The organism is Azospirillum sp. TSH64 (assembly GCF_003116035.1).
GTDB lineage: Bacteria > Pseudomonadota > Alphaproteobacteria > Azospirillales > Azospirillaceae > Azospirillum.
Genome location: NZ_LGQW01000015.1, coordinates 517156 through 632498 on the forward strand (window position 1 = coordinate 517156; position 115343 = coordinate 632498).

At 69.4% G+C, this 115343-nt stretch carries 96 protein-coding genes (1 of these 96 running past the window's edge); 42 read left to right on the top strand and 54 right to left on the bottom strand.

Features of this window, described 5'->3' with window-relative positions; all coding sequences use genetic code 11:
* Positions 1-247 precede the first annotated feature (247 nt).
* The 7 genes from TSH64_RS03830 (at position 248) to TSH64_RS03860 (ending at position 8774) form a co-directional block, all read left to right on the top strand.
* On the top strand, positions 248-715 hold the full coding sequence (locus TSH64_RS03830; protein WP_247872736.1) for a hypothetical protein: 468 nt from the start codon (positions 248-250) through the stop codon (positions 713-715).
* 154 nt (positions 716-869) lie between these two features.
* Entirely contained in the window at positions 870-2057 is a 1188-nt protein-coding gene (locus TSH64_RS03835) for a phosphoserine transaminase (protein WP_109095628.1), read from the top strand.
* A 498-nt stretch (positions 2058-2555) separates the two neighbouring features.
* A complete protein-coding gene (locus TSH64_RS03840; protein ID WP_109095629.1) occupies positions 2556-3500 on the top strand; it encodes an SDR family NAD(P)-dependent oxidoreductase in 945 nt (314 codons plus the stop codon).
* A gap of 88 nt (positions 3501-3588) precedes the next feature.
* Positions 3589-4362, top strand: coding sequence for an HNH endonuclease family protein (locus tag TSH64_RS03845; protein ID WP_109095630.1), 774 nt, complete (start codon positions 3589-3591; stop codon positions 4360-4362).
* Positions 4363-4456: 94 nt separating this feature from the next.
* A complete protein-coding gene (locus TSH64_RS03850) occupies positions 4457-5854 on the top strand; it encodes an amidase (protein ID WP_109095631.1) in 1398 nt (465 codons plus the stop codon).
* A 73-nt stretch (positions 5855-5927) separates the two neighbouring features.
* Positions 5928-6902 (top strand): EamA family transporter, encoded by a 975-nt coding sequence (locus tag TSH64_RS03855; protein WP_109452246.1) that lies wholly within the window; start codon positions 5928-5930, stop codon positions 6900-6902.
* Between the two features lie 78 nt (positions 6903-6980).
* Complete coding sequence (locus TSH64_RS03860) at positions 6981-8774, top strand: ABC transporter ATP-binding protein/permease (RefSeq protein WP_109095632.1); 1794 nt, start codon at positions 6981-6983, stop codon at positions 8772-8774.
* 1 nt (position 8775) lies between these two features.
* On the opposite strand, the gene gcvA is transcribed toward TSH64_RS03860, so the two are convergent.
* Entirely contained in the window at positions 8776-9681 is a 906-nt protein-coding gene (gene gcvA / locus TSH64_RS03865; RefSeq protein ID WP_109095633.1) for a transcriptional regulator GcvA, read from the bottom strand.
* A 127-nt stretch (positions 9682-9808) separates the two neighbouring features.
* On the opposite strand from gcvA, the gene TSH64_RS03870 reads away from it, so the two are divergent.
* Both TSH64_RS03870 and TSH64_RS03875 read left to right on the top strand, forming a co-directional pair.
* Entirely contained in the window at positions 9809-11467 is a 1659-nt protein-coding gene (locus TSH64_RS03870; RefSeq protein ID WP_109095634.1) for a thiamine pyrophosphate-binding protein, read from the top strand.
* Positions 11468-11545: 78 nt separating this feature from the next.
* Positions 11546-13039: an aldehyde dehydrogenase family protein gene (locus tag TSH64_RS03875; RefSeq protein ID WP_109095635.1), complete on the top strand. Its 1494-nt coding sequence runs from the start codon at positions 11546-11548 to the stop codon at positions 13037-13039.
* A gap of 77 nt (positions 13040-13116) precedes the next feature.
* Here TSH64_RS03875 and TSH64_RS03880 read toward each other — a convergent pair whose 3' ends face one another.
* From TSH64_RS03880 to TSH64_RS03890, 3 genes are all read right to left on the bottom strand, one after another.
* Positions 13117-13950, bottom strand: a complete 834-nt coding sequence (locus TSH64_RS03880; protein WP_109095636.1) for a Fis family transcriptional regulator — start codon at positions 13948-13950, stop codon at positions 13117-13119.
* Positions 13947-14420, bottom strand: coding sequence for an RNA polymerase sigma factor (locus tag TSH64_RS03885; protein ID WP_199237447.1), 474 nt, complete (start codon positions 14418-14420; stop codon positions 13947-13949). The genes TSH64_RS03880 and TSH64_RS03885 overlap by 4 nt, the downstream gene beginning before the upstream one ends.
* Before the next feature lie 208 nt (positions 14421-14628).
* Positions 14629-15174 carry a tetratricopeptide repeat protein gene (locus TSH64_RS03890; protein ID WP_199237449.1) on the bottom strand — a complete coding sequence of 182 codons (546 nt, stop codon included), beginning with the start codon at positions 15172-15174 and terminating at the stop codon, positions 14629-14631.
* Positions 15175-15382: 208 nt separating this feature from the next.
* On the opposite strand from TSH64_RS03890, the gene TSH64_RS03895 reads away from it, so the two are divergent.
* From TSH64_RS03895 to TSH64_RS03945, 11 genes are all read left to right on the top strand, one after another.
* The gene (locus TSH64_RS03895) at positions 15383-16441 is read left to right on the top strand and encodes a type III polyketide synthase (RefSeq protein WP_109095638.1); all 1059 of its coding nucleotides are present in this window, start codon (positions 15383-15385) and stop codon (positions 16439-16441) included.
* On the top strand, positions 16438-16980 hold the full coding sequence (locus tag TSH64_RS03900) for an isoprenylcysteine carboxylmethyltransferase family protein (protein ID WP_109095639.1): 543 nt from the start codon (positions 16438-16440) through the stop codon (positions 16978-16980). The genes TSH64_RS03895 and TSH64_RS03900 overlap by 4 nt, the downstream gene beginning before the upstream one ends.
* A gap of 238 nt (positions 16981-17218) precedes the next feature.
* Complete coding sequence (atpD, locus tag TSH64_RS03905) at positions 17219-18682, top strand: F0F1 ATP synthase subunit beta (protein ID WP_109095640.1); 1464 nt, start codon at positions 17219-17221, stop codon at positions 18680-18682.
* Positions 18679-19137 carry a F0F1 ATP synthase subunit epsilon gene (locus TSH64_RS03910; RefSeq protein ID WP_109095641.1) on the top strand — a complete coding sequence of 153 codons (459 nt, stop codon included), beginning with the start codon at positions 18679-18681 and terminating at the stop codon, positions 19135-19137. The genes atpD and TSH64_RS03910 overlap by 4 nt, the downstream gene beginning before the upstream one ends.
* Entirely contained in the window at positions 19134-19412 is a 279-nt protein-coding gene (locus TSH64_RS03915) for an AtpZ/AtpI family protein (RefSeq protein ID WP_109095642.1), read from the top strand. Before TSH64_RS03910 ends, TSH64_RS03915 begins: the two co-directional genes overlap by 4 nt.
* Before the next feature lies 1 nt (position 19413).
* On the top strand, positions 19414-19728 hold the full coding sequence (locus TSH64_RS03920; protein ID WP_247872737.1) for an ATP synthase subunit I: 315 nt from the start codon (positions 19414-19416) through the stop codon (positions 19726-19728).
* Positions 19725-20399: a F0F1 ATP synthase subunit A gene (locus tag TSH64_RS03925; protein WP_109095643.1), complete on the top strand. Its 675-nt coding sequence runs from the start codon at positions 19725-19727 to the stop codon at positions 20397-20399. Before TSH64_RS03920 ends, TSH64_RS03925 begins: the two co-directional genes overlap by 4 nt.
* Positions 20400-20404: 5 nt before the next feature.
* A complete protein-coding gene (locus tag TSH64_RS03930; RefSeq protein ID WP_012977203.1) occupies positions 20405-20644 on the top strand; it encodes a F0F1 ATP synthase subunit C in 240 nt (79 codons plus the stop codon).
* 23 nt (positions 20645-20667) lie between these two features.
* Positions 20668-21456 (top strand): F0F1 ATP synthase subunit delta, encoded by a 789-nt coding sequence (locus tag TSH64_RS03935; protein ID WP_109095644.1) that lies wholly within the window; start codon positions 20668-20670, stop codon positions 21454-21456.
* On the top strand, positions 21404-22960 hold the full coding sequence (locus tag TSH64_RS03940) for a F0F1 ATP synthase subunit alpha (RefSeq protein WP_109095645.1): 1557 nt from the start codon (positions 21404-21406) through the stop codon (positions 22958-22960). Before TSH64_RS03935 ends, TSH64_RS03940 begins: the two co-directional genes overlap by 53 nt.
* A complete protein-coding gene (locus TSH64_RS03945) occupies positions 22957-23799 on the top strand; it encodes a FoF1 ATP synthase subunit gamma (protein ID WP_109095646.1) in 843 nt (280 codons plus the stop codon). The genes TSH64_RS03940 and TSH64_RS03945 overlap by 4 nt, the downstream gene beginning before the upstream one ends.
* Here TSH64_RS03945 and xdhC read toward each other — a convergent pair.
* The 15 genes from xdhC to TSH64_RS04020 form a co-directional block, all read right to left on the bottom strand.
* Positions 23750-24619, bottom strand: a complete 870-nt coding sequence (xdhC, locus tag TSH64_RS03950) for a xanthine dehydrogenase accessory protein XdhC (RefSeq protein WP_109095647.1) — start codon at positions 24617-24619, stop codon at positions 23750-23752. The genes TSH64_RS03945 and xdhC overlap by 50 nt on opposite strands.
* Complete coding sequence (gene xdhB / locus TSH64_RS03955; RefSeq protein WP_109095648.1) at positions 24616-27000, bottom strand: xanthine dehydrogenase molybdopterin binding subunit; 2385 nt, start codon at positions 26998-27000, stop codon at positions 24616-24618. The genes xdhC and xdhB overlap by 4 nt, the downstream gene beginning before the upstream one ends.
* Entirely contained in the window at positions 26993-28465 is a 1473-nt protein-coding gene (gene xdhA / locus TSH64_RS03960) for a xanthine dehydrogenase small subunit (RefSeq protein ID WP_109095649.1), read from the bottom strand. Before xdhA ends, xdhB begins: the two co-directional genes overlap by 8 nt.
* Before the next feature lie 231 nt (positions 28466-28696).
* On the bottom strand, positions 28697-29371 hold the full coding sequence (locus TSH64_RS03965; RefSeq protein WP_109095650.1) for a hypothetical protein: 675 nt from the start codon (positions 29369-29371) through the stop codon (positions 28697-28699).
* Between the two features lie 106 nt (positions 29372-29477).
* Positions 29478-30149 carry a hypothetical protein gene (locus TSH64_RS03970; protein ID WP_109095651.1) on the bottom strand — a complete coding sequence of 224 codons (672 nt, stop codon included), beginning with the start codon at positions 30147-30149 and terminating at the stop codon, positions 29478-29480.
* Between the two features lie 57 nt (positions 30150-30206).
* A complete protein-coding gene (gene cydB / locus TSH64_RS03975; protein WP_109095652.1) occupies positions 30207-31226 on the bottom strand; it encodes a cytochrome d ubiquinol oxidase subunit II in 1020 nt (339 codons plus the stop codon).
* 5 nt (positions 31227-31231) lie between these two features.
* A complete protein-coding gene (locus TSH64_RS03980) occupies positions 31232-32629 on the bottom strand; it encodes a cytochrome ubiquinol oxidase subunit I (protein ID WP_109095653.1) in 1398 nt (465 codons plus the stop codon).
* A 212-nt stretch (positions 32630-32841) separates the two neighbouring features.
* Positions 32842-33468, bottom strand: a complete 627-nt coding sequence (locus tag TSH64_RS03985; protein WP_246306991.1) for a MarC family protein — start codon at positions 33466-33468, stop codon at positions 32842-32844.
* Between the two features lie 67 nt (positions 33469-33535).
* Positions 33536-34228 (bottom strand): DUF2161 family putative PD-(D/E)XK-type phosphodiesterase, encoded by a 693-nt coding sequence (locus tag TSH64_RS03990; RefSeq protein WP_109095654.1) that lies wholly within the window; start codon positions 34226-34228, stop codon positions 33536-33538.
* Positions 34225-34545, bottom strand: coding sequence for a CcdB family protein (locus TSH64_RS03995; RefSeq protein WP_109095655.1), 321 nt, complete (start codon positions 34543-34545; stop codon positions 34225-34227). The genes TSH64_RS03990 and TSH64_RS03995 overlap by 4 nt, the downstream gene beginning before the upstream one ends.
* Positions 34542-34733, bottom strand: coding sequence for a type II toxin-antitoxin system CcdA family antitoxin (locus TSH64_RS04000; RefSeq protein ID WP_158285338.1), 192 nt, complete (start codon positions 34731-34733; stop codon positions 34542-34544). Before TSH64_RS04000 ends, TSH64_RS03995 begins: the two co-directional genes overlap by 4 nt.
* A gap of 118 nt (positions 34734-34851) precedes the next feature.
* On the bottom strand, positions 34852-37005 hold the full coding sequence (scpA, locus tag TSH64_RS04005; RefSeq protein WP_109095657.1) for a methylmalonyl-CoA mutase: 2154 nt from the start codon (positions 37003-37005) through the stop codon (positions 34852-34854).
* Between the two features lie 251 nt (positions 37006-37256).
* Complete coding sequence (locus TSH64_RS04010) at positions 37257-37856, bottom strand: biotin transporter BioY (RefSeq protein ID WP_109095658.1); 600 nt, start codon at positions 37854-37856, stop codon at positions 37257-37259.
* 34 nt (positions 37857-37890) lie between these two features.
* Entirely contained in the window at positions 37891-39891 is a 2001-nt protein-coding gene (locus TSH64_RS04015; protein WP_109095659.1) for an acetyl/propionyl/methylcrotonyl-CoA carboxylase subunit alpha, read from the bottom strand.
* Between the two features lie 11 nt (positions 39892-39902).
* Positions 39903-41435 (bottom strand): acyl-CoA carboxylase subunit beta, encoded by a 1533-nt coding sequence (locus TSH64_RS04020; RefSeq protein ID WP_109095660.1) that lies wholly within the window; start codon positions 41433-41435, stop codon positions 39903-39905.
* Positions 41436-41665: 230 nt separating this feature from the next.
* Here TSH64_RS04020 and TSH64_RS04025 point away from each other — a divergent pair, with 230 nt between their 5' ends.
* The gene (locus tag TSH64_RS04025; protein ID WP_109095661.1) at positions 41666-43114 is read left to right on the top strand and encodes a short-chain fatty acyl-CoA regulator family protein; all 1449 of its coding nucleotides are present in this window, start codon (positions 41666-41668) and stop codon (positions 43112-43114) included.
* On the opposite strand, the gene TSH64_RS04030 is transcribed toward TSH64_RS04025, so the two are convergent.
* Entirely contained in the window at positions 43086-44543 is a 1458-nt protein-coding gene (locus TSH64_RS04030) for a diguanylate cyclase (RefSeq protein WP_109095662.1), read from the bottom strand. The genes TSH64_RS04025 and TSH64_RS04030 overlap by 29 nt on opposite strands.
* Before the next feature lie 216 nt (positions 44544-44759).
* Between TSH64_RS04030 and TSH64_RS04035 the strand changes: the two genes are divergently transcribed.
* The gene (locus TSH64_RS04035; RefSeq protein ID WP_109095663.1) at positions 44760-45638 is read left to right on the top strand and encodes a response regulator; all 879 of its coding nucleotides are present in this window, start codon (positions 44760-44762) and stop codon (positions 45636-45638) included.
* 27 nt (positions 45639-45665) lie between these two features.
* On the opposite strand, the gene TSH64_RS04040 is transcribed toward TSH64_RS04035, so the two are convergent.
* The 4 genes from TSH64_RS04040 to petA all read right to left on the bottom strand — a co-directional run bounded on the left by TSH64_RS04040 (position 45666) and on the right by petA (position 48959).
* Positions 45666-46217 (bottom strand): DUF924 family protein, encoded by a 552-nt coding sequence (locus tag TSH64_RS04040; protein ID WP_109095664.1) that lies wholly within the window; start codon positions 46215-46217, stop codon positions 45666-45668.
* A gap of 112 nt (positions 46218-46329) precedes the next feature.
* The gene (locus TSH64_RS04045) at positions 46330-47091 is read right to left on the bottom strand and encodes a cytochrome c1 (RefSeq protein WP_109095665.1); all 762 of its coding nucleotides are present in this window, start codon (positions 47089-47091) and stop codon (positions 46330-46332) included.
* Complete coding sequence (locus TSH64_RS04050) at positions 47091-48359, bottom strand: cytochrome b/b6 (RefSeq protein WP_109095666.1); 1269 nt, start codon at positions 48357-48359, stop codon at positions 47091-47093. Before TSH64_RS04050 ends, TSH64_RS04045 begins: the two co-directional genes overlap by 1 nt.
* 30 nt (positions 48360-48389) lie before the next feature.
* Positions 48390-48959, bottom strand: coding sequence for a ubiquinol-cytochrome c reductase iron-sulfur subunit (petA, locus tag TSH64_RS04055; protein WP_098738145.1), 570 nt, complete (start codon positions 48957-48959; stop codon positions 48390-48392).
* 271 nt (positions 48960-49230) lie between these two features.
* Here petA and TSH64_RS04060 point away from each other — a divergent pair, with 271 nt between their 5' ends.
* Complete coding sequence (locus TSH64_RS04060) at positions 49231-49740, top strand: tRNA (cytidine(34)-2'-O)-methyltransferase (protein WP_109095667.1); 510 nt, start codon at positions 49231-49233, stop codon at positions 49738-49740.
* Entirely contained in the window at positions 49737-50612 is an 876-nt protein-coding gene (hemF, locus tag TSH64_RS04065) for an oxygen-dependent coproporphyrinogen oxidase (protein WP_109095668.1), read from the top strand. The genes TSH64_RS04060 and hemF overlap by 4 nt, the downstream gene beginning before the upstream one ends.
* Positions 50613-50631: 19 nt before the next feature.
* Here hemF and TSH64_RS04070 read toward each other — a convergent pair whose 3' ends face one another.
* On the bottom strand, positions 50632-51567 hold the full coding sequence (locus tag TSH64_RS04070) for a helix-turn-helix transcriptional regulator (RefSeq protein WP_109095669.1): 936 nt from the start codon (positions 51565-51567) through the stop codon (positions 50632-50634).
* A 115-nt stretch (positions 51568-51682) separates the two neighbouring features.
* Here TSH64_RS04070 and TSH64_RS04075 point away from each other — a divergent pair, with 115 nt between their 5' ends.
* Complete coding sequence (locus tag TSH64_RS04075) at positions 51683-52615, top strand: NmrA family NAD(P)-binding protein (RefSeq protein WP_109095670.1); 933 nt, start codon at positions 51683-51685, stop codon at positions 52613-52615.
* 12 nt (positions 52616-52627) lie between these two features.
* Here the strand turns inward: TSH64_RS04075 and TSH64_RS04080 are convergent, their stop codons facing one another.
* Entirely contained in the window at positions 52628-52999 is a 372-nt protein-coding gene (locus TSH64_RS04080) for a hypothetical protein (RefSeq protein WP_109095671.1), read from the bottom strand.
* 149 nt (positions 53000-53148) lie between these two features.
* On the opposite strand from TSH64_RS04080, the gene TSH64_RS04085 reads away from it, so the two are divergent.
* Positions 53149-54300 (top strand): DNA topoisomerase IB, encoded by a 1152-nt coding sequence (locus TSH64_RS04085; RefSeq protein WP_109095672.1) that lies wholly within the window; start codon positions 53149-53151, stop codon positions 54298-54300.
* A 53-nt stretch (positions 54301-54353) separates the two neighbouring features.
* On the opposite strand, the gene TSH64_RS04090 is transcribed toward TSH64_RS04085, so the two are convergent.
* Positions 54354-56342 (bottom strand): SpoIIE family protein phosphatase, encoded by a 1989-nt coding sequence (locus tag TSH64_RS04090; protein ID WP_109095673.1) that lies wholly within the window; start codon positions 56340-56342, stop codon positions 54354-54356.
* A 271-nt stretch (positions 56343-56613) separates the two neighbouring features.
* Here TSH64_RS04090 and TSH64_RS04095 point away from each other — a divergent pair, with 271 nt between their 5' ends.
* Positions 56614-56988, top strand: coding sequence for a hypothetical protein (locus TSH64_RS04095; RefSeq protein WP_109095674.1), 375 nt, complete (start codon positions 56614-56616; stop codon positions 56986-56988).
* A gap of 27 nt (positions 56989-57015) precedes the next feature.
* Here TSH64_RS04095 and TSH64_RS04100 read toward each other — a convergent pair whose 3' ends face one another.
* The 3 genes from TSH64_RS04100 to wrbA all read right to left on the bottom strand — a co-directional run bounded on the left by TSH64_RS04100 (position 57016) and on the right by wrbA (position 59071).
* Positions 57016-57408 carry a hypothetical protein gene (locus TSH64_RS04100; RefSeq protein WP_109095675.1) on the bottom strand — a complete coding sequence of 131 codons (393 nt, stop codon included), beginning with the start codon at positions 57406-57408 and terminating at the stop codon, positions 57016-57018.
* A gap of 67 nt (positions 57409-57475) precedes the next feature.
* Complete coding sequence (locus TSH64_RS04105; RefSeq protein WP_109095676.1) at positions 57476-58435, bottom strand: glutathione S-transferase family protein; 960 nt, start codon at positions 58433-58435, stop codon at positions 57476-57478.
* Between the two features lie 33 nt (positions 58436-58468).
* Positions 58469-59071, bottom strand: coding sequence for an NAD(P)H:quinone oxidoreductase (wrbA, locus tag TSH64_RS04110; RefSeq protein WP_109095677.1), 603 nt, complete (start codon positions 59069-59071; stop codon positions 58469-58471).
* A 159-nt stretch (positions 59072-59230) separates the two neighbouring features.
* On the opposite strand from wrbA, the gene TSH64_RS04115 reads away from it, so the two are divergent.
* Positions 59231-60175 carry a LysR family transcriptional regulator gene (locus TSH64_RS04115; RefSeq protein ID WP_109452254.1) on the top strand — a complete coding sequence of 315 codons (945 nt, stop codon included), beginning with the start codon at positions 59231-59233 and terminating at the stop codon, positions 60173-60175.
* 28 nt (positions 60176-60203) lie between these two features.
* On the opposite strand, the gene TSH64_RS04120 is transcribed toward TSH64_RS04115, so the two are convergent.
* From TSH64_RS04120 to TSH64_RS04135, 4 genes are all read right to left on the bottom strand, one after another.
* Positions 60204-60596, bottom strand: coding sequence for a hypothetical protein (locus TSH64_RS04120; RefSeq protein ID WP_098738133.1), 393 nt, complete (start codon positions 60594-60596; stop codon positions 60204-60206).
* A gap of 148 nt (positions 60597-60744) precedes the next feature.
* Positions 60745-61461, bottom strand: coding sequence for a DUF4384 domain-containing protein (locus TSH64_RS04125; RefSeq protein WP_247872738.1), 717 nt, complete (start codon positions 61459-61461; stop codon positions 60745-60747).
* A 182-nt stretch (positions 61462-61643) separates the two neighbouring features.
* Positions 61644-65033: a caspase family protein gene (locus TSH64_RS04130; RefSeq protein WP_109095679.1), complete on the bottom strand. Its 3390-nt coding sequence runs from the start codon at positions 65031-65033 to the stop codon at positions 61644-61646.
* A 104-nt stretch (positions 65034-65137) separates the two neighbouring features.
* Positions 65138-65953 (bottom strand): YMGG-like glycine zipper-containing protein, encoded by an 816-nt coding sequence (locus TSH64_RS04135; protein WP_109095680.1) that lies wholly within the window; start codon positions 65951-65953, stop codon positions 65138-65140.
* A 256-nt stretch (positions 65954-66209) separates the two neighbouring features.
* Between TSH64_RS04135 and TSH64_RS04140 the strand changes: the two genes are divergently transcribed.
* Complete coding sequence (locus TSH64_RS04140) at positions 66210-67799, top strand: caspase family protein (protein WP_247872739.1); 1590 nt, start codon at positions 66210-66212, stop codon at positions 67797-67799.
* An 18-nt stretch (positions 67800-67817) separates the two neighbouring features.
* On the opposite strand, the gene TSH64_RS04145 is transcribed toward TSH64_RS04140, so the two are convergent.
* The 5 genes from TSH64_RS04145 to clpB form a co-directional block, all read right to left on the bottom strand.
* On the bottom strand, positions 67818-68273 hold the full coding sequence (locus TSH64_RS04145) for a GyrI-like domain-containing protein (protein ID WP_109095682.1): 456 nt from the start codon (positions 68271-68273) through the stop codon (positions 67818-67820).
* A gap of 25 nt (positions 68274-68298) precedes the next feature.
* Positions 68299-69105, bottom strand: coding sequence for an aminotransferase class IV (locus TSH64_RS04150; protein WP_109095683.1), 807 nt, complete (start codon positions 69103-69105; stop codon positions 68299-68301).
* Positions 69102-70469 (bottom strand): aminodeoxychorismate synthase component I, encoded by a 1368-nt coding sequence (gene pabB / locus TSH64_RS04155; protein WP_109095684.1) that lies wholly within the window; start codon positions 70467-70469, stop codon positions 69102-69104. The genes TSH64_RS04150 and pabB overlap by 4 nt, the downstream gene beginning before the upstream one ends.
* Positions 70470-70492: 23 nt before the next feature.
* Positions 70493-71287, bottom strand: a complete 795-nt coding sequence (locus TSH64_RS04160) for an SDR family oxidoreductase (RefSeq protein ID WP_109095685.1) — start codon at positions 71285-71287, stop codon at positions 70493-70495.
* A gap of 126 nt (positions 71288-71413) precedes the next feature.
* Positions 71414-74098, bottom strand: coding sequence for an ATP-dependent chaperone ClpB (gene clpB, locus TSH64_RS04165; RefSeq protein WP_109095686.1), 2685 nt, complete (start codon positions 74096-74098; stop codon positions 71414-71416).
* Positions 74099-74420: 322 nt separating this feature from the next.
* Here clpB and TSH64_RS04170 point away from each other — a divergent pair, with 322 nt between their 5' ends.
* The 5 genes from TSH64_RS04170 (at position 74421) to TSH64_RS04190 (ending at position 79959) form a co-directional block, all read left to right on the top strand.
* The gene (locus TSH64_RS04170; protein WP_199237452.1) at positions 74421-74690 is read left to right on the top strand and encodes a hypothetical protein; all 270 of its coding nucleotides are present in this window, start codon (positions 74421-74423) and stop codon (positions 74688-74690) included.
* Positions 74691-74699: 9 nt separating this feature from the next.
* Positions 74700-75323 carry a hypothetical protein gene (locus TSH64_RS04175; RefSeq protein ID WP_109095687.1) on the top strand — a complete coding sequence of 208 codons (624 nt, stop codon included), beginning with the start codon at positions 74700-74702 and terminating at the stop codon, positions 75321-75323.
* Between the two features lie 137 nt (positions 75324-75460).
* Positions 75461-76375 carry a LysR substrate-binding domain-containing protein gene (locus tag TSH64_RS04180; protein ID WP_109095688.1) on the top strand — a complete coding sequence of 305 codons (915 nt, stop codon included), beginning with the start codon at positions 75461-75463 and terminating at the stop codon, positions 76373-76375.
* A gap of 96 nt (positions 76376-76471) precedes the next feature.
* Positions 76472-79051: a cation:proton antiporter gene (locus TSH64_RS04185; RefSeq protein ID WP_247872740.1), complete on the top strand. Its 2580-nt coding sequence runs from the start codon at positions 76472-76474 to the stop codon at positions 79049-79051.
* A gap of 26 nt (positions 79052-79077) precedes the next feature.
* Entirely contained in the window at positions 79078-79959 is an 882-nt protein-coding gene (locus TSH64_RS04190; RefSeq protein WP_109095690.1) for a DMT family transporter, read from the top strand.
* 14 nt (positions 79960-79973) lie between these two features.
* Here the strand turns inward: TSH64_RS04190 and TSH64_RS04195 are convergent, their stop codons facing one another.
* Positions 79974-80630: a DsbA family protein gene (locus TSH64_RS04195; protein WP_109095691.1), complete on the bottom strand. Its 657-nt coding sequence runs from the start codon at positions 80628-80630 to the stop codon at positions 79974-79976.
* A gap of 122 nt (positions 80631-80752) precedes the next feature.
* Between TSH64_RS04195 and TSH64_RS04200 the strand changes: the two genes are divergently transcribed.
* The 3 genes from TSH64_RS04200 (at position 80753) to TSH64_RS04210 (ending at position 87113) form a co-directional block, all read left to right on the top strand.
* Positions 80753-81661 (top strand): LysR family transcriptional regulator, encoded by a 909-nt coding sequence (locus tag TSH64_RS04200; protein WP_109095692.1) that lies wholly within the window; start codon positions 80753-80755, stop codon positions 81659-81661.
* Between the two features lie 151 nt (positions 81662-81812).
* Entirely contained in the window at positions 81813-83450 is a 1638-nt protein-coding gene (locus TSH64_RS04205) for a GMC family oxidoreductase N-terminal domain-containing protein (protein WP_109452258.1), read from the top strand.
* A 171-nt stretch (positions 83451-83621) separates the two neighbouring features.
* On the top strand, positions 83622-87113 hold the full coding sequence (locus TSH64_RS04210; RefSeq protein WP_247872741.1) for an indolepyruvate ferredoxin oxidoreductase family protein: 3492 nt from the start codon (positions 83622-83624) through the stop codon (positions 87111-87113).
* Between the two features lie 7 nt (positions 87114-87120).
* Here the strand turns inward: TSH64_RS04210 and TSH64_RS04215 are convergent, their stop codons facing one another.
* The 7 genes from TSH64_RS04215 to TSH64_RS04245 all read right to left on the bottom strand — a co-directional run bounded on the left by TSH64_RS04215 (position 87121) and on the right by TSH64_RS04245 (position 98081).
* Positions 87121-88794: a tetratricopeptide repeat protein gene (locus tag TSH64_RS04215; protein WP_109095694.1), complete on the bottom strand. Its 1674-nt coding sequence runs from the start codon at positions 88792-88794 to the stop codon at positions 87121-87123.
* A gap of 13 nt (positions 88795-88807) precedes the next feature.
* Positions 88808-89485, bottom strand: coding sequence for a cellulose biosynthesis protein BcsN (bcsN, locus tag TSH64_RS04220; protein ID WP_247872742.1), 678 nt, complete (start codon positions 89483-89485; stop codon positions 88808-88810).
* Positions 89486-89516: 31 nt separating this feature from the next.
* Positions 89517-91343: a hypothetical protein gene (locus TSH64_RS04225; RefSeq protein ID WP_109095695.1), complete on the bottom strand. Its 1827-nt coding sequence runs from the start codon at positions 91341-91343 to the stop codon at positions 89517-89519.
* The gene (locus TSH64_RS04230) at positions 91340-92413 is read right to left on the bottom strand and encodes a glycosyl hydrolase family 8 (protein WP_109095696.1); all 1074 of its coding nucleotides are present in this window, start codon (positions 92411-92413) and stop codon (positions 91340-91342) included. Before TSH64_RS04230 ends, TSH64_RS04225 begins: the two co-directional genes overlap by 4 nt.
* Positions 92410-94923, bottom strand: coding sequence for a cellulose biosynthesis cyclic di-GMP-binding regulatory protein BcsB (locus TSH64_RS04235; protein ID WP_247873347.1), 2514 nt, complete (start codon positions 94921-94923; stop codon positions 92410-92412). The genes TSH64_RS04230 and TSH64_RS04235 overlap by 4 nt, the downstream gene beginning before the upstream one ends.
* 65 nt (positions 94924-94988) lie before the next feature.
* Positions 94989-97274 (bottom strand): UDP-forming cellulose synthase catalytic subunit, encoded by a 2286-nt coding sequence (gene bcsA, locus TSH64_RS04240; protein ID WP_109095698.1) that lies wholly within the window; start codon positions 97272-97274, stop codon positions 94989-94991.
* Positions 97275-97532: 258 nt separating this feature from the next.
* The gene (locus tag TSH64_RS04245; protein ID WP_109095699.1) at positions 97533-98081 is read right to left on the bottom strand and encodes an AidA/PixA family protein; all 549 of its coding nucleotides are present in this window, start codon (positions 98079-98081) and stop codon (positions 97533-97535) included.
* 379 nt (positions 98082-98460) lie between these two features.
* Here TSH64_RS04245 and TSH64_RS04250 point away from each other — a divergent pair, with 379 nt between their 5' ends.
* From TSH64_RS04250 to TSH64_RS04260, 3 genes are read left to right on the top strand one after another with little or no spacing between them, the layout of a single operon-like run.
* A complete protein-coding gene (locus tag TSH64_RS04250) occupies positions 98461-99411 on the top strand; it encodes an AEC family transporter (RefSeq protein WP_247872743.1) in 951 nt (316 codons plus the stop codon).
* Positions 99412-99426: 15 nt separating this feature from the next.
* Positions 99427-99936: an OsmC family protein gene (locus tag TSH64_RS04255; RefSeq protein WP_109095700.1), complete on the top strand. Its 510-nt coding sequence runs from the start codon at positions 99427-99429 to the stop codon at positions 99934-99936.
* On the top strand, positions 99926-100627 hold the full coding sequence (locus tag TSH64_RS04260; protein WP_109095701.1) for a nitroreductase: 702 nt from the start codon (positions 99926-99928) through the stop codon (positions 100625-100627). The genes TSH64_RS04255 and TSH64_RS04260 overlap by 11 nt, the downstream gene beginning before the upstream one ends.
* 173 nt (positions 100628-100800) lie before the next feature.
* Here the strand turns inward: TSH64_RS04260 and TSH64_RS04265 are convergent, their stop codons facing one another.
* The 4 genes from TSH64_RS04265 to TSH64_RS04280 form a co-directional block, all read right to left on the bottom strand.
* Positions 100801-101199 carry a response regulator gene (locus TSH64_RS04265; RefSeq protein WP_109095702.1) on the bottom strand — a complete coding sequence of 133 codons (399 nt, stop codon included), beginning with the start codon at positions 101197-101199 and terminating at the stop codon, positions 100801-100803.
* A gap of 37 nt (positions 101200-101236) precedes the next feature.
* A complete protein-coding gene (locus tag TSH64_RS04270) occupies positions 101237-102559 on the bottom strand; it encodes a CHASE3 domain-containing protein (RefSeq protein WP_109095703.1) in 1323 nt (440 codons plus the stop codon).
* A 148-nt stretch (positions 102560-102707) separates the two neighbouring features.
* Positions 102708-105347, bottom strand: a complete 2640-nt coding sequence (locus TSH64_RS04275) for a PAS domain S-box protein (RefSeq protein ID WP_109095704.1) — start codon at positions 105345-105347, stop codon at positions 102708-102710.
* Entirely contained in the window at positions 105344-108373 is a 3030-nt protein-coding gene (locus tag TSH64_RS04280; protein WP_247872744.1) for a chemotaxis protein CheB, read from the bottom strand. The genes TSH64_RS04275 and TSH64_RS04280 overlap by 4 nt, the downstream gene beginning before the upstream one ends.
* Before the next feature lie 358 nt (positions 108374-108731).
* Here TSH64_RS04280 and TSH64_RS04285 point away from each other — a divergent pair, with 358 nt between their 5' ends.
* Positions 108732-110777: an NAD(+) synthase gene (locus TSH64_RS04285; RefSeq protein WP_109095705.1), complete on the top strand. Its 2046-nt coding sequence runs from the start codon at positions 108732-108734 to the stop codon at positions 110775-110777.
* Between the two features lie 81 nt (positions 110778-110858).
* Here TSH64_RS04285 and TSH64_RS04290 read toward each other — a convergent pair whose 3' ends face one another.
* The 3 genes from TSH64_RS04290 to lptF all read right to left on the bottom strand — a co-directional run bounded on the left by TSH64_RS04290 (position 110859) and on the right by lptF (position 113684).
* Positions 110859-111410, bottom strand: a complete 552-nt coding sequence (locus TSH64_RS04290) for a flagellar biosynthesis regulator FlaF (RefSeq protein WP_109095706.1) — start codon at positions 111408-111410, stop codon at positions 110859-110861.
* An 88-nt stretch (positions 111411-111498) separates the two neighbouring features.
* Positions 111499-112509: a glycosyltransferase family 9 protein gene (locus TSH64_RS04295; RefSeq protein WP_109095707.1), complete on the bottom strand. Its 1011-nt coding sequence runs from the start codon at positions 112507-112509 to the stop codon at positions 111499-111501.
* Positions 112506-113684 (bottom strand): LPS export ABC transporter permease LptF, encoded by a 1179-nt coding sequence (lptF, locus tag TSH64_RS04300; RefSeq protein WP_247872745.1) that lies wholly within the window; start codon positions 113682-113684, stop codon positions 112506-112508. The genes TSH64_RS04295 and lptF overlap by 4 nt, the downstream gene beginning before the upstream one ends.
* 149 nt (positions 113685-113833) lie before the next feature.
* Here lptF and TSH64_RS04305 point away from each other — a divergent pair, with 149 nt between their 5' ends.
* Positions 113834-115343, top strand: partial view of a tetratricopeptide repeat protein gene (locus TSH64_RS04305; protein ID WP_247872746.1) — the 5' portion only. The gene runs 668 nt beyond the window's last position; 1510 of the gene's 2178 nt are visible here — the first part of the coding sequence; the start codon lies at positions 113834-113836; its stop codon lies beyond the right edge, outside the window.

Genomic DNA, 115343 nt, shown 5'->3' on the forward strand with positions numbered 1-115343 from the left:
ATGCGCCGCCGCCCGTGGTTTACGCACCGCCCCCGCCGCCGCGGGTGATCTATGCCCCGCCGCCCGTCGTCTATGCGCCGCAGCCGGTGGTTCCGGGCTTCGGTCTCAGCGTCAACATCCGCTAATCCGCCGCTGACCGCACACCGGCACCGAAAAGGACGGCTTCCGGCGGAGCGCCCACCGCATTAAGGTGCGCGCCGTTCGGTAAAGCCGCCCCGCCGGGGCGCAGCAGCCAGGGAGACGGCATTTGCGGGTTCTTAGTGTGTGCGCCGCGGTGGTGGGCAGCCTTTCGATCGCCTGCGGGATCGCGACCTCCGCCAGCGCGGCCGAGCCGCGCCTGATGGCGGCGCTGGGCAACACCGTGCTGACGATGACCGACATCGGGCCGAAGCACACCCAGGTGGCGGTGAACGACAAGCCGGTGTTCGACGACAAGGAAAGCGACCTGCTGTCCTTCGTCGGTGCCTATTCGATGAAGGACCGCTGGATCGCCCTGTTCCAGTCCGACACCGGCGCCAAGGACTGCCCGACCCGCTTCCGCATCCTGGAGGTCGGCGGCCCGCAGCCGACGGTCTCCTATCCCTTCGGCTCCTGCAGCGACGCCGCCCAGGTCACCATCGACAACGACACCCTGACGGTTTCCATGCCCCAGCCGGGTGGTGGAGCTGACGCCGCCTGGACCTACCGCAACGGCAAGATCGGCCGCAGCAAGTAGACGGCGACCGGTGCGGGACCTGCGGCCGAGGCCATGCTGGGTCCCGTATCCTTCGCCACACCCTCGATTGACGACGACAGGCGCAGCTTTTAAGGTCCGGACCTCCGCACATTCCCGTTCCGGGACAGGAAGTTCGCCCCAGAAAGTTCGCCCCATGACTTCCAGCAGCGCCAGCCGGCCGAGCCGCCGGCCCAACACTCCGCTCTTCTCCTCGGGTCCCTGCGCGAAGCGTCCGGGCTGGTCGCTCGACGCGCTCGACGGCGCGCTGCTCGGCCGCTCCCACCGCTCCAAGCCGGGCAAGGCCAAGCTGAAGGAGGTCATCGACCTCACCCGCGCGGTGCTGGGCATTCCCGGCGACTACCGCATCGGCATCGTCCCGGCTTCCGACACCGGAGCGGTGGAGATGGCGCTGTGGTCGATGCTGGGCGCCCGCGGCGTCGACATGCTGGCCTGGGAAAGCTTCGGCAAGGAATGGGTGACCGACGTCGCCAAGCAGCTGAAGCTGCCGGACGTCCGCAACCTGATCGCGCCGTATGGCGAGTTGCCGGATCTGTCGACGGTCGATTTCAGCCGTGACGTCGTCTTCACCTGGAACGGCACCACCGCCGGCGTCCGGGTGGCCGACGGCGACTGGATCGCCGACGACCGTGAGGGGCTGACCATCTGCGACGCCACCTCGGCCGCCTTCGCGATGGCACTGCCCTGGCACAAGATCGACGTCGCCACCTGGTCCTGGCAGAAGGTGCTGGGCGGCGAAGCCGCGCACGGCATGCTGGTGCTGAGCCCGCGCGCGGTGGAACGGCTGGAGAGCTATCAGCCCGACCGGCCGCTGCCGAAGATCTTCCGCATGACCAAGAACGGCAAGCTGATCGAAGGCATCTTTGAAGGCGACACCATCAACACCCCGTCGATGCTCTGCGTCGAGGATGCCATTGACGGCCTGCGCTGGGCCCTGTCGCTGGGCGGCCTGACCCAATTGGTTCGCCGGTCGGAGCAGAATCTGCGGATCGTCTCCGAATGGGAGGAGGCCAGCAGCTGGGCCGGCTTCCTGGCGAAGGATCCGGCCAACCGCTCCTGCACCTCGATCTGCCTGCGCTTCACCGATCCGGAGGTGACCGCCCTGTCGGAGGAGGCCCAGGCCGCTTTCGCCAAGAAGCTGTCCGCCCTGCTGGAGAAGGAGGAGGCCGCCTTCGACGCCGGCTCCTACCGCGATGCGCCCCCCGGCCTGCGGCTGTGGGGCGGCGCCACCGTGGAGAACGAGGATATGGAGGCGGTCCTGCCCTGGCTCGACTGGGCTTTCGCCACCGTGAAGGCCGAGACGATCGGTCCCAAGCAAGGCTGACGCCGGAACGGGCATAGTCGGGCCAAGCGCAAGCCGGACTGTCGTCCACAGCATCTTCCGCAGCCATCGAACGGCCCTGCCGTGGCACAACCGCCACAGCGGGGCTTTTCGTGTGGGCTGGCGTTGTGCTTTGCAGCAAAGGATCCGGCCAAGCAACCGTTCGTACACAGCAGCATTTCTGCACCAGTGTGACCGGCGTGACTCGCGTTCGAACCTCACAAGCTTGACCATGGTTATCCACAGAACCGTGGACAAGGTGGTGGATAACCCTGTTGAACCATCGGTCCCGCCTGTCCGGAAACTGTCATGGAGGAAGCGCTGCCGATTCGCCCTCGCCGTCGCCGGACGGAGCACGCCGCTTCCCCTGTTGGGGGGTCACCCTATCCCGAAGATGGTCTGGCAAGCTGCCGGTTGTCTCCCGACTCTTGAAGGGGATTTCCGGCGACCCTGCTGCAACGCGGCAAAGCCGGTGCAACGAAGGAAGGGCTTGGACCGACCATGGCGCATTACCTCATCACCGGCGGCTGCGGTTTCATCGGCTCGCATCTGGCCGACCGGCTGCTGGCCGACGGGCATCGGGTGACGATCCTCGACAACCTGTCGAGCGGCAGGCTGGAGAACAAGCCAAGCGCCGCGCAGCTGGTGGTGGGCGACGTGGCCGATCCCGACGCGGTGCGCGAGGCAATGGCCGGCGATGCCGGCGAGGGGGTTGACGGCGTCTTCCATCTTGCCGCCGTGGCGTCGGTCCAGAAATCGCGGGAGCTGTGGGCGGAAACCCACCGCACCAACCTGCTGGGCACCGTCACCGTGTTCGAGGCGGCGCGTGACGCCAAGCGCGGCGGTCCGATCCCGGTGGTCTACGCCTCCTCTGCCGCCATTTACGGCGACAACAGCAACACCCCGCTGAATGAAGACGAGCTGCCGCGCCCGCTGTCCGCCTATGGCGTCGACAAGCTGGGATGCGAGATGCACGCCCGTGTCGCCTGGGCGATCCAGGGGGTGCCGACGGTCGGCTTCCGCTTCTTCAACGTCTACGGCCCGCGCCAGGATCCGATGTCGCCCTATTCCGGCGTGATCTCCATCTTCGCCCGCCGGGTCGCCCGCGGCGAGGATGTGGAGATCCATGGCGATGGCCAGCAGGTCCGCGACTTCGTGTTCGTCGGCGACGTGGTGCGCATCCTCGCGCTGGCGATGGAGCGGCGCTTTTCCGGCGCGCAGGTCTACAACCTCTGCACCGGACGCGCGACCTCGCTGGTTATGCTGCTGGAAGTGTTGCAGGAACTGTGCGGCAGCAAGGTTCGCCGCAGCCACACCGAACCGCGGGCCGGCGACATCCGCGTGTCGATCGGCGACCCGTCGCTGCTGCGCTCCACCTTCGACACCGTGTGCCAGGTCGGCCTGCTCCAGGGACTGAGCGCCACCCTGACCGGCCGCATGCCTTGAGGTTGGATCCGATACCGGGGTATGAGGGGGCGGATTAAACTCCATCTCCCGCCCCGGGAGAGGACGCCGCCATCAGGATGAGCGCACCATGGCCCGCCGCCGATCCCTTCCCATCCGGGCGCTGCTGATCGTCCTCGCGATCCTCGCCGTCGTCGCGGTGGCCGAGCGGCTCCACATCATCCCGCCCGGCACCCTGGACCGTCTGCTGGGCGAGGAAACCCACCGCCCGCGCCAGCCGCGCAAGCAGGAGCCCGCCGAACCTCCGCCGTCGGTCGTCGCCCGCCCCGCCGACCGGATCGACTATGCCGAGGTCGCCCGCCAGCTCGACGGCATCCGGGTGGAACCCGAAAAGCGCAAGGGCTATCAGCGCGAGGAATGGCCGCACTGGCTGGCGCTCGACGGCGGCTGCCTGAATGCCCGCGAGAAGGTGCTGATCCGCGATTCCCGCCGCCCGGCGACGCTCGACGCCAAGGGCTGCGGCGTGAAGTCCGGCGACTGGCTCGATCCCTACACCGGCGAGCGCTACACCGACCCGCAGATGGTCGACATCGACCACCGCGTGCCGCTGGAGGAGGCCTATGCCAGCGGCGGCTATGACTGGAGCCGGGAGAAGCGCGCCGCTTACGCCAACGACACCAGCGATCCGCTGACCCTGCTGGTTTCCAGCCGCGAGGCCAACCGCGCCAAGGGCTCCAAGGGGCCGGAGGAGTGGCTGCCGCCCAAGCGCGACGGCATCTGCCTCTATGTCGCCGACTGGGTCCTGGTGAAGGCACGCTGGAGCCTGACCATGGATGAGCGGGAACGGGTGACTGTCGGCAACATCCTGAACGACTGCCGCGCCTCGGCCGGGCAGCAGCGCTGACGCAGCCCTGCCCTGTCCGACGCTTCGTTGGGCAAACCACCGGTTTCGCGCTACCGTCGGCCCAAAAGTTGGAAGGCGGGAAACGGGAAGACGCATGACCGGAGAAGACACCCCGCTGTGGCGGGAAGGCGCCGTCGCCCTCGCCGCGCGGCTGGCCCGGCGCGGGCTGTCGGCCCGCGAGGCGGTCGAGGCGCATCTGGACCGCATCGCCGCGGCCGAGCCGGCGCTGTCCGCCTTCCTGACTGTCGCCGCCGACGATGCCCTCGCCCGCGCCGACCTGCTGGACGCCCTGCCGTCGCCCGTCGGACCACTGCATGGTATGCCGGTCGCAGTGAAGGACCTGACCGACACCGCCGGCATCCGCACCACCTACGGCTCCGCGCTTTATGCCGACCATGTGCCAGCCCATAGCGACATCGCGGTCGCCCGGATCGAGGCGGCCGGCGGCATCGTCATCGGCAAGACCAACACGCCGGAGTTCGGTTTCGGCGCCATCTGCGGAAATAGCCTCTACGGTCCGACCCGCAACCCGGCCGACCCGAACCTGACCTCCGGCGGGTCGAGCGGCGGATCGGCGGCGGCGGTCGCGGTCGGCATGGCGCCGTTGGCGCATGGCACCGACTATGGCGGATCGGTGCGGATTCCGGCGAGTTTCTGCGGCATCGCCTCCATCCGGCCGACGCCGGGACTGATCCCGGCACCGGGGCGGGCGTTGGGCTGGGACACGCTGGCGACCCATGGCGTTCTGGCCCGCGACACGGCCGACTGCGCGCTGCTGCTGTCGGCGATGGCCGGCAGCGATCTCCGCGACCCGACCTCCCTGTTCGGCGGCCGCGATAAAGGGTCGGAAACGCGTCTGGGTGCCACCGTCGATTTCGGTGCCGCCACCGTTTCCCAGGCTGTGCGCGAGCGCTTCGCCGAGGCGATCGACCGGCTGGAGCGGGTCGCCGGTCCGGTGACGCACTGCCATCCCGACTGCGGCGACGCCATGGCGACCTTCCGGACGCTGCGTGCCGCCCAGACCCGCCATGCCTTCGGTCCGATGCTGGCCAAGCATGGCGAGGCGCTGACCGACACCATCCGCTGGAACATCGAGGCTGGGGCGGGCATCACCGCCGATGCCTATCTGGAAGCGCAGGCCGCCCGCACGGCACTGTACCGCCGCTTCGTCGCGCTGTTCGAGGAGATCGACGTGCTGGCGGCCCCGGCCTGCGGCGTGCTGCCCTGGCCGAACGAGGAAGGCGAGGTGACCGTCATCGACGGGCAGCCGGTGGGGTCGATCCTGGACTATCTCGGTGTCACGGCCATCGTCACGCTGATCGGTTTTCCCGTGCTGACCCTGCCGGTTGCCGGAGACGGGCTGCCCTTCGGCATCCAGCTGATCGCCCGGCCGGGTGAGGAACGGCGCCTGATCCGCCTGGGCCTGATGCTGGAGCGCGAGGCGGGCTTCGTTCACCGCTGGCACCGCTGGCCCACCGGCTGGGCCGGTTGACGGGAATCGGGTGACAAGACGCCGCTCCCGACAGCCATTGCGGGCGGCTGACCCATAGGCTATGCACCCCCGCATGAGCGCCGACACCCTTCCCAATTCCGCCCTGCCCAGCCCTGTCCTGTCCCGGTCATCCGCCGCCACGCCATCGATGGCGGAGGTGCGGCGCGCCACCGGCATCGGCTCCATCGCCATCCTGCTGTGGGCGACGGCGGCATTGCTGACCTCTATGTCCAGCGCCATGCCGCCGCTGCAACTGGTGGCGGTCACCTTCGGGCTGGCCTTTCTGACCGGCAGCAGCGTCGCGGTTCTGCGCGGCCGCAGCGTGATCGCGGCCCTGCGCCAGCCATTGCCCGTCTGGCTGGTCGGCGTCGGCGGATTGTTCGGCTATCACGCCTGCCTGTTCCTTGCCTTCCATCTGGCGCCATCGGCGGCGGTGGAGGTCAATCTCATCAACTATCTCTGGCCGCTCTGCATCGTCCTGTTCTCCGCCCTGCTGCCGGGGGAGCGGCTGAAGGCCGCGCATGTGGCCGGCGCGCTGTGCGGGCTGGCCGGCACCGCGCTGATCGTTTCAGGGAGAAGCGGCGGACTGCACCTGGACGCCGGCACCCTGGGCGGCAACCTGCCCGCCTACGGTGCGGCCTTGGCGGCGGCGCTGCTCTGGGGCGCCTATTCGGTCCTGTCACGCCGTTTCGGCTCCGTCCCGACCGAAGCGGTCAGCGGCTTCTGCCTCGTCACCGCCCTGCTGGGCCTGACCGGGCATCTGCTGTTCGAGGATGCCACCGTCTGGCCGAATGAGGCGCTGGGATGGCTGGTCCTGCTGGCCCTCGGCATCGGTCCGGACGGGCTGGCCTTCTTCGTCTGGGACCATGGAATGAAGCGCGGCGACATCCGGGCGCTGGGCGTGCTGTCCTATGCCGTGCCGCCGGCCTCGACGCTGCTGCTGATCCTGTTCGGGCAGGCCAGCGGCGGCTGGGCTGTCTGGGCCGCCTGTGCGCTGATCGCCGGCGGGGCGCTGATGGCGAGCTGGGACATGATCCGCGGCAAGTGACAGCGATTTCATGCCTCAGTTGCGGCAAAGGGTGGTAATCGGCAAGCATCGTCCCGACCGCTTGCGAGTGCCCAACCAATGCCCGCGCGTGCGTATTCCCCACCGTCCTCTTCCGGACGCCTGTCCGCCGCCCGCCAATTCCTGTCCGATGTCTGGCGGCTGACCAAGCCCTATTGGTCGTCGGACGAAAAATGGGCGGCGCGCGGCCTGCTGGCGGCGATCGTCGTCCTCAATCTGGCGGCGGTGTTCATGGAGGTCTGGTTCACCCAGATCAACGCCGACATCTTCAATGCCTTGCAGGAGAAGGATCAGGCTGGATTCATCCAGGCCCTGCTGGTGTTCGGCGGTCTGGCGCTGGTTTTCATCGCGGTGGCGGTCTATCGCCTTTACCTCAACCAGATGCTGCAAATCCGCTGGCGCCGCTGGCTGACCGAGCGCTATCTCGGTGACTGGCTGGAGAACCAGACCTATTACCGCCTGCAATTCGCCAACACTGGCACTGACAACCCCGACCAGCGCATCGCTGAGGATCTGCGCAGCTTCGTCCAGCTGACGCTGAGCCTGTCACTTGGCTTCATGACCAATCTGGTCTCTCTGGTCTCCTTCCTCGCCATCCTGTGGAGCCTGTCGGGATCGGTCACCATCCCCTGGCTGGGCATCGACCTGCCCGGCTATATGGTGTGGGTGGCGCTGGTCTATGCCGTCGGCGGCACCTGGATCACTCACAAGATCGGCAAGCCGTTGGCCCGGCTCAGCTTCGACCAGCAACGGTACGAGGCCGACTTCCGCTTCTCCCTGGTCCGCCTGCGCGAGAATGCCGAGAGCGTCGCCCTGCAACAGGGCGAGGTGCAGGAGGCGCGCGGTTTCGGCGACCGCTTCGCCCGTGTCGTCGCCAACTGGTGGTCGCTGATGCGCACGCAGAAGCGGCTGGTCTGGTTTACTTCGGCCTATGGGCAGATCGCCATCATCTTTCCGCTGCTGGTCGCGGCTCCACGCTATTTCAGCGGTGCCCTGCCACTGGGATCGCTGATGCAGACCTCGCAGGCCTTCGGGCAGGTGCAGGGGGCAATGTCCTGGTTCATCGACGCCTATGTGAACCTCGCCGACTGGCACGCCACCACCAGCCGCCTGACCGGCTTCCACCGTGCCATGGAAGCTGTCCGCGCCGATGCCCGCGACCATGCCGGGGTGGAGCGCATTGCGGCGACCGACGGCGCCCTCACTTTGGACGGGCTGGCGCTGACCCTGCCGGACGGCGGCACGCCGCTGGTCCGCGCCGACCTGACGGTGCAGCCGGGCGAGTCCCTGCTGATCACCGGCCCGTCGGGGTCGGGCAAGAGCACCCTGCTGCGCGCCATCGCCGGCATCTGGCCCTTCGGCCGCGGCCAGATCGCGCTGCCAGGGGGCATTATGGCGGCCGGCGGTACCACCGCGGCCAACGGCAGCATGGTCCTGCCGCAGAAGCCCTACCTGCCCATCGGATCCCTGCGCGCCGCCGTCACCTACCCCGCCACTCCCGACGCCTTCCCGGACGAGGCGGTGCGCGAGGTGCTGGACGCTGTCGGCATGGCCGGCTTCGCCGACCGTCTGGCGGAGGAGGACCACTGGTCGCAACGCCTGTCCGGTGGCGAGCAGCAGCGCATCGCCATTGCCCGCGCCCTCTTGCACAAGCCCGACTGGCTCTATCTCGACGAGGCGACCTCGGCCTGCGATCCGGAGACGGAGGAGCGGCTCTATGGCCTGCTGCGCGCACGCCTGCCCGGAACGACGCTGGTCAGCATCGGCCACCGTCCCAGCCTCGCCGCCTTCCACGACCGGCGGATGACGGTTCGGCGCAACGGAGACGGGGTCGGAGAGTTGGCGGCGGTGTGAGCTACGCCTGAGGCTGCTCCCCCCGCGCCTCGGCCAGCAGCCATTGCCGGAAGGCGGCAAAGGGCGGGTGGTTGGCCTTGCCGCGGGGGTGGACGAGGTAATAGGCCCGCGCGCTGCGGTGGGGCCGGTCGATGGCGGGGAGCAGGGTGCCGTCGTCAAGCTCGGCACGGACCAGCAGGGTCGGCAGCAGGGCGACGCCCAGCCCGGCCTCGGCCGCCTGGGCGGTGGTGGCGAACTGTTCGAACACCATGCCGGCACCGGGCCGGGGAGGCAGCCCCTGTGCCGACAGCCACTCGTTCCACGCATCGGCGCGCGTGCTCGTGTGCAGCAGCGGCAGGGACAGCAGGTCCCCCGGTTCCGCCACCGGATGCGCCTTGAGGAATGCGGGGGAGCAGACCGGCAGCACCTCCTCATCCAGCAGATGGTCGCAGACGGCGTCGGGCCAGTCGCCGAAGCCGTAATGGATAGCCGCATCCAGATCGTGCAGACGGAAATCGAAGGGTGCCAGCTTGGTGGTGAAGTGAATTGTCACCTGCGGATGCGCCGTCTGGAAGGCCGGCAGCCGCGGCACCAGCCAGCGCGTGCCGAAAGTCGGCAGGATGGCGAGGTTCAACACGCCGCCCTTGGGGGCTGCGATGGTCCGCACCGTGGCCGCCGCGATCTGGCGCAACGCGTCGCGGATCGGATCGGCATAGAGCGCGCCGGTCGGGGTCAACGTCACCCGCTGGCCCTTGCGAATGAATAGGGCGGTGCCGATCTGCTCCTCGAGCGCCTTGATCTGCCGGCTGACCGCTCCCTGGGTCAGCGACAGTTCGGCCGCCGCGGCGGTAAAACTGCCGGTGCGGGCCGCCGCTTCGAAGGCGGACAGCATGCTCATGGACGGAAGAAGGCGGCGCTGCAGATCCATGGCCGCTTCATTACCAAAGCTCATGACCTGTGGAAAGAAAGTCGTTTGCACCCTGGCGCGCGGCACGGCACGCTCGATATCCTGGAGATCCGGGAATTTCCCATAGGCAGGGCGGGGCGGGTTCGCGATGAAGACCGGTGGTCAATTGATCGTCGAGGCGCTGGAGGCGCAGGGCGTGCGGCGGGTGTTCGGCGTTCCGGGCGAGAGCTATCTCGCCGTGCTTGACGCCCTGCACGACAGTCCGATCGAGATGGTTGTCGCCCGCCACGAGGGCGGCGCGGCCATGATGGCGGAGGCGCAGGCCAAGCTGACCGGGCGTCCCGGCGTCTGCCTCGTCACCCGCGGCCCCGGCGCCACCAATGCCGCCTCCGGCATCCATGTCGCCCAGCAGGACGAGACCCCGCTGGTCGTGCTGGTCGGCCAGATCGAGCGCGGCATGCGCGGCCGCGATGCCTTCCAGGAGGTGGATTACGGCAAGCTGTTCGGCGGCATGTGCAAATGGGTCGCCGAGATCGACAGCGCCGACCGCGTGCCGGAAATGATCTCCCGCGCCTTCCACACCGCGATGGCCGGCCGCCCCGGCCCGGTCGTGCTGGCCCTGCCGGAAGACACGCTGACGGAAACCGCGGACGTCCCCGTCGCCCCGCGGGCGGAGACCGTGGATGGCGCCCCCACGCCGGCGCAGGTGGCGTCGTTCGGCGCCCTGCTGGACAAGGCGGAACGACCGCTGCTGGTCGTCGGCGGCTCCCGCTGGACCGGGGAATCGGTCGCTGAACTTCAGCGTTTCGCGGAACGGCTGGTCCTGCCGGTGGCCGTGACCTTCCGCCGCCAGATGCTGTTCGACCATTGCCACCCGCTTTATGCCGGCGACATCGGGCTGGGCATCAACCCCAAGCTTTCGGCGCTGGTCAAGGACAGCGACCTGCTGATCCTGCTGGGCGACCGTTTCTCCGAAGTGCCGTCGCAGAGCTACGACCTGCTGGGCATTCCAAATCCGGGCAAGGCGGTGGTCCACATCCACCCCGGCGCCGAGGAGGTCGGCCGCGTCTATCGCCCGACGCTGGGCATGGTCGCCACGCCGGCCGTTTTCCTCGAGGCGATGGCCGGGCTGAGCGTGACCGCCAAGCCCGGCTGGGCCGCCCGCGCCGAAACGGCCCATGCCGCTTACGACGCCTGGAGCACCCCGCCCGACGCCATCCCCGGCGACGTGCAGATGGGCCGCATCATGGCGTGGCTGGACGAACGGCTTGAGCATGACGCGATCTTCACCAACGGTGCTGGGAACTACGCCACCTGGATCCACCGTTTCCACCGCTTCCGCCGCTTCGGCACCCAGGCGGCACCGGTCTGCGGCTCGATGGGCTACGGCCTACCGGCCGCCATCGCAGCCAAGCTTCAGCATCGCACCCGCGATGTCCTGTGCTTTGCCGGCGATGGTTGCTTCCAGATGACGGGGATCGAGTTCGGCACTGCCGTGCAGGAGGGCGCCGCCGTGATCGTGCTGGTCGTCGACAACGGCATGTACGGCACCATCCGCATGCATCAGGAACGCGAATATCCCGGCCGCGTGTCCGGCACCCGCCTGCAGAATCCCGATTTCGCCGCCTTCGCCCGCGCCTATGGCGGTCATGGCGAGACGGTGGAGACCACCGCGCAGTTCGCCCCGGCCTTCGAGCGCGCCCGCGCGTCCGGCCTGCCGGCGATCATCCACATCAAGCTCGACCCCGAGGCCCTGACCCCCAGCCGGACGCTTTCCGAGATCCGTGCCGCCGGGAAGGGAAAGTGATCTGAGAGAATACACCCTCTCCCGGCATGGGACAGGGAACATCATATGCCTCGCTTTTTGACCCAAGGAGCCACCCCGGTGCAGCACAGCGACATCCTCTCCCGTTTCGGCCTGACTTCCAGCGGAGCCGGGCTCACCGCCCGTTCGCCGGTCGACGGTGCCACGCTCGCCACGGTGGCGGAGACCGCGCCGTCGCAGGTTTCGGACATCGTCGCCAACGCCGCCCGCGCCTTCGAGGCGTGGCGCTCGGTGCCGGCCCCGCGCCGCGGCGAGCTGGTCCGCCTGCTGGGCGAGGAACTCCGCGCCGCCAAGGAGGATCTGGGCCGTCTGGTTTCGCTGGAAGCCGGCAAGATCTACCAGGAAGGCCTGGGCGAAGTGCAGGAGATGATCGACATCTGCGACTTCGCCGTCGGCCTGTCGCGCCAGCTCTACGGCCTGACCATCGCCTCGGAGCGTCCGGGCCACACGATGCGGGAGACCTGGCACCCGGCCGGCCCCTGCCTTGTCATCTCCGCATTCAACTTCCCGGTGGCGGTGTGGTCGTGGAACGCGGCGCTGGCGCTGGTCTGCGGCGACCCGGTCGTCTGGAAGCCGTCGGAAAAGACCCCGCTGACCGCCGCCGCCTGCCAGGTGATCTTCGACCGTGCCGTCGCCCGCTTTGGCGACGCGCCGGCCAACCTGTCCCAGGTCGTCCAGGGCGGCCGTGAGATTGGCGAGGCTCTGGTCGCCCATCCCGGTTTCCCCATCGTCTCGGCCACCGGCTCGACCCGCATGGGCCGCGAGGTCTCCAAAGTGGTGGCGGAGCGCTTCGGCCGCTCGATCCTGGAGCTGGGCGGCAACAACGCCATGATCGTGGCGCCGTCGGCCGATCTCGACATGGCGCTGCGCGCCATCCTGTTCTCCGCCGTCGGCACCTGCGGCCAGCGCTGCACCACGCTGCGCCGCCTGATCGTCCACCGCTCGGTCAAGGACCAGCTGCTGCCGCGCCTGAAGGCGGCCTACGCTTCCGTGTCGATCGGCAGCCCGCTGGAGACCGGCGTGCTGATGGGTCCGCTGGTCGATGCCGACGCCTTCAAGGCGATGCAGCGCGCCCTGGAGTCCGCCAAGGTCGAGGGCGGCACGGTGACGGGCGGCGAGCGCACGCTGACTGATAACTTCCCCAACGCCTACTACGTCACCCCGGCCATCGTCGAGATGCCGGCCCAGACCGAGGTGGTGCGGCACGAGACCTTCGCGCCCATCCTCTATGTCCTGACCTACGACACGCTGGAGGAGGCCATCGCGCTTCAGAACGCCGTGCCGCAGGGCCTGTCCTCCTGCATCTTCTCCACCGACCTGCGTGAGACGGAGCGCTTCCTGTCGGCCGCCGGGTCCGACTGCGGCATCGCCAACGTCAACATCGGCCCGAGCGGTGCGGAAATCGGCGGCGCCTTCGGCGGCGAGAAGGAGACCGGCGGCGGTCGTGAGTCGGGGTCGGATTCCTGGAAGGCTTACATGCGCCGCCAGACCGCGACGGTGAACTACTCCTCCGCCCTGCCGCTCGCCCAGGGGATCAAGTTCGAGATCGGCTGAGGGTTCATGGGCTGAGGCGTTCCGGCCGGGACGGCGCCGCCATCGGCGAGCCCGTCCCGGCCGGAGCGACAAGCGTATCAGATCGCCAGCCTCCCCCGGACCACTTCGGCCTTGGCCGTCAGATCCTGGGGAGGCAACCGGCCGATCAGAATGGCGGCATGGTCAGGCCCGCTCCAATAGGCGATGGACAGCCCGCGGCGCATTTCCTGCTCCACCCCGCGCACGCTGCCGGGACGGCGCAGGATGCATAGCGCCAGCGGACCGCTCCGCGGATCGAGATAGGTGATCTGGGCCAGCGGCATGTCGTCATAGGACAGAATTTGCGCCCGGCGGAATTCCGCTCCGGCGACCTCCACCGCCTCCGGGGTCAGGGACAGGTTGAGCGGCCGGTTCAGGGCAGCGAGCTGTGCCGCCTGGATGTCGTGGACGGGCGTGGACCCGCCCAGCGTTTCCCGCGTGTACAACCCCATATATTGCGCGACCACGCCATGCCAGTGGCGCTCCCGGTCCGGTCCGCCGTCATCGTCGGCAAGGTCGTCGCCGTCGGCGGCTCCGAACAACCGGACCAGCATCCGGTCCCCCAGCACGCCCGCCGCCACCGACGCGGCGATGGCGCCCAACAGACGGCGGCGGGTCAGCGGAACGGCCGCGTTGGCGGCAGCCGGCGGCGCGGACATACCGTCAAGCATGCGTTGCAGGTCCGCCGTCGGGGCGGTATCCAGCAAGGTTTGGAAGGCCTCGCCGTAGGGCAGGCTGGCGCGGGAAAGATGCTCCACCCTCGCGGCGACCGCCGGATCGCGCTCGATCAGGTCGAGCAGGCGGGCGCGACGCTCCTCCTCCAGTTCGCCGTCGATGAAGGCGGTCAGTTCCTCGTCGGAGGGCATCGGGGGATCGTCGTTCTCTCCGGTCATTTTGCCGCTCCGTCGCTCATTCTGTCCGCCAGCTTTGCCCGCGCCGCCGCCAGACGGCTCATCACCGTTCCGACCGGCACGTCTAGAACCGCAGCGACCTCGCGGTAGGTCAGGCCCTCCACATAGGCGAGGAACACCGCCGCCCGCTGCGCTTCCGGCAGGTCGGAGGCCAGCCTCATCACCTGCCCCGCCAGAACCTTCGCCTCGGTCTCGCGCGCGCCGTCGACCTCCAGGCTCGTCTCCGCCTCGACGGTTCCCTGGCCGAAACGGACCCGCCGCGCCCGGACCTCGTTCAGCCAGACCGAGTTCAGGATGGCGAACAGCCAATGGTCGATGCGTGACCCGGGCTGGAACTGGCCGTGCCGTTCCAGTGCCCGCAGGCAGGTCTGCTGCACCAGATCGTCCGCCCAGTCGCGCTGCCGCGACAGGACAAAGCCATAGCGCCAAAGGCGCGGCAAGGTGACGGACAAGCCGTGCCTGACTTCCGCTTCGCTTGCGATCTCACCGCTCCCTCGCATGGCATCCGGGACGATCCGGTCCTTTCGGCACTGTACCGGCCGCGACCGACCATATGCCTCACGGCCGCTCTCGACGATAGCCATCATCCGCCTTCCCGATGACCGGACAAAGCGGCGGGAACGCCCCCGCCTGGGGCGGGAAGCGCCTCCGCCGGTGGCGTCAGCCCTTGGCCGGCGTGACGATGGCCTCTTCGAGGTCGCGGTACTCCTCGCATCCGGTGCCGCAGATCGCGCGGATCGCCGCCAGCTGTTCACGCGCCAGATCGGAACGCCCCTTGAGCATGTAGGCCTCCCCCAGATATTCCCGGACCTTGGCGTAGGAGGGGTCGGCCGCCACCGACTTCAGGTAATAGCCGATGCCCTCGTCGATGCGGCCCAGCTTGCGGGTGGCGTAACCGCGGTAATTCAGCACGACCGGGCTGTCCTGGTTGCGCGCCGTCGCGAGAATGTCGAGTGCCTCCTGATAGCGCTCCGCCTTCGCCAGCGAATAGGCGTAGTCGGCGATGTTGTCGTCGGTGAGGTTGGCGCCGCTCTGCTTCACGCATTGCTTCGTCTTCTTGTCATAGACCTCCCCCGGCTTGCAGGTCGGGGTGGTGTCGTCGCCCATGGCACGGGCGGAGACGGGGGCCAGCAGGCCGGTGCCGAGAACGGCGGCGCACAGAAGACCGGCCAGGACGGTGCTTCCGGCCTTGGAACGAACGCTCATCATACTTCTCCCGGAGTTTTTGGGGGGAACGCTTCGCCGTAGCGCGGCGCTGGCGGACAACACCCCACCCCCGGCGGCTATTCGGTCGCGGATAATTTTTTCGGCCCCTTCGCGGCACCGAATAGAGGGCCGGGCCGGCGTGTTCCCCACCCGCCGCGCCGCCAGCATCCCCGCTGCGGCCGTGATTTCCCGAATGGAGCCGCCCCCCGTGTTCCCACCCGTGGCTTTGCTTGGTTTGGGCCTCGGCCTGCCGCCCCATGTCCTGTCCCAAGAGGAGGCCGCCCTCCTCACCACCCGCATCTTCGGCGACCGGCTTGCCGGCTTCCCCCAGTTCGAACGGGTTTTCGCCAACACCGGCATCGCCCGGCGGCACTGCGCCCGTCCGGCCGACTGGTACACCACTTCCCATGGCTGGAGCGACCGCATGGCCGCCTACCGGCAGGCGGCGGAGGCCCTGTTCGTCCAGGCGGCGACAGCGGCCCTGGCGGATGCCGGCATCGCTCCCGCCGAGGTCGATTGCGTGGTCGTCTCCTCCTCCTCCGGCTTCGCAGTGCCGAGCCTGGAGGCGCAGCTCGCCGAGGCCATGGGCTTCCGGCCGGACATCGAGCGGCTGCCGTTGTTCGGGCTCGGCTGTGCCGGCGGCGTGGCGGGGCTGGCGACCGCCGCGCGTCTGGCGGCGCCCCCCGGCCGGATTGTGCTGTTCGTGACCATGGAGCTGTGCAGCCTCGCCTTCCGGCAGGATGACGGCAGCCGCGCCAATCTGGTGGCGAGCGCCCTGTTCGGCGACGGTGCCGCCGCCTGCGTGCTGCGCGGCGGTGCGGAGGAGCGCGCCTTCGCCGTCATCGAGGGTGCCGGTCAGCATCTGTTCCCGCGGTCGCAGGACATCATGGGCTGGCGCATCGACGATGGCGGCTTCGGCATCGTCCTGTCGGCGGCGCTGCCGCAATTCCTGCAAGCCCATCTCCGCCCCGCCCTTGCCCGGCTGCTCGCCCAATGCGGCGCGGAGGAGGAGCGGATCGGCCGCTTCGTCTGCCATCCCGGCGGCACCCGCGTTCTGTCGGCGCTGGAAGACGTGCTGCGGCTGGAGACCGGCAGCCTCGACCATGAACGGGCGGTGCTGGCCGATCACGGCAACATGTCCGCTCCCACGGTGCTGTTCGTGCTGGACCGGGCGCGCCGGGCGGGATTGCCGGGCCGGGCGGCGCTTCTGGCGCTCGGTCCCGGCTTTGCCGCCAACCTGATCACGCTGCGGCGGGGAATGCGGTGACAGCTCCGATCATCGTCATGCTGCTGGTGACGGCGCAGCGCCTCAGTGAACTGGTCATCGACCGGCGCAACCGCGTGGCGCTGTTGGCCCAAGGTGCGCGTGAGCATGGGCGCGGCCATTACCCGTGGATGATGCTTCTGCATGCCGGGTGGCTGGCCGGCCTCTGGGAGGCAGCACTGGGAGGCCCGTTGTGGACTCACGGTCCGGGCATCGTGCCCGTCGAACCGGCCTGGCTGGCGGTCCTCCTCGCCATGCAGGCGCTCCGCCTCTGGGTGCAGGCGACGCTGGGGTGGCGCTGGACCACCAGGATCGTCGTGCTCGACGGAATGCCGCCGGTCCGCACCGGCCCCTACCGCTTCACCAACCATCCCAACTATCTGGCGGTCGCGGTGGAGATCGCCGCTCTTCCGCTCGCCTTCGGCATGGCTGGCTATGCCCTTCTCTTCTCCCTCCTCAACACCGCGATGCTCGCCGTGCGAATCCGGGTCGAGGATCGGGCGCTCGGTCGAAGACAGGACGCCGCTCTCCGCGTCGGTTAAGTCAATTTGTGGGCACAGGGTTTGATTTGACGCAATGCCGCAACGCGGCGAAGAGGTCTATCCTTGGGTCTGGTGGTCGATCTGGTTGACGCGTTGCCCTCCACCCCGACGGCGCCGCTTCCCGGCGCCCCTTCCCCCGGCCAACGGGGGAAGGTTGGGTGGGGCTTCTTCCCGCAGCGCTGCCATCGCCACCGCCATTCTGCACGGTTCCCATCCTGCCCAACCGGCCGGAGTGACCATGTCCGTCCAGTCTTCCGCCGAAGTACCATCCACCGACCGACCTGCCGCCCCGGATCCACAGCGGGAACCAGGACAGGTGGTTGCCGTCCGCGGTTCCGTCATCGACCTGCGCTTTCCCGAAGCCGCCCTGCCGCCGCTGTTCGACGCGGTGGAAATCCTGTGGGATGGACCGGAGCGGCTGGTGGCGGAAATCCAAAGCCATCTGGACGCCCGGACCGCCCGCGCCATCGCCCTCCAGGGCACCTCCGGCCTGCGGCGCGGCACGCCGGCACGCCCGACCGGCGGCCCGCTGACCGCCCCGGTGGGCAAGGCCGTGCTGGGTAGGCTGCTCGACGTGATGGGGCTTGCGCGCGACGACGGGCCGGAACTGCCGCCCGACACCCCGCGCTCACCGATCCACCGCCGGCCGCCGCCGCTGGCCCGCCGCAATCCGCGCCGAGACTTGATGGAGACCGGCATCAAGGTGATCGACCTGCTGGCCCCGATGGCCCGCGGCGGTAAGGCGGCGATGTTCGGTGGCGCCGGGGTCGGCAAGACCGTGCTGGTGATGGAGCTGATCCGCAAGATGGTGGAGCGCCACACCGGCATCTCCGTCTTCGCCGGCATCGGCGAACGGTCCCGCGAGGGGCAGGAGCTGTGGGAGGAAATGAAGCGGTCCAGGGTGCTGGACCGCACGGCACTCGTCTTCGGCCAGATGAACGAACCGCCGGGTGCGCGCTGGCGCGTCGGCCTGACCGCCTTGACCATCGCCGAGCATTTCCGCGACGAGGAGATGCTGGACGTGCTGCTGCTGATGGACAACGTCTTCCGCTTCGTCCAGGCCGGTGCGGAGGTTTCGGGCCTGCTCGGCCGCCTGCCGTCCCGCGTCGGCTACCAGCCCACGCTGGCCAGCGAGATCGCCGAGCTGGAGGAGCGGGTCGCCTCCACCCCCGGCGCCGTGGTGACGGCGATCCAGGCGGTCTACGTTCCGGCCGACGATTTCAGCGATCCGGCGGTGGCGGAGCTGTTCAGCCATCTCGACAGCTCCATCGTTCTGTCGCGCGCCATGGCGGCGGAAGGGCTCTATCCGGCGGTCGATCCGCTCGGCTCCACCTCCAGCCTGCTCGACCCGCTGGTGGTGGGCGAGGCGCATTACCGGCTGGCCGAGGAGGTGCGCAAGACCATCGCCCATTACCGCGAATTGCAGGACGTCATTGCCTTGCTGGGAATGGAGGAGCTGAGCGCCGCCGACCGGCTGGCCGTGCGCCGCGCCCGCCGTTTGCAGCGCTTCCTGACCCAGCCCTTCCTGGTGACGGAGGCCTTCACCGGCCATGGCGGCGTCAGCGTGCCGCTGGAGGAAACGCTGAAAGGCTGCCGCGCCATCCTCGACGGCGACTGCGACGACTGGGCGGAAAGCGCCTTCTTCATGACCGGGACCCTGGACCAGATCCGCGAGCGCGACCGCGCCGGGAGGACGGGATGAACGACCTTTCCCTCATCGTCACGACCCCGACCTCGGTCGCCGTGACGCTCACCGGTCTCCGCCATATGCGGGCGGAAGACGCCAGCGGCGCCTTCGGCATCTGGCCCGGCCATGCCGATCTGCTGACCGCCCTGGCCATCTCCGTCATCAGCTGGCGCACCACCGACGGCCGGGAAGGCCATTGCGCCGTGCACGGCGGGGTGCTGACCATCCGCGATGGCGGGCAGGTCGCCGTGGCGACGCGCGAGGCGGTATCGGGCGACGACCTGCGCGCGCTGGAGCGCGACGTGCTCGCCCGCTTCCGCCGCAATCTGGAGGAGGAGGGAGAGGCCCGCTCCGGCGCCCGCCGCATGCATCTGGCGGCGGTCCGCCACATCCTGGCCTATCTGCGGCCCGACCGGCGCCCCACGGGTCCATTCGCACCCACCGCGGACGGCGGGGAGGACAGGCCATGACCGACGACAAGGATCCGCTTCCCGGCAGCGTCCGCCGCCACCGCGAACGGCGGGAGCATTGGCAGCGCGAGGGCGAACGGCCGATCGGCCGCAACCTCGCCCTGATCGGGGCGCTCGGCTGGCTGGTGATCGTTCCGACCCTGGCCGGGCTGTTCGCCGGACGCTGGCTCGACGAGCGGGCCGGCGGCGGGATCTTCTGGACGGCGGCGCTGCTGTTTGCAGGCGTCGCGCTCGGCGGCTGGCTCGCCTGGAACCGCATCGAACAGGAACGCTGACATGATTGTGCCGCCCTATCTGCTCCCCATCCTTGCCGGGGCTCTGGCCGGCCTGACGCTCGGCACCCTGTTCTTTCGCGGGCTGGCGGCGACGGCGCGGCTCTATGCGGTGGGCGGGGTGCGGCGGGCGATGCCGCTCTATCTGCTGCGGCTGGCCGGTGCCACCGCCGGCTTCACCATCGCCGCGGTCTGGGGCGGGGCGGAGGCGCTGCTGGCGATGCTGGCCGGATTCCAGCTGGCGCGCAGCGTCGTGGTCCGGCGCGAGCGGCGGATGCAGGAGGGCGCGCTGGAGGGGCCGCGGGAGAGGACGCCATGACCGAGTCACCGCTGACGACGCCGGTCGTCTTCCTGCTGGGCCCGGTCCCGGTGACGCTGCCGGTCGTCGTCACCTGGGGACTGATGGCGGCGATGGCGCTGGGCGCGGCACTGGCGACCCGGCGGCTGCGGGTGGAGCGGCCCGGTCCGGTCCAGACCGTGCTGGAGCTGGTGGTGGAGACGCTGCGCCGGCAGATCGGCGAGACGATGCAGACCGACGCCACGCCTTTCCTGCCGCTGCTGGGCACGCTGTTCCTCTATCTGGCGGTCGCCAACCTGTCGGGGCTGGTGCCGGGGCTGAAGGCGCCGACCGCCTTCCTGGAGACGGCGGCGGCGCTGGCGCTGATCGTGCTGCTGGCGTCGCAGGTGCTGGGCATCCGCCGGCGCGGCCTGTGGGCCTATCTGAAGGGCTTCGCCCACCCCAGCCCGCTGCTGCTGCCTCTGAACCTGCTGTCGGAGCTGACGCGCGCCTTCTCCCTGTCGATCCGCCTGTTCGGCAATGTGATGAGCGGGGAGTTCGTCATCGCCATCGTGCTGTCGCTGGCCGGGCTGTTCGTGCCGGTGCCGCTGATGGCGCTGGAGCTGCTGCTGGGCCTCGTCCAGGCGTACATCTTCACCATCCTGGCCGCGGTCTTCATCGGCGGCGCCGTCGGAACCATCGAGAAAGGGTAGCAACCATGGACGTCCATGCCATCAGCATCCTGGGGGCGGCACTGGCGGTGTCGGTCGGCGCCATCGGACCGGCGCTGGCCGAGGGCCGCGCCGTCGCCGCGGCGATGGAGGCCATCGCCCGCCAGCCCGAGGCCGCCAACACCCTGTCGCGAACCCTGTTCGTCGGGCTGGCGATGATCGAGACGATGGCGATCTACTGCCTCGTCGTGGCGCTGCTTCTGCTCTTCGCCAACCCGTTCGCCTGAGTGCCGCAACCCCGAGGTCCGTCATGCACATCGACGGTTGGACCCTTCTGCTCCAGGCGGTCAATTTCCTGATCCTGGTCTGGCTGCTGCGCCGCTTCCTCTACCGTCCGGTCCTGGCGGTGATCGCCGAGCGGCAGGCCGCCACCGAGCGCGTCCGCAGCGAGGCCGAGGCCGCGCGGGAAGCCGCCGAAGCCGCACGCCGGAGCCTGGAGGAGCAGCGCACCGCCCTGCCGGCCGAGCGCGGCCGCCTGATCGCGGCCGCCCGCGCCGAGGCGGAGGCCGAACGCGCCGTCCTGCTGGAAAAGGCCAGGGGCGAGACCGACCATGCGCTGGAGGAGGCGCGCAGCCGGCTGGCCGAGGAGCGGGCGCAGGCGCTGGAGGCGTTGCAGCGCCATGCCGCCGAACTCGGCACCGAACTGGCGGCCCGGCTCCTGCGCGACGCCCCGGCCGCTGCCTTGACCGTGCCGCTGCTGGACGAGGCCTGCGCGGCGGTGGAGGCGTTGAGCGTCCCCCAGCGCCATGCCCTGGCCGATGGGATCGACCCGGTGCCGGTTCGGCTTGCCATCGCCGCTGCGCTGCCGGAAGCCGACGTCGCCCGGACACGCGACCGGCTGGCCGCGACGCTCGGCCGGCCGGTGGCCTTGGAACCGGTCGAGGACCCGTCGCTGATCGCCGGGGTGGAGCTACATTTTGCCCACAGCGTCGTCCGCCGCAGCTGGAAACAGGCGCTGGCCGAGGCGAAGGAGGAGATGACGCGTCATGACTCCGCAAGACACACTGCCGAACGACACACTGCCGACACCGTCGCTTGAGGACGCGCTCGACGCCTGGATACCGGGCGCACTGCGGCGGCTCGATGGGCTGGAGACGGCTGCGCGGCTGGAATCGGTCGGGCGGGTGGAATCGGTGGGCGACGGCATCGCCCATGTCTCCGGCCTGCCCGACGTGAGGGTTGACGAGTTGCTGCTGTTCCCTGGAGGGGTGGCCGGGCTCGCCATGGATCTGGACGGGCAGATCGGCTGCGTCCTGCTCGGCGACGCGGCGGCGGTCAGCGCCGGCGGCACCGTCCATGGCACCGGCACGGTGCTGCGCGTGCCGGTCGGCGACGGGCTGATGGGCCGGGTGGTCGATCCGCTCGGCAACCCGCTCGATGACGGCCCCCCGGTGGAGGCCGAACGGTGGGAGCCGGTGGAGCGCCCCGCCCCGACCATCGCGGAGCGCGCGGCGGTGTCCGCCCCTTTGCTGACCGGCACAGCGGTCATCGACGCCATGTTCCCGCTCGGCCGTGGTCAGCGCGAGTTGCTGATCGGCGACCGCGCCACCGGCAAGACCGCCATCGCGGTGGATGCCATCCTCAACCAGACGGATGGCGACGTATACTGCGTCTATGTCGCCGTCGGCCAGAAGGCGTCGGGCGTCCGCGCGGCCATCGAGGCGGTGCGCCAGGGCGGGGCGGCAAAGCGCACCCTGTTCGTCGTCGCCGCCGCCGATGCCGCCCCCGGCCTGCAATGGCTGGCTCCCTATGCCGGGTTTACGATGGCCGAACATTTCCGCGACAGCGGCCGCCACGCCCTGGTCATCGTCGACGATCTGTCCAAGCATGCGGCGGTCCATCGCCAATTGTCGCTTCTGCTGCGACGTCCGCCGGGGCGGGAGGCCTATCCGGGCGACGTGTTCTACCTGCACAGCCGCCTGCTGGAACGGGCGGCCAAGCTCAGCCCGGCCAGGGGCGGCGGGTCGCTGACGGCGCTTCCCATCGCCGAGACCCAGGGCGGCAACCTGTCGGCCTACATCCCGACCAACCTGATCTCGATCACCGACGGCCAGGTCTGCCTGGACGCCAAGCTGTTCTACGAAGGGCAGAAACCGGCGGTCGACATCGGCCGCAGCGTGTCGCGCGTCGGCGGCAAGGCGCAGCCGCCGGTGCTGCGCGCCCTGGCCGAGCCGCTGCGGCTCGACTACGCGCAGTTCCTGGAGCTGGAGGTCTTCACCCGCTTCGGCGGTCTGGTCGACGAGCGGACGCGCAAGGCGGTGGCGCATGGCCAGCGCATGCGCGCTCTGCTGGCCCAGCGCCACCTGTCGCCCCGTCCGCTGGCGGTCCAGGCGGCGCAATTGCTGGCGCTCGTCGACGGCACGCTGGACAGGCTGCCGCTGGAGGCGATCCCGCGTTTCCAAGCGGCGCTTGCCGGGCTGGTCGCCGTCCGCCCGCCCAAGATCGGCGAGGCGCTGGACGACGCCACGAAGACCGCGCTGCGCGACCTGATCGCCCAGGCCGCCGCCGGGCTTGGCGGAGAGGCGGGCGGAGGGACGCCATGAGCGAGCGGCTGGCCGATGTCGAGGCCCGGCGGGCCAGCGTGCAGGAGCTGGAGGCGGTGACCGACGTCATGCGCTCGCTGGCCGCCATGCGGCTGCAGCAGGCGCTCGGCACGCTGGCCGGCACCCGCGCCTATGCCGAGGTGATCGCCGGGGCGCTGGCCCAGGCGGCGGCCCTGCTGGACGACGCGCCGGTCCAGTGGCCGGCGGACGGGCATGACGGCCGGTCGGCGCTGGTGCTGTTCGCGCCGGAGCACGGCTTCGTCGGCGCCTTCGCCGAAAGGCTGGTCGAGGCCGCGCTGGCCGCCCCGGACGGCTGCGCGCTGTGGGTGGTGGGCCTGCGCGGCGCCGCCCTGCTGGAGGAGCGCGGACGCCCGCCGGCCTGGAGCACGGCGATGGCGACCAACACCGATGCCGTCACCGCCACCGCCCGGCACATTGCCGACGCGCTCTATCAGGCGGCGGCGGAGGGGCGGCTGGGCCGGGTGGAGCTGCTCTACGGCCGGACCGAGGGCGGCGCGCCGCCGGAACCGGTGCGCCGGCCGCTGCTGCCGCTCGGTCTGCCGCAGGGCGGCGCCCGGCCGGTGCCGCCGCTGATCAACATGCCGCCGCGCGAGCTGATCGCCCGGCTGGTCGACGAGTATGTCTTCGCCCTGCTGGCCGACGCCGCGATGGAAAGCTTCGCCGCCGAGAATGCGGCGCGCCTCTCCACCATGATGACGGCCCACCACAACATCGAAACCACGCTGGACGGGCTGACCGCCACGGCACGCCACCTGCGCCAGGAACAGGTCACGAATGAGCTGATCGAGCTGGTGTCGGGGGCGGAGGCGATGGGGTGAAAGGGGGGCTGAGAGGGCGCGCGAAGGCCACCAGCAGTTCCGCCGCGACGAGGGCCGCGATCACCTCCGGCCGCTTGTCGCCGGTCAGCGCGGCGCCAATGGGGCAGGTCAGCCCCGCCAGGGCGTCCACCTCCCGCCCGCGCGCCCGGAACCAGCGCTCGAACTTCGCCCGCTTCGTCGCCGAGCCGATCATGCCGACATAGGCCGCATCGCCGCGCCGCAGGGCCGCCTCGGCGATCTCGAAGTCCAGCGCATGGCTGTGGGTCAGCACCAGATAGCCGGACCCGGCGGGAGCCGCCGCCAGAGGGTCGAGCGGGCTGTCGGTCAGGATGCGCTCAACCCCCGCCGGGATCGTTTCGGGAAACTCCTGCGCCCGGCCGTCGATCCAGACGAGGCGCAGCGGCAGCGGGGCGAAGGCGGTCGCCATCGCGCGTCCGACATGGCCGGCGCCGAACAGCAGCAGGGTCGGCCGCGCCGCCAGCACCCGGCGCTCGCGTTCCTCCAGGGCGGCGACGGTGCCGGCGTCGGCGCGCTCCAGCCGCAGCACCACATGCCCGCCGCAGCACTGCCCGGTCGCCGGCCCCAGCGCAAGGTCGAGCGTTTCGGCGGCGCTGCCATCCTCCAGCATCCGCCGCGCGGTGGCGATGGCGGTCCATTCCAGCCGGCCGCCGCCGACGGTGCCGGCACAGGCCTCCCGCCCCACCAGCATGCCGGCCCCCTCCTCCCGCGGGGTGGAGCCGCGCGCCTCGGCGACGGTCACCAGCACGGCGGGTTCATCGCGGGAGAGCCAGTGCGATAGGGTGGCGGACAGCGGCGTCATGGTTGGGAAGACGCCGTCTCCCGCTCCCGCAGGGCGGCGATGCAGGCCAGCACCCGTTCCGGCGTGGCCGGCGCGTCCAGCCGCGGGCAGAGCCGGTGCCCGGCGAGGCTCGCCACCGCGTCGGACAGGGCGTGCAGGACCGACATGCCGAGCATGAAGGGGGGCTCGCCCACCGCCTTGGAACGGAAGATGGTGTCCTCGCGGTTCGGCGCGTTTTCCAGAAGCGCCACGTTGAAGATGCGCGGGCGGTCGGAGCAGGCCGGGATCTTGTAGGTGCTGGGCGCATGGGTGCGCAGGCGGCCCTGCCCGTCCCACCACAGCTCCTCCATGGTCAGCCAGCCCATGCCCTGGACGAAGCCGCCCTCGATCTGGCCCTTGTCGATCACCGGGTTCAGCGAGCGGCCGCAATCGTGCAGGATGTCCACCCGGTCGACGACATATTCGCCGGTCAGCGTGTCCACCGTCACCTCGGCGCAGGCGGCGCCATAGGCGAAATAATAGAAGGGCGTGCCGCGCCCGGTGGCGCGGTCCCAATGGATCTTCGGCGTCTTGTAGAAGCCGGTGGCCGACAGTTGCACCCGCGCCATGTAGGCGGCGCGGACCAGATCGGCGAAGCTCATGTCGCGGTCGCCGACCAGCACCCGGTTGCGCTCGAACCGCACCGCGTCCGGCGCCACGCCCCAATTCTCCGCCGCGAAGGCGACCAGCCGCTCCCGGATGGTCCGGGCCGCCGCCTGCGCCGCCTTGCCGTTGAGGTCGGAGCCGGAGGATGCCGCGGTGGCGGACGTGTTGGGCACCTTGCCGGTGTTGGTGGCGGTCGGGCGGATGGTGGCGATGTCGACCTGGAACTCCTCGGCCACCACCTGGGCGACCTTGGTGTAGAGCCCCTGCCCCATCTCGATGCCGCCATGGTTCAGCTGGATGCTGCCGTCGGTGTAGACATGGACCAGGGCGCCGGCCTGGTTGTAATGGCTGGCGGTGAAGGAGATGCCGAACTTCACCGGCGTCAGGGCCAGCCCCTTGCGCAGGATGCGGCTGCCGGCGTTGAAGGCGCGGATCTCTTCCCGCCGCTGCCAGTAGCCGCTGCTCTCCTCAAGCTGCGCCACAAGGTCGGGCAGGATGTTGTCGGTGACGGTCTGGTGGTAGGGCGTCAGGCTGCGGCCGTCCGTCTCGGGATCGCTGCCGTAGAAGTTCCGCTTGCGGATCTCCAGCGGGTCCTTGCCCAGGGCATAGGCGATCTCGTCGATCACCCGTTCCGCCGCCACCATGCCCTGCGGGCCGCCGAAGCCGCGGAAGGCGGTGTTGGACACCGTGTTGGTCTTCAGCGGCAGCGATTGCAGCCGCGCCGCCGGGTAGAAATAGCCGTTGTCGGCATGGAAGAGCGCGCGGTCGGTCACCGGGCCGGACAGGTCGGCGGCGTAGCCGGCGCGGGCGGCGAACAGCATGTCGACGCCCTGGATCAGGCCGCTGCCGTCGAAGCCGACGCTATAATCGATCTCGAAATCATGGCGCTTGCCGGTGATCTGGAAATCGTCGTCGCGGTCGGGGCGCAGCTTGGCGGCGCGGCCGGTGCGCTTGGCGACCAGCGCGGTGCAGGCGGCGAACAGGTTCGACTGGGTTTCCTTGCCGCCGAAGCCGCCGCCCATGCGGCGCACCTCCACCGTCACCGCGGCGCTGGGCAGGTCCAGCACATGGGCGACGATGTGCTGGACCTCCGTCGGGTGCTGGGTCGAGACGTGGATCAGCACCTCGCCATCCTCGCCCGGCACCGCCATGGCGATCTGGCTTTCCAGATAGAAATGCTCCTGCCCGCCGATGGCGAGCCGGCCCGCCACGCGGTGCGGTGCGGCGGCCAGCGCCGCGTCGGCATCGCCGACCCGCAGCGTCATCGGCGGGGTGACGAGCGTGCGCTCGCCGTCGCGGGCGGCGGCGATGGTCAGGATGGCGGGCAGATCCTCATACTCGACCACCGCCAGTCTGGCGGCGCGGCGGGCCTGGTCGCGGGTCTCGGCGGCGACGGCGAAGATCGGCTGGCCGACATGCTCGACCAGGGTGGAGGCGAACAGCGGCTCGTCATGCTTGCCCATGCAGCCGATGTCGTTGACCCCCGGCACGTCTTCGGCGGTGAAGACCGTCACCACGCCGGGCGCCTGCCTAACCGGCGACAGGTCGATGGCGCGGATGCGCGCATGGGCCCGGCTGCTGAGGCCCAGATAGACATGCAGCAGACCGGCCGGCTCGGCGATGTCGTCGACATAGACCGCCTCGCCGCTGACATGCTTGTGGGCGCTCTCGTGCCGGCGGGAGTCGTGGACCGCGCCCTGGATGCGATCCGGGGTGCGCTCGGGGGCGGGTGCGATGGGCGTCGTCACGTCAGGCATGTGCAAGCCTCCGGTCGCCGACCAGACGGGTCTCCGCCGCCGGGTCGCTGGTCTCGACATACAGCTTCATCAGCAAATTCGCGGCCACCGTGGAGCGGTAAGCGGCGCTGGCCCGCCAGTCGGACAGCGGCGCGTAGTCCCCCGCCAGCGCCTCCATCCCCAGCCGCACGGTTTCCTCGGTCCAGTGGCGGCCCAGCAGCACCGCTTCGGCCCCGGCGGAGCGTTTGGGCGTGCCGGCCATGCCGCCGAAGGCGATGCGGATGTCGGCGACCCGGCCCTCGCCATCCAGCGTCAGGCGGAAGGCGCCGCAGACGGCGGAGATGTCCTGGTCGAAGCGCTTGGCGATCTTGTAGGCACGGAACCGCTCACCCGCCGCCGGCTTGGGCAGGATCACCGCCTCGACGAACTCGCCCTCGCGGCGGTCCTGCTTGCCGTATTCGAGGAAGAAGTCCTCCAGCGGCAGCTCGCGCGTCTCCTCGCCGCGCCGCAGCCGCAGGCTGGCGCCGCAGGCGATCAGGGCCGGCGGGCTGTCGCCGATGGGGGAGCCGTTGGCGATGTTGCCGCCGATGGTGCCCATGTTGCGCACCTGCTCCGCCCCGATGCGGCGGATCAGCTCGCCGAAATCGGGATAGAGCGCGGCGATCCGCTCCGCCGCGTCGCTGTAGGTGACGCCGGCCCCGATCGCCAGCGCGTCGCCGCGGTCCTCGATCCGCCGCAGGGCACGGACCCGGCCGGTGTAGACCACCGTCGCCAGCACGCGCTGGAACTTGGTCACCCACAGCCCGACATCGGTCGCCCCGGCCACGATGGTGGCGCCGGGGTTGTCGAGCAGCAGCTGCGCCAGTTGCGGCACGGTGGCGGGGGCCAAGAAGCGGCGCCCGGCGGATCCCACGCTGAGGATCTCCTCGTCGCGCAGGGCCTTGAGCTTGTCCGCCATGGCGGCGCGGTCGGCGAAGCGGTCGCTCCTGCGGTCGCCGATCCCGTACATGGCGTGGGCGGCGCGGACGATGGGCTCGTAGCCGGTGCAGCGGCAGAGGTTTCCGGCCAGCGCGTCGTCGATGCGCTGCCCGTCGGGCCGGTCCTCGTTCAGGTAAAGCGCCAGCAGCGACATGACGAAGCCGGGCGTGCAGAAGCCGCATTGCGAGCCGTGGCAATCGACCATCGCCTGCTGCACCGGATGCAGCGCGCCGTCCTGTCCCTTCAGATGCTCCACCGTCAGCAGGCGGCAGCCGTCCAGCGTGGCGAGGAAGCGGATGCAGGCGTTCACCGCCTCGTAGCGCAGGCTGTCGCCGTCCAGCCGGCCGACCACCACGGTGCAGGCGCCGCAATCGCCCTCCGCACAGCCTTCCTTGGTGCCGACCCGCCGTTCCGACAGCCGCAGCCAGTCGAGCACCGTCAGGGTGGGATCGACCGCGTCGATCTCCCGAAGCTCGTCCCCGAGATAGAAGCGGAGGCGCTGGCGCATGGCTGCTCCCGTTGAACTGGTGACGATGTGACGCAGTATTTCACTGACGTTAACTCTGTCACCAGATCGGCAGCGCGGGAAAGAGTTTCAAACGATTTGCAAAAGAGCGGCGGGGCGAAGGCCTCCTCAGGCGACGATGCGAAGCGCATCCGGCGGGGTGGGGGTGGAACAGCGTGGAACGGTTTTTGGCGGATGTTCCATCGTCTCCGGCTCGCCTCACAGACGGGCGCCTTACAAACGATCGAAGGCTGCCTTGCCGCGGCGTTCCAGCGCCGAGCCGAGGGTGGGATAGGGATCGTCGGGGTTCAGGGTATAGGGATAGACGCCTTTCGGCCCCGCCGCCTCCGGACGGGCGAGGATGGCGGCGACAGCGCGCGGATCGGGCGGGGTGCGTTCGCGGAAGGCGCCGGGAATGCTGTCGTCGTCGAGGTCGGCAGCAGGGTCGGCAGCAGGCATGGCAGACGGGTCTTCCAACGGCTGAGATATTTGCGGCCGTTGCGCCGGCTGGTCGGCGAGCCCGTCGAGGATGCCGAGCCGGTCGGCCAGCCAGCGCACCGTCGACGGATCGCCGGAGGAGACCAGCCGTTCGATCTGCTCGACGACCAGACTGCGCAGCGACGACAGGCGGAGGTCGGCCTCGCGTCTCAGCGCCTGCCGCTCCCACCACACCCTGTGACGGAAATCCTTGGAGCCGTAATAGGCCCGCCACAGCGTTGTCCGGCTGCACCCCATGGCGCGGGCGACATAAAGGAAGCTGCTGCCGCGCGCCAGCATGCCGGCGGCCATGATCCATTGCTCCTCATGGAACTGCGAACCGGGGACCAGCGAGCCGTCCGACGGCACCGGCGGCTCTTCCGCCCAACGGGGGAAATGGTCGTTCTGAAAGGTACGGCTGTCGAGGGGCATGGCGTCGCTCCGCAGGAAAGGGGGAATCCTGCGGAGATTATAGGAATTATTTCTTGTTTCGGTGGACTTTGTGCAAAAGCAGGAGCAGAGGCTGCCCCCGGTGCCTTTACGCATTCCCCTCCGGCGTCATCCCGGCCAATCCTCCGGCCGCACCCCCGGCGGCGCGCACCGACGCAAGGGTCAGCGCATGCCAGTAAAGGTCCAGCAGGGCCGCCGGCATGCCGCCCTGCTCATGGCCCTCCATCGGCAGGATGGCGGCGGCATGGGCCAGCGCCGCGGTGGCCGCATTCGGGCTGCGCGACACCGCATCGCCCAGCAGCCCCAGCGTCTGGCCCAGTGCGGCGGCGTCGAAGCGCAGCAGGGCGGGCGGCACGGTGATCTGCGCCTCGCCGCCGCGCAGGCGGCCGACGGCGATGTAGACATGCAAAAGGTCGGGCCGCTCCTCCGGCCGCAGCAGGGCGGCGACGATGCGGTTGCCGGTCAGCGGGCCGGTGCCGTCGAACTCGTACATGGTGGCGCGCTCGCCCTGGCGGGTGGCGGCAAGACCCGCGAGGCGGGCGGTCAGCGGCTCACCGGCGCGGCGGCTGGCCTCGTCGAACAAAGCGGGGTGGCTGCCGCCCTCGCTCAGCACCACCAGCGGCGCGTCGGTCGCGGCGGCGGCGGCCAGCAGGCGGGCCAGCACGGCGAAGGGGTCGCCGCCCGGCGCATCCGCCTCCGCGTCCAGCAGGCCGGCACCACGGCGCAGCATGGCCTCGGCGAAGCTGATGTCGTTGTCCATGGCGGATCCCTTTTCCCGTCCGAAGGCGCCCTTTTTAGGCCGGGGCGCCTCCTCCGCTCAATGGTATCCGAAGGCCCCCGTCACCTTTCCGCGGAAAACCCAGTAGGAATAGGCGGTGTAGCCCAGGATCGACGGGATCAGGAAGGCCATGCCGACCAGCAGGAAGACTTGAGTCTTGGGCGGGGCCGCCGCCTCCCAGACGGTGACGCCGGGCGGGATCAGATGCGGCCACAGGCTGATGGCGAGCCCGAGGTAGGACAGGGCGAACAGCGCCATCGACAGCACGAAGGGTGCCACGTCCCGGCTGTTGTCGAGGGCCCGCCACAGGGCGAAGGCCAGCACCGCGGTGACGATGGGCACCGGCGAGAGGAAGAACAGGTTGGGCAGCGAGAACCAGCGCTCGGCGATCTGCGGCAGCAGGAAGGGCGTCCACAGGCTGACCGCGGCGACGCCGACGAGAACCACCAGCATCAGCCGCCGCGCCATGCGGAAGCACCAGTCCTGCAACGGCCCGATGGTCCGCCAGATCAGCCAGGTCGCCCCCAGCAGCGCATAGCCGACCACCAGAGCCGCGCCGCAGAACAGGGCGAAGGGGGAGAGCCAGTGCAGCATGCCGCCGACGAACTGCCGCTCATAGACCGGGATGCCCTGGATGAAGGAGCCGAGCACGACGCCCTGCGCGAAGGTCGCCAGCAGCGACCCGAGGAAGAAGGAGCGGTTCCACCAGTGCCGGCCCGCCCGCGCCTTGAAGCGGAACTCGAAGGCGACGCCGCGGAAGATCAGGGCGATCAGCATGACCAGCAGCGGGAGGTACATCGCCGGCAGGACCACCGCATAGGCGATGGGAAAGGCGGCGAACAGCCCCGCCCCGCCCAGCACCAGCCAAGTCTCGTTGAAGTCCCAGACCGGCGCCACCGTGTTCATCATGGTGTCGCGGTCCTCCTCCGTCGGGGCGAAGGGGTAGAGGATGCCGATGCCGAGGTCGAAGCCGTCCATCAGCACATACATGAACACCGCGAAGCCGACGATCCCGACCCAGATCAGGGTCAGCAGGCTTCCTTCCGCAATTTCCTGCATGGGGCTTACTCCGCGGCTTCGATGGACGGATCGGCGGCCGACAGCGGGCGCTTCGGGCTCTGCGCCTCCGGCGGCTGCCGGGTGTCATGGACATGGGTCGGGCCGGTGCGCAGCAGGCGGATGAGGTAATAGGTCCCGGCGCCGTAGATGATGGTGTAGGCGACGACGAAGGAAACCAGCGAGATCAATGCAGCCTCGACCGTCAGCGACGGGGTCACCGCGTCGGCGGTGCGCAGATGGCCGTAGACGACCCAGGGCTGGCGCCCGATCTCGGTGGTGAACCAGCCGGCCAGGATGGCGACGAAGCCGATCGGCATGCAGCCGACCAGGATGCGGTGGAACCAGCCGCTGCTGTAGAGCCGGCCGCGGAAGCGCAGCACCAGATGAACGACAGCCACCGTCAGCATCAGGAAGCCGATGCCGACCATCAGGCGGAAGGTCCAGAAGACGATGCGCGGGTCGGGCCGCTGGTCGGCCGGAAACTGCTTCAGGCCAGGAACGCTGCCGTTGAAATCGTGGGTCAGGATCAGGCTGGACAGGGCGGGGATGCCGATCTCCAGATGGTTGGTCTCCGCCTCCACGTCGGGGATGGCGAAGAGGACCAGGGGCGCCCTTGGGCCGCCCTCCCAGTTGCCTTCCATCGCCGCGATCTTGGCCGGCTGATGCTCCAGCGTGTTCAGCCCATGCTCGTCGCCGAGGAAGATCTGCAAGGGCGCCAGCACGGTGATGAGGGCGAGCGCCATGCCGAGCCCCAGCTTCGCATGGTCGAGATGCCGGCGCTTCAGCAGGTAGAAGGCGCTGATGCCGGCGACGACGAAGCTGGTGGTCAGGAACATCGCCGTCACCATGTGGGCGAGGCGATAGGGGAAGGACGGGTTGAACACCACCTGCCACCAGTCGGTGACGAAATAGCGGCCGTCCTTGATCTCGAAGCCGGCGGGGGTGTGCATCCAGCTGTTGGCCGACAGGATCCAGAAGGAGGACAGCAGCGTGCCCAGCGCCACCAGACAGGCCGCCATCAGGTGGATGCCGCGCGGCACCCGATCGCGCCCGAACAGCAGGATGCCGAGGAAGGCGGCCTCCAGGAAGAAGGCGGTCACCACCTCGTACTGGATCAGCGGACCCAGCACATTGCCCACCGTGTCGGACCAGCGGCTCCAGTTGGTGCCGAACTGGTAGGACATGACGATGCCGGAGACGACGCCGAGGCCGAAGGACAGGGCGAAAATGCGGGTCCAGAACTCCGACAGGCTGCGGTAGATGCCCTTGCCGGTGCCGACCCACAGCGCTTCCAGAAGCGCGATCCAGCAGGCGAGCCCGACCGTGAAGCTGGGAAACAGGATGTGGAAGGAGATCGTGAACGCGAACTGTATCCGCGACAGGATCAGCGGGTCGAGGTCCATGGCCGCCGCCTCTTGTGTGTGGGCGCGTGGATGGGCGAACGCCGGGCGAAGACCCGGCGTCAACCGTGGCAGGACCCGATGTAGGCCGGGCGGTTGGGCCGGAAAGGGGGACTGGTCTTTCGGGCTTGGGCGGGACTACGGGAAGCGGTAGCGAGGAAGTGCCGGCGGCGGCGCGCTGCCACTTTGGACGATTTTGCTCGGCAGACCGGATATCAGTGGGGCGGATAGACTGCGGTGATGCCGGAAATCACCGTCTGCGCGGCGAGAGCGGCCAGCACGATGCCGAGCACCCGGCTGACCGTGTGGATCACCGTGCGGCCCAGCAGACGCCCGACCCGGTCGGCACCCAGCAGGATCAGCGTCACCCCGCCGATCACCGTCGCCGCCGCCCCCAGGACGCTGACCTGTCCGGCCGCGGTGGTGCCGACGCGGTCCATCAGCAGCAGGATCGAGGTGATGGCGCCGGGGCCGGCGATCAGCGGCACCGCCAGCGGGAAGACGGCGATGTCGTGCGCGTCCTCATCGGTCATCGCCTCGCCGGTGTCGCGTTCCTTGCGTTCGGAGCGCTTGGCGAACAGCATCTCGAAAGCGATCCAGAACAAGAGAGCCCCGCCGGCGATGCGGAAGGCCGGCATCTCGATGGACAGGGTCTGGAGCACGACCTTGCCGAAATAGGCGAAGAAGACCAGCACCACGAAGGCAATGGCGGTTCCGCGCAACGCGATGATCCGCTTGTGCCGGTCGTCGAAGCCGCGGGTCAGCGCGATGAACAGCGGCACCAGCCCCGGCGGATCGACGACGACGAAAAAGACGACGAGATTGCTGATGTAGTCCGACAAAGCGGGCTCCAGCCTGATGGGATCGTGGATTGGGTGGCGACGATCATAGGCTTGGCGGTGCGGAGTGTCACGCCTCCGCCAGGGCATGGGCGAACGCCTCCACCCCCTCGACGCCGGCCGGGGTCAGCGCGTAGGTGCCGCGCCCGACCCGCTCGAACCAGCCATAGACGTTGCGCTGCAGCATCGGCCCGACATCCTTCGGCGCCCCGGCCTTGCGCAGCGCCGCGACGGTCAGCGGCCCACCGCGCAGCAGGCGGGCAATGCGCAACGCGTCCTGGCGGTAGGCGGTGACGATGGCGACGCGGGTGGAGCCGCCGCGGTTGGGATCGCCGACCCGGCGGGCATGCTCGCCGAGCAGGCGATGGGTGCGCTTTTTGTCCTTGCGCGGGGTGTAGGGGACGGGGTCGAGCAGCACGGTGACCTGCACCCCCTCGGCCAGCCCCGGATCGACCATCAGCAGGCCGAGCCCCAGCCGCCGGCAGAGCTTCTTCACGTCGCTGTCGAGGGGGGATGGCCCGGTCGCCTTGCGCCCCGGCTGCGGCACGGCGAGATAGACGCTGTCGCTGACCGCCAGCCGGTCAACGCCCTGGAGCACGAGGTCGAGGGTGAAGCGCTTCTTCAGCTCGACGATCACCGGCGGCTCGTCCCCGCGCGTGGCAACGAGATCGCAGCCGCGGATCTCCGCCTTCACATCGTAGCCCTGGGCTTCGAGGAAGGCTTTGACGGGGGCGTAGAGGTCGGTTTCGGCGGTGACGGTCAAAAGTCGCCTGTCAGGACGTCGATGGCGCGGCGGATGTCGGAATGGGCGGCGGATGCGGATGCGACGACAGCGCCGATTTGCGCAATGGGCAAAGCGACAATCTGCGGCGTCACGACGACGAATTGCTCGTTCCCGACCATGATCGAGGGCATGATCTTAGGAATTGGAGTTTCAACTTCGGACGACCGGATCAACGGAACCACCACACGGGTTCTGTCGATCCCGACATAATCACCCTGAACGATCAAGAGATAAGGAATGGGGTGATTCTTCTTTCCCTTCGTCGCCGGATTGAGGCAAACGTCGAGAAATCTCATTCGAAGTTCCGGTACTCTTCACCAAAAAGACCAAGCCGGTCCACCAACGCATCGTAGGCGGCAAACGCCGCCCGATTGTCTTCCATCCATTTCTTCTTTTCGGCATCCATGGACGACACAGGGGATGCGTTTTCCAGCGTATCGGAAACGGGACGCTCATTCTTCTTGGCTGGATCGATCCTGGACATCGAACGGCTCCCGACCATGGACACTGACACAAGGATAGTGCCGCTGCTCGATCCTGTCCAGTTCAGGGCCGCCCGACTCAAAAGCGGGAAGAGCCGTCGCTCTTCCCGCCACCGCTCATCACGCCGCCGTCTTCTGCTTGCGCAGGATGCCCAGGATGTCCGACGCCGCCTTCGGGATGTTGGTGCCCGGACCGTAGATCGCCGCCGCACCCGCCTTGTAGAGGAAGTCGTAATCCTGCGGCGGGATCACGCCGCCGCAGACGACCAGAATGTCGCCGGCGCCCTGGCGGCGCAGCTCCTCGATCAGCTGCGGCACCAGCGTCTTGTGGCCGGCGGCCTGGGACGACACGCCGATGACGTGCACGTCGTTCTCCACCGCCTGCCGCGCCGCCTCGTCCGGGGTCTGGAACAGCGGCCCGATGTCGACGTCGAAGCCGATGTCGGCGAAGCTGGTGGCGATCACCTTGGCGCCGCGGTCGTGACCGTCCTGGCCCATCTTCACCACCAGGATGCGCGGCCGGCGGCCTTCCTCGGCGGCGAAGGACGCCACCTCCTCCTGGATCTTCCTGAAGCCCTCGTCGCCCTCATAGGCCGAGCCGTAGACGCCCGACACCGAGCGGATGACGGCGACATGGCGGGTGAAGGCCTTTTCCAGCGCGTCGGAGATCTCGCCGACGGTGGCGCGGGCGCGGGTGGCCTCGACCGACAGGGCCAGCAGGTTGCCGGTCTTGGCGGCGGCGGCCTCGGTCAATGCGGCCAGCGCCGCCTGGCATTTGGCCTCGTCGCGGCTGGCGCGGATCTGCTTCAGGCGGGCGATCTGCGCCTCGCGGACGGCGGTGTTGTCGATGTCCAGCACGTCCACCCCCTCGGGGTTCTCCGGACGGTACTTGTTGACGCCGACGATCACCTCCTCGCCGCGGTCGATGGCGGCCTGGCGGCGGGCGGCGGCCTCCTCGATCAGCAGCTTGGGCATGCCGCTCTCGACCGCCTTGGTCATGCCGCCCATCTCCTCGACCCGGCCGATCAACTCAAGGGCCGCGTTGGCGAGGCTGTGGGTCAGATGCTCGATGTAGAAGGAGCCGCCGAGCGGATCGACCACCTTGGTGACGCCGGCCTCCTCCGCGATGATCAGCTGGGTGTTGCGGGCGATGCGGGCGGAGGTCTTGGTCGGCAGGCCCAGCGCCTCGTCGAAGGCGTTGGTGTGCAGCGACTGGGTGCCGCCCAGCACCGCCGCCATCGCCTCGATGGTGGTGCGGATGACGTTGTTGTAGGGGTCCTGCTCGGTCAGCGAGACGCCCGAGGTCTGGCAATGGGTGCGCAGCGCCAGCGACCGCGTGTCCTTCGGCTGGAACTTCTCCTGCATCAGGGAGGACCACAGCAGGCGCGCGGCGCGCAGCTTGGCGATCTCCATGAAGAAATTCATGCCGATGGAGAAGAAGAAGGACAGGCGCGGCGCGAACTTGTCGACCGGCAGACCCTTCGACATTGCCGCCCGCACATATTCGAGCCCGTCGGCGATGGTGAAGGCCAGCTCCTGCACCGCCGTCGCCCCCGCCTCCTGCATGTGGTAGCCGGAGATCGAGATCGAGTTGAACTTCGGCATGTGCTGCGAGGTGTACTCGATGATGTCGGCGATGATCCGCATCGAGGGTTCGGGCGGGTAGATGTAGGTGTTGCGGACCATGAACTCCTTGAGGATGTCGTTCTGGATGGTGCCGCTCAGCTTGTCCTGGGAAACGCCCTGCTCTTCCGCCGCGACGATGTAGCCGGCCAGGATCGGCAGCACGGCGCCGTTCATGGTCATCGACACCGACATCTTGTCGAGCGGGATGTCGGCGAACAGGACCTTCATGTCCTCGACGCTGTCGATGGCCACACCGGCCTTGCCGACATCGCCGACGACGCGCGGATGGTCGCTGTCATAGCCGCGGTGGGTGGCAAGGTCGAAGGCCACCGACAGGCCCATCTGGCCGGCCTTCAGGTTGGCCTTGTAGAAGGCGTTCGATTCCTCGGCGGTGGAGAAGCCGGCATATTGGCGGATGGTCCAGGGCTTCACCGCATACATCGTGGCGCGCGGGCCGCGGGTGAAGGGCGGGAAGCCCGGCAGCGTGTCCAGCTCCAGCCCTTCCAGGTCGGCGGCGGTGTAAAGCGCCTTGACGTCCAGACCTTCCGGGGTCTTCCAGACCAGCTTGGACATGTCGCCGTCGGCGCCGAGATCCTTGGCGGCCAGCTTGTCCCAGTCGGCAAGGGTCTTTTGCGGGAACTCGGTCATCGACGCCTCCTGATGGCTTCTTATGGGCGCTGGAAAATTGGCAGTGCGGTCCCCCCGATGCCCCCTTCCACGCTCGGCGGAGCGGTGGAAGGGGGCAGGGGCGACGCTTCCTCTCGATTGCGTTTCTTCTTATTATACGGTTACGCGAATTCCACGATCTTCTGATCGACCGCCAGGCTGCTGCCCGGCGCCGCGTGGATTTTCGCGACCGTTCCGTCCTGCGACGCGCGCAGAATCTCCTTCATCGTCTTTCATCCTTGCCTCGCCGAACAGCGGGCAACGATTTTCCAGGCGGCCTGCATCAGCACCGCACCCAGCGCGGTCTTCAGCAGGGTGGCTGCCCAGAAAGGCCACAGGCCGGCCGCCAGCGCCTTGTCCACGCCGAACAGCAGCGACAGCCACGCCACGCCCGGCACGAACAGCATCGCGTGGCCGAGCGCCATGGCGGCGACCGCCTTGGCCGGGCTACGGTCCCAGCCGCGTTCGGCCAGCAGGCCGATCACCCCGGCCGCGAGGACGAAGCCGACCAGATAGCCGGCGGTCGGCCCCATCATGTAGGCCGGGCCGGCACCCGCCCCCGCGAAGACCGGCAGGCCGGCCAGACCCTCGGCAAGATAGAGCAGCACGGTGGCGACCGCGAGCCGGCTGCCGTAAGCCATGCCCAGCAGCATGACGACCATGCTCTGCAGCGTCATCGGCACCGGGTAGAACGGCACCTGCACCTTGGCGGAGACCGCCATCAGCACGCTGCCGAACAGGGCCGCCATCGCCATCTTGGCGAGGCCGCCCTGCGGCACCAGCGTGCCGAGCAGCGAGACCGGACGGACGACGGGCGAAAACTCGTAAGCCATGTCTGAATGCCCTTACGTTGTAAGAGTTTTCCTGTCAGGCAAATTCCACGATCTTCTGATCGACCGCCAGGCTGCTGCCCGGGGCTGCGTGGATTTTCGCGACCGTCCCGTCCTGCGACGCGCGCAGGATGTTCTCCATCTTCATCGCCTCGACCACGGCCAGCACCTCGCCGGCCTTGACCTCCTGGCCTTCCGACACCGACAGCGACACCAGCAGGCCCGGCATCGGCGACAGCAGGAACTTCGACATGTCCGGCGGCGCCTTGACCGGCATCAGGGCGTCCAGCTTGGCCGCCTTCGGCGTCAGCACCTTGACGATGGCCTGCGACCCGCTGTGGTGAAGGCGATAGCCGATGCCGACGCGGTCGATCTGGACGCAGACAGCCGTGCCGTTGACCGTGCCGCGGAACAGCGGCTCGCCGATCCGCCAGTCGCTCCGCACCGTGTGGTGCGTGCCGCCGACATCGACGGTGTAGCCGATGCGCTGCGCAGCGCTGTCCGCCGGATGCAGGTGCACCGGATGCTGCGTGCCGTCCAGCACCACCACCCAGTCGTCGCGCACCGTCACCTTGTTGCCGGGCATCTTGCCGGAGATCTGGATGTCGCGGTCGTTCAGGCTGCGGTGGATCACCGCGCCAACCGCGACCAGCACCGCCGGGTCTTCCGGCGGCAGGTCCGAGGCGTGGAAGCCGTTCGGATACTCCTCGGCGATGAAGTTGGTGGTCAGCCGCCCGTCGACGAAGCGCTGGTTCGCCATCAGCGAGGCCAGGAACGGGATGTTGTGGCTGACGCCGCGGATGTAATACTGGTCCAGCGCCTCGCGCATTTCGGCGATGGCCTCGTCGCGCGTCTGTCCCCAGCTGCACAGCTTGGCGATCATCGGATCGTAATACATCGAGATCTCGCCGCCCTCGAACACGCCGGTGTCGACGCGGACATGGGGGCCGGCGGCCGGCGGCCGGTAATGGGTCAGGCGGCCGGTCGAGGGCAGAAAGTTGCGGAAGGGATCCTCGGCATAGACGCGGGCCTCGACGGCCCAGCCGTTCAGCTGCACGTCCTCCTGGCGGAGCGTCAGCTTCTCGCCGGCGGCGACGCGGATCATCAGCTCGACGAGGTCGAGGCCGGTGATCAGCTCGGTGACCGGATGCTCGACCTGAAGGCGGGTGTTCATCTCCAGGAAGTAGAAGTTGCGCTCGGCATCGACGATGAATTCGACCGTGCCGGCCGACTTGTACTGCACCGCGTTGGCCAGAGCCACCGCCTGCTCGCCCATCGCCTTGCGGGTGGCGGGGTCGAGGAACGGGCTCGGCGCCTCCTCGATGACCTTCTGGTGGCGGCGCTGGATCGAGCATTCGCGCTCGTGCAGGTACAGACAGGTGCCCTGCCCGTCGGCCAGCAGCTGGATTTCGATGTGGCGCGGCTGCTGGATGTACTTCTCGACGAAGACGCGGTCGTCGGCGAAGCTGGAGCGCGCCTCGTTGGTGGCCGAGCGGAAGCCCTCGCGCGCCTCCTCGTCGTTCCAGGCCACGCGCATGCCCTTGCCGCCGCCGCCGGCCGAGGCCTTGATCATCACCGGATAGCCGATGTCGCGGGCGATGGTCACCGCCTCGCTGTCGTCGGCGATGACGCCGAGATAGCCGGGGACGGTGGAGACGCCGGCGGCCTTGGCCAGCTTCTTGGACTCGATCTTGTCGCCCATCGCCTGGATGGCGTGGGCGTCCGGCCCGATGAAGGCGATGCCGGCGGCCGCCAGCGCCTCCTGGAACTCGCGCTTCTCCGACAGGAAGCCGTAGCCGGGATGGACGGCCTGGGCGCCCGTCTGTTTGCAGGCCTCCACGATCCTGTCGATCAGCAGATAGCTCTGGGCGGATGGGGCGGCGCCGATATGGACGGCCTCGTCGGCCATCTCGACATGGAGCGCGTTCCTGTCGGCGTCGGAATAGACCGCGACGGTCTTGATGCCCATGCGGCGTGCCGTGCGGATGACGCGGCAGGCGATCTCGCCACGGTTGGCGATGAGGATCTTCTCGAACATGCTGCCGGCCCTCACAGCGGAATGTTGTCGTGCTTGCGCCAGGGGGTCTGGAGCTGCTTGTTCTTCAGCATGGACAGCGCCTTGGTGATGCGGCGGCGGGTTCCGTGCGGCATGATCACGTCGTCGATGTAACCGCGCGACGCGGCGACGAAGGGATTGGCGAACTTCTGCTTGTACTCTTCCGTACGCGCCTCGATCTTCTCGGCGTCGCCGATGTCGCTGCGGAAGATGATTTCCACCGCGCCCTTGGCGCCCATCACCGCGATTTCGGCGGACGGCCAGGCATAGTTGAGGTCGCCGCGCAGATGCTTGGACGACATCACGTCGTACGCGCCGCCGTACGCCTTGCGGGTGATGACGGTCACCTTCGGCACGGTCGCCTCGGCGTACGCGTACAGCAGCTTGGCGCCGTGCTTGATGATGCCGCCATATTCCTGGCTGGTGCCGGGCATGAAGCCGGGGACGTCCACCAGGGTCAGGATCGGGATTTCAAACGCATCGCAGAAGCGGACGAAGCGCGCCGCCTTCTTGGAGCTGTCGATGTCGAGGCAGCCGGCCAGCACCATCGGCTGGTTGGCGACGATGCCGACCGTGGAGCCGTTCATCCGGGCAAAGCCGATGAGGATGTTCTTGGCGTATTCCGGCTGGAGTTCGAAGAAGTCGCCCTCGTCGACGATCTTGAGGATCAGCTCCTTCATGTCGTAGGGCTTGTTGGGGTTCTCCGGCACCAGCGTGTCGAGCGAGAAATCCTCGCGGTCGAGCGGGTCGGCGCAGGGACGGACCGGCGCCTTCTCGCGGTTCGACGACGGCAGGAAATCGACGAAGCGGCGCAGCTGGAGCAGCGCCTCGACATCGTTCTCGAAGGCCAGATCGGCCACGCCCGACTTGGTGGAGTGGGTGACGGCGCCGCCCAGCTCCTCGGCGGTCACGACCTCGTGGGTGACGGTCTTCACCACGTCGGGGCCGGTGACGAACATGTAGGAGCTGTCCTTCACCATGAAGATGAAGTCGGTCATGGCCGGCGAGTACACCGCACCGCCGGCGCACGGCCCCATGATGAGGGAAATCTGCGGGATGACGCCCGAGGCATCGACGTTGCGCTGGAACACCTCGGCATAGCCGCCGAGCGAGGCGACACCCTCCTGGATGCGGGCGCCGCCCGAATCGTTCAGGCCGATGACGGGGGCGCCGACCTTCAGCGCCTGGTCCATGATCTTGCAGATCTTCTCGGCATGCGCTTCGGACAGCGCGCCGCCGAAGACCGTGAAGTCCTGGCTGAAGACGAAGACGAGGCGGCCGTTGACGGTGCCGTGGCCGGTGACCACGCCGTCGCCCGGGACTTTCTGGTTTTCCATGCCGAAGTCGATGCAGCGGTGTTCGACGAACATGTCGAACTCCTCGAACGAGCCTTCGTCGAGGAACAGGTCGATCCGCTCGCGCGCGGTCAGCTTGCCTTTGGCGTGCTGGCCGGCGATGCGCTTCTCACCGCCGCCCAGCCGCGCCGCGGCGCGCTTGGACTCCAACTTGGCCAGAATGTCTTGCATCGGGCGTTCCCATTATGTGGCATCGCAGTGACGGTCCCTGCCCCGGCGCCTAGCGACGCACTCATTCACCGGAACGCCGCGGATTATTCACAAACTTCGCAGCGCTTCAAACAGCCTCTTCGCAAAAAGGTGCGAAGTTGCGAAGCCCTTTGCAAATGCCGCTTTGCGCTTGCTAAGATTGCGAAGAACGGCTGATTTCCAAGGCCGCCGCCGGGCAGGATTTTATACGCATGCAAAAGAAGCTGTTCCTTGGCTACAAGCTGCGCCGCCTGCGCGAACAGCGCGGCCTGACCCAGGCGTCGCTCGCCAAGACGCTGGAGCTTTCCCCCAGCTATCTCAACCAGTTGGAGAACAACCAGCGCCCGCTGACCCTGCCGGTGCTGATGCGGATCGCCGCCACCTTCGAGCTGGAGCTGTCCGCCTTCCTGGAGGACGAGGACAGCCGGCTGGTCTCCGACCTGCGCGAGGCGCTGGCCGACCCGCTGTTCGCCGGCGCACCCTTGACCGCGGCGGAACTGCGCAGCGTGGTGGGATCGAGCCCGGAACTGGCCCGCCGGGTGCTCAGCCTGCATCAGGCTTATCAGAAGCTGCATGAGCGGGTGCAGTCGCTGACCGACAGCCTGTCCAACAGCGAACAGGGTGACAGTTTCGCCGGACCGCAATTTCCCTATGAGGAGGTGCGGGACTATTTCCACTACTGCAACAACTACATCGGTCCGCTGGACGAGGCGGCGGAGCGGCTGTGGGACACCGAGAAGATCCATTCCGGGTCGCTGCTGAACGAGCTGGCCGCCTATCTGAAGCGCCGCCACGACGTGCGGGTGAAGATCGTCGCCGACGAGGCGGGCGACACCGCCATGCGCAGCTACGACGCCACCACCGGCACGCTGCGGCTGTCGGCCCTGCTGACCAGCTCCAGCCGCGCCTTCCACATGGCGAACCAGATCGCGCTGCTGGAGTTCGGCGACCAGATCGACGATCTGGTGGAGCAGGCGAAATTCTCCAGCGAGGATGCGCGGTCGATCTGCCGGGTCGGGCTCGCCAACTATTTCGCCGGGGCGCTGGTGCTGCCCTACCGCGCCTTCGCCGCCCAGGCCCGCGCGCTGCGCCACGATGTGGAGCAGTTGCAGAGCCGCTTTTCCGCAAGCTTCGAGCAGGTCTGCCACCGGCTGTCCACCCTGCAACGGCCGGGCGCCCGCGGCCTGCCCTTCTATTTCGTCCGGGTCGACATGGCCGGCAACATCACCAAGCGCCATTCGGCGACGCGCTTCCACTTCGCCCGCTTCGGCGGCGCCTGCCCGCTGTGGAACGTGCATGACGCCTTCGCCCAGCCCGGCAAGATCCTGGTGCAGTTCGCCCAGATGCCCGACCGCACCGCCTATATCAGCATCGCCCGCACGGTGACCAAGCGCGGCGGCGCCTATCTGAAGCCGTCACGGCAATTCGCCGTCGGGCTGGGCTGCGAGGCGAGCCACGCGCCGGAGCTGGTCTATGCCGCCGGCATCGACATCACCGACCTGAAGGCCGCCGTGCCGATCGGCGTCAATTGCCGCCTGTGCGAGCGCACCGACTGCCAGCAGCGCGCCTTCCCGCCGATCGGCAGCGAGCTGCGGGTGAACGAGCATCACCGCAGCTTCGTACCCTACCTGTTCAACCCGCCGGACATGCCGTCCGGCTGAACGCCCTGCCGGGCTGGCCACCGCCGTCGCCGCCGCTGTCGTCGCTGTCGAGGACGACGCGGTCGCGCCCCTCGTCCTTCGCCCGGTACAGCGCGTTGTCGGCCCGGATCAGCAGGCGGTCGATGCTGTCGCCGTCGCGGACTCCGGCGACGCCGAAGCTGCCGGTCTGCCGGTGGCCGTTGGAGAAGTCATAGCCGCGGATCGTCCGGCGCAGCCGCTCGGCCATGGCGAAGGCCGCTTCCGGGCTGGCCTCCGGGCACAGGATCAGGAATTCCTCGCCGCCCCAGCGGCCGACCGTGTCGGTGGCGCGCAGCGCCTTGCGGGCCAGTGCGGCGAACTCGATCAGCACCTGGTCGCCGAAGACATGGCCATAGCGGTCGTTGACCTGCTTGAAGTGGTCAAGATCGACGAGGATGATCGACATCTGCCTGCCGTAGCGGGCGGCGCGCTCCATCTCCGCACGGCAGACCTCGTTCAGATGGCTGCGGTTGGCAAGCCCGGTCAGCACGTCGGTGCGCGACTGCACCCGCAGCCGCTCGTTCACCCGCATCAGCGTCACGATCCAGAACAGGCTGGTCAGGATGACCGCCGCCGGGATGGCGAGCAGTTTCGCCAGCGTCCAAAGATCGAGCGGCGACTGCACCTGGATGGCGACATGCCGGTTGGCGATGGTGGTCCGTTCGGCGGCCGAGATCGTCCGGACGCCGCGGTCCAGCGCCGCCAGCAGCTCCGGCTCGTCCCGGCGGACGCCGATGCGCAGCAGGTTTTCATAGCCCGGCAGATGGCCGGCGACCTTCAGGTTGAACCAGCCGGCCGTCTTGATGGTGAAGACGGCGACGGTCAGCGACCGCAGCGTCATGTCGGCCTTGCCGCGGGACACCATGGCGAAGGCCTCCGCCTCGCTGTCGACCACGACGATGCGCAGGTCGGGAAAGTCGCGGCGCACCCGCTCCTCGGTCGAGGTTCCCTTGGGAAGCACCATCGTCTCGCCGCCGAGGGCGGATAGGTCGGCGATGAAATCGTGGCCTTCCCGCGTCACCAGCACATTGGGATCGACGAACATCGGCTCGGTGAAGGCCAGCCATTCCTCCCGCTTAGGCGTCCGGTTCAGGAAGCTGAGGAAGCGGCAGCGCCCGTCCCGCACCGCCGCCATGCTGTCCTCCCAGTCGCGGGTCGGCAGCGGGGTGAGCGCGACCCCGGAACGCTCCGACACCAGGGCCAGCAGGTCGGCGGCGATCCCCTGGTGCCTGCCGTCGGCGGTGATGGTTTCGTAAGGGGGCCAGTCGGGGTCGGCGCAGTAGGTCACGCTTCCGCCGGCGCTCTCGGCGCCATAGGCCGCCGCGGCAATCAGGAGATGAACCGGAACCGTCAGGACCGCCAGACCTTGCAGCAGCCGCCTTGCCGCTCTCCCCGACATCGAATCTGCCATACAGCCACTTCTCCGGCGTCGGTCGACGCAGCCTGGTCGGCTTACCCAAGTATGTCACGACAGAATAACGCTGTTTGCCGCGTGCGGCTTGCGAAATGATGCGCCGCTGGCCCGCAACTTGCTGAGAATTGGTCGCAAGATCGGCCGGAGCACGGACCTCGGTCCTTTTCTGACCCGATCGATGCAAGCTGCTTTGCATTTTGCCAATGGCGGGCCATGAACGGTGACATTCTGCATCACGTCCCCCACCACAGGGGGACGGCATTCGCTCCGGAAGCGATGGCCCGCATGCTGGCGGTTTCCACCACGGCCCTGGCGCAGGGGCGGGGAATCACCCTGGATGTCGGCGTCCTGACCGGCACGCCGCCGCGCCTGATCGGCAATGCGGAGACCGTCAGCAGCCTGTGCAACGCGCTGGCGGCGAGCGCCATCGCCAGCGCAGCACCGGGCCGGCTCGGCCTGCGGCTGTCGGCCCAGCCGGCCGGCGAGGATTCGGTCGTCTTCCGGGCCGAGCTGCATGGCCGCTACGAGGCCAAGTGCGAGGACGGGTTCAACAAGGATTTCATGCGCCGCCTGCTCGCCGCCCTGGGCGCGCAGATGAGCGTGACCGAGGAGGCCGACGGATCGCGGCGCGCCGTGCTCGACATGCCGGCGGCCCTGCCCTCCCGCACCACCGACGGCGAGCTTCTGATGAACTGGGCGCGGTCGCGCGGCGGCCGGCTGCTGGTGGTGGACGACAGCGCCACCAACCGCATGGTGGTGGCCGGGCTGCTCGCCAAGGCCGGCTTCTCGGTCGAGACCGCCAATGGCGGGGCGGAGGCGGTGGAGGCGGTCGCCCAGGCGCCGGTGCCGCCCGAGGCGGTGCTGATGGACGTGGCGATGCCCGACATGGACGGCGCCACCGCCACCGCCACCATCCGCCGGCTGGCCGACGACCGGGCGCGCATCCCGATCATCGCCGTCACCGCCAACGCCCAGCCCGAGGACCGCATCCGCTGCCTGGCGGCCGGGATGAACGACTATCTGACCAAGCCGGTCCGCCGCGCCGACCTGCTGGCCGCGCTGGAACGCTGGCTGGCGCCCCAGCCTGCCTGATGTCGCTGCCGGCCTGACCTCACATCGTCAGAACGAAGAGTCGGGCTCCTTGAGGAACGCCTCCTCCGCCGGCGTGCTCGCGCGGCCGAGAAGGGCGTTGCGGTGGGGGAAGCGGCCGAAGCGTTCGATGATCTCGCGGTGGCGCTGGGCGTAGCGGATCGTCGTCTCGTCGCCCACCCGTTCGGTGAACAGCGCGACGGAGCGCTCCTGGCTGCCCATGTCCTCGTGATGCTCGAAGGGCAGATAGAGGAAGGTCCGCTCGTCGGCGGTGCATTCCAGGTCGAAGCCGTTGGCGACGGCATGCTCGCTCGCTTCCCGCGCCCTGGCGTCGGTGGCGAAGGCGCGCGGGTCGTCGCGGAACATGTTGCGCGGCACCTGATCGAGCAGCACGCAGAGCGCGATGCAGCCGTCGACATCCTCCATCCAGTGGTCGTAGTCGCCGCGGGCCGCCGCCTCGTAATGCGGGCCCAGCGTGTCGGCCACCGCGCGGTCGAAACTGGCCGACCTGCGGAACCAATAGGGCTTCATCGCCTCGTCGAACCAGAAATCGACGATCTCGTCGATCAGACTGTCCACCATTGTCTTCTCCGCCTTGCCTTGTGTCGCCCGACGACACACTCCCCAAAAAGAACAGGGCGCCCGTCGGGGCGCCCTGTCCATGTCCTAAATCACGTCACCCGAACCGTCAGGCTCAGTGCAGCGTGCTCCACAGCTTGCGCTTGGCGGCGTACATCAGGCCGGCCAGCACCAACAGGAACAGGATGACCTTGACGCCCATCTGCTTGCGGGCATCGAGGTGCGGTTCCGCGACGAAGGTCAGGAAGGTCGCCACGTCGTGCGCCTGCTGTTCCACCGTCGCCTTGGTGCCGTCGGCGAAGGTGACGCCGTCGGGCTGCAGGATGTTCGGCATGCCGACCTGATGGCCGGGGAACACCTTGTTGTAGTTCATGCCGGGCATCACATGGACGTCGGCCGGCGGCTCCTCGAACCCGGTCAGGAAGGCGTAGAGGTAATCCTCGCCGCCGACGCGGGCCTTCGCCATCAGCGACAGGTCCGGCGGCAGGGCGCCGTTGTTCGACGCGCGGGCCGCCTGGTCGTTGGCGAACGGCGACGGGAAGCGGTCGGCCGGGAGACCCGGACGCATGAACATCTCGCCGGCGTCGTTCGGGCCGGCCTGCACCTCGTAGCCGGAAGCGATGCCCTTCAGCTCGTCTTCCTTGAAGCCGATGCCGGCCAGCGTGCGGATCGGCACCAGACGCATGGAATGGCAGGCCGAGCAGACTTCCTTGTAGATCTGGAAGCCGCGCTGCGCCGCCGCCTTGTCGATGGTGCCGAAGATGCCCGCATGCGCCCAGGTCTGCTTGGGGATGTGCACGCCTTCGGAGGCCTGCGCGGCCCCGGCGATGCCGAGAGCCAGCGCCGCCGAGAGGATTGCAGTCTTCAACGCGCGCATCAGGCCTTCTCCATCGGCTTGGCATGGGCGCCGGCGGCGATGCTGCCCCCGCCCTTCAGAATGGACTCGGAGATGCTGTTGGGAAGCGGACGCGTGCGCTCCAGCTTGCCCAGCACCGGCAGCAGGACCAGGAAGTGGAAGAAGTAGTAGAAGGTGCCGATGCGCGCGATCACCAGCCAGGAACCCTCGGCCGGCATGGCGCCGGCATAGCCCAGGATCAGGGCGTCGATGGCCAGGATCCAGAAGAACTGGCGGTAGACCGGGCGGAACTTGCAGCTGCGGACCTTGGAGCGGTCGAGCCACGGCAGGAAGGCCAGCAGCGCGATCGAGCCGAACATCGCCAGCACGCCGCCCAGCTTGTCCGGGATCGCGCGCAGCATGGCGTAGAAGGGCAGGAAGTACCATTCCGGCACGATGTGCGCCGGGGTCACCAGCGGGTTGGCCGGGATGTAGTTGTCCGGATGGCCCATGTAGTTCGGCATGAAGAACACGAACACCGCGAAGATGATCATGAAGATCACCACTGCGAAGCCGTCCTTCAGCGTGACGTAGGGGTTGAACGGGACGGTGTCCTGCGGGCCCTTCGGGTCGATGCCGAGCGGGTTGTTCGAGCCGCAGACATGCAGCGCCGCCGTGTGCAGGATCACCAGGCCCAGCAGGACGAAGGGCAGCAGGAAGTGCAGCGCGAAGAAGCGGTTCAGCGTCGGGTTGTCGACCGAGAAGCCGCCCCACAGCAGCGTGACGATGGGGTCGCCGACGATGGGGAAGGCCGAGAACAGGTTCGTGATGACGGTGGCACCCCAGAAGCTCATCTGGCCCCAGGGCAGCACGTAGCCCATGAAGGCGGTGCCCATCATGACGAGGAAGATGATGACGCCGAGGATCCACAGGATCTCGCGCGGGGCCTTGTAGGAGCCGTAATAGAGCGCGCGGAACATGTGGATGTAGACGGCGATGAAGAACATCGACGCGCCGTTGGCGTGCACGTAGCGGATCAGCCAGCCGTAATTCACGTCGCGCATGATGCGCTCGACCGAATCGAAGGCCAGCGAGGTGTGGGACGAGTACTGCATCGCCAGGAACAGGCCCGTGGCGATCATGATCATCAGCATGATGCCGGCAATCGCACCGAACGCCCACAGATAGTTGACGTTCCGCGGCATCGGGTAATGGTTGTACTCGTGATCCAGCATCGTGAAGATCGGCAGGCGGCTGTCGATCCAGTTCACGACCGGATTCTTGAACTTGGTGGCTTGAGCCTGAGCCATCTCGGGGGTCTCCAGAACCGTTGGGCCGCGTTAACCGAGCCGGATCTTGGTATCGCCGGTGAAGGCGTACGTCGGAAGGACAAGGTTGGCGGGGGCCGGGCCCTTGCGGATGCGCCCAGCGGTGTCGTAGTGCGAGCCGTGGCAGGGGCAGAACCACCCGCCGTAGTCGCCGCGCGGATCGGTGACCTTCTGCCCGAGCGGCACACAGCCCAGATGCGTGCAGATGCCGATGACGATCAGCCATTCAGGCTTCTTCACGCGGGCATCGTCGGCAACCGGGTCGCGCAGGTCGCCCAGATTGACCTTCTTGGCGGACTCGATCTCCTCGGCGGTGCGGTGGCGGACAAAGACAGGCTTTCCGCGCCAGGTGACCGTGATCGCCTGACCTTCGGCCACGGGGGCCAGATCGACGTCGATGGAGGCAAGCGCCAGGGTGTCGGCCGCCGGGTTCAGGCTGTCGATGAAGGGCCAGGCCGCCGAGGCGGCCCCGACGACACCGACCGCACCGGTGGCAAGATACAGAAAATCGCGGCGGGAACCCCCCTCGCCGCTGGAGGCCGCGTGGCCACCCGTCCCGGGCGGATGCGTGGTCTGAGCCATAAGCCTGTTTCTCCTCAAGGCATGCCCGACGCCCTTTGCCCGCGCCGGACGACCGATGGACCATTTTTATGCATGACACGGCACGCCCGCCCGCCGAAGGAAAAACCCTCAGGCACGCCGCATCGGTCCGGAGTGGGTATCTCCAGCTTCTGCGCTGCGGTATACCGTCGCGTCGACATCTTGAAAAGTCCTTGGCCGGGAGACAATTTGTCGCGTGTACAGGGGCAAGAACATTTGTATGCAAAACAAACACTTCGAGGCAAGGCCCGCGTTGCGCCTTGTGCTGTTCGAACCCGACATTCCGCAGAACGCCGGGACCCTGATGCGACTCGCAGCCGGGCTGGGGGTGGCTTTGGATCTGATCGAACCCTGCGGTTTCGTGCTGGATGACCGAAGGTTGCGCCGCGCCGGGATGGACTATCTCGACCATCTCGACTGGACCCGGCACAGCTCGTGGACCGCGTACCGCGCCGCACCGCAGGGCGGCCGGCTGGTGCTGCTGACCACGCGGGCGGCGATCCCCTACACCGATTTCCGCTTCGCCCCCGGCGACCGCCTGCTGGTCGGCCGCGAGAGCGCCGGCGTGCCGGACGAGGTGCATGAGGCCGCCGACGCCCGGCTGGTGATCCCGATGGTGCCGCCCGCCCGCTCCTTGAACGTTGCGGTCAGCGCGGCGATGGTGTTGGGTGAGGCCTTGCGGCAGACTGCCGCATTGGATGGTCGGCAGACTGCCGCACTTGTTTCCACCGCTCCCGCACAGCCGGAAATGCCATCGCCATGACAACCGACTCCAGCACCGTCGAAGAGCGCAAGGCCCGTGCCGCCGCCTGGTTCCGGGACCTGCGCGACCGCATCTGCGCGGCGTTCGAGGCGCTGGAGGACGAGCTGACCGGCACCCATGCCGAGCTGCCCGCCGGCCGGTTCGAGCGCAGGAGCTGGACCCGCCCCGACCATGCCGGCGGCGAGGGCGGCGGCGGCACCATGTCGGTGATGAAGGGCCGGGTGTTCGAGAAGGTCGGGGTCAACATCTCGACCGTCCACGGCACCTTCAGCCCGGAATTCCGCGCCAACATCCCCGGTGCTGCCGAGACCGGCGAATTCTGGGCGGCGGGCATCAGCCTGGTGGCGCACATGCGTTCGCCGCTGGTCCCGGCGACCCACATGAACACCCGCCACATCGTGACGACCAAGGGCTGGTTCGGCGGCGGCGCCGACCTGACGCCGATGATGGAGGACGAGCAGGACACCGCCGACTTCCACGCCGGCCTGCGCGCCGCCTGCGACCGGCACGACCCCGACTATTACCCGCGCTACAAGGAATGGTGCGACCGCTATTTCTACCTGCCCCACCGCGGCGAGGCGCGCGGCGTCGGCGGCATCTTCTTCGACAACCTCGAGTCGGGCGACTGGGAGGCGGATTTCGCCTTCACCCGCGACGTCGGCACCGCCTTCCTCGACAGCTACGCCGCCCTGGTCCGCCGGCACATGAACCGGCCCTGGACCGCCGAGCAGCGCGAACACCAGCTGGTCCGCCGCGGCCGGTACGTCGAGTTCAACCTGCTCTATGACCGCGGCACCACCTTCGGCCTGAAGACCGGCGGCAACACCGAGGCGATCCTGATGAGCCTGCCGCCCGAGGTGAAGTGGCCGTGAGGCAACGGCACACCCTGGGTCAGGCGGCCGGGCTTCCCCGGCCCGCAGCCGGAAAGGCCCCGCCGGGAGTGTCGACGCGGCCGGCGCCGGTGCGGAAGTAGCCTGTCGGCGTCGTCCCCATCGCCTTCTTGAACATCACGATGAATGCGGTGACGGACTCGTAGCCCAGGTCGCCGGCCACCCGCTGGACCGTCGCCCCGCCGGCGAGGTCGCGCAGCGCGACGACCAGATGGAGCTGGCGGCGCCACTGGCCGAAGGTCAGCCCGGTTTCCTGGACCATCAGCCGCTTCAGGGACCGCTCGCTCATGGCGACATGCGCGGCCCAGCCGGCCAGCGTGCGGCGGTCGCCCGGATCCGCCGTCAGCGCCCTGGCGATCATGGCGATCTTGGGGTGGCCGGACACCGGCAGCCTCAACCCCTCCCTCGGCATCAGCGCCAGCTCGTCCAGCAGGACCCGCACGAGGCGGCCGGTGTGGTCGTCCGGGTCGTAGCCGTCCGGCACGTCGGCCAAGCGGAGGATCATCTCGCGGAGCATCGGCGACACCGACAGCGTGCAGCACTCGCGCGGCAACACTGCCGCGTCGGGTTCGACGAACAGGTAGGACAGGCGGGCGTTGGGCGTGACCTGATTGCTGTGCGGGACGCCGCCCGGAATCCACACCCCGCAATCCGGCGGAACGAGCCAGAGGCCGTTCGCCGTCGTGCAGGTGACGGCACCGTGCAAGGCCAGGATGAGCTGGCCCTGCCGGTGGCTGTGCTGCGGCACTTCGGCCTCGTAATCGCTGAAGTCGAGATGCAGGGCGACCGCCGGACGGTCCGGGCGGTCGGAGTCGCAGTCGAAGTCGTCGATGCAGGGACGCGGCCCCGTCGCCGATGGGGACGCCGAGCGGGATGCCGAGCGGGATGCCGGCTGGGACGCCGGCTGGGACGCTGAATGGCCTGTTTTGGAGATCATATGGCATTATCTCCAAATTCATGCGGACGGCAATCCGCTATCACTGGGGCACGACAGCGCGGTCGCCCATCCACAGGGTGCGACCCCGAACAGCTGACCCCCATTGGAGATTGCCATGCGCATTGCCGTCGTCGGCGCGACCGGAAGGATCGGCGCCCCGCTCACCCGCACCCTGCTGGGCGCCGGGCATCAGGTAAAGGCCCTGTCGAGAGGCGGTCCGGCCCTCGACGCCCTGGTCGCGGCCGGAGCGGAGCCGTTTTTGGGAAGTTTCGACACCGGCACCGGAGATCTCGGCGAGTTCTTCCAGGACGCCGATGCCGCCTTCCTGATGGTGAAGACCGACTGGACCAACATTCACGGGCATTATCCGACGGTCGCCCGGCGCTTCGTCGATGCGCTCCGCGGCTCTCCGGTCAGGCTGGCCGTGAGCCTGACCGCCATCGGATCGGAAGTCGGCGGCAGCACGGGCCATTTTGAAAGCTTCCACCATCTGGACCGGACGCTGAACCAGCTCGACGCCATCGACCTCGTGCATCTGCGTGCCGGCTGGTTCATGGAGAACATGCTGTTCTTCGCCGATGGGGTCGCACATCATGGCCGGATCGGCTGGTCGCTCCAGCCCGATGTGGCCCTGCCCTGGGTGGCGACGCAGGACATCGCCGGGCTGGCCGCCCGGGAACTGACCAACCCGACGGGCCAGCACCGCGTCGTCCGCGAGGTCGGGTCGGAGGATCTCACCATGCCCGAGGTGGCGGCCCTCATCGCCCGGGAGATCGGCCGGCCAGTGGAGTATCGCTTCGTCGACCGGAACCGGCTGGAGGTCGAAGCCCGGTTTCGGGAGAGGTTCGGCACGCCGGACCGCTGGCTCGACGACAGCCTGACGCTGGACGCGCTGAACAGCCGGCGGGTGCGGTTCCATGACAGCCGCAGCCCGCTGCCCACCAGGATGGAGGGTTTCCTCAAGGATGTCTGGAAGCCGGCCTATCTGCGGGCGCTTGCCGGGCCCCGGGATAGCGAGACCTTCTTCACATGGTGCTCCCGGACCTGACGGCCGATTCCGTCAGCGCCGCGGCGCCGAACCGCCCTGGCCCCAGGGGCCCGCCTGGAGCCAGGGCGCCCAGGCCTGCCGCACCATCTCGCCCCACAGCCGCATCGGCGCCAGCCACAGATCGGCCGCGGCCGACCCCATCGGGTCGGCGCCGCCCTGCCCTGTCCACTGCCCTGTCCGGGCACCGAAGGCGGGGCCGGCCAGCAGCAGCGGGTTCATCATGGCGGGCGCCAGCATGCCGGCGACGGCGTCGAAGGACGGCGTGGCGCGCAGCTGGATGGCGATGACCTCCGCCCCATCCTCCCCGGCCTCGCGGTGCCGGATCTGGATTTCCAGGTTCGGCAGATGGGCGGTCAGAATCGTCTCGTCCGGCTTGCGGTCCATGGTCTGGCGCTCCAATCGGAATCGGGTCGGGGATGGGTTGGGATCTTGGGGGCTCTTGCGTCGCAACAGTACGGTTTTTGCAACTGCGAAGAAACCCTCCCCGAAGGGGGTAGCGGAAACCAACGCCCGTTCCGGCCGTTGTTGGCCATATGGACAGCCCCCTCCCCCCGCCCGATGGCGCCACATCCGATGCCGCATCCGATCAGGACGGCCCCTCCCCCGAACAGGAGGCCGCCTGCGCCGGGCTGGCCTACAGCTCCGACGAGACGCCCGGCATCCGGCGGCGGCGCTACGGCAAGGGCTTCCGCTTCCTGTGGCCCGACGGCACCCAGGTGACGGAGGAGGACACGCTGGCGCGCATCCGCAAGCTGGCGATCCCGCCGGCCTACAAGGATGTCTGGATTTGCCCCGATCCGGACGGCCATCTCCAGGCGACCGGCCGCGACGCCAAGGGGCGCAAGCAGTACCGCTACCACCAGCGCTGGACCGAGCTGCGCGAGGGCACCAAGTTCGGCCGCATGGTGGAGTTCTGCCACGCCCTGCCCAAGCTGCGCGAGCGGGTGGATGCCGACCTCGGCCGGCGCGGCCTGCCGCGGGAGAAGGTGCTGGCAGCGGTGGTACGGCTGCTGGAAACCACGCTGATCCGTGTCGGCAATGAGGCCTATGCCCGCGAGAACCGCAGCTACGGCCTGACCACCCTGCGCGACGACCATGCCGAGATCGAGGGGACGGAGGTCCGCTTCTCCTTCAAGGGCAAGTCGGGCAAGGAGTGGAACGTCGCGTTGAAGGACCGCCGGCTGGCCCGCGTCGTCGCCGCCTGCCGCGATGTGCCGGGGGACGAGCTGTTCCAGTATCTCGACCGCGACGGCCAGCACCACGCCGTGACCTCCGGCGACGTGAACGCCTATCTGCGCGAGGCGACCGGTGCCGACTTCACCGCCAAGGATTTCCGCACCTGGGCCGGCACGGTGCTGGCCGCCATGGCGTTGCGGGAGTTCGAGAGCTTCGACAGCGCCAGCGCCGCCAAGCGCAACGTCACCCGCGCCATCGAACAGGTCGCCACCCGGCTGGGCAACACCCCCAGCGTCTGCCGCAAGAGCTACGTCCATCCCGAGGTGCTGGACGCCTATCTGGAGGGCGGCCTGCTGGCCTCGCTCAAGCAGGAGGTGGAGGCGGAGCTGCGCGACGATCTGGCCGGGCTGAGCGGCGAGGAGGCCGCGGTGCTGGCCTTCCTGCGCGAAAGGCTGGAGCGCGAGACCGCGGCGCGGGCGCGGGAGGGCGCGCGGCGGAAGAAGACGTAGGGTTCGGGCGGGAGCGCCGCCAGCCGACGCTCCCGCTTCAGATAGCCGTGGTCTCAGACCGCCTCGGCCGTCTCCGTCACCGGCAGCAGGCGGCGCATGACCAGACAGACCAGATCCCCGGCAAGGATGCCATCGGCGCCGACATGCGCCTGCACGGTGCGCAGAACCATCTCGGTGCGGTCGCGGGCGGACATGCCGCGGCTGTGGGCGAGCGCCGCGGCAAGGCGGGCCTCGCCGAAGGGCTCGCGATGGCCGTCGACGGAGTGGAGCACGCCGTCGGTGCACAGGAAGAGCGTCTCGTCCTGGGTCAGCAGCGCGGTCGCTTCGCTGTAGGGGGCGCCGCGGCGCACGCCCAGCGGCTGGCCGCCGGCCTCGGACAGGAACTGCACAGCACCGTCCGTCGCGACGCGGGCGGCACCGCGATGGCCGGCGGAGGCGTGCACCAGCGTGCCGGCGGCGCGGTCATAGACGGCGACGAAGGCGGTGGCGAAGCCGTTGAAGGGGCTTTCGCCGCACAGGCGCTCGTTGGCATGGGTCAGGATGGCGGCCGGGCCGACGCCGGGGCGGGCGGCCTCGCGGATGGCGCCGCGCACCATCAGCATCAGGAAGGCGGCAGGCACGCCGCCGCCCGACACGCCGGCGGCGACCAGCAGGCTGTGGCGCTCGTCCAGCTCGACCACATCGTAGAAATCGCCGCTGACGGCATGACCGGGCACCAGGATTCCGTAGAACTGGCTGTCGCGGCTGACCGGCAGCTGGCGCGGCAGCAGGCCGGACTGCACGTCGCGGGCGGCGCGCTGCTCCTCCTCGATCAGCTGTTCGGCGGCGGCCAGCTTCTCGCTCTTGGTCTCAAGCTCCGCCCCGCGCATGACCAGCTGGGCGTCGAGGGTCTCCTCGCGCGCGTTCGCCTCCATCGCCATGCGGCGGAAGACGCGCGACAGCCGGCCGAACTCGTCGTCGCGGTCGGCGGCCTCGTTGAGGGTCAGGGGGTTGAAGCGGCCGGCCTCCACCGCCTTGACCGCCTCGCTCAGCCGCTCCACCGGGGCCATCTGGTCGCGGGCGAAGCGCAGGCAGGCATAGACGCCGAGCGCCAGCACGAAGATGCCGACCAGCCCACCGATCTTCAGCTGGCGGCTCAGCATCGCGCCCGGGTCGGTATAGGCCACCCGCACCGCGGCGACCGTCGGCAGGGCGGCCCCGGAAGCGGCGGCGGGACCGGGACCGGCATATTTGATCGGTGCCAGCGCCAGCAGGCCGTTGCCCGACACGCGGACGGCCACGTCGCCGCCGGGCGGCAGCGCCTTGGCCGCGGCGGTGTCGGCGTCGGACAGCGACGCGCCGTCGGCCAGCACCGCGCCGCGGGCCAGCACCCGGCCGTCGCGGTCGAGCAGCCAAGCCGCCTCCACGGCACGGGTGGCGATCAGCCCGTCGACCAGACCCTCGGCCCCAGACTTGCGCAGCAGGTCGCCCAGCCGCCGCAGGTCGGCGCCGACCTGCACGATGCGCGGCTTGTCGACGCCGGCCACCCCGGCGAACTTCATCAGCTTGCCGTTCTCCATCGCCGGTTCGGACACCACCGACGCCGGGGAACGGTTCAGCAGGCCGACATAGGCGCCGTGGCGCGGGCCGCCCTTGGCATCCTGGCCGAACAGCGGATCGGATCCGGGCAGATTGTGCAGATAGGCGCGGCCGCGGTTGTCGGTGATCCACATCTCGTCCGGGCCGCCGGCCTCGGCGATCTGCTTCAGCCGGTCGTTGATGGCGCGCGGCGCCATCTTCGCGGTTTCGGCCAGCGCCACCAGATGCGCGGTCAGCGTCGCTTCCGACAGCAAGCGTTCCGACAGCAGGGCGTCGACGTCCTGCGGGATGTCGCGCGACTGGGCGGCACCGCGGGCGAGCAGGCCGGCGGCCAGCCGCGCCTCCGTCTCGATCCGTTCGGTCAGGGCGGCGCGCGTCGTCCAGGCCATCGTCGTGGTGACCGCCGCAACCGCCAGCAGCACCAGACCGGTGACCAGCAGGATCAAACGCTGTTGGAACGTCATGGGATTGCGCCCGCCCCCCGTCGTTGAAGAAATGGCCGATGCCACCGCTTCTACCGGTCCGGGGCGCGCAAGTCCAGGCACCGGGGCGCTGCACCCGTCATGTCACGGCGACGGATGGCCGCAGCGGCCCGGCGGCAGCACGAAAGCCGTCATCGCGCCGGATCGGCAGGCGATCCACGCAAGATTCAACCGCGGGCGCGACATTATCTCTTTCGTAACCAGATGGCCGGTAAGACGAAAAACCCCGCCGCCTTCCCGCTGGTGCACGCCGATGCCGATGAATGTCCTGGAGATCGCCATCTACGCCATGGTTCTCACCGCCAGCCAGCCGAACGCCTACGAATGCGTCGCGGTCAAGCCGGAGGGGGTGAACTGCACCAACGGGCTATCGGCGAAGCCCGACGGTCCGAACCTGCTGTTCAACACCGGCATCCAGGTGATCAAGGACCGTCAGGGCCGCGTGCAGCTGAGCAACGGGTTGCAGACCCGCTTCGACAGCTCCGCCTGGGTGGAATTCCAGGATGCGGGGAAGAAGCCGGTGGTCAGCGTCCGCAAGACCGGCCCGCTGCGCTTCCGCTTCTCCAACGGCTTCCAGTGCGAAGCGATGGGCAACCCGGAAGACATGGCCCGCTGCTACAAGCCCTGACGGCCGGCCCTTGACGGCCGGTTTTGCTTACCGGTTGATGCCGCGGCGCTCCATCTCGTCCTCGATGGCGCGGCGGTTCTGCCGGAGCTGGCGCTGCTCCTCGCCCAGCCGGTCATACTGGCTGCGCAGGTCGCGGTCGGAATAGTCGCTGAAGGCGTTGCCGCGGCGGTTGCCCGACGAGCCTTCATAGCGGCGGCCATCACGGTTCGCATCGCGGTTGACGTCCCGCTCGTCCGCCGCGCGCCCGTCGCGGTCCTGCGGATAGGCGTTGGGGTTGACGGCGCGGTTCAGCTGGTCGAGCGCGCCGCCCCAGCCGCCCTGGCCATTCTGGGATTGTCCGTTCTGGGATTGCCCGCTTTGGGCCAGGGCGGGCGACGACAGGGCCAGGACGGCGGCGGCGGCGAGGATGACGGTACGCATTGGACGAACTCCCCTGAGCGATTGTCGTTTCCTTCTGACAACCGCCGGGGAGCCGATCCGTCACGCATCACACCGGATCCGGCCCCAGGCCGCCGCGCCCGTGCGGCGCGTCGAGGTCCAGCTTCGGCCCCTTCGGCACGATGCCGGTCGGGTTGATGGTGGCGTGGCTGCCGTAGTAATGGCGCTTGATGTGGTCGAAATTCACCGTCTCCGCCACACCCGGCGCCTGATAGAGGTCGCGCAGATAGCCCGACAGGTGCGGATAGTCGGCGATCCGCCGTTGGTTGCACTTGAAATGCCCGACATAGACCGCGTCGAAGCGCACCAGCGTGGTGAACAGCCGCCAATCCGCCTCGGTCAGCCGGTTGCCGACCAGCCAGCGCTGCGTCGCCAGCTTGGCATCGAGGCCGTCCAGCGCCGCGAACAGCGCGTCGAAGGCCGCCTCGTACTTGTCCTGGGAGGTGGCGAAGCCGGCCTTGTAGACGCCGTTGTTGACGGCGTCATAGACGTGGGCGTTGACGCGGTCGATCTCCTCCGCCATGTCCGCCGGGTAGAAATCGGTGCGGACGTCGGTGAAGGCGTCGAACTCGCGGTTGAGCATGCGGATGATCTCCGCCGACTCGTTGTTCACTATGCTGCCGGTCTTTTTGTCCCACAGCACCGGGACGGTCACCCGGCCGCTGTAGCCGGGCTTGGCCTTCAGATAGACCTCGTAGAGCCGCCTCGCGCCGGTGACCGGCTCCGGCTCGGCGAAGGTCCAGCCGTCGGCCAGCATCAGCGGATCGACGATGCTGACGCCGATCACGTCGTCCAGCCGCTTCAGCTTGCGGAGGATCAGCGTGCGGTGCGCCCAGGGGCAGGCCAGCGACACCATCAGGTGATAGCGCCCGGCCTCCGCCGGATAGGGGGTGGAGCCGTCGGCCGACACCCGGTCGCGGAACTGCGCCTCCGTCCGGACGAACGCGCCGCCGCTCTTCTTGGTGTCGTACCACTGGTCTTGCCACTGTCCATCGATCAGCAGGCCCACGGCTCCCTCCCCTTCTTCACTCTCTGACGAAAATCAACCGTGCAGCTTGGTCGTGATCTCGGCGACGTGGCGGCCCTGGTAGCGGGCACCGTCCAGCTCGACCGCACTCGGGCGGCGCGAGCCGTCGCCGTCGGCGATGGTGCTGGCGCCGTAGGGCGAGTTGCCCATCACTTCCGAAACGCCCATCTGGCCCTGGAAGGAATAGGGCAGCCCGACGATCACCAGACCCAGATGCAGCAGGACGGTGTGGGTGCTGAGGATGGTGCTCTCCTGCCCGCCATGCTGGGTGGCGGTGGAGGTGAAGACGCTGCCGACCTTGCCGACGAGCGCGCCCTTGGCCCACAGCCCGCCGGTCTGGTCGAGGAAGTTCTTCATCTGCGAGGCCATGTTGCCGTAGCGCGTCGGCGTGCCGATGACGATGGCATCGTACTGGGCCAGCTCGTCGACCGTGGCGACAGGGATGTTGCTCTCGTCCTTGTAGTGGGCGGACTGGCGGACGGCTTCCGGCACCAGTTCGGGCACGCGCTTCACCGCCACCTCGGTGCCGGCGACGGAGCGGGCGCCTTCGGCCACCGCCTGCGCCATCTCCGACACGTGGCCCCAGCTGCTGTAATAGAGGACCAGAACCTTCGCCATCGCCGTCACTCCCTGTTGGTTTGCCTGAATGGGTCGTCGATTTTCCGGCCGCCGCGGACAGGTGCCGGCCGCGGCGGTGACACCAGAAATAGGGCGCGGCGGCGCTTTCGGTAATGGCGGATCTTGGCACCTTATTGTTTCCGGGTGTACAACAATGCCATGGATCGCCTCGACGACATGCTCGCCTTCATCAAGGTGGTGGACACCAAGAGCTTCACCGCCGCCGCCGACCGGCTCAATCTGTCGAAGTCGGTGGTCTCCCGCCGCATCGGCGAGCTGGAGAACAGGCTCGGCGCGCGGCTCTTGAACCGCACCACCCGCAAGCTCAGCCTGACCGAAGTGGGGCAGGCCTATTACGAGCGCTGCACCCGCATCCTCGCCGATCTGGAGGAGGCGGAGCAGGCGGTCGCCGACCTGCATGCCGCCCCGCGCGGCCGGCTGCGGCTGAACGCACCGGTCAGCTTCGGCATCATGCATCTGGCGCCGGCGGTGGCGGAGTTCCTGGAGCGCTACCCGGCCATCGAGATCGATATGGACCTGAACGACCGCACGGTCGATCTGGTCGACGAGGGGTACGATCTGGCAGTGCGCATCGGCCGGCTGCGCGACAGCTCGCTGATCGCCCGGCGGCTGGCCCCGGCGCGGATGGCGCTGTGCGCCAGCCCAGCCTATCTGCAAAAGCACGGCGTGCCGCAGACGCCGGACGAGCTGAGCAACCACGCCTGCCTGATCTACACCAACGTGCCGACCCCCGACCTCTGGCCGTTCATCGTCGATGGGGAAACGCGCAGCGTCCGGGTGACGGGCCCGATCCGCAGCAACAACGGCGACCTGCTGCGCGAGGCAGCGGCGGCCGGCGTCGGCTTTATCATGTCGCCGACCTTCCTGTGCGGACAGGCGTTGTCGCGCGGCGAGCTGGTCAGCATCCTGCACCGCCATGTCCCGGCCGAGGTGAGCGTCAATGCGGTCTATCCGCAGAACCGCCATTTGTCGCCGAAGGTGCGGGTGTTCGTCGATTTCCTGGTGCAGCGCTTCGGCCCGCGCCCCTATTGGGACTGCGCGCTGCTCGACACGCTGCCGGAAGAAGCATGGCCGCATGAGTGAGCGGGCGCGGCAGCCCGGCCGAACGGCCTCAGGACGGCTGGTTCGGCCGGCGGCGGGAGCGCAGGTTCAGCGCGGTGATGAAGTTGGGCTGCTGGCCGACGACCTGACCCTGGGGAACCGGCTTCTTCGGGGCGGTGGACAGGAAGCCGCCGACCCGGCCGCGCAGTTCGACCGAGTGATGCGCCGCCTCGTCGGCGGTTTGCGCCACTTGGCGGCGGACCGACGGCTCCAGCGTGTTGAAGGCACGCGAGGCGAACTCAAAGGCCGGCTGCGATTTGGTGGCGATCACCTGACGCAGTGCCTTGGACACCAGCACCGTGTCGAGACCGCCCGGCCCCTCGACCCCATCCAGCACGTCGGCCAGGATGCCGATGGCCTGGAGCGTGCGGTTGTCGTCCAGCGAAAGGTCGTGAGCGTCCATACGGGTCTTCCGATCGTCTCAAGCGGTACGGGTCTCGCCCCTGAGGACACCCGGCTTCTACCGCTTGAATCATAGTGTTTGCGCCGGCATCTGGCAATGGACGGCAGTGCGGGACGGCAGTGGATTCGTTAAGACCGTGGCGGCCACGCTACTCGGCGACGGTGGTGAGGACGGCGGAGCGGACGGCCACGGCGCCCCTGGCATCGGCCGGCAGCGCCGCCAGCGCGGCGCGCAGGCCCGCCAGATAGGGACCGGCCGGCTCGACTTCCTCCCGGTCGGCGGCGAACAGCGGCTCGCGGGTCACCAGCGCCAGGATCATCGCCGGGCCGAAGGGCGGTGAGATGGTGTAGATGCGGTCGGCCGACGATTTCGCGACGCCCAGCGCCACTGGCCGCCCGGCCTCCACACGGTCGTCCCGGCGCAGGCGCATCGGCACCATGTGGATGACGCTGCCGTCGCCGTCGATGTAATCGACGGTCAGATGGCCCGGCATGCCGGCGGTGACCGTGATCTCCAAAGTCTCGCCCTTGCGGTAGACCAGCGACGGCCGGTTGAAGGAGAGCGTCGGGGCGTCGGTATCCTGACCCGCCGATTGCGTCGCCAACTGTGTGGGCAGCCCGGCGATGCCCAGCGCCTCGCACAGCGGCCAGGGCCGCACGGCCACCCGCGCTTCGAGATCGATGCCGGGCGGCAGCGCGGTGAGCACCGCCTTCAGGCCAACCGCATCCTCGTCGCTGCCGACATAGCCGGAGATGCGCAGCCCCTTGGCGGTCTCGGCCGTCCCGACACCGGCGCAGTTCAGGCGGCCGACCGCGGCGTCCACCTCCTTGCGGGCCTCGGCGACGGACGGGCGCGGGGGGTCCACAGCGGTGGCCGCCGGCGGGGTCTGTGCCTGCGACAGCCCGGCCATCAAAAGGCAGGCGACGCCGGCCGCTGCCGGACTCCCGGTTCCCCATCGTCGTGGGGATGACGGATCGGAAAAAGATCGGATCATGATGGACGGTTCCGAACGGGCGGTTTCCAGACGGGCATTCAGGGTTTTGCCGGCTAGGGCTTCCCCGGCTCCGGCGCCGCCAGCGGGAAGGGGTTCAGCTCGTTGCCGCCGGTCTTGAAGATGGCCGACTGGTTCCACCGCTTCTCCCGCGCCAGACGCGGCACGGCGCGGTTCACATACTGGCCGAGCGTCAGGTTGTAGATCGCCTCGTCGCCCGGCAGCAGGGCCTTGCCCTTCAGCCCTTCCAGCACCGCATGGGCGAAGATGCCGTTGCGGCCGTCATAGCTGTCGAGCGCCTCCTCCTGCTCCGACGAGGCCGCCAGCAGATAGCGCTGGCCCATGTCCTGGTAGAGCTTGTCGACCGTGCCGGCGGACACGGCACCCGAATGGCAGGTGTCGAGCAGAACCAGCACGTTGCGGGCGGCGATGGCGCTGACCAGCCGGTTCAGATCCTTCTCCGACAGGCCCTGCCGGGTGATCGCGTCCGGCGTGGTGGCGGCCACGTCCTGGGTGATGAAATGGTACAGCTTGACCGAGGGGTCCTTCGGCGACGGCACGATCACGCCATGGCCGGCAAGATAGAGCACGACCGTGTCCTGTTCGCGCGCGTTGGCGGCCAGCGCCTCCAGCCCGGACACGACGGCGTCGCGGCTCGCCTCCTCGTCGTAAAGCGTCCGCGACAGCGCCAGCGACTGCTCCCGGTCGTAGGTCGCGGGAATGCGTCCGCGCACCGCCTCGGCGAAGGAGGTGGCGTCGGCACGGGCGAAGCGCAGCTGCGAGCCCGCCGGCCGGTATTTGTCGATGCCGACGACGAAGGTGATCAGCCGCGGCCGGTCCGGCACGTCCCGCGCCTTGGCGTCCTCCGCCTGCGCGACCGGCGCCGGCAGCACGAAATCGACCAGGGCCGAGCGCTCGTAGATGGCGTCGGACCCGCTGTAGGCACGGATCTGCACGCGGTTGCTGCCGGGATCGAGCCGGACGGTGCTGACCCGCTCCTCCGCCACCGGCGTCCCCTGGTCCTTGGCGGCGTCGCCGGCGGGGAGCGGGGATGACGGCGGCGGGGAGGTCTGTTCGGCAGGCTGCGGCGCCGGTTCCTTGGCGCGGGCGAAGGCGCGGGACTTGTCCTGGCCGCTGACGTTGCGGCCATTGCGGAACAGATCGACCGTCCCGATGCCGCCGCCGGTGTCGGCGATGCGGTAGCGCAGGCGCACCGCGCCGATCCCCTCCGGCAGCGCCACGGTCAGGCGCGGCGTGTCGGCCGTGCCGTCGGGATCGGCCCCTTGCGCCGTCCCCTGGGTCGCCCCTTGCGCCGCCCCCTGCGGCGGCGTCTTGGCGGTGGCTGGCGCCGGTGCGGCGGCCGGAACAGGCTCCTTGGCGCGCGCGAAGGCACGGCTGACCGGCGTCATGTCCAGCGGATGGCAGGTTTCGGCGTCGGCCGTCACCGCCGGGGCCGGGGGCGTAGTCGGGGCCGGGGCCGCGGCCGGCGCGGTGGCCTCGACCGCACCGGTGCCGAGCGCCAGACCGCGGGCGGCGGCGGGCACGGTGCAGTAATCCAGCAGGGTCACCTGCGGACGGCGCTGGGTCAGCAGGCGGATGTCGCCGATGGCGGACAGGCGCGCCGCGATTTCCGCCTGCCCGGTCTGGCGCAGCTTGGCGCGGACCAGTTCGGGGGCGTCGAACACGCGGTAGACCTGCTTGAACTCCACCCATTGCAGCCCCTTCTTCTTGGGGTCATTCAGGTGGAAGCCGACCAGGGTCTCGCCGCCGCTTTCGGAATGGTCGAAGAAGGCCTCCGGCGTCCACAGCACCCAGCGGCGGCCGTCGCGGTGCGGGAACAGCGCCGCCAGCTCCTCCAGCGGGCGGGCGCCGCCGGACAGGGCATACCAGCGCAGCGTGCCGTCGCCCAGCGCCGCCACGGCGACCCGGCCGTCGGCCGAGGCGACGACGCCCCACACGGCGGCCGGCACCTCGGCGCGGGCAAGCTCGGCCCCGGCGGAATCGAGAAGGCGCAGGCTGAATTCGCCGCCCAGCAGGACGCGGCGCTGCGCGCCCAGAACGGTGACGCTGCGCGCCCACTCGCCGCTGTCCAGCTTCACCGGCTGGCCGTTGACCTTGGCGGTGCGGCTGTTGCGCCAGTCGGAGACGCCGATGCCCGGCCCCTCGGCGGACGGGCGGTTCAGGCCGGGCAGCGCCTCGGGCGCCGGCGTCAGGCTGCGGGCCAGCACGTCGAAGCGCATCGGCCGCCGGCCGCCCTGCTCCATGCCGAATTCCAGCACCAGCCCGTCGTCCGACAGGCCGAAACGGCCGAGATGGATGTCGCGGTAATCGGCGATGTCGCCGATGCGGGCGAACAGCAGCCGGCCGGCCGGATCGAGCACGCCCCATCCGGGATCGGCGGCGGCGAAGGCCACCCCGCCGCCGGGCAGGGCCAGCAGGTGGGTCACAGAATCGCGCGCCACGGGGGTGTCGGCGAAGGCGCCCTTGCCGCCGTCGGCCCAGCGCCGCACCACGTTGCGGGTGCCGTCCGTCGTCGCGGTGCCGGCGGCGACCAGCGCCGTGCCGTCCCAGGCGACGGCGGCGAAGCTGCCGCCGGAGATGCCGGCGGTCTTGGGCGACAGGCGCGCCTTCAGGTCGCTGCCGGACAGCACGTCGACCCGCGTCTGGTCGGCATAGCCGACGGCCAGCTGCGATCCGTCGGGCGAGAAGGCCACCGAATAGGGCATGCCGCTGCCCGGCTTGCGCTTGGCCTTCTGCTTGAAGCTGGAATCATAGAGGCGGATGTTGCCGTCGAAGGAGGCGGTGGCGAGCCGGCCGTCGGGCGAGAAGGCCAGCGCCGAGACCCGCGCCTGATAGCCGGTGTCCTCGGCGACCAGCTTGAAGCCGGCGCTGTCCCAGACGCGGATGCCGGCGGTGCCGCCGAAGGCCCCGGCAACGAACCGCCCGTCGGGCGAGAAGGCCAGATCGTTCAGCACCTGCGGCTGGCCGGCAAGCCGGGCCTTCAGCCGCTGCGCCTTCACGTCGAACAGATAGAGCGTGACGCCGTCGCCCCAGCTCGTGCCGGTGTTGCCGGCCGCCACGGCCAGCGACCCGTCGGCGGACAGGGCGACGGCATAGAGCGCTCCCTCGTCCCCCGCCTCCATCGGCACGCGCAGCACGCCCAGCGGCTCGCCGTCGCGGCTCCACAGGCGCAGGGACTTGTCGTTGGAGACGGTGGCGATCAGCCGGCCCTGCGCATCGCTGGCCAGCCGGTTGACGCGGGCGGTGTGGCCGCCGGTCTCGATGCGCAGGAAGGCGCCGGTCGATGCGTCGCCCGCCAGCGCGCTTCCCACCGCGAGCCCGCCCAGCAGAAGGCCGAGGAGGACGGCAAGGAAAGCGCCGAAGCGGGCGCCGAGACGGGTGCTGCACCGCAGCAGCGCGATTCTGTGAGGGAGACAGCCGGCCATCGTCGGTTCCGCTTGCACTGAATGTCGAAAACCGCCCGGCCGCGGCATCCCTGGAGATGCCGCGGCCGGGACGGACCCTATCGGAGCACGCCTCAGACCGCGCCTCAGACCGCGTCGAGGGTGGCTTCCTTCTGGGCCATCTGCTGGATGGCGTTGGTCGAGGCGTTGATGCGCTCCGACGTTTCAAAGGCGGTGTTGGTGCGCTGGACCACCTGCGACGGCGAGGCGGCGCCGGCGGTGGTGGTCTGCTTGGCCGGCTTCTTCTTGGTCTGCGCCTTGGCCGCGCTCTTGGTGCGGATCTTCTCGGCGGCGCCCGGCTGGATGTTGTCGGCGGCGATCAGATACTCGTCGCGGCGCTTGACGATGTTCTGGTTGATCGCGCTGGCGATGCTGTAGTCCTTGTCCAGCTGGCCGCGGATCAGGGCGAGGCGCTGCTCGGCCTCCGGCTTGCCGATGCGGTTCGCCTTGTAGTCGGCCTTGACGCGCGCGATCTCGGCGCGGCGGCAGTTCACCAGCTGGTCGAGTGCCACCTGGGTGCGGTCCAGATTCTGGTTCTCGGTGTCGAGATCGTTCGCCACGCCCAGGATCGCCTGGTCGCGGCCCTGCTGCATCCGGGAATTCCAGTAGCCGCCGAGCGTGCCGACGGCGGCCCCGGCCGCGGCGCCGATCAGGGCGCTCTTGAGGTTGCCGCCGGCCAGCGCACCGGTCAGAGCCCCGGCGCCCGCACCGATGGCCGCACCCTTCAGCATGTCCTCGGCATAGAAGTTGCCGGTCGAATCGAGGGCGACCCGGTACTGGTAGCAGGCATCGGACCCGTCATTGGCGCCGATGCGGTCCTGCTGCGTGGTCACGCAGCCGCTGAGCGCCATGGCGACGATGGTAACGGAGAGGAGGCTTGCCCTGACACGGTTGCTTCGCATGAGCTGAATTCCCGTTTGCTTTTCTGTTTAAGTTGGCACTCGTTTCAGTCCAGAATTCCCGACAGCCCGCACCACCCCCACAGTGGATGCGGCCCCCCGCCGATCAGGACCGGCTGCAAAGCTGCCACAGCAACAACTGTAACGGAAGGGGGCATTACTGTGGATTCGCGCGGTCTTTTATGCACTTTCGTCCATACCTAGCCTTGGTTATACGCTATACTTGGGGACTATGATGTTCGGTAAAACACGTTTCTGGATGATGACGATCCTGGCGGGTTTCGCGGCCGGCATCGGCCTGATGGCGGCGCCGGGCCCGGCGCGGGCGGAAATCGCGGCGCTGGTGATCGGAATCGACCGGTACAGCAGGATCAATCCGTTGCAGGGGGCGGTCAACGACGCCCGCGACATCGCGGACGCGCTGAAGGGTCTGGGTGTGCGCAAGCTGCGCCTGTTCGTCGATGGCGAAGCCGAGCGCAGCCGGATCATCGCGACGTGGCGGCAGCTGATCGCCGAAACCTCCCCCGACTCGACGCTGGTGCTGACCTTCGCCGGCCATGGCGCGCAACAACCCGAACGTGTGCCCGGCAGCGAGGCCGACGGGCTGGACGAGTTCCTGGTGCTGGCCGATTTCGCCCCGCGCGGGCCCGGCACGGCGCAGCGCCTGACCGACGACGAGATCGCCATCCTGTTCAAGGAGGCGGCGCCGCGCCGGGTGATCTTCATCTCCGATTCCTGCCATTCCGGAACGATGACCCGCGCCTTCGACGACCGCGCCGGCAAGCTCGGCACGCGGGCGGCCACCATCGACGGCGTGCCTGTCGACCATATCGAGGACGACGCCCTGCCGCCGCCCACCCGCGCCGCCTTGCAGGCGGAGGCGGAGGAGCAGCCGAACGTCACCTTCTTCGCCGCGGTGGCCGACCACGAGCTGGCGCCGGAGGTGATGATCGACCGCAAGCCCCGCGGCGCGCTGAGCTGGGCCTTCGCCAACGCCCTGCGCGGGCAGGCCGACCGCAACGGCGACGGCGTCGTCACCAAGGGGGAGTTGGAGGCGCACATCCGCGACTCCGTCCGCATGGCGCTGGAAGGGCGGCAGCATCCGCAGGTCCAGCCGCGCGGCCGGGGCGAGGTGCCGCTGATCGACCCGGTCGCCGCCCGGCCGAAGCCGCCCTCGCTGCTGCCGGCCGTCGGTGCGATCCCGCTGCGGATCCTGGCCCAGCCGGCGGCGGTGAAAAAGCTGGCCGCCGGTTTCACCGGGGTCGAGATGGTCGGGACGGAGGGCCCCGCCCTGGTCTGGGACACCGGCAGCGGCGAGGTGATCAGCAATGTCGGCGACGTGCTGGCCAGCATCGCCGGCGACCCGGCAGCCCCGGAAACCCGGCGGCGGGTGCAGGGGGTGGTCGACAAATGGTCGCTCGTGCTGCGGGTGAAGGCGGCGGCGGAGGGCCGGTCGCTGGCGCTGGCCGTCGAGCCGGGCGACCGCGATTACCGCAAGGGGGAGACGGTCTCGCTCGACATCGGCGGCAACAGCGGCACCTATTTCACCCTGATCAACCTCGCCGCCGACGGCACGGTGAACTACCTCTACCCGCTGGCGGACCGCAAGGATCCGCCGCAGATCCCGCGCGGCGGCCCCTACCGGCTGGCGCTGACGGTGGAGCCGCCCTTCGGCGCCGACCATTTCCTCGCCATCGCCTCGCCCAAGCCGATGGCGGCGCTGCAACGCGACCTGGCCGCGCTGGACGGCAAGCCGGCCGCCGCGGAGGTCGCCGCCCTGCTGAACCGCCATCTGGCCGGGCAGCCGGTGGAGTTCGGCATCCACGGCGTCTACAGCACGGCGCGCTGACGACGCGACTTCGGGATGTCAGGCCAGGGCCGGCAGTTGCGGGGCGAGCGCCAGATGCAGTTCGTGACGCCCGTCCTGCCGGCCGGGGCGGTGGCCGAAATCGAGCGCGATGCCCGACAGCGTCAGCCCGTTCGCCGCGGCATGGGCGTGAAGCCGGGCGAAGCCGTCAGCCATCGACGCGGCCATCGCCGCCTGCGGGCCGTCCTGCACGGTGCGCAGGTAGCGGCCGGCGTCGAGGTCGAGGCGGACCATGCCGTCGGGGATCTCGCTGGCCTTGGCCGCCATGAAACCGACCAGCCGGCGCTGCAGGCCGTTCTCCTCGGGCAGCGACACCGCGGCGAAGGCTGCCGTTCCGACATCGGCGGCGAACACGCGCTCCCACGCCGCGGCGACCGCGGCGGGCAGTTCGTCGCCGCTCGCCTCGACCATGCAGCCGATGACGGTCAGTTCGGGAAAGGTCACGGTCTCGATCATCACGGTCCCTCTGGATGGCGACGGATTACAGGTCGGGGTCGGCCAGCAGGCGGGCCAGGACCGGTCCCGTCGCCCCGCTGCCGACCGGGCGGCCATCGACCGCCACCAGCGGGCGCAGGCCCAGGCTGTTGGTCAGGATGGCCTCGTCGGCGCGGGCGAGGTCTTCCGGGGTGAGCGGCGCCTCCTCCGCGCCATGGCGCTCCAGGACCAGGGCGCGGCGGATGCCGGGAAGGGCGCCGTCGGCCAGCGGCGGGGTCAGCAGGCGGCCGCCGATCGACAGGAAAAGGTTGGCGACGCTCGATTCCGCCAGCCGGCCGGCGGCGTTCAGCAGCAGCGCCTCGTCGGCGCCGCGCTCCGCCGCCTCCTGCCGGGCCAGGATGGAATCGAGGTAATTCAGCGACTTCAGGCGCGACAGCGGCGAATGCTCGTTGCGGCGGGTGCTGCGGGCGACGATGGCGGACACCGGCGCGGTCGTGTGGGCGGCGGGCGCCACGGTCATCAGCAGGGTCGGACGGGCATCGGCCGGCGGCAGCACCCCGCGGGCACCGGTGCCGCGCGACAGGGTCAGGCGCAGCACACCGTCGGCGATGCCGGTCGCCCCGATCAGCGCCGCCATCGCGTCGGTCAGGTCCGCGGCGCTGTGGGGCAGCGGCAGTCGGAGCAGCCCAACCCCGGCTGTCAGCCGGTCGAGATGGCGCGGCAGGTGGCGCGGCAGGCGGTCCTTGATCCGGATCGTCTCGAACAGCCCGTCGCCAAGGGTGAAGCCGCGGTCGGCCGGGTCGATCCGCCCTTCCGCCGCCGGCATCAGCCGCCCGTTCAGCCAGATCGTCATGGCGTTCCCTCCCCCACCGGATCTCCCGCCGCGCGCAGCTGGGCACGGGCCTTGACCAGCATTTCCTCATGCTCGTCCGCCGGATCGGAATCGGCGACGATGCCGCCGCCGGCCTGGGCGATCACCGCGTCCGGCGTCACCGACAGGGTGCGGATGACGATGTTGCTGTCCATGGCACCGTCGAAGCCGATCCAGGCGACCGAGCCGCAATAGGCGCCGCGGCGGGCCACCTCCAGCTCGTCGATGATCTGCATGGCGCGGATCTTCGGCGCACCCGTAATCGATCCGCCGGGACAGGCCGCGCGCAGCAGATCCACCGGCCCCAGCCCCGGCAGCAGGCGCGCGGTGACGACGGACACGAGGTGATGGACGGTGGCGAAGCTCTCCAGCCCGAACAGCACCGGCACCCTGACGCTGCCAATCTCCGACACCCGCGCCAGATCGTTGCGCAGCAGATCGGTGATCATCAGGTTTTCCGCCCGGTCCTTGATGCTGGCCGACAGGTCCGCCGCAGCAGCGGCGTCGGCCGCCGGGTCGGCGTGGCGCGGACGGGTGCCCTTGATCGGCCGCGTTTCGATGTTGCGGTCGGCGCCGAGCCGGATGAAGCGTTCCGGCGACGCCCCGGCCAGCCACAGCTTCGGCCCGCAATTCAGGAAGGCGGCAAAGGGCGCCGGGCTCAAGGCGCGCAGGCGTTCGTAGAGCGCATAGGCGTCGATGGCCCCGCCGGTATCGGCGAGGAAGCGCTGGGTGAAGTTGGCCTGATAGATGTCGCCGGCTCGGATATAGTCCAGCACCCGGCCGACCCGGTCGAGATAGTCGGGGCGCGCCAGTTCCGACCGCCAGCGCAGCGGCGCCGGGCCGGCGGATTGTTCCGGAGGCGGAACGGACAGCCGGGCCGCCATGCGGCGGGCGCGGTCCTCCGCCTCCGGCCGGGCGGCGATGACCCAGGCGCGGCGCTCCTGCCGGTCGAAGGCGGCGACGACATCATAGAGGCCGAAGGCGAAGTCCGGCTGGCCGCCCGGATTGCCATGGCGGGAGCGCAGCCCCTCCAAAGCCGTTCCGGCTTCGTAACCGACGAAGCCCACGGCCCCTCCGGTGAAGGGAACCGGACCAGAGCATGGCAAGGGATGGACGGCCAGCGCCCGCTCCAGCGCATCGAAGGGGCTGCCGCCGACCGGCCGGCCGTCGACCAGGGTCTGCCCGCCGATGGCCTCCACAGTTTGGAACGGGTCGGCAACGATGTAGGAATATCGCCCGTTCTGCGGATGGGGGGCGGCGCTGTCGAGCAGCATCGCCCAGGGCTCGGCGCTCCAGGGACGGAACAGGGCGGCGGGATCGCCGCAAGAGATCGGGATCGTCAGCATGGCGGTGGCAGTCGGCCGGCGGCTTACATCAAGATGGTGGCGCCGCCATCGACGACCAGGACATGGCCGTTGACATAGGACGCCGCCGCCGAGGCCAGGAACACCGCCGCCCCGGCAATCTCCTCCGGCCGGCCCCAGCGCCGCATCGGCGTGCGGTTGGCGAAATAGGCCGAGCGCTCCGGATCGCCAGTGATCGCCGCATTCGTTTCGGTTGCGAAAAAGCCGGGCGCGATGGCGTTGCTGGTCAGCCCCAGCGGGCCGTATTCGGCGGCCAGCGCCCGCACCATGCCGTTCAGCCCGGACTTCGCCGCGGCATAGACGCTGTCGTTGGCCCGCGAGATCTGCCCGGCGACGGAAGTGACGGCGATCAGCCGGCCGCGCCCGCGCGGCAGCATCAGCCGCGCCGCCTCCCGCGCCAGGATCAGGCCGGAAGCCAGATCGACATCGAGCAGGCTGGTGATCTCGTCGTCGGTCAGATCGGCCAGCGGCTTGCGGTTGCGCTGTCCGACATTCTGGACCAGCACGTCGAGCCGGCCATGCTCGCGGTCGATCCGCGCGAAGGCGTCGCGCACCGCCGCCCGGTCCGCCACGTCGAAGGCCAGCGCCGACGCTCTGCCGCCGGCCGCTTCGATCTCGGCGACACGCGGTTCCAGCGTGGCGGCGTCGCGGCCGTTCAGCAGCACATGCGCGCCCGAACCGGCCAGCGCCCGGGCGATCTCCAGACCCAGCCCGCGTCCCGAGCCGGTGACGAGCGCCACCTGACCGGCAAGCGAGAAAGTCGACAGGTATGCCAAGTGGGAAGGAGTCGTCGCGGTCATGTCTGCCCCCTGTCCGGTGCGGCGTTGCAGCGGTCATTTAGCAGACGCAGCGGCGCAAGGGCAGCCCTGGAAATGGAAAAGGGGGCGCAAAACCCGCGCCCCCCTTCCCCTTCACCTGTCACCCGGTCAGTGGACCGATGCCTCGCGGCTGGCGGCGGAACTCGCCACCGGCGGCAGGGCGAAGCCGAGCGGCGGGCGTTCCGGCGCCTTGAAGCCGTGCGCCCGGTCCTCCTCGACCACCACGCCGTCCAGCGCCAGTTGGCCGTCGACTACCGACAGGGTCATGGTGGCCTTGCCCTCGACCTCCTCGTCGAGCAGACGCTCGGCGATGGGATCCTCGACGAGGCCCTGGATGGCCCGCTTCAGCGGACGGGCGCCGAAGGCCGGATCCCAGCCCAGATCGCCCAGCCGCCGCTTGGCCGCGGCGTCCGCCGCCAGGGTGACGCCGCGCTCGGCCAGCCGCTCGTTGACGCGGGACAGCTGGATGTCGACGATCCGCGACATCTGGTCCCGGCCCAGCCGGCGGAAGATCAGGACATCGTCCAGCCGGTTGAGGAACTCCGGCCGGAAGGCCTTGCGCACCGCGTCCATCACCTCCACCGTCACGCCGGCCATATCCTCGTCGTCGCCCAAGGCGCTCAGCGCCTCGGCCCCCAGATTGGAGGTCATGATGAGGATGGCGTGGCGGAAGTCGGCGGTCCGGCCCTGCCCATCGGTCAGCCGCCCGTCGTCGAGCGCCTGCAACAGGACGTTCAGCACGTCGGGATGCGCCTTCTCCACCTCGTCGAGCAGCACGACCTGATAGGGCCGGCGCCGGATGCGTTCGGCCAGCGAGCCGCCGTCGTCATAGCCGACATAGCCCGGCGGCGAGCCGATCATCCGGCTGACCGCGTGCTTCTCCATATATTCCGACATGTCGAGCCGGGTGATCGCCGTCTCGTCGTCGAACAGGAAGGAGGCCAGCGCCTTGGCCAGCTCCGTCTTGCCGACGCCGGTCGGGCCCAGGAACAGGAAGGAGCCGGTCGGGCGGCTGGGGTCCTTCAGCCCGGCGCGGGCACGCCGCACCGCCTTGGACACCGCGCGCACCGCCTCCTTCTGGCCGACGACGCGCTCGGCCAGCTTGTCCTCCATGCCCTTCAGCCGCTGGCGCTCGCCCTCCAGCATCCGTTCGACCGGAATGCCGGTCCAGCGGGTGACGACGGCGCCGATGTCCTTGGCCGTCACCTCGTCGCGCTCGGCGCTGGCCCGCGATTCGGCCTCGGCCAGACGCTTCTCCAGATCGGGCACCACGCCATAGGCCAGCTCGCCGGCCTTGGCCCAGTCGCCGTCGCGCTGGGCGCGCTCCAGCCTGGTGCGGGCCTGGTCCAGCTCCTCCTTCAGGCGGCGGCCCTCGGTGCGGCGGGACTGCGAGGCGCGCCATTCCTCCTCCATCGAGGTCTGGCGGGCTTCCGCTTCGATCAGTTCGCCTTCCAGCACATGCAGGCGCTCCTGCGAGGCGGCGTCCGGCTCGGCCTTCAGTGCCTCGCGCTCGATCTTCAGCTGGGCGACGCGGCGGTCGACGGCGTCGAGCGCCTCCGGCTTGCTGTCGATGGCCATGCGCAGGCGGCTTGCCGCCTCGTCGACGAGGTCGATGGCCTTGTCGGGCAGCCGGCGGTCGCCGATGTAGCGCGCCGACAGGCTGACCGCCGCGACCACCGCCGCGTCGGCGATGCGCACGCCGTGGTGCACCTCGTACTTGCCCTTGATGCCGCGCAGGATCGACACCGCGTCGTCGGCCGACGGCTCGTCCACCGTCACCGGCTGGAAGCGGCGGGCGAGTGCGGCGTCCTTCTCGATATACTTGCGGTACTCGTCCGGCGTGGTGGCGCCGACGCAGCGCAGCTTGCCACGCGCCAGGGCGGGCTTCAGCATGTTGGCGGCGTCCATCGCCCCGTCGGTGCGGCCGGCGCCGATCAGCGTGTGCAGCTCGTCGATGAACAGGATGATGCGGCCGTTGGCCTCCTGCACCTCGGCCAGGACCGATTTCAGCCGCTCCTCGAACTCGCCGCGGAACTTGGCCCCGGCCAGGAGCGCGGTGAGGTCGAGCGACAGCACGCGCCGGTCCTTCAGCCCTTCCGGCACGTCGCCGGAGGCCAAGCGCTGGGCCAGCCCCTCGACCACGGCGGTCTTGCCGACGCCGGGCTCGCCGATCAGGACGGGGTTGTTCTTGGTGCGGCGGGCCAGAACCTGGATGGTGCGGCGGATCTCGTCGTCACGGCCGATGACCGGGTCGAGCCGGCCCTGCCGCGCCTCTTCCGTCAGGTCGCGGGTGTAGCGGGCCAGCGCCTCGCCGGCCGTCGTCTCGGTCTCGGCATCGGCGGGATGGTCCTTGCGCTGGGCATCGGCGGCGGCGGCCAGCGCGTCGGCATCGACGCCGGCACGGCGGAACAGGGCGCGCAGCGGGCCGCTCTGGCGGGCGAGGCTCTCCAGCAGGCGTTCGGCGGTGACGAAGCGGTCGCCGCCGGTACGCGCCGAGGCAACGGCGCCTTGCAGCACCGCGGCCAGCGCCGGCGACATGTAGAGCGGCTGCGGGCCATCGTTGGCGCCGGCCTGGACCGGCGCGCGGGACAACTGCTCCTCGGTCGCGGACTTCAGCAGATCGGGGTCGCCGCCGGTGTCGCGCACCAGACGCGCCGCCACGCCGCTGCCCTCGTCGATCAGGGCCTTCAGCAGATGTTCGGGGAGAAGCTGTTGATGCCGCTCGGCAAGGGCGGCGATCTGCGCGGCCTGAATGACGCTGCGCGCACGATCGGTGAATTGACCGAAGTCCATCCGGCACTCCGTTTCCAAGGTCTTCCGCCCAGTCATCCGGCGCGGAACGGCGCCTCCGCGGTCCGCGAATGCGCGACCGTCCGGTGCCTGATGGGTAAATGGTTAACGGATTTACGGCGATCAAGAGGGGGGCGGACTCAAGGCGCCGCCCAGAACGCCCGCCATCGCCTGACGTGATTTCCTTGCCCGCCGCACAGCCGTGCGTTGAGCTTGCAAATGTCCCTCCCCTGACCGATTCTGGGTCGCGCGGGCCGGCTTCGGCACGCTTGAAGAGTACGAAGATTATCGTATATTATTGGGGGCGCCGGTGGGGTGGTCGACGGTGAAGCCCAAGGTCATCAGGGCTTTGAAGGATGGGACGTTTCAGCACGAAGCCCGAACTGCGATCGACACGAAGAACCTGCTCCAGATGGGTGCGGTTACCGCCGATCAAGTCATTCAGGTTCTGAAAAGCGCCAGCGGCAACGATCATAGCATCAGCCCCCACCACCGGGACCCGAGCATCGAGGTCAACATCGTCAGAAATCGGGGCTGGTACATCAAGTTCTACTTTGTGGATCCCGACACGATCTTTATCAGCGTCCATCAATGAGGTGCCGTCGTGAAGATCTACCGTGAAGGCGACAAGAGCAAAGCCGTTTGCGGGACGGACGGGCTGACGACGACCACCTTCGCCTTGCGCGATGTTCCGTTCGACGACGGCAAGGGTGTGGCACAGAACATCCTTGTCGCCGTCTGCGACAGGTGCGGTGCAGTCGTCGCCACTCCGCCGCAATCGACCCCGGCGATCAAGGCCGCCTATGACAGGGCGACGATTTCCATAGAGGCCAACCTGCCGTCGGTTTATACCGACGCTCTCGATCTCGCCGCCTATCGCATCGATCCGGGCCTGACGACCGAGTTCCGCAAGCCGCTTTTGATGTACTACATCAACCGGTTCGCCGCCGACCGGGCCCTGTCGCGCCAGCTTGCCGACAGCCTCGACGAGACCAGAGCCTTCTTCGAAGGTTCACCGAAGACAGGACGCGGTTCGGCAAGGCGGCGGCTGTCGATGAAGATCACCCCGACCATGTCGCGTGAGCTGGAGACGGTCGTGGAAGTCACGGCGCTCAACAAGACCGACGTCATCAAGTCCGTGATCGGCTGCATCCACAAGGACATCGTCGCCCCCGACAAGCCGAAGGGGCTGAAGACTCTCCGAATGCTGGCCGCCGTCGCCTCGTGAGCGCCAAAGCCGCGAGACCGCGGGCCGTGGCATCGCGCAGAGCGCGACTTCATCGGCACAGAGTGTCCCATATTGACACGCGATCTCCTCCGCCGCTTTCATAGCGTCACGGTATGGGCGGCAAGGGGTCCGGCGCTATGGACGTACGGCAGCTTCGCTATTTCCTCGGCATCGTCGAGCATGGCTCGATCTCGCGGGCGGCGGATGTGCTGCGGGTGGCGCAGCCGGCGCTCAGCCTGCATCTGAAGCGGCTGGAGGAGGATTTCGGCTGCCAGCTGGTGCTGCGCACGGCGCGCGGCGTGGTGCCGACGGAAAGCGGGCGGCGGCTGGCGCAGCGGGCGGCGGCGCTGATTGGCCAGATGGACGGGCTGCGCGACGAGGTGAGGGCGGTGGAGGCGGTGCCGGCAGGACCGGCGACCGTCGGCATCCCGACCTCGCTGGGGCCGGTGCTGACCGTGCCGCTGGCGCTGGCGGTGCGGCGCACCCATCCGCAGATCAGGCTGCGGGTGGTGGAGGGGCTGTCCGGCCACATGCTGGAATGGGTGCTGTCGGGGCAGCTCGACCTCGCGCTGGTGTTCGGCACCAAGGAGATGGGCGGGCTGGAGACCCAGCTGGTGGCGCGCGAGAAGCTGCATCTGGTCGGGCCGGCCGACGACCCGCTGCTGCGCGGCCGCAGCGCCATTCCCTTCGCCGAGGCGCTGTCCCTGCCGCTGATCCTGCCCGGCCGGCCGCACGGCGTGCGCGAGGAGGTGGAGCATGCCGCCCTGCTGGCGCGGGCCGGCGTCACCGTGGCGCTGGAGATCGACGCGCTGGAGCAGATCAAGGCGCTGGTGGCGGAAGGCTGCGGCTACACCGTGCTGTCGGACCGGGTGGCGCGCCACGGCGGGACGGCGGAGCGGCTGACCGGCCTGCCCATCGCCGATCCGCAGATCGACCGCAGCATCCTGCTGGCCCATGCCGCCGGCCGGCCGATGTCGGCCGCGGCCCGCGCCACCCACGCCATCCTGACGGACATCCTGTCCGGCCTGACCGAGAATGGCGGCTGGCGGTGAGGCCGGGTTGAGGCCCGGATACGGGGGAGCGGCATAGCCCCTGCTCGCGGCCGGCGCATCGCTGCGGACCATTTTTGCCGCAGGAATCTGCGGCCCATGGCCTTGCCCCCGCCACAGTGCGGCGATACCGTGCAGCCCACGCCGCAGCCGTTCCGTGGAACCATGCACGACATCGTCATTCAAGTCCTCGGCGTCGCCGGGCTTCTTGCCCTCGTCAGTTTCCTGCCGCCGCTCGCCGCCCGCTTCCAGGTGCCCTACACGGTGCTGCTGGCCGGCGTCGGCGTGGCGCTGGGGGCGGTGATCCAGACCTTCGCCGGGCCGGGCAAGGATCCGCTGCACGATTTCCTGAATTCCCTGGCCGAACTGGACGTCTCGTCGGACGTGCTTTTGCACGTCTTCCTGCCGATCCTGCTGTTCGAGACGGCGCTGGCGGTCGATGTGCGGCGGCTGTTCGAGGATCTGGGGCCGATCCTGCTGATGGCGGTGGTGGCGGTCTTCGTCTGCACCTTCGCCGTCGGCTATGCCGTCAACCTGTTCACCCCGCTGCCGCTGGTCGCCTGCCTGCTGCTGGGCGCCATCGTCGCCTCCACCGACCCGGCGGCGGTGATCGGCATCTTCCGCGACCTAGGCGCGCCAAGACGGCTGACCACGCTGGTCGAGGGCGAGAGCCTGCTGAACGACGCCGCGGCCATCGCGCTCTTCACCCTTCTCCTGGAAATGCTGACGCGCACCTCCCACGGCGGAGCGGCGGCGGCGGCGGTGGATTTCCTGCGCGACTTCTCCGGCGGCGTCGTCACCGGCTATGTCTGCGGCCGTATCGTCTGCATGCTGGTGGAGCCGGTGCGCAACCAGCCGATGGCGGAGATCACGCTGACGGTGGCTTTGGCCTACCTCTCCTATGTGCTGGCCGACCATTATGTCGGCGCGTCGGGCGTGGTGGCGACGGTGACCTCGGCGCTGGTCATCGGATCGGTCGGGCGCACCCGCATCTCCCCCGCCACCTGGGGGGCCATGGAGCATGTCTGGCAGCAGCTGGGCTTCTGGGCCAACTCCATGATCTTCCTGCTGACCGCCATCCTGGTGCCGCGCCTGCTGGCCGACGCCGGCTGGGCGGAGGTCGGGCTGGTGGTGGTCGTGGTGCTGGCGGCCTTCGCCGCGCGGGCGGTGGTGCTGTTCGGGCTGCTGCCGGTGCTGTCCTGGGCCGGGCTGGCGCAGAAGGTCAGCAACTCCTACAAGTCGGTGATGCTGTGGGGCGGCATGCGCGGGGCGGTGTCGCTGACGCTGGCCCTGGCGGTGACCGAGAATTTCCGGGTGCCCGACAAGCTCCAGAGCTTCATCGCGGTGATGGTCACCGGCTTCGTCTTCGTCACGTTGTTCGTCAACGGCACCACGCTGCGCTGGCTGATCCGCCTCCTGAAGCTGGACGAGCTGACGCCGGTGGAGCGCGCCATGCGCAACCGGGCGCTGGCGCTGTCCACCGACAGCATCCGCGACCGCGTTTCCGCCGTCGCCCAGACCTATGAGGTGGATGGCGCGGTCAAGGACGTGATGATCGCCCGCTACGAGGAGCGGCTGAAACGGATCGACCGCGACAGCCAGGAAGAGGCCAAGCTGACCGACGAGGACCGCGTCACCATCGGCCTCGTCATCCTGGTGAACCGCGAGGAAGAACTCTATTACGCCCACTTCTCCGAAGGGGTGGTGTCGCGCGCGGTGATGGAGATGCTGGCCGGCCGCAGCGGGCGCCTGCTCGACGCGGTCAAGAGCCAGGGCCGCAACGGCTATCGCGCCTTCGAGGAGCCGTTCATCGCCTTCTCGCCCTGGATGCGGACCGCCAGCTGGCTGCAACGCCGCTTCGGCATCCACAGCCCGCTGGCCCGGCGCCTGTCGATGCGGTTCGAGGTGCTGGTCGCCGTGCGCACCGTGCTGCGCGAGCTGCTGGCCTTCACCCGCGACCGGCTGGCCCGCGTGCTGGGCCAGGAGGTTGCGTTCGAGCTGGAGGGCATGCTGGTCGGCCGGCTGGGCATCGTCGAGCAGGCGCTGTCGGCCCTGAAGCTGCAATATCCCGATTACGCGGTGGTGCTGCAAAGCCGCTATGTCGGCCGGGCCGCGCTGCGGCTGGAGCATGCCGAATACCGCGCCATGCATGCCGAATCGATCATCAGCCAGGAGGTGCTGACCGACCTGGAGCGCGATTTGGAACAGCGGCGCCGGGTGCTGGAGCGGCTGCCGAAGCTGGATGTCCGCTTCGACGTGGCGGAGCTGGTGCGCCGGGTGCCGCTGTTCGCCGAACTGCCGGCGGAGCGGGTGGCGACCATCGCCACGCTGCTGCGCGCCCAGCTGGCGCTGCCGGGCGAGACCATCGTGCGCAAGGGCGACCGCGGCGACGCCATGTTCTTCATCGCGTCGGGTGCCGTCGAGGTGCTGGTGCCGATGCTGGCGGAGCCGGTGAAGCTCGGCACCGGCGACTTCTTCGGCGAGATGGCGCTCCTGTCCCGCCAGCGGCGCAATGCAGACGTGCGGGCGCTGGGCTATTGCCAATTGCTGGTGTTGGATGAGAAGGATTTCCGCCGGCTGGTGCAGAAGGACGCGGATTTGCAGTCCCACATCCAGGCGGTCGCCGAAGCGCGCCGCCAGCCGACCCAGTCGTCTCCGGCCGTTCCGGCGGTGAGCTGACCGCGGACGGGGAAGGGACTTAAAAAATGGGCGGGACCGCGACGGGCGGCCAGAGCTGGCTGCGCCTGATGCCGGGCCTTTTCGTGCTGCTGTGGAGCACCGGCTTCATCGGCGCGAAATACGGCCTGCCTTATGTGGAGCCGCTGACCTTCCTGCTGATCCGGCTGGGGCTGGTCGCCGTGGTGCTGGCGCTGGTGGCGCTGGCGAGCCGGGCGCCCTGGCCCCAGGACTGGGCGACCGCCGGACGGATCGCGCTGGCCGGGCTGCTGGTGCACGGCGTCTATCTCAGCGGCGTCTTCCTCGCCATCGCCCATGGGCTGCCGGCCGGCGTTACCGCGCTGATCGTCGGCATCCAGCCGCTGCTGACCGCCGCCCTGTCCGGCCCGCTGCTGGGCGAACGGGTCAGCGGCCGGCAATGGGTCGGGCTGCTGCTCGGCCTTGCCGGCGTCGGGCTGGTGGTGCGCGAGAAGCTGTCGGTCGACGCCGAGCATCTGATCGGCATCGGCTATGCCATGGCGGCGCTGGTCGGGATCACGCTCGGCACGCTGTACCAGAAGCGCCACGGCGGCGGCATGGATCTGCGCAGCGGCACCGCCATCCAATATGCCGCCACCGCGGTCGTGCTGGCGGTGGTCGCTCCGCTGACCGAGACGATGCAGGTGCAGTGGACGGGCGAGTTCGTCTTCGCCCTGCTGTGGCTGTGCTTCGTGCTGTCGGTCGGCGCCATCTTCTTGCTGTTCGCCCTGATCCGCCGCGGTGCGGCGGCCAAGGTCGCCAGCCTGTTCTATTTGACCCCGCCGGTGACGGCGCTCGTCGCCTGGGTGCTGTTCGGCGAGAAGCTGGGCGTCGCGGCGCTGGCCGGCATGGCGGTGGCGGTCTGCGGCGTGGCGCTGGTGAACCGGAAGTAAGACAGGTGCGGCGGTCAGCCGGCGCTGAGAATGGCAGCCAGCCGGCCGGGCTTGGAGAAGAGGATTTCGGAATCGAGCTTGCGCCGGTGCGATCCGTCGTCGAATAGCAGGGTCGGCACGCCGCTGGCGCGGTGGGCGGCCATCAGCTGCCGGCCGCGCTCCACCCGCGCGGCATCGGCGACCGTCAGTTCCCCCACCCCCTCGGCCGCCCCCTCGGCGAAGAGCGACGCAGCGGCGTCGAGGCCGAGAGCGGCCAGGATGTCGGCCAGCGTCGCCGCCGCGGTGATGTCGCGCCCGTCGGCATAGCGCGCCGACTGGATGGCGGCCAGTGCTGTGAACTCGCGGTCGGGTGCCGTCAGTGCGACCGCCGTCAGGGCCAGCGTCGCCGGGCCGCTGTCGATCCTCTGGCTCCGGTCGCCCAGGACGCCGGTGCGGTAGCGCTCGCTGAAGATTTGCCCGGTCAAAGCATGGATGCGCTGGTCGTAGGCCCAGGCATGGGCGGCGAAGCCTTCGTCCAGCGGCCGGGCGCCCGCGCCGGAAAACAGCCCGGTCGGCAACAACTCCAGCGCAAGATCACCGACCTCCGACAGCGACGCGATGGCCGGCGAGGCGCCGTAGCACCAGCCGCAGAGCGGGTCGAACAGATAGGTGACGGTCCTGGTCCGGCTCATGAAAAGCATCCGTGGCTGGCGATGGGCAATGGGACTCAACTTTAACCGCGGCCGATTGTGCTGGGTAGTTGGCACAAAACCGACATATCGTATGCCATTGGCAAACAATCGTCCGGCGTCCGATGAGCGATCCCCGGCATCTGAACCGCATCGCCTATTTCGCCGCGGTGGTGGAGACCGGCTCCTTCACCGCGGCGGCGGCACGGCTGGGCATCACCAAGGCGGTGGTCAGCCAGCAGGTGGCGAAGCTGGAGGAGGAGGTCGGGGCCAGCCTGCTGGTCCGCACCACCCGCAAGGTGAGGCCGACCGAGGCCGGCATGGCTTTCCACCGCCGCTGCGTCGTGATCCTGCGCGAGGCCGAGGATGCCTTCGGCGAGCTGGCGGAGACCGCGGCGGCGCCCTCCGGGCTGCTGCGGCTGACCGCCCCCTTCGATTACGGGGTCGCGGTCGTCGTTCCGGCCATCGCCGCCTTCGTCGCCGCCCACCCCGCCTGCAAGGCCGACATGGCCCTGTCCGACCAGTCGCTCGACCTCGTCGGCGGCACCTTCGACCTCGCCATCCGCGTCGGCTGGCTGGCCGACACCAGCCTTCAGGCCCGCCAGTTCGGCAGTTTCCAGCAGCTTCTGGTCGGCACCCCGGCGCTTGCCTCCCGGATCGGCGAGAGTGCCGGGCCGGACGACATCGCCGCCCTGCCCTTCGTCGCCAACACGGTGCTGCGCACCCCGCTGAGCTGGCAGTTCACCGCCGCGACAGGAGAAATGCGCACGGTGTCGCTGCGGGCATCCATCGCACTGGACGCCACCTTCGCCGTGCGGGAGGCGGTGCGCGAGGGGGCCGGGCTGTCGGTCCTGCCGGATTACTGCGTGGCCGACGATCTGGCGTCCGGCCGGCTCGTCCGCCTCCTGCCGGGCTGGAGCCTGCCGCCGGGCGGCATCCATGCCGTCTTCCCGGCCGCCCGTTACCGCCCGACCAAGGTGCGGGCCTTCGTCGATCTGCTGACGGAGCGCGAGCGGCAGCGGATGGCGGGGTGAGAGGCGGGAGTGGGCGGGCGGGAGACCGGGGGAGTTCGCCGCGACGGATCCCGCTGCGGCGAAATTTCTCTGGATCGTCCGCCCGGTCAGCAATCTAATATGCCTGACAAATCAACAGATCCCCTCGGGAGGGACGCGGATGGCGGACGGGATGGCGGGCGTGCTCGACTTCGGCAGCTTCGATTACATCATCGCAGGCGGCGGCACGGCCGGCTGCGTGCTGGCCAACCGGCTGTCGGCCGATCCCGACGTTTCGGTCCTGCTGCTGGAGGCCGGCGGCAAGGACAGCTGGGTGTGGCTGCACATCCCCGCCGGCTATCTGTTCTGCATCGGCAACCCGCGCACCGACTGGTGTTTCAAGACGGAAGCCGAGCCGGGGCTGAACGGCCGCAGCATCCACTATGCCCGCGGCAAGGTGCTGGGCGGCTGCTCGTCGATCAACGGCATGATCGCCATGCGCGGGCAGGCGCGCGATTACGACGACTGGGCCGCCCTCACCGGCGACAGCCGCTGGAGCTGGAAAGAGGTGCTGCCGGTCTTCAAGGGCAGCGAGGATTACTGGCGCGGTGCCGACGAGATGCATGGCAGCGGCGGCGAGTGGCGGGTGGAGCGGCAGCGGCTGCGCTGGGATTTGCTCGACCGCTTCGCCGAGGCGGCGCAACAGGTCGGCATTCCCCGCAACGACGATTTCAACCGCGGCGACAATCTGGGCGTCGGCAGCTTCGAGGTGAACCAGAAGGGCGGCATCCGCTGGAGCGCGGCCAAGGCCTTCCTGCGTCCCGCCCTCGACCGCCCGAACCTGAAGCTCGCCATCGACGCGGCCATCGACCGGGTGGAGATCGCCGACGGCCGCGCCACCGGCATCCGCTTCACCGTGAATGGCGAGCCGGCGCGGGCGACCTCCAGGATCGAGACGGTGCTGGCCGCTGGGTCGATCGGCAGCCCGGCGATCCTCCAGCGCTCCGGCATCGGCCCGGCGGCGCATCTGAAGTCCCTCGGCATTCCGGTGGTGCTGGATGCGCCGGACGTCGGCGCCAATCTGCAGGACCATCTGCAACTGCGCATGATCTACAAGGTCGACGGCATCGTCACGCTGAACAAGCGGGCCGGCAACCTGTTCGGCAAGGCGATGATGGGGCTGGAATATGCGCTGTTCCGCAAGGGGCCGCTGACCATGGCGCCCAGCCAGCTCGGCGTCTTCGCCAAATCGTCGCCGGAGGTCGGGAGCGCCGATTTGGAATATCACGTGCAGCCGCTGTCGCTGGAGAAGTTCGGCGACCCGCTGCACGGCTTCCCCGCCTTCACCGCCAGCGTCTGCGACCTGCGCCCGGCGTCGCGCGGCTGGACCCGCATCACCAGCGCCGATCATCGCGCCAACCCGGCCATCGCCCCCTGCTACCTGTCCGATCCGGCCGACCGGGCGAAGGCGGCCAAGGCGCTGGCGCTGACCCGGCGCATCGTCTCGCAGCCGGCGCTGGCCCCCTACCACCCGCAGGAATACAAGCCCGGCCCCAGCTTCCAGAGCGAGGAGGAGCTGGCGCAGGCCGCCGGCGACATCGGCACCACCATCTTCCACCCGGTCGGCACCTGCCGGATGGGCGGCGCCGACGATGCCACCGCCGTCACCGATGCGGAGATGCGGGTGAGGGGGGTGCGCGGCCTGCGGGTGATCGACGCCTCGGTGATGCCGACGCTGACGTCGGGCAACACCAACACGCCGACGGTGATGATCGCCGAACGCGGTGCCGCCCTGATGCGGGCCGACCGCCGCGCCGCCCTGCGGGGGTGACCCCGTCCGGACGGGCCGGTGCCGCGCAAAAATTTCGCTGACTCAGTCAACAATCCGCAACAGGATTTTCCGAACACCCCCGATCCCCGGCCAACCCGCAAAATCATTTGCCTGCGAAAGGCGCAGACTTGTCCCCAGAAAAGAAATCCGAGGGGACGAGAGATGGACGGCATGCCGAAAGGTCTGCGGCCGGAGCAGGTGGCGGCGGAACAGGCGCAGATCGACCGGAGCTATCGCCTCGACGACCGCTACTGCCGCACCGAGGGGCAGGTCTATCTGTCCGGCACCCAGGCGCTGGTCCGTCTGCTGCTGCTCCAGGCGGAGAGCGACCGGCGGGCGGGGCTGAACACCGCCGGCTTCGTCAGCGGCTATCGCGGCTCGCCGCTGGGCGGGCTGGATCAGGCGCTGTGGCAGGCTAGCCGGCATCTGGACGCCCACGCCATCACCTTCGTCCCCGGCGTGAACGAGGATCTGGGCGCCACCGCCGTCATGGGCACCCAGCAGGTCGAATCCTCGGGCGAGGCCACCGTCGATGGCGTGTTCGGCATGTGGTACGGCAAGGGGCCGGGGGTGGACCGCTCCGGCGACGTGCTGAAACACGCCAACGCCTATGGCAGCTCGCCGCGCGGCGGGGTGCTGGCGGTGGCCGGCGACGACCATGGCTGCGTGTCCTCCAGCATGCCGCACCAGAGCGACCTTGCGATGATCGCCTGGTCGATGCCGGTGCTGAACCCGTCGGGCGTGCGCGAGTATCTCGATTTCGGGCTCTACGGTTACGCCCTGTCGCGCTTTTCCGGCGCCTGGGTCGGGTTCAAGGCGATCTCGGAATCGGTGGAAAGCTCGGCCACCGTCCGGCTGCCGTCGCTGGAGCGCGGCTTCCTGCCGGTGGCGTTCGATCCGCCGCCGGGGGGCCTGCATTACCGCTGGCCCGACCTGCCCAGCCTCGCCATCGAAGAGCGGCTGGCCGCCAAGGTCGCGGCGGTGAAGGCCTTCGCCCGCGTCAACCGCATCGACCGCACTGTCCTTGGGAGTGGCGGCTGGCTGCGCATCGTCACCACCGGCAAGGCGCATCTCGACCTGATGGAGGCGCTGCGCCTGCTGGGCATCGGCCCGGCGGAAGCGGCGGAGATCGGGCTGTCGGTCCACAAGATCGGCCTGTCCTGGCCGCTGGAGCCCGACTTCGCCCTGACCGCCGCGCGCGGCGCGGAAGAAATCCTCGTGGTCGAGGAGAAGGCGCCGGTCATCGAGAGCCAGCTGAAGGATCTGCTGTTCCATTTGCCGGCCGGCGAACGGCCGCGTGCCGTCGTCGGCAAGACCGACGAGTTCGGCGCGCCCCTGCTGCCCGCCACCGGGGAGTTGCGGCCCTGGATCGTCGCCAAGGCGCTGGTGGAGCGCATCCGCCACCGCTTCCCCCAGCGTGATTTCTCCGCAAGGCTGGCGGAGCTGCTGCCGGGCGAGGCGCCCGCCGCCCCTGCCCTGCCCCGCACGCCCTATTTCTGCTCCGGCTGTCCGCACAACAGCTCGACCAAGGTGCCCGACGGCAGCAAGGCGATGGCCGGCATCGGCTGCCATTTCATGGCGTCGTGGATGGACCGCGACACGGTGGGGCTCAGCCAGATGGGCGGCGAGGGCGTCAGCTGGATCGGGCAGGCGCCCTTCAGCAAGCGCCCGCACATCTTCCAGAATCTGGGCGAGGGCACCTATTTCCATTCCGGCCTGCTGGCGATCCGGCAGGCGGTGGCCGCCAGGATCAATATCACCTACAAGATCCTGTTCAACGACGCCGTCGCCATGACCGGCGGCCAGCCGGTGGACGGCCCGATCTCCGTCGACGCCATCACCCGCCAGTTGGCGGCGGAGGGCATCACCCGCATTGCCGTGGTCAGCGACGCACCGGAGAAATACGACAGCCGGTCCGGCCTCGCCCCCTTCGCCACCGTGCATCACCGTGAGGATCTCGACGCCGTCCAGCGCGAGATGCGCGAGATTTCCGGCGTTACGGCAATCGTCTATGAGCAGACCTGTGCGGCGGAGAAGCGCCGCCGGCGCAAGCGCGGCACCATGGCCGACCCGGCGCGCCGGATGGTGATCAACGATCTGGTCTGCGAAGGCTGCGGCGATTGCGGGAAGAAGTCGAACTGCCTGTCGGTGCAGCCCAAGCAGACCGAATTCGGCGTGAAGCGGCAGATCGACCAGTCCAGCTGCAACAAGGACTATTCCTGCGCCGACGGCTTCTGCCCCAGCTTCGTCTCGGTGGTCGGCGGGTCATTGCGCAAGCCGAACCCCGACAGGGTCGCCGCCCGCTTCGCCGACGATCTGGCGGCGCTGCCGCTGCCGCAGCTTGCCGCCAGTGCCGACCCGGCCGAGATCCTCATCGTCGGCGTCGGCGGCACCGGAATCGTCACCATCGGGGCGGTGCTGGCGATGGCGGCGCATCTGGAGGGCAAGGCGTCCTCGGTGCTCGACTTCATGGGCTTCGCGCAGAAGGGCGGCGCGGTCTATAGCTATCTGCGGGTGGCGGAGGATGCGGGTCGGCTCAATCAGGCGCGGATCGATCCGAAACAGGCGCAGCTGGTGCTGGCCTGCGACACGGTGGTCGCGGCCTCGCCGGACGCGCTGAAGACGGTGCGGCTGGGCCGCACGCGGGTGGTGGCGAACGCCCATGTCGCCCCCACCGGCGCCTTCACCCGCGATGGTCGCAAACTGCCCGATGCCGGATCGCTGCTGCGATCCTTGCGCCGCGCCGCGGGACCTGAGCGGGTGGAGGTGGTGGACGCCAACCGGGTGGTCACCGCGCTGTTCGGCGACAGCATCCTCGCCAACGTCTTCCTGATGGGCGTCGCCTTCCAGAAGGGGCTGCTGCCGGTCGGGCTGGAGGCGCTGACCCGCGCCATCGAGCTGAACGGCACCGGCGTGCCCGCCAATCTGCGCGCCTTCGCCTTCGGCCGCCTCGCGGCGCACCGGCCGGAGCTGCTGGCGACACTGGGGGCGGAAGAGGACGCGCCGGCCACCGATCTGGCGAGCATCGTCGAGCGGCGGGCGGCGTTCCTGGCCGATTATCAGGACAGCGCCTATGCCGACCGTTACCGCGCGCTGGTAGAGCGGGCAAGGCAGGCGGAGGCCCGCGTCGCCCCCGGATCGACGGCGCTGTCGGAAGCGGTGGCGCGCAGCGCCTTCAAGCTGATGGCCTACAAGGACGAGTATGAGGTCGCCCGCCTGCACAGCGACCCCAGCTTCCGCAAGAGCCTGGAGGAGCGTTTCGACGGTGACTGGAAGCCGGTCTTCCACCTCGCCCCGCCCCTGCTGTCGCGCGAGACCAACGGCTATGGCGAGCCGCGCAAGATGGCGCTGGGCGGCTGGATCCTGCCGGTGTTCCGCGGGCTGGCGGCGATGAAAAAGCTGCGCGGCACGGCGCTGGACCCGTTCGGTTACACGGCGGAGCGGAAGATGGAGCGCGCCCTGGTCGCCCGCTTTGAGGCGACGGTGGCAGAGATCGCCGAGCGTCTGTCGGCCGACCGGCTCGCCACCTCGGTGGAGCTGGCGGCCTTGCCGCAGGAGATCCGCGGCTTCGGCCCGGTCAAGCAGCGCGCGGTGGAGGCGGTCGAGCCGCGCTGGCGGGCGCTGGAACAGCGGCTGCGCGAGCGGGCTGCACAGGCGGCGTGAGACCGCCTTACTTTTCGAGGAAATGCAGGAAGGGGAAGGCTTCAAAGTCGAAGCGGATCAGGGCCGGCGCCTCGCCGTTGCGGACCAGATGGTCGTGGGTGCAGTAGGGGGCCGCCTGATCCAGCCCCCAGAAGGCCCGGCCCTCGTCGAAATGCCGGCCGATATAGCCGGCGACGAGGTCGAGATAACGCTGTGCCGCCGGTGTGCGGTTGAAGGCGAGGAAGCCGGCGAGGAAATCGCGGGTGGGCCCGCGGCCCCGGCGGTCCTGCATCACCGCCACGTCCCAGGACGGCCACGCCGCCATGGCGAGGCCGGGATCTTCGAGCAGCAGCGCATCGACATCGATCTGGATCACCGGCCCCGCCCCCGCCCGCAAAAGCTGCTGCGTCACCGCGAAACGGGCGGAGGCGTAATAGGTGAGCCGCACCGGCTCCGGCAGGGCGCTGAGATCCACGGCTTCGAAGGAGACCGACAGCGGCAGGCCGTCGCCGGCCAGCCGCATCAACTCGGCCTCGACATCGGCCGGCGGGTTGACGACATGGACATGCAGGGCGCAGGAGGCGGCCTTGTTTTGCCAGCTTTCGAGAAAGCCGGCGCCGAAGCGGCGCCAGTAACCGCCGTCGCAGCCGACCAGCAGGATCGGCCGGCCATCGGACTTGGGGGCCTTCGGCATGCGGCGGGCGGCACGGGCGAAGCAGTGCGGCGGCTCGGCGGCCAGCCGCGCGAAGAAGGCCGGCCCGCCATGCACCATCGACCACAGCAGCATCTCGAAATCGGCGGCGATGTCTTCCGCCGTCCAATGGCGGGCGAACTTGCGGAAATAGCGCTCGGCAAGGGCGAGCCGCTGCCGCCGGTAGAGGGCGTAGCAGACCACCGACAGGGCGACGCTGTCGCGCGGCTCCGCCATCAGCCGGCGGCGGGCGGCGGCGGCGACCCGCTCCAGCGTCGCGTCGTCCATCACGCCGGTCTGGATCGCGACGACCGCCGTCCCGAACAGGTTCCGGCAGGCATCGCCATGGCCGCCGTCGGCGGCACGGGCGAAGGCCGCGATGGCCTCGGCCAGGGCAGCCCGGTCGACCAGCCGGCCGGCAGCGGCAAGGGTGGCGCCCATCACCCGGCTCGCCGCCAGCCGGCACAGGCCGAGACGGTACAGGCAGTCGGGCCGGCCGGGCTGGAGCTCGTCCAGCCGGCGGTAGTGTGCCTCGGCCTCCGCCGTCCGGTCCTGGGCGTACAGGCAATCGCCGAGCCGCAGCAGGTAGCCGTCGGTGTCCGGCGCCAGCCGCAAGGCCCGGCGCAGCGCCTCGGCCGCTCCGCTTCCGTCGCCAAGGTCGGTCAGGGCGCCGGCGAGGTTGCCGAACGGCTTGACCCAGGCGGGGTCAAGCGCCAGCGCCGCCCGGTGCTGGCCGGCCGCCTGGGCGGCCTGCGTCGCCGCCCGCAGCGCCGAGCCCAGATTGTCGCGGTAGGCGGCGCACAGGGGATCCCGACCGATCGCCTCGCCGATCAGCCGCACCGCTTCGGCATGCTCGCCCGACTGGTGGTGCAGCACGCCCAGCAGGTGCCACGCGTCGGCCACCTCGGGGGCGGCCTGGAGGATCTTCCGGTAGATGTCCGCCGCCTCGGCCAGCCGGTTGCCCTGGTGCAGGCCGACGGCGATGCGCAAGGCTTCGGATATCGTGATCATCGCCGGCGCGCTCCTAAAGTCCCCCCAGATCCTGCACTTCCAGGATCGTTTCCGGCAGGGTCAGGGTCAGGCCGTCGAAGGGGGCCAGCAATGCCCGGATGTTGGAGCCGACGCCGCAGACCCGGTATTCCAGCCGGACGGCCTCGATCCGTTCCGGCAGCATCCGCTTGTGGTCGGTGATCAGCTGCCAGGCGAGGACACAGCTGTTCTCCGCGTCCTGGGCGGTCGCATAGTCGTAGTCGCCGTAGCGGTTGCGGCGGGCGATGTCGGCGACCTTCACCTTCATGTCGGGAAACTCGCGCCGGGTCGTCGCCGTCAGCGTTTCCATGGTGTAGAGCGGCACCGGGAACACGCGCGGCGGCTGGACCAGCGCGCCGAACAGGCTGTCCGGCAGCGTCTGCACGTCGACGGTCAGGCGGTTCTCCCCGGCCAGCGAGGTCGGGTTGCCCAGCGCCACATTGTAGGTCTTGTAGACCGTACCGGTGTCGCGCATGCGGGCGGCGACGATGGGGAAGTCGCGGCTGTCCGGCAGCGTGACCGGCAGAGCCGCCGGCTGGATGCGGCGCCAGGGGGTGGCCGACTGGGTCAGGTTGTCGCGGACCCAGCCGGCGCAGCCGGAGGTCAGCAGCGTGGCCGCCGCCAGCGCCGCCCACAGCGCGGCGCGTCCCGCGGTCCGGTGAAACGGGGTCACGGCCATCTCCATTACGGCCATCGGGGCTTCCTTACCAGTCATGGTAGATCGTCTTCCAGGCAGTGGAGAGGCCTTCGCGCGATTCCTCGGTGCTCAGCCGGTCGTCGATGGACTTGAACTGGACGTAGGCTTCGTCGAAGCGCATCAGGTTGTAGAGCGCCCAGCCGCGCACGATGCCGAGGTTGCGCGGCTCCGGCTCCAGCTCCTTGCGGGCGTCGAGCAGGCGCAGCACGTCGTTGTAACGCTTGTCCTCCAGCGCCCGGCCGGCCTCCGTCGCCATCAGCGAGGCGCGGATTTCCGCCCGCTGCGTCGCGGTCAGATTGGCACGCGGCAGGTCGCGGGTCAGGCCAGTCACGTCGCCGGTCGCCAGCCGCGCGATGGCCTGCCCATAGGCGTTCTCCTGGGCCGGCGTCGCCGTCTGCGGCAGGCCCGACGCGGCGGGGCTGCGGCTGCCCGCCTTTCCGGGCGCGGTTCCCGTCGCCGAAGCCCCGCCTTTTGCCGGTTCGCGGGCGGCCAGGGTCTGCGCCTCGGCGAAGGCGGCCTCGGCTTCCGAGGGGCGCTTCAGTTCCAAGAGGCACCAGCCGCGCTGCTGCAACAGGGCGGCGGTCGGGCCGCTTTTCGCGATGGTGCCGCGGATGATGCTGATGCACGCGGCGAAGTCATGGCGGGCCAGCGCGCGGTCAAGCTCGCTCGGGCCCTGCGGTGCGCTGCGTCCGCCGCCGGGGCCGGCGGGGCCGCGCGGCGGGTCCACCGCCTTCAGCGCCTGGTCGATGCGGCTCGACTTGCCCTTCCACGGGGCGGCGGCGGCACGGGCCTGCGCCTTGTCGCCCAAGCCGTTGTAGGCCAGCACCAGCCCTTCCGCCGCCTTGTCCGACGGCGTCCACTCGTTGGCCTGGGTGAACCAGCCCTGCGCCTCGGCGAAATTCTTCTGCTTCTGGAAATACCAGCCGAGCGCGATGGCGCCGTCGGCGTCCTGCTTGTCGCGGACGATGCCCTGGACGCGCGACAGGTCGGCCGCCGACAGGGCGCCGGGCTTCGCGTTCCCGAGCCGCTCCAGCAGGCGGCCGGTCTCCAGCTCCGCCTCGGCGCTGCGGACGGCGGAGTAGTCCTCCCCCGTCGCCGGGTTGGCGGTGGCGCCGAGCGCCGACAGCTCGCGCAGCCGTTCCGGGCTGAGATGGCGCGACGCCTTGAAGATGGTGTCGCGCCGCTCCTTCGCCTTGGGGCAGGTGGTGACGATGGTCTTGTAGGTGTCGAAGGCGCGGTCGGTCTGCTTCAGCTCGGCATAAGCCTCCGCCAGACGCCATGCATTGTCGAGCCGGTTGCAGGCCACCGCCTCCGGCTGGGCGGCGGCGGCATCGACCACCTCCTGCCAGCGCTTGGTGTCGCTGGCCGAGCGGATGCGCCCGGCGCTCTCGGCGAGGTCGAGTTCCTGGAGAAGCTTGTCGGACGGTTGCCAGGACGGCGACTTGCGCCGTTGCTCGGCGATGGCGGCCCGCGCCTCCGCCACCTTGCCGGCGGACAGCAGCGACCAGAACGGGCTTTCGTCGACGCCGGTGGCGGCCGGCTGCGGCGCGAACAGATCCTTGGGCGGTTCCCAGCCGGGATCGAGGGCGCGCAGGCGGGCGATCTCCGCCTCCATCCGCTCGCCGTCGCCGATGCGGGCATAATAGCGCAGCGCCGTCTCGTCCACCTTGCCGGCGGCGGGGGCGGAGCCGCTGCCGGGAGCCGGCGCCACCTCCACCTTCACGCCGGGAGCCAGCGCGCGGGCGCCGCCGTTCGACTGCGCCCAGGCATCCGACCCGCCGCCGATGGCGGTGGCGGCGAGGATGAGGGCGGACAGGAGGAGAGGACGGGTCACGGATCGATCCCCAGGCTTTGCGCCGCCAGCGCGGACAGATGGGCCAAGGTGGTGGAGTAGTAATCCTCGTCGGGCGCCAGCGGCGGCACCGTCACGGCGTCGCCGGCCCCGGCAAGCTTGCAGGCCAGCCGGTAGACCGCCAGCATGCCGACCGACGCCGCCACCTGCGTGGTGGTGCCGCCCGGCAGCGACACGGTGGCGGGGACCGCCGAGCCGCCATATTTGGTGGCCCCAAATTTCGTTGCCAGCGTCGCGAAGGGGCGGAAGTAATAGGGATCGCGGTAGCCATCCATCGCCAGATAGAGCGGCACCCGCACGGCGTCGTAGCCATACTGTTTCTTGAAGCCATCGGCGATGCCCACCGTTCCGGCGGCGTCGAGCGTCATCCAGTCCGGCGGCAGCTGGAAGCCGCCGAAGCGCGCCTTCGACAGCAACACCAGCCCGGAATCCGACAGCTTGCCCCAGCGCTCGCCCCCCGGAAGGGCGGCGAAGGCGCGGATGGCGGGAAAAATCCAGTAGCTGGGGTTGAGGACCAGCGTCTCGCCCTTGCGGAAGCCGTCGCGACCCGGCAGCAGCACGGTCAGCCCGGCCTGCTCCACCAGAAGCCCGGCGGCCAGCGCCTTGACGATGGCGGCGGCGGCGGTGCGGTAGGCCTCCGCCTGCCAGGTCTCGGCGGCGCGCAGCAGCGCCCAGGCGATCAGCATGTCGCCGTCGGATGCGTTGTTGCGGTCGGCGACCCCGCCGTCGGGCGTCCAGCGCCACGCCACCAGCCCGTCGCCGCGCACCATCAATACGCGCTGGGTCCAGCCCCACAGCCGGTCGAAGGCGGCGCGGTCGCCCCCGGCCACCGCCAGCAGCATGCCGTAGCCCTGCCCTTCGGAATGGCTGATGCCCTTGTTGCCGGTGTCGACGATGCGGCCTTCCGGCAGCAGGAAACGCTCGGCATAGCGGCGCCACGCCGCCCCGTCATAGGGGGCGGCACGCGATGCCGCCGGCAGTGCCGCGGCCAGCCCGAGGGCAGCCGTCCCGGCCAGCATGCCGCGCCGCGATGTTCCGACAGGGGACGTCATGACCCGCTCCGTTCCCGATGCCCGCTCTTCAGCAGAAGGCGCATGCTGACCGTCAGCACCACCGCCGTCCCCAGCAGCAGGGCGAACAGAAGCTCGATCCGCTGCGACAGGTTGCGGGCCAGAATCAGGATCAGGTTGCCGATGTCAAAGGGATTGAGAATGATCTGGTAGGGACGCGACACCTCCAGCGTGGTGATGGCCGGCGCAGCACTGCTCCACAGCGCCCCGCCGCCGCGCAGCTTGTCCCACAGGCCGGCCTCGCCCAGGCTGCGCATGGCACGGTCGACGGCGCGCGGATCCGCCGCGGTCAGCAGCGTCCAGGTCAGCGGCTCGGCCCCCGGCGCGCGGTATTGCAGCAGCGCTGCCTCCGGCAGGGTTTCGGCATTCTCGGTCAGCGCCACCACGTCGACCGGCGCCTCCTCCACCGTCCAGCTGTTGATGTAGCGCGCCGCCGCCGCCATCACCCGCCGCGCCCAGTCGGGCACCCAGCCGCGCCCGGTGGCGGCCGGGTCCTTGGCGTCGCCCGCCATCCGCTGCCAACGGTTGGCCGCACCGCCGTCGGCGGCCAGCGCCGAGCCCGCGATGCCCATCTGCTGCCCCAGCCCCTGCGGCACGCCCCCCGGCCGCGCCGGTCCCGGACGGGCGGCGGTGCCGGACCAGCCCAGCCGCAGCCGGTCGGCCAGGGCGCGGCGGTCGGATGCCGCCATCGGCTCGCCCCGCGCCTTGGCCTGGGCGATCAGGGCGCCGGCCTCCAAGAGACCGGCCAGCCGGTCGGCCGGCAGCGGGGCCGAGGTGAAGACCGCCTGCGGCAGCGCCGCGACCGGGCCGACGATCAGCGCGTTGTCGTTCGGCAGCCCGTCCCAGCCGGTGTAGGGCACCACCGCCATCAGGTCGCCGGCCCGCTGCGCCAGCTTGGCGGTCAGGCTCCAGGCGGCGCCGAACCAGGCGGGGTCGCGCCCGACGACGACCAGATCGAAGGGCGGCGCCTGCTCTCCCCCGGCGGTGCCGCCATAGGGAAAGGCGGTGTTGGCGAAGCCGCCCAGGCTCGGCAGCGTGACCAGACGGGCGAAGCCGGGGATCTCGATGCTGGAGCTGTCCAGCAGGGTGAAGGTCGGGCGCCGCACCGCGAAGACGCAGTCGGTGCCGCCGGCCGGCGGCAGCTCCGCCTCCAGCTCGATCAGGTTGGGGCCGGGACGGAACAGCGCCATCGGCAGCGGCATCTCGCCATTGTCGATGATGCCGCTGGAGCGTTTGTCGATCTCCATGGCGCCGGCCGACTTGCCGTTGACCCGGACGTTCAGCACCGCACCGGGGCCGAGATTGCCCTCGAACGCCGCATTGACGTGGAACAGGATGGAGCGGTCGCTGACCGGGGCGAAGCCGGCCGGCAGGGTCAGGCCGAAGCGGCCGGTGTAGCGGTAGCCGCTGTGCTGCACCGTCTGGAAGCCGAGGTCCGACAGGCGGTAGCGCCCCTCCGCCTGCACCGGCGGGGCCGGCGGCGCGGCCGGGACCGCCGCGTCGGTGACGATCATCGCCGTTTGGGTCGGCAGCGGCCGGGTCACGTCGGCCAGCCGCATCACCGCCTGATCGACCTCCTGCTGGGTCCGCCCCGAAGCGACCGCGACGAATGCGCCGCCGCCGGCGCCGCTGCCTTCAGGTCCGCCCTTGTTGACGGCATAGGGATAGACGCCGAGGAAGGGTCCGCCGATGGCGGCGGCCCGCACCTCGCCCAGCAGGGGAGCGAGGCGGTCGCGGGTGCCGATCAGGATGTTCTTGCCGCCCGGCAGCGGCAGGCTTTCCAGCATCGGGGCGGGAGCACCGGGAGGAGTGCCGGCGGGCTTGACCGGCACCGCCACCACCCGCGGGGTCTGGTCGCCCAGCAGCAGGCCGTAGGACTGCGCCACCATGGAGCCCCAGCCGAGATGGTCGGCGTCGATCTCGCTGCCGGGCTGGACGATGGCCAGCGGCTCCCGCGCCCGGTCGGCGGAGGCCAGAAGCTGGCGCACCATGGCGAGGTCCGGCTCCGGCACGCCGCCGTCGGACATCAGCGTCAGCGACGAGGCGGCGAGGTTGACCCGCGCCCACAGATCGTAGGTGCCGCGGACCGTGCAGATGGCGCGGTGCTGGGCGCTGGTCTGGAAGACGATCTGGTTCTCGCCGGGGCGGATCAGGCTGCCGGGGAGCGTGATGGAGGCGTTGACCGGCCCGCGGAAGGCGGCGAGCGGCAGGTCCGCCACCGGAGAGCCGTTGATGAAGACCGACATCGATCCCTTTTCGGGCAGGATGTCGATGCCGTTCTCGTAGGTCAGCGTCAGCACGGCGCTGGTCAGCCCGATCACCGGCGGCAGGACGGCGCGCAGCGCCACCGTCTCCGTTTCGCCATGCAGCGTGACCTCGGGCTGACCGTCGCGCAGGTTCGACAGCGGGATCACCCGGCGGTCGGCGGCCAGCGCCGGCCCGGCCCAAACGCCGATCCACAGCGACAGCAGCGCGCTCAGGGCCGCCAACACCCTCCGTGGCGACGCCCGCAGCATCCGGCCCCCGCCGGTCTGTTTGCCCATACCCGCCATCGCCGTTACGGAGCCTGGAAGGTCAGGATGCGGCGCAGCGCGCCCGGCAGTGCCAGCAGGACATGGCCCAGCCGCGGAACCACGCGGGTCGCGAAGAACAGCAGGCCGCCGAAGAAGGTCGGGGCGGCCACCCGCTTGCGGTCGAGGAAGATGTCCCAGCCGACGCTGTTGCCGAAGACGAAGCGCGCCATCTCCACGATGTCCTGGCGGTCGCGTGGGGCGAAGCCGGCGCCGACCGCCAGTTCGCCGTTGTGCATCTCGATGCGGAAAAAGCGGACGCCGGTGGTGGTCGCCGCCTCCGTCTCCGTCGCGGCGATGGTCAGCACCGGCGTCTGGTCGGGCCGGCTCAGCAGCTCGCGCCATTTCGGATCGACGATCAGCCCGACGCCGCCAGCCGACACGTCGGCGACCGTCAGGTCGATGACGGTGCCGTCCTCGAACTTCAGCACGGCGGAGCGGTCGACGGTGAAGCGTTCCTGCCGGCGGACGCGCTTGCGCTCATAGACGACGGCGAGGCCGCCCAGCGCCAGCAGCAGGCTCAGCGAGCACCACACCGCCACCGGAACGATGGCCGCCCGGTGTTCGGGGAAGATGGAATAGCGCCATGCGCAGGCCGCCAGCCCGGCCGCCAGCAGCAGCGTGGTGACGATGAAGGGGGTGGCGAGCGGCGAGAAGCCGTCCTCCTCCACCGACTGGCCCTTGGCGGTCACCTTGAACACCGGGTCGCGCGGCCGGATCAGCGTCGCCAGCGCCGCGCGGGAGACGTGGAAGGATTGCAGATACTCGTACAGCTCCGAGAACAGCGGCCAGCGCATCCGCCCGTGCAGGAACTGCGACAGGAAGGCGGCGGCGAAGACGTGCGGGATGACGAAGCAGCCGAAGTCGGGCAGGTTGATGCGGTAGATCTCCAGCCCGAACAGGGCATAGCACAGCGGCGACAGCAGGAAGATCGGCCGCCAGAACCAGAAGAACCAGTAGAGCATGGTGCTGAGGTAGCACAGCCGCTGCGAGACGGTCAGGCCGCGCTTGAACAGCGGGTTCTTCAGCAGGAACAGCTGGATCATGCCCTGGGTCCAGCGCGACCGCTGGGCGATGAAGCTGTCGAAGGTCTCCGGCTGCAACCCGGCGATCAGCGGGCGCGGCAGATAGACGCTGCGCCAGCCGCGCGAATGCAGCTCCAGCGCGGTCTCGCAATCCTCCGTCACCGTGTCGCCGCTGAAGCCGCCGACCTCCTCCAGCGCCGCACGGCGCAGGATGGCGGCGGATCCGCAGAAGAAGGAGCCGTTCCAGCGGTCCAGCCCGGGCTGGATCGAGTAATAGAACATCTCGTTCTCGCTCGGCATCCGCTCGAAGGTGCCGAGGTTGTATTCGACCGGGTCGGGATTGACGAAGAAATGCGGGGTCTGGACCAGGAACAGGCCGGGGTCCTGCTGGAAGAAGCCGACCGTCGCCTTCAGGATGCCCACGGTGGGCACATGGTCGGCATCCAGGATCAGCAGCAGATCGCCGGACGTCTTGTGAAAGGCGTGGTTGATGTTGCCGGCCTTGGCATGCTCGTTGCGCGGCCGGGTCATGTAGGTGACCTGCAACCGTTCGCACAGCGCGGTCAGCGTCTCCCGCCGGGCCGAAGCCGCCGCGGCCTGCTCCGGATCGCTGTGGGCCAGCTTCTGGTCGGTGCCGCCGTCGTCCAGCAGATAGACGTGCAGCTTGTCGCGCGGATAGTCGATGCAGACCGCGGCGGCCAGCGTCGTCTCCAGCAGCTCCGGCTCCTCGTTGTAGGAGGGAATGTAGACGTCGACGCTGGGCCAGAAGGCGGGATCGCCCGTCGGCTCCGACGGTTCGCGGGCGAGCGGGTCGATGATGACGAACAGCGAGGTCAGGAACAGGACGAAGGACAGCGCCTCGGCCGCGAACAGGGTCACGCCGGGAACGAAATTCACCAGATCGTCCACCGGCGGCAGCGTGCCGGTCAGCCGCCAGAAGAAATAGCGGAAGGTGACGAAGGCCAGCAGCAGGACGGTCAGCGTGCGGGCATGCCAGAAGCGCTGGGCGAAGCGCCCGAGCACGAAGGCGGCGGCCACCACGCCGGCCGAGATGGCGGCGCTTGCAAATCTTCCAACGGGTAAGGCGGCCAGCGCAAGAAACAAACCCGCCGACAGCAACAATAGAATCCAGAGCAGAACCGAACGCAGGGAGAATCGGCGGCTGTTCAGGTTCGGCTGTCGCTTGGATTGCTGCGCCTTATTGTTCAGGGGCCGAACAACGGTCTTGGCGCCGGGCGAGGTTGTCATGCGGATCCGCAGAATGGGGCCATTGCACCCTAGTGGGTGCCCCCTTATGGCTCAAGCTTCGTTACAAATCGTTACTGACTTGTGATGAAGCTTTCTAAAAAGCCGTATTTCTCCGGACCTGTGTCATCGAAATCGCAACGCTGGCCGTCCTCCGAACCGGCGGCGCTTCACCGGGAGTGCTGCGACTCGGGAGGGCCGGGCCGCAGCATCCCGCCGCGCGGCCCGGCCCCCCCGATCAGGGGGATCGATCAGGACCGATTACGCCGGCGGATTGACGGTGATGGTCGGATCCCAGGAGAAATAGCCGACCGTGGTCAGGCCGCCCGAGGAACTCGCCTGCACCAGCATGAAGTAGACCTTGTACTGCTCCGCGGTGCCGGCGTCGTTGTTGGTGATGGTTGCCTGCATGATATAGTCGTACTGCGTGGCCCCCGTATAGGCGGGGCCGGCCGCCGGGACCGGCAGCGTCATGATCGGTTCGTCCGGCTGGAGCATGATCGGCAGCGGCGTCGACATGACGTTGGTTCCGGCGAAGGTCGAGATCTGGTAGGGCAGCGCGTACATCGCGACCTCCTGCGACAGCGTCGAGAAGGTCCAGCGAACGTTGTCGCCGACGTTGCAGGTGATGTTCAGATCCGCCGTCGCCTGGGTCGTCGGCGTGGTCGACGTCACGAACACGGGCTGCGTCACCATATAAATGTATTCGTGCGCGATTGGCGTCGGGCTCGCGAAAGAACCCAGATTGCTTTGATAGGTGTTGTAAATCGTCTGAGCATCAACGACGACCTCGATATTCACAGTTGACATTTTCCATCATCCTTTTACGTTAAATTATGTTTAGGCAAATCTGCCGCTTGTTAAGTTGATTTAATCAGACGAAAAACGCAACCGACGATTCAAAATGAATCTGAAAATTCATAATGAGATTGTTAGTAACAAAACAAAAACAAATAATAATTTTCCTTCGTACTCATTGGGGCTCATTGCAAATTTAAAAAATTACTATTGTGTTCATCGGCGATTACATTTGAATGCGAGCCGAAATTTGCATACCATTGCGCCAACTGGGATGCTTTCCAGGGCTGGCGCCGCTGCCGCCCTACCCGGCGGCATCCGATCCCTGCCGCGCGGCTGCCCTGCGTCCCGGCTTGGGCTTGGGGGGATGACGGCGGGCGGGAATGCCGCCATGGTGGCTGACAGTCCGCCCACCCACCTGTTGCAGCGCAGGGTTCCGTCCGTCTCCATGCCCATCTCAGCCCTTCTGTCCGACGCCTTCGCCGTGCTGGCCCCGGTTTTCGTGGTGGCGGCACTCGGTTACGGCTGGACCCGCGGGAAGCTGCCCTACGACAGCGCCTTCATCACCACCTTCGCGATCAACGTGTCGTCGCCCTGCCTGGTCTTCTCCGCCCTGACCCGGCTGCACCTGTCCGCCGACGTGATGGGGGAGATGGCGCTGGCGGCGACGCTGTGCATGGCGCTGACGGCGCTGGCGTCGGTCCCGGTGCTGCTGGCGTCGGGGCTGTCGCTGCGGGTCTATGTGCCGGCGATGGCCTTCCCCAACGCCGGCAACCTGGGGCTGCCGGTCTGCCTGTTCGCCTTCGGGGAGAACGGATTGAGCCTCGCCGTGCTGTTCTATGCGGTGATGTCGGTGGGGCAGTTCACGCTGGGGCCGGCGCTGGCCGCCGGGCGCTTCGACCTGGGACAGATGGCGCGCACCCCGACGATCTACGCAGTGGCGGCGGCGGTGGCGATCCAGCTCGCCGAACTGCCGCTGCCGGTGTGGATCGGCAACACCACCACGCTGCTGGGCAACTGCGCCGTGCCGCTGATGCTGTTCTCGCTGGGTGTGGCGCTGTCGAAGCTTCGCCTCTCCGGCGCGGTGCGCGCTTTGTCGATGTCGGCATTCCGGCTGGCCGCCGGTTTCGCCATGGGGCTTCTGGTGGCCTGGGCGATGGGGCTGACCGGGGCGGCGCGCGGCGTGGTGCTGGTGCAAAGCTCGATGCCGGTGGCCGTCTTCAACTATCTCTGGGCGCTGCGCTACGGCAACGCGCCGGAGGATGTCGCCGGCATGGTGCTGGGGTCCACCGCCATGGCCTTCGTCGGCCTGCCGGCGCTATTGATGTTCGTGATGCAGTAGATTGGGAGGAGATTCATGGCGCACAGGGAACACCGCTATGCCGTCCGGCTCGACTGGACCGGCAATCTCGGCACCGGCACCTCGTCCTACCGGGCCTACAGCCGCGACCACACGCTGAGCGCCGGGACCAAGCCGGCGATCCCCGCCACTTCCGACGCGGCCTTCCGCGGCGATCCGGCACGCTGGAACCCGGAGGAGATGCTGGTCGGCGCCCTGTCCTCCTGCCACCAGCTCTGGTACCTGCATCTCTGCTCGGCCGCCGGGATCGTCGTCACCGGCTACAGCGACGACGCAGACGGCGAGATGGAGGAGGAGGCCGACGGCGGCGGCCAGTTCACCGCCGTCGTCCTGCGCCCGCGGGTGACGCTGGCGCCGGGATCCGACGCCGCCAAGGCGCTGGCCCTGCACCACGAGGCGGCGGAGAAATGCTTCATCGCCCGGTCCGTCAATTTCCCGGTCCGGCACGAACCGGCGGTGGAGGTCGAGGGAGAAATGGGGGGAGAGGCGGCCGGCGATGAGCGCTGACTCCCTGCCCTCGCAAAACGCCCTGCCCGTCCTCGACGACGTCGCGGGCCGGCGCAGCATCCGCGCCTTTTTGGCCACGCCGGTGGAGCGGGAGACGGTGCGGCACATCCTCGACCTCGCCGCCCGCGCGCCTAGCGGCTCCAACATCCAGCCCTGGAAGGTCCACGCCATCGCCGGGGAGGCGCGCGCCGCCCTGTCGGCGGAGCTGCTGGCCGCCCATGAGGCCGGGGAGCCGGAGGTGCCGGAATATCCCTATTACCCCGAAACCTGGCGGGAGCCCTATCTGGGCCGCCGGCGGGCGGTGGGCTGGGCGCTCTACGGCTCCATCGGCATCGGCAAGGGCGACCGCGGGCGGATGGCGCGCCAGCATGGCCGGAACTGGCTGTTCTTCGGCGCGCCGGTCGGACTGTTCTTCACCATCGACCGCGACATGGGCAAGGGGGCGTGGCTCGACCTCGGCATGTTCATGCAGAACGTGATGATCGTCGCCCGCGGCTTCGGGCTGGAGACCTGCCCCCAGGCCGCCTTCTGCTACCGCCACGCCATCACTGCGCGGCATCTGGGCCTGCCCGACACGGAGATCATCGCCAGCGGCATGGCGCTGGGCTTCGCCGACTGGTCGGCACCGGAAAACAACTTCCCGACGGAGCGCGAACCGGCCGAGGGCTTCACCCGCTTCACCGGATTCTGAGCACAGCGTCCTTAGCAGGGTGCGGGAAAACCATTTTGCTGCTGCGGTCGGGTTCTTTCCGGCAATCTCGCGTCAAGACCTTGCAAGATACCACCAGTATCTTGCTTCGGCCTTTCCTAATCTTGCCGAAAAGCCCCCTCCCTCGCGACGCAAAAGCCTTTTTCCGCACCCTGTTAGAGCGTCACGAACCCGTGGGGCGCCGCCGCGGACGGCGCGCAGGGCGACAGCATGCCGGCGACGAAGGCGGCGGTCTGAACCAGCACGCGCGGCGAGAAGGGCTTGACGATGTAGCCCAGCCCGACGCCGCCGGCCTGCGCCTTGTTGGGCGGGTTGCCGGTGGCGAAGACGCAAGCGATCCCCATCGCCTTCAAGGCGCGGGCGACGTCGAGCCCGTTCGAGCCGTTGGCCAGCTTGATGTCGACGAAGGCCATGTCCGGCCTCTCCTGCCCGGCAAGGGCAAGAGCGGTCGGCAGATCATCGGCGATTCCCGTCACCGCATGGCCGGCCGACTGCAAAGTCAGCGACACGCCCTCGGCGATCAGGAATTCATCCTCTATGATCAGTATCTTCATTGTTCTTCTTATAAATTCTGCGCGTCGGCCGGGAGGATCACGCCTGGGTTGGAGTGTGCGGCTTCATCGGGAAAGTTAAAAGGAAACGCGTCCCCGGTGTCAAACGTTCGATCTCCAAATGCCCCCTCAATTGCCGCGTAAGATTGCGGACCGTGTTCAGGCCGAAGCCGCCGCCACCGCCGCTCGCGACCCCCTCCGGCAGGCCGATGCCGTCGTCGGCGACGTCGATGCGGACCTCGTTCCCCGCCACCGCCATATCCACCGTGACCCTGCCGCGCCGCCCGTCGGGAAAGGCGTGCTTGTAGCTGTTGGTCAGCAGCTCGTTGACGATCAGCGCCACCGGCACCGCGGTGTCGACCGGCGCCGACAGCGGCGTGCCCGCCGCCATGGTCATCGCCGGTTCGGCACTGCCGGTGAGCGGGACGGCGTTTTCGGCGATGCTGCGGATCAGGTCGGTCAGTTCGACGGTGTCGTACACCGCCCCCTCGCCATAAAGGCGGCGATGGACCTCGGCGATCGCCAGCACGCGGCTGCTGCTGTCCAGCAATTCCTGCCGCACCTCGTCGCTGCGATGCCGCATCGCCTGGGTCCGCAACAGGTTGGCGACGATCTGCAAGGAGTTCTTGACCCGGTGGTTGACCTCGTCCAGCAGGATCCTGTTCTCCTGCAACGTCGCGGCCAGCGCCTCCCCTTCCGCCCGCTCGGCCTGGTAATCCCGCTCCATCCGCCGGACGGTGGAGAAGCAGAGCCAGCCGGTGACGGTGACGAAGACGGCCCCATAGGCAATCGTCAGCAACTCCAGGATGGTGGCATGCCGGCTGCGCCGGGCGAGCAGCAGGTCCTCCTCCGCCCGCATGGTGGCGGTCAGGCGCCGGATCGCGGCCATCGTGGAGGCGCCTTTTCCCTCGCGGATGGTCGCCAGCGCCTGTTCCAGCCCTTCGTCGGTGACCTGCCGCAGAACCCCGGCTATCTGGTCCAGCCTGTCGGCGGTCAGGGCGCGCAGGGCCTTCACCTTGTCCTGCTGCACCGGGTTGTCGGCGGTCAGCGTCCCGATGCTGTCCAGCAACCGGTGGCTGCGCTCCCTCCCCTCCTCGTAGGCAGCGAGATGAATGGGGTCCGGCAACAGCAGGTATCCGCGCTGGCCGGATTCGGTGTCGGACAGGGTGGATTGCAACTCCTCGACGGCGGAGATGACCTCGTGCGTGTGGTCGACCCAGTCGATGGCACGGCGATATTCGATGAAGACGGCGACGAGCAGCAGGAAGCCGACGAACAGGCCGCCAAGCAGCAGCGCCGATAGTCTGGCGGCACGGGCGCGCACCATTCGGCGCGCAAGGCTGGCATCCGTCCTGGTGGGCATGGGTTGTCCCCGCTTTACGCCGTCACTCACCTCTCCGAACAGTTCGGACAGTCTGGATCTTCATCTGTCCGGAGCATTGACGTGAATCAAGAAAAACTGCACCGGCGAAGGATTGCGGGGAGATTGTGGGGTGCGCCCCATGCCACGGTCAGCCACTCAACGCCGCCGCCAGCGTATCGTGCAGGCGGCCGGGCTGGATCGGCTTGTGCAGCAACGCGCATTGGGCGCCGGCCGCCTCCCGCAGCCGGTCCGCCGAGGTGTCGCCGGTCAGCAGCACGCCGGGAATGTCGCGCGACAGGCGGCGGCGGACCATGTCCATCACCATCAGCCCCGTCGTCCCTTCCGGCAGGCGGTAATCGGCCAGGATCAGGTCGGGCTCCTCCCCCGACTCGATCAGGTCGCCCAGCAGCTGCTCCGCCTCCGCCCCGCTGCCGGCCTCCGCAACGCGATAGTTCCAATCCTCCAGCATCAGGACCAGCGCCATGCGGATGACGGCGTCGTCCTCCACCAGCATGACCAGCCGCCCGGCCTTGTCGTCGGTCCCGCTGCGGCCGGCGCTGCCGGACCGGTCGGTCATGTCCGGCCTGGTTTCGGTCAGGGGCAGGCTGACGGTGAAACGGCTGCCGCGGCCCAGCGAGGAGGTCACGTCGATGGTGCCGCCCAGCATGGTGACCAGCCGCTTGGCGATGCTGAGCCCCAGCCCCAGCCCTTCGCGCCGGTCGCGGGCGGCGTTGCCGACCTGGTAGAAGTCCTGGAAGATGCGGTCGATGTGCTGGTCGGCGATGCCGATGCCGGTGTCCCACACCTCGATCTGCACATGGTCGCCGCGCTGCCGCGCCCCGATCAGCACCCGCCCGCCGGGGGCGAAATGCAGCGCATTGGTCAGCAGGGCGCGCAGCACCCGCTCCAGCAGCAGCGGATCGGTGCGCGTGGTCAGAGGCGGCGCCACCAGACGCAGGGCCTGCCCCGCCTTCTCGGCCGCGGATACGAATTCCCCATGCAGCCGGGCCAGCAGGGCGGCGATGTCGACCGTTTCCGGATTGGGGGCGACCAGCCCGGCTTCCAGCTTGGAGATGTCGAGCATCCCGTCCAGCATGCCGCCCAGCCCGCCGAGCGAGGACTGGATCTGCTCCGCCATCCGCCGGGCGCCGGGGGCAAGCGATTCCTTCATCAGCAGGTCGGAGAGCAGCATCAGGGCCTGCACCGGCTGGCGCAGATCGTGGCTCGCCGCCGCCAGGAAGCGCTCGCGCGCATCCAGCGCCACGTTCAGCTCGCGCTCCAGCGCCTTCACCGCGGTGATGTCGGCGACGCTGGACACCACAGCCTCGACATGGCCGGCCGGATCGGCGACCGGGCGGCTCGACACCCGCAGCCAGCGGGTGGGGGAAGTCGCCTCCTCCCCCTCGACCACGCCGATGATGCGCTCGACCACCGGCTTGCCGCTGCGCGCCGCTTCCGCCGCGGGGGGCAGCCCATGCAGCCGGTTGCCGTTGGCGTCGATGAAGCGGCGGCCGGCGGTGGTCGGGACAATGGTGGCCGGGGCGGTGGCCGGCGCCAGCAGCCCGTCCGCCCGGCTCTCTGCCTTGCCCTCCGCATCGAAGGCCGCCGCCATCGGGTCGAGCAGGGCGCCGGCGGGGCCGTCCAGCAGCCGCTCGGCCATGGCATTGGCCAGCAGGCTGCGGCCATCGACCGCGGTCATCGCCAGCGCATCGTGCAGCGACTGCACCAGCACCCGGTGCCGCCGCTCGCTGAGGTTCAGCGCCGCTTCGGCGGTGCGCCGCGCGGTGACGTCGCGGAAGGCGACGACGGCTCCCTGAATGCGCTCCTGCATCGGGGCGAGGCGCATGCCGGACGCCAGCATGGGGGAGATGGTGACCTCCACCAGCAGCGTCCCGCCATTCTCCCGGCGGAGCTTCTCGCAGGTGACGCTGCGCGGCCGGCCGTCGGTCAGCGACAGGGCCAGCGCACGGGCCGCCCCGCCCGCCGGGGATGCCGCCGGGTCCGTTTCGCCGACCGGCAGCCCGGTTACGGCCTCCGCCGGTCCGGCCAGCAGGTCGGAGGGAGGGCGGCCGATCAGGTCGAGGTCGAGATGGCCGGTCATGGCCGTCGCCGCGGCGTTGACGAAGCGGATGCGGCCGTCGGCGTCCACTCCCAGGATGCCGTCGCCGACCGACTGGAGGATGTGGTGATAGTCGGCGCGCGCCCGCTCGGCATCGTCGCGGGCCTGCTGCACCTCGCGAAGCCAGGCGTTGCGTTCGGTCAGGTCGGTGATGGTCAGCAGCACGTCGCCGCGGTCGCTGTCGTCCAGCGTCACCCGGCGGGCGTCGGTCAACCCGTCGATGATCGTGCCCTGCGGCCCGAGATAGCGGAACTCCTGCCGGACCCACTCGCCATGGTCGCGCAGCCGGGCGAGCGCGGTGAACAGCCGGCTATGGTCGACGCTGTCGAGCAGCAGGGTCAGCGGGCGGCCCTTCAGCCGCAGCATCGGCAGGCCGAACTGCCGTTCGGCGGCGGCGTTGGCCTCGCCGACGATGCCGGCGGCGTTCACCGCCAGGCAGGCCAGCGGCACCGACTGGAAAAGCTGGAGATATTGCAGGCGGGACGCCTCCAGCGCCTGCTGGGCGCCGCGCAGTTCCTCGTTCTGGATCTCAAGCTCGGCCTGATGGACATACAGCTCGTGCAGCAGTTCCTTCATCGAAGTGGCGGTGACGTCCGTCGCCTCGAAAGTCCCGCCGTTGAGAATGGTTTCGGCACGGCGGCGCAGTCGGCCGGAGGAATCCTCGCTCATTCGTCGCCCCCGTCGCCCTTACCAGCATTGTCGAACTGCAATTCCATCAGCTTGCGGTTGGTTATGTTGATGTGGCTGACGACGATGCCGCCGTCTTGGTCGTTCAGGCGGGTGGCGTGCATCAGGAACCAGCGTTGTTCATCGGGCGAATGGCAGGGATATTCGACGGAGAAATCATCGGCCTCGCCGTCCAGGATGCGGCGCAGCCCGTCATGCACCGCGCGGGCGATGCTGTCCGTCGACGCCGCCTCCGGGTTGAGGCAGACATCGAGATAGTTGGTGCCGACGCCGCAGCGCTCGGTCGCCGGGGCGCCGTTGCGCTGGGCGAAACCGCGCCAGGCGGCATTCACCATGACGATCCGGCCGTCGCGGTCGGTCACGGCGATGTGTTCCGGCAGGCTGTCCAGCACCTTTTGCAACCGCTCCTGCGCCTGCTTGGTCTCCGTCACGTCGACGAAGGTCACCACCACGCCGCCGATCTGGCTCTTGTCGGTCAGGTAGGGCAGGATGCGGGTCAGCACCCAGCGGCCGTCATAGACCCGGACATGGCGTTCCACCGCCTCCTGCCCGTCGAACACCTTGCGGATGTCGGCGAGGAAGTCGGGATAGTCGATGTTGGTGGACAGATGCGCGATGGACCGGCCGATGTCGCGCGGGATGATGTTGATGAAGCCGGCCGCCGCCGGAGTGAAGCGGCGGATGACGAAGTCGCCGTCCAGAAACACCGTGCCGATCTCGGTCGAGCGCAGGAGGTTGTCCAAGTCGTTGGTGATCTCGGTCAGCTCCTCCACCTTCGCCTGGTATTCGGCGTTGACCGAGTAAAGCTCCTCGTTGACCGATTGCAGCTCTTCGTTGGTGCTCTGCAACTCTTCGTTCGAGGCCAGCAGCTCTTCGTTGGTGGCCTGCAATTCCTCGTTGGCGGTTTCCAGCTCCTCGATGGTCGCCTGGAGATTCTCGCCGCGCGACAGCAGCTCCTGCTCCAGCCCGCGGATGCGCTCGGCGGCGTCGGCATTCAGGTCGAAGTCGGAATCGGGAACCGACAGCGGCAGCATGTTGGCCCGGTCCAGCACCACCAGGGCGAAGCGGCGCCCGGTCTTGCGCGCGACATAGGGCTGGACCCGCAGGCTCAGCGCCGCCACCCCCTCGCGGTCCTTGACCGGGATGTTGGACAGCGCGAACTCCTCGCCGGAGCGGAAGGCGCGGTTGAGTGCCGTGCCCGTCACCATGGCGACCGAGGAGGGCAGAAGCTTCAGCACGTTCAGCGTCGCCTCGCCCGCCGGCACCTTCAGCAGGGACGACGCGTCGCCGAAGACATGCATGATGGTCATCTGTTCGTTGACCAGCAGGCAGGGCGGCACATAGGCCTTCATCAACGCGCCGATGGCCTCGTCGATGACCGCCCCTTCCTCCATGCCATGGCTTACGGCGTCCTCGCCATGGCGGGCCAGCGGGGCCGCCACCGTCGGCACCAGCAGGCGCGACAGCCGGAAGGAGCCGGCGCGCAGGCTCTGGAACACCTTGTTGCGGCTGTCGACGGTGTGGAAATCGGACTGGAGGTCGCCCAGCGTCTCGCTGGTGCCGAGGAACAGGAAGCCGCTCTGGCGCAGGGCGTACTGGAACAGGCTGAGGACCTTCCGCTGCAACGGCTGGTCCATGTAGATCAGCAGGTTGCGGCAGCTCAGCAGGTCGATCTTGGTGAAGGGCGGGTCGCGCATGATGTTGTGGGCGGCGAACACCACCATGCGGCGGATGTCGCGCGACACCACGTAGCTGTCGCCGCGCGCGGTGAAGAAACGGCTGAGCCGCTCCTGCGACACGTCCTCGGCAATCGCGCGCGGATACTCGCCCAGGCTGGCGATCTCGATGCTGTCCTGGTCGATGTCGGTGGCGAAGATCTTGACGTCGAAGCTGCGCCCCAGCTTTTCCTGCGCCTCGGCGAACAGGATGGCGATGGAATAGGCCTCCTCCCCGCTGGCGCAGCCGCAGACCCAGACGCGGACCATGTCGGTCGGGCTGCGGTTGGCGAGCAGGCTGGGGATCACCCGGTCGGCCAGGACGCGGAAGGCCGCCTCGTCCCGGAAGAAGCGGGTGACGCCGATCAGCATCTCCTTGTAGAGGTTGACCGTCTCGGCGCTGTTCCGCCGCAGCAGGGCGGCATACTCGTCCATCGACTCCAGGCCGGCGCCCTGCATCCGCCGCTCGATCCGGCGCAGCAGGGTGGCGAGCTTGTAGTGCGAGAAATCGACGCCGGTGACGGAGCGGATGACCGCGATGATCTGGGCCAGCGGGTCGTCGCCATCCTCGCGCCGCTGGCGCGGCGGCATCGGGCGGGCGCGGGCCAGGGTCTTGCGCGCATGCTCGATCAGGCGGGCCGGCAGAGCGTCCGGCGCCAGGGTGGCGTCGATCTGTCCGGTGGCCAGCGCGCTGCGCGGCATGCCGTCGAACTGGGCGGTCTCCGGCTGCTGGACCGCGGTGAAGCCGCCGGCCGACTTGATCGCCATCAGGCCGCGCGTGCCGTCCGATCCGGTCCCCGACAGGATCAGGCCGATGGCGAACGGCCCCTGGTCGCGGGCGAGCGCGGTCAGGAAGATGTCGATCGGCAGGCTCATGCCGCCGCCGGCATCCTTGGCGGTCAGCCGCAGCCGGCCGTCCTCGATGCTCAGATGCTTGCCCGGCGGCAGCAGATAGACGGTGTTGCGCTGGACCGGAACGCCGTCGGTCGCCTGCACCACATCCATGGCGGTGTGCTTCGCCAACAGGTCGACCATCAGGCTCTTGTGCACCGGCGACAGGTGCTGGACCACGACATAGGCGAGGTCGCTGTCGCCGGGCACCGCGTCGAAGAAGCGCTGCAACGCCTCCAGCCCGCCGGCCGAGGCGCCGATGCCGACGATGCAGCAGGCCGGCTCCGGCGGCGCGCCGGTCTCCGCCGGAACGCCCGCTTCCGCCGGAACGCCCCCTGCGTCAGCATCGGGCGATGCGGCGGGCGTCGGGTCAGGATGCGTGGCGGGCGTATCCGTTGGCACGGTGATAAACGAGTCCTTCTGGCGTCGGCCTGCCGGTTGTCTGTGCAAGCCAGACCCTGCCTATATCCAACGCATTTGATTTGGTCAACTTGACTGTCGCAGGCCATCGTTCTTCGACATTGTGCATTTAACTGGAATGTCCATATCTTTCCATCGATTTGACTTTGGTTTTATAACGAATGTATCGTGTCTAAAGCATTGCCCCGGCACGCCGGCTCACCAGTCCGCACCGAATGCCGGAAAGCCGGGGATGGGGTGGGACGGGGGACCTGACGCGCGCGAAATTCCTGCTATGTTTGCTGCCCCGGGGCGTCGCATCCTGGGGCGTCAATGGCATGCAAAGCAGCGGGAACGGGTCATGAGTTTCACCTCGATCTATCGCCACGGCTTCGCGCGGGTGGCCGCCTGCACCACGCGCAGCACCCCCGCCGACCCGGCGGCCAATGCCGCGGCGGTGCTGGAGGCGGCGCGCGCCTGTCACGAAAAGTCGGTGGCGGTGGCGCTGTTCCCCGAACTCGCGCTGTCCGGCTACGCCATCGACGATCTGCTGATGCAGGACCCGCTGATCGACGCGGTGGAGCAGGCGATCCTCGATCTGGTGCAGGCGTCGGCCGGGCTGATGCCGCTGCTGCTGGTGGGGGCGCCGCTGCTGTATGACGGGCGGCTCTACAACACGGCGGTGGCGATCCACCGCGGCGAGCTGCTGGGCGTGGTGCCGAAGCAGCATCTGCCGAACTACCGGGAATTCTACGAACGCCGCCAGTTCGCGTCGGGCGCCGGAACCGAAGGCGGGACGATCCGCATCGGCGACCTGACCGCTCCCTTCGGCCCCGACCTGCTGTTCTCCGCCGAGGACCAGCCCGGTCTGGTCGTCCATGCCGAGATCTGCGAGGACCTGTGGGTTCCGGCCCCGCCCAGCACCATGGCGGCGCTGGCCGGCGCGACGGTCCTCGCCAACCTGTCGGCCAGCAACATCACCATCGGCAAGTCGGACACCCGCCGGCTGCTGGCGAAGTCGCAGTCGGCGCGCTGCTTGGCGGCCTATCTCTATTCCTCGGCCGGGACGGGGGAATCGACCACCGACCTCGCCTGGGACGGCCAGACCTCGATCTTCGAGAATGGCGAGAAGCTGGCGGAAACCGACCGCTTCCCCGACGGCTCCCAGATGGCGGTGGCCGACGTCGATCTCGACTTGCTGCGGCAGGAACGGCTGCGCCAGGGCACCTTCGACGACAACCGACGCCTGTACCCCGGCGCCACCGGCGGCTTCCGCACCGTCGCCTTCCGGCTCGACGCGCCGGAGACCGATGTGGGGCTGCTGCGCGTGGTGCCGCGCCTGCCCTTCGTTCCCGCCGCCGCCGAACGGCTGGAACAGGACTGCTACGAGGCCTACAACATCCAGGTCGCCGGCCTTGTGCAGCGGCTGCGCGCCACCGGGATCAGGACGGTGGTGATCGGCGTGTCGGGCGGGCTGGACAGCACCCATGCCCTGATCGTCGCCGCCCGTGCCATGGACCGGCTCGGCCTGCCGCGCACCGGCATCCTCGGCTACACCATGCCGGGATTCGGCACCAGCGAGGGCACCAAGTCCAACGCCTGGAAACTGATGACGGCGCTGGGGGTGACGGCCAGGGAACTCGACATCCGGCCGGCCGCCAACCAGATGCTCAAGGATATGGACCACCCCTACGCCCACGGCGAGGCGGTGTACGACATCACCTTCGAGAATGTGCAGGCCGGCCTGCGCACCGATTACCTGTTCCGCCTCGCCAACCAGCACAACGGCATCGTGCTCGGCACCGGCGACCTGTCGGAGCTGGCGCTGGGCTGGTGCACCTATGGCGTCGGCGACCAGATGTCCCATTACAACGTCAATGCCGGCGTGCCGAAGACGCTGATCCAGCATCTGATCCGCTGGGTCGGCCGCACCGGCCAGTTCCAGCAGGAGGTCTCGGCGACGCTGGACGCCATCCTGAAGACGGAGATCTCGCCGGAGCTGGTGCCGGCCGGTTCCGACAAGGCGCTGCAGAGCTCCGAATCCGTGATCGGACCGTACGATCTGCAGGATTTCACCCTGTTCTACGTGCTGCGCTACGGCTTCCGCCCGTCGAAGATCGCCTTCCTGGCCCGCCATGCCTGGTCCGATGCCGAAAAGGGCGACTGGCCGGAGGGCTACCCGCTGGAGAAGCGCCGCGCCTACAGCCCGGCCGAGATCCGCGACTGGCTGCGGGTGTTCCTGCGCCGTTTCTTCGGGTTCAGCCAGTTCAAGCGCTCGGCCATGCCGAACGGCCCGAAGGTGACCGCCGGCGGCTCGCTGTCGCCGCGCGGCGACTGGCGCGCCCCGTCGGATGGCAACGCCCGCATCTGGCTGGAGGAGCTGGACCGCGAGGTTCCGGCGGAGTGAGCGGACAAAAAAGGCCGGCGCCCCATCGGAGCGCCGGCCTTTTTTCTGTCGGTGGCGATTCCTGATCGTCCGCGATGGCGGTCAGATCGAGATGCGCAGGGACTCGCGGTTGACCGGGGCGGCGTCCGGGGCGGTCATCGGGCGCGGCGGCACGGCGGGGCGCATGCCGGCCGGCGGCTGTCCCGGCGCCGGCGCGGCCTGCGGGGCCTGGGGCGCTTGCGGAGCGGCCGCCTGCGGCGTGCCCGGATGCGGCTGGGTGGCCTGCTGGGCGGCGATGAACTGGCCCTGGGCGGTCAGGCCGCTGGCGACGTTGCGGTTGATGTTGACCAGCGTGTCGATCTTGCCGAAATCCAGGTCGATCAGACGGTTGGTGGTCTCGCGGTCGACCAGCAGCGACAATGCTGCGATGTTGGTGCGGACCTCCGGCGGATGGCCGCAATCCTCCTCCGTGATCGCCGCCTGGAAGATCGTCCACAGGCGCTGATTCAGCTGAAGAGCCTCGCGGTAGGCCTTTTCGTCCTTGGCATGGCTGGCGGCGATGATACGGCGCGCCGCTTCCGCCAGGGCCCAAGCCTCGACGTCGCGCGGATTGTCCGAGGTCGGCTTGTTGGCGTAGGTGGGAGTCGGCTTCATTCCAAACCCTCGGGGGAAAACCCATCCGGTGGGGGCGGACCTGCCCCTTTGCTTCGTCCCGGAAGTGTCGGTTATCCGACCGGCTTTGTCAACGCAACGGGGGTAGTTCGGCCGGTGCGGAGGACCCTGACGCAAACTGGTCACAAGTTCTATGCGTTTCGGAGAGGAGTGAGGCTGCCGTTTCCGCCACCCGGTCCTCGTCGATGCCGTCCATCAGCCCGCGGGCGTTGGGGTCGGCGGTGACGCAGGCCAGCAATTCCGGCTGCGGGACGCTGCTGACCACCACCCGGCCGCGCGGCCCCCAGGGGCCGTAGATGGCGGGATAGCCGGGACCGAACAGCCCGACCGTCGGCACGCCCGCCGCCGCGGCGATGTGCATCAGCCCGCTGTCGTTGCCGACATAGAGCGCCGCCCGCTCCAGGCAGGCGGCGGCGGCCATCGGGTCGGTGCGGCCGGTCAGGTCGATGGCCCGCGGCCCCAGCGCCGCCAGCACCGGCTGCGCCCGTTCCCGCTCCGGCCCGGCTGCCAGCACCGCCACCCGGGCGCCGGCCAGCGGACCGCCCTCCCCGGTCAGGCACAGGGCCAGCCGGGCGAAGCGCTCCGCCGGCCATTCCTTGCCCAGCCAGTTCGCCGTCGGCCCGATGGCGAGGACCGGCCCGGTCCCGGCGGGGATCAGGGCATCGGCCTGCCGTCTCGCCTCCGCGTCGATCCACAGGCGCGGGGCCGGCGGCGGCGACAGGCCCAGCACGGCGGCATTTTCCTCCACCTTGTGCATCGGGCGCGCCGCCTTGGCGTGGAAGACGCGGCGCCGCGCCGGCACCAGCCGCCCGACCGCCGAATTGCGCAAATCGACCACCAGATCCCAGCGCGTGTCGACACACTCCAGCCACAGCCGCAGCCAGTGCCGCGCATAGGAGCGCTTCGCCAGCGGGATCAGCCGCTCCAGCCCCGGCACCGACCGGAACAGCGGCGCCGGCAGCGGCCCGCTGGCGACGGTCAGCCGTGCCCCCGGATAGGCGTCGGTCAGGTGGCCGAGCAGCCCGGTCGACAGCACCGCGTCGCCCAGACGGTTGGAGGTGATGAAGAGGATGCGGCTCATGACGCCGACGACCCGGCCCGGCCGGCATCGGGGCCGGCATCAGGACCGGCATGGGGGTCGGCATCGGGCGCGCCCTGCCGGCGTCCCGGACGCAGGCTGAGGCCGCGCGACATCACCCAGAGCGGCGGCAGCAGCATCGCCAGCGGCATGGCGTACATCAGCGGCACGAAGACGGTCGCCTTGCCGGCAAGGCTGGTCAGACCCAGCGCGCCCGCCTGCAACCCCATCACCGCCAGCACGGCGATGGTGACGCGGGAAGACTGGCCGCGCCGGTTGAATTCCCCCGACAGCAGCGCCGACAGCGCCACCAGCGCATAGGTCAGGGCCAGCAGCGGCGAGGAGAAGCGGTGGTGCAGCTCTGCGATCAGGCCGCGGCGCATGCGGTCGTCCTGGGCGGGGACGTTGCCGTCCATCAGCTCCGCCGTCGTGCGCTCGCGCGCGTCGGGCCAGCGGTCCGCCGCCTGCGGCGCCACCGCCTTCAGGTCGACGGCATAGCGGTCGAAGAACAGCTGCGACAGCCGGTTGGTCTTGCGGTCCAGTTCCTGACGGTTGCCGTCATAGACGACGAAGCGCGTGCCGTCGGGGCCGGTCTGCATCACTGCGCGGTCGCCCATGATCGTCACCGGCTTGTCCGGCTGGCGCCCGTCATGGATCAGCACCTTGTGCAGGTTGCCGTCGGAATCGCGGTCGCGCAGGAAGACGCTGAAGCGGTCGCCGACCTCGTTGAACACGCCCTCGCGCAGGAACAGCTGCGAATAGTCGCTGCGCACGGTGTATTCCATCCGCACCAGCTCGCGGTGGGCGGCCGGGGTGATCCAGATGTTCAGGGTGAAGACGACGGCCATCACCCCCAGCGCCAGCGCCAGCGCCGGGGTCGACAGCGAGAAGGGGCCGACGCCGGCCGCGCGCATCACCACCAGCTCGCTGTCCGTCGCCATCTTGTTGTAGGTGAACAGGATGGCCCCGACCAGCGCCAGCGGCAGCACGATGCCGAGGAAGGTCGGCACGGTCAGCAGCAGCAGCCACAGGAACATGCCCATCGGCGCGCCGGCGCTGACCACGATCTCGATCAGGCGCAGGGACTGGCTGAGCCAGATGGTCAGCGTCAGGCCGGCCGTCGAATAGAGCGTGGCGATCAGCAGGTTGCGGAACAGGTACCGTTGCAGTCGGTTCATCGGGGATCGGCCGGGGGCTGTATACGGCCGGCAAGCTGACCGCCCCGGCCCGCCGGGTCAAGTGTTGAAAACCGCGCGCGCCCACACGGGTGCCCCTCGGACCGGGAAAGCGCTGGCGCCCGCCCGCGCCAGCCGGTATGACGGTCGTCATGGCGACGATCCAGGAAGCGATGGCTGCCGCGGTGGCGCATCATCAGTCCGGCCGGCTCGGCGAAGCGGCGGCGCTCTATCACGCTGTCCTGGACGCCCTGCCCGGCCATGCCGACGCCGCCCACCTGCTGGGCGTCGTCCATCTGCAATCCGGCCAGCCCGACCGCGCCGTCACCCTGATCCGCGGCGCCATCCAGCACAATCACCGGGTCGCCGACTATCACGACAATCTCGGCAGTGCGCTGAAATCGCTGGGACGGCTGGAGGAAGCGGTGGCCGCCCACCGGCAGGCGGTCCGCCTGCGGCCGGAGTTCGCCCAGGCGCTCTACAATCTCGGCAACGCGCTGGAGGCTCAGGGCCGGCTGGAGGAGGCGGCGACCGCCTTCCGGCAGGCGGCGGCGCGCCGTCCAGGCTATGCCCGCGCCCGCTTCAACCTGGGCAATGTGCTGGCCGCACTGGGCCGGCGGGCGGACGCCGACGATGCCTACCGCGCCGCGCTCGCCGACGAACCGACCTTCGTCGAGGCGCATGCCAACCGCGGCGCCCTGCTGCTGGCGCTGGAGCGCCCGCGGGAGGCGGCGGCTGAACTGGCCCGCGCGCTGGCGCTGCGCCCCGACCATGCTCCGGCCCTGTCCAACCTCGCCGCGGCCCGGCTGGCGCTGGGCGACCGCGACGGCGCCGAGCTTGCCGCCCGCCATGCCGTGGCCGCCCGGCCGGATCTGGCCGACTGCCTGCTGCGGCTGGGCGAGGTGCGCCATCGCGCCGACCGGCTGGGCGCCGCCGCCGCCGCCTACCGGACGGCGCTGGCCTGGGAACCGGCGCTGGCCCAGGCGCTGGCCAACCTCGCCCTTGTCCGCCAGGGCCAGGGGCTGCTCGACGCGGCGGAGGCCGGGAACCGGCGGGCGCTGGTGCTCGATCCGACGCTGGCCGATGTGCGCTCCAACCTCGCCTATCTGCTGCTGTTCCGGCCGGGGGTGACGGCGGCGGCGGTGCTGGAGGCGCATCGCGACTGGGACCGGGTGCATGGCACGCCGCACCGCGGGCGCTGGGTGAAGCCGGGCAAGGCCGGCGCGCGCCCCGGCACACGCAAGGGGCCGCTGACCGTCGCCATCCTGTCCGGCGACTTCCGCCGCCACCCCGCCGGCCTGTTCGCCCTCCGCACGGTGGAGGCGCTGCCCGGCCACGACATCCGCCTGCTGCTCTACGCCAACCAGAGCGAATCCGACGACGTGACCGACCGCTTCCGCCGGGCGGCGGCGCAGTGGACTCCGGTCGCCGGCCTGACGGATGCGGAACTGGCGGCGCGGATTCGCCACGACCGGCCCGATGTGCTGATCGACCTCGCCGGCCACAATGCCCGCGGCCGTCCCGGCCTCTTCGCCCGCAAGCCGGCCCCGGTGCAGGTGGCGTGGTCGGGCTATATGGCGACCACCGGGCTGGCGGCGATGGATGCGCTGATCGCCGACCGCCACCATGTGCCCGACGGGATGGAGGCCTTCTATGCCGAGC

What these genes read in the sequence shown, in the direction of transcription:
- petA (WP_098738145.1), bottom strand. Translation starts at nt 48,959, where the DNA reads ATGGCTCAGACCACGCATCCGCCCGGGACGGGTGGCCACGCGGCCTCC.
- TSH64_RS04140 (WP_247872739.1), top strand. Translation starts at nt 66,210, where the DNA reads ATGATGACGATCCTGGCGGGTTTCGCGGCCGGCATCGGCCTGATGGCG.
- TSH64_RS04245 (WP_109095699.1), bottom strand. Translation starts at nt 98,081, where the DNA reads ATGTCAACTGTGAATATCGAGGTCGTCGTTGATGCTCAGACGATTTAC.
- TSH64_RS04250 (WP_247872743.1), top strand. Translation starts at nt 98,461, where the DNA reads ATGGTGGCTGACAGTCCGCCCACCCACCTGTTGCAGCGCAGGGTTCCG.
- TSH64_RS04080 (WP_109095671.1), bottom strand. Translation starts at nt 52,999, where the DNA reads ATGGACCGCAAGCCGGACGAGACGATTCTGACCGCCCATCTGCCGAAC.
- TSH64_RS03970 (WP_109095651.1), bottom strand. Translation starts at nt 30,149, where the DNA reads ATGGACAACGACATCAGCTTCGCCGAGGCCATGCTGCGCCGTGGTGCC.
- TSH64_RS04010 (WP_109095658.1), bottom strand. Translation starts at nt 37,856, where the DNA reads ATGGCTTACGAGTTTTCGCCCGTCGTCCGTCCGGTCTCGCTGCTCGGC.
- TSH64_RS04120 (WP_098738133.1), bottom strand. Translation starts at nt 60,596, where the DNA reads ATGGACGCTCACGACCTTTCGCTGGACGACAACCGCACGCTCCAGGCC.
- pabB (WP_109095684.1), bottom strand. Translation starts at nt 70,469, where the DNA reads ATGCTGACGATCCCGATCTCTTGCGGCGATCCCGCCGCCCTGTTCCGT.
- TSH64_RS04255 (WP_109095700.1), top strand. Translation starts at nt 99,427, where the DNA reads ATGGCGCACAGGGAACACCGCTATGCCGTCCGGCTCGACTGGACCGGC.
- clpB (WP_109095686.1), bottom strand. Translation starts at nt 74,098, where the DNA reads ATGGACTTCGGTCAATTCACCGATCGTGCGCGCAGCGTCATTCAGGCC.
- TSH64_RS03940 (WP_109095645.1), top strand. Translation starts at nt 21,404, where the DNA reads ATGACTCCGCAAGACACACTGCCGAACGACACACTGCCGACACCGTCG.
- TSH64_RS03945 (WP_109095646.1), top strand. Translation starts at nt 22,957, where the DNA reads ATGAGCGAGCGGCTGGCCGATGTCGAGGCCCGGCGGGCCAGCGTGCAG.
- TSH64_RS04205 (WP_109452258.1), top strand. Translation starts at nt 81,813, where the DNA reads ATGGCGGGCGTGCTCGACTTCGGCAGCTTCGATTACATCATCGCAGGC.
- gcvA (WP_109095633.1), bottom strand. Translation starts at nt 9,681, where the DNA reads ATGGATCTGCAGCGCCGCCTTCTTCCGTCCATGAGCATGCTGTCCGCC.
- TSH64_RS04130 (WP_109095679.1), bottom strand. Translation starts at nt 65,033, where the DNA reads ATGGCCGGCTGTCTCCCTCACAGAATCGCGCTGCTGCGGTGCAGCACC.
- TSH64_RS04150 (WP_109095683.1), bottom strand. Translation starts at nt 69,105, where the DNA reads ATGACGATCTGGCTGAACGGGCGGCTGATGCCGGCGGCGGAAGGGCGG.
- TSH64_RS04265 (WP_109095702.1), bottom strand. Translation starts at nt 101,199, where the DNA reads ATGAAGATACTGATCATAGAGGATGAATTCCTGATCGCCGAGGGCGTG.
- TSH64_RS03870 (WP_109095634.1), top strand. Translation starts at nt 9,809, where the DNA reads ATGAAGACCGGTGGTCAATTGATCGTCGAGGCGCTGGAGGCGCAGGGC.
- TSH64_RS03915 (WP_109095642.1), top strand. Translation starts at nt 19,134, where the DNA reads ATGACCGACGACAAGGATCCGCTTCCCGGCAGCGTCCGCCGCCACCGC.
- TSH64_RS03980 (WP_109095653.1), bottom strand. Translation starts at nt 32,629, where the DNA reads ATGGACCTCGACCCGCTGATCCTGTCGCGGATACAGTTCGCGTTCACG.
- TSH64_RS03835 (WP_109095628.1), top strand. Translation starts at nt 870, where the DNA reads ATGACTTCCAGCAGCGCCAGCCGGCCGAGCCGCCGGCCCAACACTCCG.
- TSH64_RS04045 (WP_109095665.1), bottom strand. Translation starts at nt 47,091, where the DNA reads ATGCGCGCGTTGAAGACTGCAATCCTCTCGGCGGCGCTGGCTCTCGGC.
- TSH64_RS04260 (WP_109095701.1), top strand. Translation starts at nt 99,926, where the DNA reads ATGAGCGCTGACTCCCTGCCCTCGCAAAACGCCCTGCCCGTCCTCGAC.
- hemF (WP_109095668.1), top strand. Translation starts at nt 49,737, where the DNA reads ATGACAACCGACTCCAGCACCGTCGAAGAGCGCAAGGCCCGTGCCGCC.
- TSH64_RS04100 (WP_109095675.1), bottom strand. Translation starts at nt 57,408, where the DNA reads ATGCGTACCGTCATCCTCGCCGCCGCCGCCGTCCTGGCCCTGTCGTCG.
- TSH64_RS04200 (WP_109095692.1), top strand. Translation starts at nt 80,753, where the DNA reads ATGAGCGATCCCCGGCATCTGAACCGCATCGCCTATTTCGCCGCGGTG.
- TSH64_RS03925 (WP_109095643.1), top strand. Translation starts at nt 19,725, where the DNA reads ATGACCGAGTCACCGCTGACGACGCCGGTCGTCTTCCTGCTGGGCCCG.
- xdhB (WP_109095648.1), bottom strand. Translation starts at nt 27,000, where the DNA reads ATGCCTGACGTGACGACGCCCATCGCACCCGCCCCCGAGCGCACCCCG.
- TSH64_RS04180 (WP_109095688.1), top strand. Translation starts at nt 75,461, where the DNA reads ATGGACGTACGGCAGCTTCGCTATTTCCTCGGCATCGTCGAGCATGGC.
- TSH64_RS04210 (WP_247872741.1), top strand. Translation starts at nt 83,622, where the DNA reads ATGCCGAAAGGTCTGCGGCCGGAGCAGGTGGCGGCGGAACAGGCGCAG.
- TSH64_RS03920 (WP_247872737.1), top strand. Translation starts at nt 19,414, where the DNA reads ATGATTGTGCCGCCCTATCTGCTCCCCATCCTTGCCGGGGCTCTGGCC.
- cydB (WP_109095652.1), bottom strand. Translation starts at nt 31,226, where the DNA reads ATGCAGGAAATTGCGGAAGGAAGCCTGCTGACCCTGATCTGGGTCGGG.
- TSH64_RS03845 (WP_109095630.1), top strand. Translation starts at nt 3,589, where the DNA reads ATGGCCCGCCGCCGATCCCTTCCCATCCGGGCGCTGCTGATCGTCCTC.
- TSH64_RS03930 (WP_012977203.1), top strand. Translation starts at nt 20,405, where the DNA reads ATGGACGTCCATGCCATCAGCATCCTGGGGGCGGCACTGGCGGTGTCG.
- TSH64_RS04030 (WP_109095662.1), bottom strand. Translation starts at nt 44,543, where the DNA reads ATGGCAGATTCGATGTCGGGGAGAGCGGCAAGGCGGCTGCTGCAAGGT.
- TSH64_RS04145 (WP_109095682.1), bottom strand. Translation starts at nt 68,273, where the DNA reads ATGATCGAGACCGTGACCTTTCCCGAACTGACCGTCATCGGCTGCATG.
- scpA (WP_109095657.1), bottom strand. Translation starts at nt 37,005, where the DNA reads ATGACCGAGTTCCCGCAAAAGACCCTTGCCGACTGGGACAAGCTGGCC.
- lptF (WP_247872745.1), bottom strand. Translation starts at nt 113,684, where the DNA reads ATGAACCGACTGCAACGGTACCTGTTCCGCAACCTGCTGATCGCCACG.
- TSH64_RS03935 (WP_109095644.1), top strand. Translation starts at nt 20,668, where the DNA reads ATGCACATCGACGGTTGGACCCTTCTGCTCCAGGCGGTCAATTTCCTG.
- TSH64_RS04095 (WP_109095674.1), top strand. Translation starts at nt 56,614, where the DNA reads ATGCCGATGAATGTCCTGGAGATCGCCATCTACGCCATGGTTCTCACC.
- TSH64_RS03855 (WP_109452246.1), top strand. Translation starts at nt 5,928, where the DNA reads ATGAGCGCCGACACCCTTCCCAATTCCGCCCTGCCCAGCCCTGTCCTG.
- TSH64_RS04185 (WP_247872740.1), top strand. Translation starts at nt 76,472, where the DNA reads ATGGCCTTGCCCCCGCCACAGTGCGGCGATACCGTGCAGCCCACGCCG.
- TSH64_RS04050 (WP_109095666.1), bottom strand. Translation starts at nt 48,359, where the DNA reads ATGGCTCAGGCTCAAGCCACCAAGTTCAAGAATCCGGTCGTGAACTGG.
- TSH64_RS04075 (WP_109095670.1), top strand. Translation starts at nt 51,683, where the DNA reads ATGCGCATTGCCGTCGTCGGCGCGACCGGAAGGATCGGCGCCCCGCTC.
- TSH64_RS03995 (WP_109095655.1), bottom strand. Translation starts at nt 34,545, where the DNA reads ATGAGATTTCTCGACGTTTGCCTCAATCCGGCGACGAAGGGAAAGAAG.
- TSH64_RS03880 (WP_109095636.1), bottom strand. Translation starts at nt 13,950, where the DNA reads ATGACCGGAGAGAACGACGATCCCCCGATGCCCTCCGACGAGGAACTG.
- TSH64_RS04025 (WP_109095661.1), top strand. Translation starts at nt 41,666, where the DNA reads ATGCAAAAGAAGCTGTTCCTTGGCTACAAGCTGCGCCGCCTGCGCGAA.
- wrbA (WP_109095677.1), bottom strand. Translation starts at nt 59,071, where the DNA reads ATGGCGAAGGTTCTGGTCCTCTATTACAGCAGCTGGGGCCACGTGTCG.
- TSH64_RS04195 (WP_109095691.1), bottom strand. Translation starts at nt 80,630, where the DNA reads ATGAGCCGGACCAGGACCGTCACCTATCTGTTCGACCCGCTCTGCGGC.
- TSH64_RS04090 (WP_109095673.1), bottom strand. Translation starts at nt 56,342, where the DNA reads ATGACGTTCCAACAGCGTTTGATCCTGCTGGTCACCGGTCTGGTGCTG.
- xdhA (WP_109095649.1), bottom strand. Translation starts at nt 28,465, where the DNA reads ATGCGCCAGCGCCTCCGCTTCTATCTCGGGGACGAGCTTCGGGAGATC.
- TSH64_RS03890 (WP_199237449.1), bottom strand. Translation starts at nt 15,174, where the DNA reads ATGAGCGTTCGTTCCAAGGCCGGAAGCACCGTCCTGGCCGGTCTTCTG.
- TSH64_RS04115 (WP_109452254.1), top strand. Translation starts at nt 59,231, where the DNA reads ATGGATCGCCTCGACGACATGCTCGCCTTCATCAAGGTGGTGGACACC.
- TSH64_RS04000 (WP_158285338.1), bottom strand. Translation starts at nt 34,733, where the DNA reads ATGTCCAGGATCGATCCAGCCAAGAAGAATGAGCGTCCCGTTTCCGAT.
- TSH64_RS04215 (WP_109095694.1), bottom strand. Translation starts at nt 88,794, where the DNA reads ATGATCACGATATCCGAAGCCTTGCGCATCGCCGTCGGCCTGCACCAG.
- TSH64_RS04285 (WP_109095705.1), top strand. Translation starts at nt 108,732, where the DNA reads ATGAGTTTCACCTCGATCTATCGCCACGGCTTCGCGCGGGTGGCCGCC.
- TSH64_RS04275 (WP_109095704.1), bottom strand. Translation starts at nt 105,347, where the DNA reads ATGAGCGAGGATTCCTCCGGCCGACTGCGCCGCCGTGCCGAAACCATT.
- TSH64_RS03860 (WP_109095632.1), top strand. Translation starts at nt 6,981, where the DNA reads ATGCCCGCGCGTGCGTATTCCCCACCGTCCTCTTCCGGACGCCTGTCC.
- atpD (WP_109095640.1), top strand. Translation starts at nt 17,219, where the DNA reads ATGTCCGTCCAGTCTTCCGCCGAAGTACCATCCACCGACCGACCTGCC.
- TSH64_RS04035 (WP_109095663.1), top strand. Translation starts at nt 44,760, where the DNA reads ATGAACGGTGACATTCTGCATCACGTCCCCCACCACAGGGGGACGGCA.
- TSH64_RS03965 (WP_109095650.1), bottom strand. Translation starts at nt 29,371, where the DNA reads ATGCCCCTCGACAGCCGTACCTTTCAGAACGACCATTTCCCCCGTTGG.
- TSH64_RS04190 (WP_109095690.1), top strand. Translation starts at nt 79,078, where the DNA reads ATGGGCGGGACCGCGACGGGCGGCCAGAGCTGGCTGCGCCTGATGCCG.
- TSH64_RS04160 (WP_109095685.1), bottom strand. Translation starts at nt 71,287, where the DNA reads ATGACCGCGACGACTCCTTCCCACTTGGCATACCTGTCGACTTTCTCG.
- TSH64_RS04020 (WP_109095660.1), bottom strand. Translation starts at nt 41,435, where the DNA reads ATGCAAGACATTCTGGCCAAGTTGGAGTCCAAGCGCGCCGCGGCGCGG.
- bcsA (WP_109095698.1), bottom strand. Translation starts at nt 97,274, where the DNA reads ATGACAACCTCGCCCGGCGCCAAGACCGTTGTTCGGCCCCTGAACAAT.
- TSH64_RS03850 (WP_109095631.1), top strand. Translation starts at nt 4,457, where the DNA reads ATGACCGGAGAAGACACCCCGCTGTGGCGGGAAGGCGCCGTCGCCCTC.
- TSH64_RS04230 (WP_109095696.1), bottom strand. Translation starts at nt 92,413, where the DNA reads ATGACGTCCCCTGTCGGAACATCGCGGCGCGGCATGCTGGCCGGGACG.
- TSH64_RS03840 (WP_109095629.1), top strand. Translation starts at nt 2,556, where the DNA reads ATGGCGCATTACCTCATCACCGGCGGCTGCGGTTTCATCGGCTCGCAT.
- TSH64_RS04270 (WP_109095703.1), bottom strand. Translation starts at nt 102,559, where the DNA reads ATGCCCACCAGGACGGATGCCAGCCTTGCGCGCCGAATGGTGCGCGCC.
- TSH64_RS04085 (WP_109095672.1), top strand. Translation starts at nt 53,149, where the DNA reads ATGGACAGCCCCCTCCCCCCGCCCGATGGCGCCACATCCGATGCCGCA.
- xdhC (WP_109095647.1), bottom strand. Translation starts at nt 24,619, where the DNA reads ATGACGCCGCTGTCCGCCACCCTATCGCACTGGCTCTCCCGCGATGAA.
- TSH64_RS04135 (WP_109095680.1), bottom strand. Translation starts at nt 65,953, where the DNA reads ATGCGAAGCAACCGTGTCAGGGCAAGCCTCCTCTCCGTTACCATCGTC.
- TSH64_RS04290 (WP_109095706.1), bottom strand. Translation starts at nt 111,410, where the DNA reads ATGAAGCCGACTCCCACCTACGCCAACAAGCCGACCTCGGACAATCCG.
- TSH64_RS04040 (WP_109095664.1), bottom strand. Translation starts at nt 46,217, where the DNA reads ATGGTGGACAGTCTGATCGACGAGATCGTCGATTTCTGGTTCGACGAG.
- TSH64_RS03910 (WP_109095641.1), top strand. Translation starts at nt 18,679, where the DNA reads ATGAACGACCTTTCCCTCATCGTCACGACCCCGACCTCGGTCGCCGTG.
- TSH64_RS04015 (WP_109095659.1), bottom strand. Translation starts at nt 39,891, where the DNA reads ATGTTCGAGAAGATCCTCATCGCCAACCGTGGCGAGATCGCCTGCCGC.
- TSH64_RS04295 (WP_109095707.1), bottom strand. Translation starts at nt 112,509, where the DNA reads ATGAGCCGCATCCTCTTCATCACCTCCAACCGTCTGGGCGACGCGGTG.
- TSH64_RS04070 (WP_109095669.1), bottom strand. Translation starts at nt 51,567, where the DNA reads ATGATCTCCAAAACAGGCCATTCAGCGTCCCAGCCGGCGTCCCAGCCG.